Origin of the sequence: Parafrankia irregularis, from assembly GCF_001536285.1 — a bacterium.
Taxonomy (GTDB): Bacteria; Actinomycetota; Actinomycetes; order Frankiales; family Frankiaceae; genus Parafrankia; species Parafrankia irregularis.
The window spans coordinates 1-99,383 of record NZ_FAOZ01000034.1 but is presented as its reverse complement, the minus strand read 5'-3'; the positions used below and the strand labels follow the sequence as shown (position 1 = coordinate 99,383).

The 99,383-nt window shown below is 70.7% G+C and carries 87 protein-coding genes, 1 other RNA gene and 2 pseudogenes; 35 read left to right on the top strand and 55 right to left on the bottom strand.

Going from position 1 to position 99,383, the window contains the following annotated elements; translation table 11 throughout:
- Nucleotides 1-335 (top strand): annotated as a pseudogene (locus AWX74_RS40365) (IS110 family transposase); the annotation flags it as partial.
- Nucleotides 336-453: 118 nt separating this feature from the next.
- Here AWX74_RS40365 and AWX74_RS32620 read toward each other — a convergent pair.
- Together AWX74_RS32620 and AWX74_RS32615 are read right to left on the bottom strand one after the other, a co-directional pair.
- Nucleotides 454-1,287, bottom strand: coding sequence for an enoyl-CoA hydratase-related protein (locus AWX74_RS32620; RefSeq protein ID WP_091284564.1), 834 nt, complete (start codon nt 1,285-1,287; stop codon nt 454-456).
- Nucleotides 1,284-2,318: a TIGR03617 family F420-dependent LLM class oxidoreductase gene (locus AWX74_RS32615; protein WP_091284562.1), complete on the bottom strand. Its 1,035-nt coding sequence runs from the start codon at nt 2,316-2,318 to the stop codon at nt 1,284-1,286. Before AWX74_RS32615 ends, AWX74_RS32620 begins: the two co-directional genes overlap by 4 nt.
- 81 nt (nt 2,319-2,399) lie before the next feature.
- Here AWX74_RS32615 and AWX74_RS32610 point away from each other — a divergent pair, with 81 nt between their 5' ends.
- Complete coding sequence (locus AWX74_RS32610; RefSeq protein WP_076834464.1) at nt 2,400-3,050, top strand: TetR/AcrR family transcriptional regulator; 651 nt, start codon at nt 2,400-2,402, stop codon at nt 3,048-3,050.
- A 23-nt stretch (nt 3,051-3,073) separates the two neighbouring features.
- On the top strand, nt 3,074-3,262 hold the full coding sequence (locus AWX74_RS32605; RefSeq protein ID WP_091284560.1) for a hypothetical protein: 189 nt from the start codon (nt 3,074-3,076) through the stop codon (nt 3,260-3,262).
- Here the strand turns inward: AWX74_RS32605 and AWX74_RS32600 are convergent.
- The 7 genes and pseudogenes from AWX74_RS32600 to AWX74_RS32580 form a co-directional block, all read right to left on the bottom strand.
- The gene (locus AWX74_RS32600) at nt 3,226-4,548 is read right to left on the bottom strand and encodes an ABC transporter substrate-binding protein (protein ID WP_165615885.1); all 1,323 of its coding nucleotides are present in this window, start codon (nt 4,546-4,548) and stop codon (nt 3,226-3,228) included. The two genes, AWX74_RS32605 and AWX74_RS32600, sit on opposite strands and share 37 nt — an antisense overlap.
- Entirely contained in the window at nt 4,545-5,876 is a 1,332-nt protein-coding gene (locus AWX74_RS39645) for a hypothetical protein (RefSeq protein ID WP_131799598.1), read from the bottom strand. The genes AWX74_RS32600 and AWX74_RS39645 overlap by 4 nt, the downstream gene beginning before the upstream one ends.
- A 49-nt stretch (nt 5,877-5,925) precedes the next feature.
- Nucleotides 5,926-7,218 carry a VWA domain-containing protein gene (locus tag AWX74_RS32595; RefSeq protein ID WP_091284556.1) on the bottom strand — a complete coding sequence of 431 codons (1,293 nt, stop codon included), beginning with the start codon at nt 7,216-7,218 and terminating at the stop codon, nt 5,926-5,928.
- Between the two features lie 58 nt (nt 7,219-7,276).
- Entirely contained in the window at nt 7,277-9,691 is a 2,415-nt protein-coding gene (locus AWX74_RS32590) for a serine/threonine protein kinase (RefSeq protein WP_091284555.1), read from the bottom strand.
- Nucleotides 9,688-9,885, bottom strand: coding sequence for a hypothetical protein (locus tag AWX74_RS40360; RefSeq protein ID WP_091284552.1), 198 nt, complete (start codon nt 9,883-9,885; stop codon nt 9,688-9,690). Before AWX74_RS40360 ends, AWX74_RS32590 begins: the two co-directional genes overlap by 4 nt.
- Nucleotides 9,886-10,029: 144 nt before the next feature.
- Nucleotides 10,030-10,329 (bottom strand): annotated as a pseudogene (locus AWX74_RS42720) (effector-associated domain EAD1-containing protein); the annotation flags it as partial.
- A 715-nt stretch (nt 10,330-11,044) separates the two neighbouring features.
- Nucleotides 11,045-11,230, bottom strand: a complete 186-nt coding sequence (locus AWX74_RS32580; RefSeq protein ID WP_207550473.1) for a hypothetical protein — start codon at nt 11,228-11,230, stop codon at nt 11,045-11,047.
- Between the two features lie 22 nt (nt 11,231-11,252).
- Here AWX74_RS32580 and AWX74_RS40355 point away from each other — a divergent pair, with 22 nt between their 5' ends.
- Nucleotides 11,253-11,483, top strand: coding sequence for a hypothetical protein (locus AWX74_RS40355; RefSeq protein ID WP_165615881.1), 231 nt, complete (start codon nt 11,253-11,255; stop codon nt 11,481-11,483).
- A 107-nt stretch (nt 11,484-11,590) separates the two neighbouring features.
- Here the strand turns inward: AWX74_RS40355 and AWX74_RS32575 are convergent, their stop codons facing one another.
- A complete protein-coding gene (locus tag AWX74_RS32575) occupies nt 11,591-14,296 on the bottom strand; it encodes a TAXI family TRAP transporter solute-binding subunit (protein ID WP_165615884.1) in 2,706 nt (901 codons plus the stop codon).
- 413 nt (nt 14,297-14,709) lie between these two features.
- Nucleotides 14,710-15,086: a transfer-messenger RNA gene (ssrA, locus tag AWX74_RS32570) on the bottom strand.
- 319 nt (nt 15,087-15,405) lie between these two features.
- Between ssrA and AWX74_RS32565 the strand changes: the two genes are divergently transcribed.
- Both AWX74_RS32565 and AWX74_RS32560 read left to right on the top strand, forming a co-directional pair.
- A complete protein-coding gene (locus tag AWX74_RS32565; RefSeq protein WP_091284547.1) occupies nt 15,406-15,873 on the top strand; it encodes a VOC family protein in 468 nt (155 codons plus the stop codon).
- A 113-nt stretch (nt 15,874-15,986) separates the two neighbouring features.
- Nucleotides 15,987-16,958, top strand: a complete 972-nt coding sequence (locus AWX74_RS32560) for a YoaK family protein (protein ID WP_242666521.1) — start codon at nt 15,987-15,989, stop codon at nt 16,956-16,958.
- A 224-nt stretch (nt 16,959-17,182) separates the two neighbouring features.
- Here AWX74_RS32560 and AWX74_RS32555 read toward each other — a convergent pair whose 3' ends face one another.
- The 4 genes from AWX74_RS32555 to ftsE form a co-directional block, all read right to left on the bottom strand.
- Entirely contained in the window at nt 17,183-18,727 is a 1,545-nt protein-coding gene (locus AWX74_RS32555; RefSeq protein ID WP_091284545.1) for a THUMP-like domain-containing protein, read from the bottom strand.
- A gap of 5 nt (nt 18,728-18,732) precedes the next feature.
- On the bottom strand, nt 18,733-19,209 hold the full coding sequence (smpB, locus tag AWX74_RS32550) for an SsrA-binding protein SmpB (RefSeq protein ID WP_054570638.1): 477 nt from the start codon (nt 19,207-19,209) through the stop codon (nt 18,733-18,735).
- A gap of 79 nt (nt 19,210-19,288) precedes the next feature.
- Nucleotides 19,289-20,161 (bottom strand): permease-like cell division protein FtsX, encoded by an 873-nt coding sequence (gene ftsX / locus AWX74_RS32545; protein ID WP_091284543.1) that lies wholly within the window; start codon nt 20,159-20,161, stop codon nt 19,289-19,291.
- Nucleotides 20,161-21,069: a cell division ATP-binding protein FtsE gene (gene ftsE, locus AWX74_RS32540; RefSeq protein ID WP_091284541.1), complete on the bottom strand. Its 909-nt coding sequence runs from the start codon at nt 21,067-21,069 to the stop codon at nt 20,161-20,163. The genes ftsX and ftsE overlap by 1 nt, the downstream gene beginning before the upstream one ends.
- 272 nt (nt 21,070-21,341) lie before the next feature.
- On the opposite strand from ftsE, the gene AWX74_RS32535 reads away from it, so the two are divergent.
- Nucleotides 21,342-21,482 carry a hypothetical protein gene (locus AWX74_RS32535; RefSeq protein WP_226931033.1) on the top strand — a complete coding sequence of 47 codons (141 nt, stop codon included), beginning with the start codon at nt 21,342-21,344 and terminating at the stop codon, nt 21,480-21,482.
- Here the strand turns inward: AWX74_RS32535 and cobA are convergent.
- The 3 genes from cobA to prfB all read right to left on the bottom strand — a co-directional run bounded on the left by cobA (nt 21,470) and on the right by prfB (nt 25,234).
- Nucleotides 21,470-22,249, bottom strand: coding sequence for a uroporphyrinogen-III C-methyltransferase (gene cobA / locus AWX74_RS32530; RefSeq protein ID WP_091284537.1), 780 nt, complete (start codon nt 22,247-22,249; stop codon nt 21,470-21,472). The genes AWX74_RS32535 and cobA overlap by 13 nt on opposite strands.
- A 426-nt stretch (nt 22,250-22,675) precedes the next feature.
- Complete coding sequence (locus tag AWX74_RS32525) at nt 22,676-23,551, bottom strand: polysaccharide deacetylase family protein (RefSeq protein WP_054570634.1); 876 nt, start codon at nt 23,549-23,551, stop codon at nt 22,676-22,678.
- A 582-nt stretch (nt 23,552-24,133) separates the two neighbouring features.
- Entirely contained in the window at nt 24,134-25,234 is a 1,101-nt protein-coding gene (gene prfB / locus AWX74_RS32520) for a peptide chain release factor 2 (RefSeq protein ID WP_091284592.1), read from the bottom strand.
- A gap of 1,148 nt (nt 25,235-26,382) precedes the next feature.
- Here prfB and AWX74_RS32515 point away from each other — a divergent pair.
- A complete protein-coding gene (locus tag AWX74_RS32515) occupies nt 26,383-27,459 on the top strand; it encodes a hypothetical protein (protein ID WP_091284590.1) in 1,077 nt (358 codons plus the stop codon).
- An 85-nt stretch (nt 27,460-27,544) separates the two neighbouring features.
- On the opposite strand, the gene AWX74_RS32510 is transcribed toward AWX74_RS32515, so the two are convergent.
- The gene (locus AWX74_RS32510; RefSeq protein ID WP_091284588.1) at nt 27,545-28,012 is read right to left on the bottom strand and encodes a pilus assembly protein TadG-related protein; all 468 of its coding nucleotides are present in this window, start codon (nt 28,010-28,012) and stop codon (nt 27,545-27,547) included.
- A 40-nt stretch (nt 28,013-28,052) separates the two neighbouring features.
- Complete coding sequence (locus AWX74_RS32505; RefSeq protein WP_091284586.1) at nt 28,053-30,482, bottom strand: molybdopterin-dependent oxidoreductase; 2,430 nt, start codon at nt 30,480-30,482, stop codon at nt 28,053-28,055.
- A gap of 620 nt (nt 30,483-31,102) precedes the next feature.
- Between AWX74_RS32505 and AWX74_RS32500 the strand changes: the two genes are divergently transcribed.
- Nucleotides 31,103-31,639 carry a 2,4'-dihydroxyacetophenone dioxygenase family protein gene (locus tag AWX74_RS32500; RefSeq protein WP_091284535.1) on the top strand — a complete coding sequence of 179 codons (537 nt, stop codon included), beginning with the start codon at nt 31,103-31,105 and terminating at the stop codon, nt 31,637-31,639.
- A gap of 3 nt (nt 31,640-31,642) precedes the next feature.
- Here the strand turns inward: AWX74_RS32500 and AWX74_RS32495 are convergent, their stop codons facing one another.
- The 3 genes from AWX74_RS32495 to AWX74_RS32485 all read right to left on the bottom strand — a co-directional run bounded on the left by AWX74_RS32495 (nt 31,643) and on the right by AWX74_RS32485 (nt 35,334).
- Entirely contained in the window at nt 31,643-33,979 is a 2,337-nt protein-coding gene (locus AWX74_RS32495) for a WD40 repeat domain-containing serine/threonine protein kinase (protein WP_091284533.1), read from the bottom strand.
- Nucleotides 33,980-34,381: 402 nt separating this feature from the next.
- Complete coding sequence (locus AWX74_RS32490) at nt 34,382-34,768, bottom strand: VOC family protein (protein ID WP_091284531.1); 387 nt, start codon at nt 34,766-34,768, stop codon at nt 34,382-34,384.
- 89 nt (nt 34,769-34,857) lie between these two features.
- Nucleotides 34,858-35,334, bottom strand: a complete 477-nt coding sequence (locus tag AWX74_RS32485; RefSeq protein WP_091284529.1) for a ferritin family protein — start codon at nt 35,332-35,334, stop codon at nt 34,858-34,860.
- Between the two features lie 204 nt (nt 35,335-35,538).
- Between AWX74_RS32485 and AWX74_RS32480 the strand changes: the two genes are divergently transcribed.
- On the top strand, nt 35,539-36,396 hold the full coding sequence (locus AWX74_RS32480) for an AraC family transcriptional regulator (protein ID WP_091284527.1): 858 nt from the start codon (nt 35,539-35,541) through the stop codon (nt 36,394-36,396).
- A gap of 92 nt (nt 36,397-36,488) precedes the next feature.
- On the opposite strand, the gene AWX74_RS32475 is transcribed toward AWX74_RS32480, so the two are convergent.
- The 4 genes from AWX74_RS32475 to AWX74_RS32460 form a co-directional block, all read right to left on the bottom strand.
- Nucleotides 36,489-37,091, bottom strand: coding sequence for a hypothetical protein (locus tag AWX74_RS32475; protein ID WP_226931034.1), 603 nt, complete (start codon nt 37,089-37,091; stop codon nt 36,489-36,491).
- Nucleotides 37,092-37,354: 263 nt separating this feature from the next.
- The gene (locus AWX74_RS32470) at nt 37,355-37,873 is read right to left on the bottom strand and encodes a SigE family RNA polymerase sigma factor (protein WP_091284523.1); all 519 of its coding nucleotides are present in this window, start codon (nt 37,871-37,873) and stop codon (nt 37,355-37,357) included.
- 229 nt (nt 37,874-38,102) lie between these two features.
- The gene (locus AWX74_RS32465; RefSeq protein WP_226931035.1) at nt 38,103-39,092 is read right to left on the bottom strand and encodes an MTB12 C-terminal domain-containing protein; all 990 of its coding nucleotides are present in this window, start codon (nt 39,090-39,092) and stop codon (nt 38,103-38,105) included.
- A 210-nt stretch (nt 39,093-39,302) separates the two neighbouring features.
- Nucleotides 39,303-40,103: a helix-turn-helix domain-containing protein gene (locus AWX74_RS32460; protein WP_091284520.1), complete on the bottom strand. Its 801-nt coding sequence runs from the start codon at nt 40,101-40,103 to the stop codon at nt 39,303-39,305.
- A 123-nt stretch (nt 40,104-40,226) separates the two neighbouring features.
- Here AWX74_RS32460 and AWX74_RS32455 point away from each other — a divergent pair, with 123 nt between their 5' ends.
- On the top strand, nt 40,227-41,192 hold the full coding sequence (locus tag AWX74_RS32455; protein WP_091284582.1) for an LLM class flavin-dependent oxidoreductase: 966 nt from the start codon (nt 40,227-40,229) through the stop codon (nt 41,190-41,192).
- Here AWX74_RS32455 and AWX74_RS32450 read toward each other — a convergent pair.
- Complete coding sequence (locus AWX74_RS32450; RefSeq protein WP_091284518.1) at nt 41,166-42,038, bottom strand: class I SAM-dependent methyltransferase; 873 nt, start codon at nt 42,036-42,038, stop codon at nt 41,166-41,168. The genes AWX74_RS32455 and AWX74_RS32450 overlap by 27 nt on opposite strands.
- A gap of 68 nt (nt 42,039-42,106) precedes the next feature.
- On the opposite strand from AWX74_RS32450, the gene AWX74_RS32445 reads away from it, so the two are divergent.
- Complete coding sequence (locus tag AWX74_RS32445) at nt 42,107-42,706, top strand: TetR/AcrR family transcriptional regulator (RefSeq protein ID WP_091284515.1); 600 nt, start codon at nt 42,107-42,109, stop codon at nt 42,704-42,706.
- A gap of 201 nt (nt 42,707-42,907) precedes the next feature.
- Nucleotides 42,908-44,197 carry a cytochrome P450 gene (locus AWX74_RS32440; RefSeq protein WP_091284513.1) on the top strand — a complete coding sequence of 430 codons (1,290 nt, stop codon included), beginning with the start codon at nt 42,908-42,910 and terminating at the stop codon, nt 44,195-44,197.
- 166 nt (nt 44,198-44,363) lie between these two features.
- Here the strand turns inward: AWX74_RS32440 and AWX74_RS32435 are convergent, their stop codons facing one another.
- Nucleotides 44,364-45,503 (bottom strand): endonuclease/exonuclease/phosphatase family protein, encoded by a 1,140-nt coding sequence (locus tag AWX74_RS32435; RefSeq protein WP_165615883.1) that lies wholly within the window; start codon nt 45,501-45,503, stop codon nt 44,364-44,366.
- 628 nt (nt 45,504-46,131) lie between these two features.
- Here AWX74_RS32435 and AWX74_RS32430 point away from each other — a divergent pair.
- Genes AWX74_RS32430 through AWX74_RS32420 form a run of 3 tightly spaced genes read left to right on the top strand, consistent with a single transcriptional unit; the run spans nt 46,132 to nt 49,531 of the window.
- Nucleotides 46,132-46,974: an SDR family NAD(P)-dependent oxidoreductase gene (locus tag AWX74_RS32430; RefSeq protein ID WP_091284509.1), complete on the top strand. Its 843-nt coding sequence runs from the start codon at nt 46,132-46,134 to the stop codon at nt 46,972-46,974.
- Nucleotides 46,975-47,033: 59 nt separating this feature from the next.
- Nucleotides 47,034-48,995, top strand: a complete 1,962-nt coding sequence (locus tag AWX74_RS32425) for a flavin-containing monooxygenase (RefSeq protein ID WP_091284579.1) — start codon at nt 47,034-47,036, stop codon at nt 48,993-48,995.
- Nucleotides 48,996-49,045: 50 nt separating this feature from the next.
- Nucleotides 49,046-49,531: an SRPBCC family protein gene (locus AWX74_RS32420; RefSeq protein WP_091284507.1), complete on the top strand. Its 486-nt coding sequence runs from the start codon at nt 49,046-49,048 to the stop codon at nt 49,529-49,531.
- A gap of 107 nt (nt 49,532-49,638) precedes the next feature.
- On the opposite strand, the gene AWX74_RS32415 is transcribed toward AWX74_RS32420, so the two are convergent.
- Complete coding sequence (locus AWX74_RS32415) at nt 49,639-50,307, bottom strand: histone deacetylase (RefSeq protein WP_091284577.1); 669 nt, start codon at nt 50,305-50,307, stop codon at nt 49,639-49,641.
- A gap of 246 nt (nt 50,308-50,553) precedes the next feature.
- Between AWX74_RS32415 and AWX74_RS32410 the strand changes: the two genes are divergently transcribed.
- Nucleotides 50,554-50,958, top strand: a complete 405-nt coding sequence (locus AWX74_RS32410) for a YchJ family protein (RefSeq protein ID WP_091284505.1) — start codon at nt 50,554-50,556, stop codon at nt 50,956-50,958.
- Nucleotides 50,959-50,981: 23 nt separating this feature from the next.
- On the opposite strand, the gene AWX74_RS32405 is transcribed toward AWX74_RS32410, so the two are convergent.
- Entirely contained in the window at nt 50,982-51,476 is a 495-nt protein-coding gene (locus AWX74_RS32405; RefSeq protein WP_207550472.1) for an SRPBCC domain-containing protein, read from the bottom strand.
- A gap of 64 nt (nt 51,477-51,540) precedes the next feature.
- Entirely contained in the window at nt 51,541-51,690 is a 150-nt protein-coding gene (locus tag AWX74_RS40350; protein ID WP_165615882.1) for a hypothetical protein, read from the bottom strand.
- 207 nt (nt 51,691-51,897) lie between these two features.
- On the opposite strand from AWX74_RS40350, the gene AWX74_RS32400 reads away from it, so the two are divergent.
- The gene (locus tag AWX74_RS32400) at nt 51,898-52,338 is read left to right on the top strand and encodes a WD40 repeat domain-containing protein (protein ID WP_091284503.1); all 441 of its coding nucleotides are present in this window, start codon (nt 51,898-51,900) and stop codon (nt 52,336-52,338) included.
- A 379-nt stretch (nt 52,339-52,717) separates the two neighbouring features.
- Here AWX74_RS32400 and AWX74_RS32395 read toward each other — a convergent pair whose 3' ends face one another.
- Nucleotides 52,718-53,641 (bottom strand): Vgb family protein, encoded by a 924-nt coding sequence (locus tag AWX74_RS32395; protein WP_207550471.1) that lies wholly within the window; start codon nt 53,639-53,641, stop codon nt 52,718-52,720.
- 287 nt (nt 53,642-53,928) lie between these two features.
- Between AWX74_RS32395 and AWX74_RS32390 the strand changes: the two genes are divergently transcribed.
- The 3 genes from AWX74_RS32390 (at nt 53,929) to AWX74_RS32380 (ending at nt 55,801) form a co-directional block, all read left to right on the top strand.
- Nucleotides 53,929-54,507: a TetR/AcrR family transcriptional regulator gene (locus tag AWX74_RS32390; protein WP_242666517.1), complete on the top strand. Its 579-nt coding sequence runs from the start codon at nt 53,929-53,931 to the stop codon at nt 54,505-54,507.
- Between the two features lie 581 nt (nt 54,508-55,088).
- A complete protein-coding gene (locus AWX74_RS32385) occupies nt 55,089-55,490 on the top strand; it encodes a type II toxin-antitoxin system RelE/ParE family toxin (protein ID WP_479724506.1) in 402 nt (133 codons plus the stop codon).
- Complete coding sequence (locus tag AWX74_RS32380) at nt 55,487-55,801, top strand: transcriptional regulator (RefSeq protein ID WP_091284501.1); 315 nt, start codon at nt 55,487-55,489, stop codon at nt 55,799-55,801. Before AWX74_RS32385 ends, AWX74_RS32380 begins: the two co-directional genes overlap by 4 nt.
- 243 nt (nt 55,802-56,044) lie before the next feature.
- Here the strand turns inward: AWX74_RS32380 and AWX74_RS32375 are convergent, their stop codons facing one another.
- From AWX74_RS32375 to AWX74_RS32350, 6 genes are all read right to left on the bottom strand, one after another.
- Complete coding sequence (locus AWX74_RS32375; protein WP_091284499.1) at nt 56,045-56,482, bottom strand: hypothetical protein; 438 nt, start codon at nt 56,480-56,482, stop codon at nt 56,045-56,047.
- A 128-nt stretch (nt 56,483-56,610) separates the two neighbouring features.
- Nucleotides 56,611-57,132 (bottom strand): TadE/TadG family type IV pilus assembly protein, encoded by a 522-nt coding sequence (locus tag AWX74_RS32370; RefSeq protein WP_091284497.1) that lies wholly within the window; start codon nt 57,130-57,132, stop codon nt 56,611-56,613.
- Nucleotides 57,133-57,153: 21 nt separating this feature from the next.
- Nucleotides 57,154-57,474, bottom strand: a complete 321-nt coding sequence (locus AWX74_RS32365; protein WP_479724505.1) for a hypothetical protein — start codon at nt 57,472-57,474, stop codon at nt 57,154-57,156.
- 72 nt (nt 57,475-57,546) lie between these two features.
- The gene (locus AWX74_RS32360) at nt 57,547-58,656 is read right to left on the bottom strand and encodes a type II secretion system F family protein (protein ID WP_091284495.1); all 1,110 of its coding nucleotides are present in this window, start codon (nt 58,654-58,656) and stop codon (nt 57,547-57,549) included.
- Nucleotides 58,653-59,513, bottom strand: a complete 861-nt coding sequence (locus AWX74_RS32355; protein ID WP_054570614.1) for a type II secretion system F family protein — start codon at nt 59,511-59,513, stop codon at nt 58,653-58,655. Before AWX74_RS32355 ends, AWX74_RS32360 begins: the two co-directional genes overlap by 4 nt.
- Nucleotides 59,513-60,832 carry a TadA family conjugal transfer-associated ATPase gene (locus AWX74_RS32350; RefSeq protein ID WP_226931038.1) on the bottom strand — a complete coding sequence of 440 codons (1,320 nt, stop codon included), beginning with the start codon at nt 60,830-60,832 and terminating at the stop codon, nt 59,513-59,515. Before AWX74_RS32350 ends, AWX74_RS32355 begins: the two co-directional genes overlap by 1 nt.
- 725 nt (nt 60,833-61,557) lie before the next feature.
- Between AWX74_RS32350 and AWX74_RS32345 the strand changes: the two genes are divergently transcribed.
- Complete coding sequence (locus AWX74_RS32345) at nt 61,558-63,474, top strand: PAS domain-containing protein (protein ID WP_091284491.1); 1,917 nt, start codon at nt 61,558-61,560, stop codon at nt 63,472-63,474.
- A gap of 75 nt (nt 63,475-63,549) precedes the next feature.
- On the opposite strand, the gene AWX74_RS32340 is transcribed toward AWX74_RS32345, so the two are convergent.
- The 6 genes from AWX74_RS32340 to AWX74_RS32315 form a co-directional block, all read right to left on the bottom strand.
- On the bottom strand, nt 63,550-65,223 hold the full coding sequence (locus AWX74_RS32340) for a hypothetical protein (protein ID WP_091284489.1): 1,674 nt from the start codon (nt 65,221-65,223) through the stop codon (nt 63,550-63,552).
- A 522-nt stretch (nt 65,224-65,745) separates the two neighbouring features.
- Nucleotides 65,746-66,237, bottom strand: a complete 492-nt coding sequence (locus AWX74_RS32335; RefSeq protein ID WP_091284486.1) for a DUF6912 family protein — start codon at nt 66,235-66,237, stop codon at nt 65,746-65,748.
- A gap of 23 nt (nt 66,238-66,260) precedes the next feature.
- Nucleotides 66,261-67,622 carry a patatin-like phospholipase family protein gene (locus AWX74_RS32330; protein WP_091284569.1) on the bottom strand — a complete coding sequence of 454 codons (1,362 nt, stop codon included), beginning with the start codon at nt 67,620-67,622 and terminating at the stop codon, nt 66,261-66,263.
- A gap of 141 nt (nt 67,623-67,763) precedes the next feature.
- Nucleotides 67,764-68,270, bottom strand: a complete 507-nt coding sequence (locus AWX74_RS32325; RefSeq protein WP_006541517.1) for a transcriptional regulator — start codon at nt 68,268-68,270, stop codon at nt 67,764-67,766.
- Between the two features lie 570 nt (nt 68,271-68,840).
- Entirely contained in the window at nt 68,841-70,199 is a 1,359-nt protein-coding gene (locus tag AWX74_RS32320; protein ID WP_091284484.1) for a CpaE/TadZ family protein, read from the bottom strand.
- Nucleotides 70,196-71,020 (bottom strand): SAF domain-containing protein, encoded by an 825-nt coding sequence (locus AWX74_RS32315; RefSeq protein ID WP_091284482.1) that lies wholly within the window; start codon nt 71,018-71,020, stop codon nt 70,196-70,198. The genes AWX74_RS32320 and AWX74_RS32315 overlap by 4 nt, the downstream gene beginning before the upstream one ends.
- Nucleotides 71,021-71,564: 544 nt before the next feature.
- Between AWX74_RS32315 and AWX74_RS32310 the strand changes: the two genes are divergently transcribed.
- Nucleotides 71,565-71,801 carry a helix-turn-helix domain-containing protein gene (locus AWX74_RS32310; RefSeq protein ID WP_006541514.1) on the top strand — a complete coding sequence of 79 codons (237 nt, stop codon included), beginning with the start codon at nt 71,565-71,567 and terminating at the stop codon, nt 71,799-71,801.
- A gap of 71 nt (nt 71,802-71,872) precedes the next feature.
- Here AWX74_RS32310 and AWX74_RS32305 read toward each other — a convergent pair whose 3' ends face one another.
- Nucleotides 71,873-72,442 (bottom strand): hypothetical protein, encoded by a 570-nt coding sequence (locus AWX74_RS32305; protein WP_054570605.1) that lies wholly within the window; start codon nt 72,440-72,442, stop codon nt 71,873-71,875.
- A 217-nt stretch (nt 72,443-72,659) separates the two neighbouring features.
- On the opposite strand from AWX74_RS32305, the gene AWX74_RS32300 reads away from it, so the two are divergent.
- Both AWX74_RS32300 and AWX74_RS32295 read left to right on the top strand, forming a co-directional pair.
- A complete protein-coding gene (locus tag AWX74_RS32300; RefSeq protein ID WP_242666516.1) occupies nt 72,660-74,009 on the top strand; it encodes a LysM peptidoglycan-binding domain-containing protein in 1,350 nt (449 codons plus the stop codon).
- Nucleotides 74,010-74,088: 79 nt separating this feature from the next.
- The gene (locus AWX74_RS32295; RefSeq protein ID WP_091284478.1) at nt 74,089-74,766 is read left to right on the top strand and encodes an Rv3235 family protein; all 678 of its coding nucleotides are present in this window, start codon (nt 74,089-74,091) and stop codon (nt 74,764-74,766) included.
- 152 nt (nt 74,767-74,918) lie between these two features.
- On the opposite strand, the gene secA is transcribed toward AWX74_RS32295, so the two are convergent.
- Nucleotides 74,919-77,858 (bottom strand): preprotein translocase subunit SecA, encoded by a 2,940-nt coding sequence (gene secA / locus AWX74_RS32290; protein WP_091284475.1) that lies wholly within the window; start codon nt 77,856-77,858, stop codon nt 74,919-74,921.
- 361 nt (nt 77,859-78,219) lie between these two features.
- Here secA and AWX74_RS32285 point away from each other — a divergent pair, with 361 nt between their 5' ends.
- On the top strand, nt 78,220-78,825 hold the full coding sequence (locus AWX74_RS32285; RefSeq protein ID WP_091284473.1) for a GNAT family N-acetyltransferase: 606 nt from the start codon (nt 78,220-78,222) through the stop codon (nt 78,823-78,825).
- A gap of 120 nt (nt 78,826-78,945) precedes the next feature.
- Here the strand turns inward: AWX74_RS32285 and AWX74_RS32280 are convergent, their stop codons facing one another.
- The 3 genes from AWX74_RS32280 to AWX74_RS32270 form a co-directional block, all read right to left on the bottom strand.
- Nucleotides 78,946-79,659, bottom strand: coding sequence for a response regulator (locus AWX74_RS32280; protein WP_054570600.1), 714 nt, complete (start codon nt 79,657-79,659; stop codon nt 78,946-78,948).
- 148 nt (nt 79,660-79,807) lie between these two features.
- Nucleotides 79,808-80,596: a ribosome hibernation-promoting factor, HPF/YfiA family gene (gene hpf, locus AWX74_RS32275; RefSeq protein ID WP_091284470.1), complete on the bottom strand. Its 789-nt coding sequence runs from the start codon at nt 80,594-80,596 to the stop codon at nt 79,808-79,810.
- A gap of 663 nt (nt 80,597-81,259) precedes the next feature.
- Complete coding sequence (locus AWX74_RS32270; RefSeq protein WP_242666515.1) at nt 81,260-82,108, bottom strand: ComF family protein; 849 nt, start codon at nt 82,106-82,108, stop codon at nt 81,260-81,262.
- A gap of 272 nt (nt 82,109-82,380) precedes the next feature.
- Here AWX74_RS32270 and AWX74_RS32265 point away from each other — a divergent pair, with 272 nt between their 5' ends.
- Genes AWX74_RS32265 through AWX74_RS32245 form a run of 5 tightly spaced genes read left to right on the top strand, consistent with a single transcriptional unit; the run spans nt 82,381 to nt 88,200 of the window.
- A complete protein-coding gene (locus AWX74_RS32265; RefSeq protein WP_091284466.1) occupies nt 82,381-83,493 on the top strand; it encodes a DUF7847 domain-containing protein in 1,113 nt (370 codons plus the stop codon).
- Nucleotides 83,490-84,266: a DUF4129 domain-containing protein gene (locus tag AWX74_RS32260; RefSeq protein ID WP_091284464.1), complete on the top strand. Its 777-nt coding sequence runs from the start codon at nt 83,490-83,492 to the stop codon at nt 84,264-84,266. The genes AWX74_RS32265 and AWX74_RS32260 overlap by 4 nt, the downstream gene beginning before the upstream one ends.
- On the top strand, nt 84,263-85,804 hold the full coding sequence (locus tag AWX74_RS32255; protein WP_091284462.1) for a DUF4350 domain-containing protein: 1,542 nt from the start codon (nt 84,263-84,265) through the stop codon (nt 85,802-85,804). The genes AWX74_RS32260 and AWX74_RS32255 overlap by 4 nt, the downstream gene beginning before the upstream one ends.
- A complete protein-coding gene (locus tag AWX74_RS32250; RefSeq protein ID WP_397311693.1) occupies nt 85,801-86,892 on the top strand; it encodes an AAA family ATPase in 1,092 nt (363 codons plus the stop codon). Before AWX74_RS32255 ends, AWX74_RS32250 begins: the two co-directional genes overlap by 4 nt.
- Nucleotides 86,893-86,901: 9 nt before the next feature.
- Complete coding sequence (locus AWX74_RS32245) at nt 86,902-88,200, top strand: DUF58 domain-containing protein (RefSeq protein WP_091284460.1); 1,299 nt, start codon at nt 86,902-86,904, stop codon at nt 88,198-88,200.
- A 45-nt stretch (nt 88,201-88,245) separates the two neighbouring features.
- Here the strand turns inward: AWX74_RS32245 and AWX74_RS32240 are convergent, their stop codons facing one another.
- Nucleotides 88,246-89,256: a stage II sporulation protein M gene (locus tag AWX74_RS32240; RefSeq protein WP_091284457.1), complete on the bottom strand. Its 1,011-nt coding sequence runs from the start codon at nt 89,254-89,256 to the stop codon at nt 88,246-88,248.
- A gap of 107 nt (nt 89,257-89,363) precedes the next feature.
- Here AWX74_RS32240 and AWX74_RS32235 point away from each other — a divergent pair, with 107 nt between their 5' ends.
- Nucleotides 89,364-90,182, top strand: coding sequence for an RDD family protein (locus AWX74_RS32235; RefSeq protein WP_091284456.1), 819 nt, complete (start codon nt 89,364-89,366; stop codon nt 90,180-90,182).
- 248 nt (nt 90,183-90,430) lie between these two features.
- Nucleotides 90,431-93,079: a transglycosylase domain-containing protein gene (locus AWX74_RS32230; protein ID WP_397311696.1), complete on the top strand. Its 2,649-nt coding sequence runs from the start codon at nt 90,431-90,433 to the stop codon at nt 93,077-93,079.
- Nucleotides 93,080-93,317: 238 nt separating this feature from the next.
- Here the strand turns inward: AWX74_RS32230 and AWX74_RS32225 are convergent, their stop codons facing one another.
- From AWX74_RS32225 to AWX74_RS32210, 4 genes are all read right to left on the bottom strand, one after another.
- Nucleotides 93,318-94,466 (bottom strand): SIS domain-containing protein, encoded by a 1,149-nt coding sequence (locus tag AWX74_RS32225; protein WP_091284451.1) that lies wholly within the window; start codon nt 94,464-94,466, stop codon nt 93,318-93,320.
- Between the two features lie 19 nt (nt 94,467-94,485).
- A complete protein-coding gene (locus AWX74_RS32220; RefSeq protein ID WP_006538424.1) occupies nt 94,486-94,686 on the bottom strand; it encodes a Trm112 family protein in 201 nt (66 codons plus the stop codon).
- A complete protein-coding gene (locus AWX74_RS32215) occupies nt 94,683-96,047 on the bottom strand; it encodes a phosphomannomutase/phosphoglucomutase (protein ID WP_091284449.1) in 1,365 nt (454 codons plus the stop codon). The genes AWX74_RS32220 and AWX74_RS32215 overlap by 4 nt, the downstream gene beginning before the upstream one ends.
- 228 nt (nt 96,048-96,275) lie before the next feature.
- Nucleotides 96,276-96,686: a DUF3499 domain-containing protein gene (locus AWX74_RS32210; protein WP_091284447.1), complete on the bottom strand. Its 411-nt coding sequence runs from the start codon at nt 96,684-96,686 to the stop codon at nt 96,276-96,278.
- Nucleotides 96,687-97,049: 363 nt separating this feature from the next.
- On the opposite strand from AWX74_RS32210, the gene AWX74_RS32205 reads away from it, so the two are divergent.
- Nucleotides 97,050-97,445 carry a metallopeptidase family protein gene (locus AWX74_RS32205; RefSeq protein WP_035949045.1) on the top strand — a complete coding sequence of 132 codons (396 nt, stop codon included), beginning with the start codon at nt 97,050-97,052 and terminating at the stop codon, nt 97,443-97,445.
- Nucleotides 97,446-97,517: 72 nt separating this feature from the next.
- Nucleotides 97,518-98,903 (top strand): mannose-6-phosphate isomerase, class I, encoded by a 1,386-nt coding sequence (gene manA / locus AWX74_RS32200; protein WP_091284445.1) that lies wholly within the window; start codon nt 97,518-97,520, stop codon nt 98,901-98,903.
- Nucleotides 98,904-99,383: the final 480 nt, after the last annotated feature.

Below are 99,383 nucleotides of genomic sequence, written 5' to 3'. Positions count from 1 at the left end.
CCGGCAAGCACTACTCCGGCCGCACCCGCCGCGGTGACACCTGGCTGCGCGGAGCCCTCGGCGAGGCCGCCTCCTCCGCGTCCCGGTCGAAGACCACCTACCTGTCCGCCCACTACCGGCGGATCGCCACCCGCCGCGGCAGCAAACGCGCCCTCGTCGCGGTCTCCCACACCATGCTCGTGATCGCCTGGCACCTGCTCCACGACCAGACCACCTACCGCGACCTCGGCCCCGACTACTACCAACGCCGCCAGGACCCCGAACGTCAAACCCGCAAGCTCGTCCACCAGCTCCAACAGCTCGGCCACCAGGTCACCCTGACAGCCTCACCCTGAGTCATTTTCGACTCAGCTCGTCCACCAGCTCCAACAGCTCGGCCACCAGGTCACCCTGACAGCCTCACCCTGAGTCATTTTCGACTCAGTACTCGGCCGTGTACTCGGCCGTGCGGGATCAGGGCGCCGGCCGGAGATCCTCGAAGGCCGGGGCGCGTTGTTCCCGCTGAGCGCTCAGGCTCTCCAGGCAGTCGTCCGGGTGGTACATGCCGGCCTGCCACAACGCGACGAGGTCGAGCCCGTCGTCGACCGCGTGGTCGCGGGCGTGGTTCAGGGAGTGCTTCGAGCCCCAGACCGCGAGCGGGCTTTTCGCGGCGATCTCCCGGGCGATCTCCGACACCCCGGTCAGCAGGGCTTCGTGGTCGTCGAACACCGCGTTGACGAACCCGACGGACTCGGCGCGGGCGGCCGGCAGGCGCATTCCCCGGTAGGCCATCTCGCGCGCGACGCCCTCGGGCATGACCTTCGGCAGCCGCTGCAGCTGGCCCACCTCGGCGGTGATGCCGATGTTGGTCTCCTGGACCAGGAAGAACGCGTCCCTGGTGGCGTAGCGCAGGTCGCACGCCGAGACCATGCCGAGGCCGGCGCCGACGCAGCCGCCCTGGATCGCGGCGATCACCGGGACCCGGGCCCGCTCCAGCGCGGTGAACGTCTCCTGCAGCAACCGGATGCCCTGGTACAGCACAGCCCGCTTGCGGCCCGGCTCGTCACCGCCGCCGCTCGCGCGGAACATCCCGCCGTCGAACACGCCGAGGTCGAGACCGGCGCAGAAGTGCCGGCCGGTGGAGGAGATCACGATCACCCGGGCACGGGCCTCACGGTCGATCTCCTCGACCAGCGTGCGCAGCTCCGCCCAGAACGACGGGATCAGCGAGTTCTTCCGCTCCGGCCGGTTCAGCCGCAGATGCGCGACCCCGTCCTCGTAGCGGACGTCGAAGCAGGTCAGGCTCATCCCACAGGCTCCTCGACGGGCTGTCCGAGCTTCTCGATCACCGGCGCCCAGACCTCGGGGGCGTCCGCGTAGGGCACGTTGAGGCGCAGGCCGGTCACGAGCCGGCCGAACCGCTCCCGGACGACGTCCGCCAGGCTGCCGGCGTCGGCCACGACCGCGAGCGTGTGCAGGATGTCGTCGTCGACGAGGCCGGCCATCTCCTCCCAGCGCTGCTCCACGGACAGGCGATGAGCCTCGCCGTGCAGGTCGCCCCAGCCGTGGTGGTCGAGAACGGCACGGTAGGCAGGCGTCGAGGCGTAGAAGGCGACCTGGCGGCGGACCCGGTCGATCTCGGGCTCCAGATCGGCGCCCGACGGGCCGGTCGCGAGCAGCACCGGCAGGCACACCTCCACCGCGCCGTCGGCGCGACCAGCCCGCGCGAGGCCCCGACGCAGCGCCGGCAGTGTCACCTCCGCCAGGTAGGCGGGGCTGGTGAACGCGTGGCACATCAGCCCGTCGGCGACCTCGCCGGCGACCTCGGTCATCCGCGGACCGACCGCCGCCAGGAACACCCGCGGCGGCCCGAACGGGTTCGGGCCGGGCTGGAACAGCGGGTTCGACAGCGTGTGCCGGTAGAAGGTGCCCTCGAACCGCAGGCGGCCACCGGGCTGCCAGCTCTCCCAGATCGCCCGCAGCGCGAGCACGAACTCCCGCATCCGTGCCGCGGGGTGCGACCAGGGCATCGAGAACCGGCGGGTGATGTGCGCCTTCACCTGTGACCCCAGGCCGAGGATGAACCGCCCACCGGTCAGGACCTGCAGGTCGTTCGCGACCATCGCCGTCGTCATCGGGTTGCGGGCGAAGGCGACGGCCACGTTGGTGCCGAGGTCGACATCCGCCGCACCGGCGGCCAGCGCGACCGGCAGGAACGGGTCGTGCGCCGCCTCCGCCGCGAACAGCCGGTCATAGCCCACCGACGCGGCGAGACGCGCGCCGCGCGCCGCGGACTCACGGTCCGCGAGCGAGTGCGGCAGCCCTCCGTCAATCTTCACATCGACTCCAACATCATTCCAGATGGCGGATCTCGATCGAGACTTTCTACATCATTCTGGGTAGCACCATATGATTCTGATATGACGAACGCAATCGGTCGTCCGAGCCGGGTGGCGACCCGCATCGCAGCCCGGACAGCCGCGGAGCGTCGCCGCCCCGACTACACGGCCGAGGTGTCCGCGCTGATCGACGCGGCGCGGCACATCATCGAGACGACCGGCACGGCGGGGAAGGCACGGGTGGCCGACATCGTCGCCGCCGCCGGTCTGTCGAACGACGCGTTCTACCGGCACTTCCCGTCGAAGGACGCCCTGGTCGCGGCACTCATCGAGGACGGCGCCGAACGCGTCGCGGCGGCCATCGCCCGCCGGATGGCCGCCGAGCCGTCCGCCGAAGGCAGGATCCGGGTGTGGGTCGAGGGGACGCTGGCCCAGACCGACGCGTCGCAGGCCGCGTCGACCGCGGCCGTGCTGTGGAACAGCAGCACCCTCAACTCGTCCATCCCCACCGGGGACCACGCGGCAAAGATCCCGCTGGCCAGGCTCCTCCACGAGCCGTTCGCCAGCCTCGGCAGCACCACCCCCGAACTCGACGCGGAACTCGTCACCCACGCCGTCTTCGGGCGGGTCGGCGGCCATCTGCGAGCGGGCACCCGGGTGACTCCCGGTGAGAAGGAGCGGCTCCTGAGGTTCTGCCTGTCCACGCCACTCGACGGGCGGCAGCAGGCCTAGCGCCCGGCCAAGGAGGAGATGGCTTGTCCACGTCCCCGTTCGCGTCTCCGTTCGCGTCCACCCCCGAGCAGGACGAACTGCGCCGCACGGTGCGTACCTTCATGACGGAGAAATCGCCGGAGGCCGAGGTCCGGCGGCTGATGGCCACGACCACGGGCTACGACCCCGCCGTCCGTCATGAGCATCCGGCGCGGTTCGCGTCGTGTGGATAGGCGTCGCACCGGACCACATCGAGGTTGCCCAGGATGTCGGGCAACCGGTCCGGCGCGGCGACAAACTCGATCACCGCCTGATGGAAGGCGGTGCGCATCGCCACCGGCATGACGTCCGACGCGTCGAAGACGACGTTCTCGAGGTCCGCGTCGTTCACGGACCGGGCCAGGCTCCTGGTGGAGTCGTCCGGATAGCCGGTGACCCTTCTGTTGGGGGAAATCGCCCCGCCGGGTTTCACCCAGATGTCCTGCGCCTCGACCGTCGTCAGATAGTTCACCAGCTCCTGGGCATGGTCGGACTGCCGGAACATCGTGAGCAGGTCGCCCGCGATCTCAACGTTCCGCGGTCCGCCGCCCGCCGGGGTGAGGTCGAAGAACCCGAGATCGTCGGCATGGCTCCGGTAGACGTTCGTGGCCAGGTACCCGATGCGGCGGAGGTAGCATTCCGGCGGGTTCCCGAACATCTCGCCCTCGCCATACTGGATGCCGTTGAGGAGCATTTCACGCGCGGTTTCGGGCGCCCCGATCTCGATGATCCGCTTCCAGGCCAGCCAGGCGTCGCTCACCGGCTTGCTCGTCCAGGGCAACGTGCCCTCGTACCAGCTCTGGTAGGTCTCGGCACCCGCGTCGCGGAGAAGGATGTCCTCGATCCAGTCCGTGCCCGGCCAGCCCGAGGACGAACTGTCCCGGAGCCCGGCACACCAGGGTTGTCCGCCAGCGGCCAGGGGGCCGTCGGCGGCGATGTCCTCTGTCACCCTGACCAGGTCATCCCATGTGCGCGGCTCCTCTCGCCCCGACCTCCGCCATGCCTCGCGGGAGTACCAGATCACGTTCTTGCGTTTACCTCGGACCGCGATCCCGAACTGTCTTTCTTTGCCCTTCGCATCGCTGGCCTGGCCGCTTCGCAGCCAGGCTGGCGAGTACTCCTCGTGGATCCGGTCCATCTCGATCCGGTCGGTCTTCTCGTCGAGCGGGACGAGCCGCCCGTCCCGGGCATACTCCTGCAACTGGCCCGGGCTCGCGAGCAGCGCGAGATCGGGCGCGTCGCCGCTGCGGATACGACTCGCCAACACCGCGGAGAAATCCCGGGTTCCCGTGTACTCGACATGGATCCCGGTGGCGTTCTCAAAGTTTTCCAGGATTCCCTCGAACAACTGCTGTTCCTCGCCGACCCAGGTGCCGAGAACAACAATCGCGCGTGACGAGGAGCCATCCGCACAGCTGGTCGTCCCGAGAATCATCATCAGGGCACACAGTCCAGCGAGGAACGACCTGCCCGCCATCATGATCTCCTCCTGTACTCGCGGAGGCGTGGAGCGAACACCGCCAGGGTGAGCCCGACGACCGCCGCCGCACAGATGATCAGTATCCATTCGAGACCGCGGACGGGCAGCGCGTCGTCCCAGGCCCGCGCCAGGGGCGCCGTCCGGCTCTCCTGGAGCTGGCGGAGCGATCTGTCGACGTCCAGGTACATCGAGTCACCGACACTTGCCGTCGCGGGCGGGGCTGACAGGAGCGTCCGGAGTTTCCGCTGGGTCTCGACGCCGTCCTGCTCGCTGAGGAAACCGCCTGCCTGCGCATCGGTGGGGTGTTCCTTGTAGGCGGGGGTGGCCGCGGCGCAGGCCCCCTGAGGGGGGTGCGCATTGCTGACCTCCAGCGGCAGGTGAACGCCGTACCTGTGATCGCGGTCCGCGAGGGCGGCCAGGGCCCTGGCCTGTGACAGACAGGTGACCCGGTCGGTCTCCCGGACGCCTTCGTCGAGTGCCCGGCTGGTCGCGGTGCTCTGGGCCGTCGTCCATCCGCACATCAGCACGACAATCGCGGCGACGCCCACCAGTTCAAGGCTCGCCCGGCGGTGAAAGCGACGGCGCAGGAACAGCTGGGCACCGACCGCCAGGCCGAGCAGCACCGCGCCCGCGGTCAGGTGCAGAACCAGCAACAGCCAGGGGCCCCAACCCTGGTTCGGCAGATGACTCCGGTTCGCCAGCCGGAAGTTCTCGACCGCGACGAGGATGCCGTCCTTCGATCGCAGCTGTTCCGCCGCGTACGACAGGTACACGACGCTGAGATCCACCGAGTTCGCGGGATCCGGCGCGGGCGAGGCCACCGCGTAGGCGTGGGCGTGGGCCTGGGCTTGGGCGACGTCGCCCAGGTAGACGACCATCTGGTCGTTGACCGTTCGGATCGCGTCAAGGTCCACCTGGCCCGTGGTGCGCGCTCGTTCGAGCGCCTGCTCCACCGACTTGATGTCCTCCTGGTAGAGGCCGCCCGGCCCGTTGGTCGTCCGCTTCCCGCCCGCTGTCGGCGGGAGCAGGCTCCGCACAGCGACCCGGTCAGCGTCGGCGAGCAGGACGCGGACCAGGGCCGCGTCGATCACTGTCGGAGAGGTCCGTTCGGCAGCCGTCTCCGTCGTGTTCCGAAGCTCCGCCACGGCCTCGACGCCCGTGGCACAGACAGCCAGGGTGGCCAGGATCATCGCCGCGAGCAGGCCCCGCAGCCGGCCCGGGGTCGTCCCGGCCTCGGAGCGGAACCGGCGGAACCAGCCCGGGGGAACGGACGGCCGCGAGACGGATGGCCGCGAGACCGAGGTGCGGGTGTCGGGCCCCGCCGTCATGACGCGTCGCCATCGGTCACATCGCCGCCGCCGAGGGCGACTCGACCCGTCATGGGCCGATCTCCTCGTCCGGTGCGCCCACATCTCGGCTCTGCCAGGACTGAAGCTCGCTCACCTCCAGGTCGTAGGCCGTCACGCCGGACCGGACACGCACCTCACCCGCCACCGGATCCTGGATCTCCACCAGCCGGCCCAGTTCGCGCAGCTTCCGCTGGTTCCCGCTCTGGTGGGCGAGGCGGACGGCCGGCCCCAGGGCAGCCTCGGCCTTCGGGGTGTCACCGGCGCGCAGCGCGGCGATGCCTTCCTGGATGGCCCGGGCCAGTTCGAGCTGGCCGGTGCTCTCGGCGACCCGCTCACTGATCTCGGTGAACAGGTAGGGATCGTCGGTCCACTGCACCCTCACCCCGGCCGAGTCCAGCTCGGTGCCCCCCACCACCATCCCGACCCGGCCGGCACGGCTGGGCTGGTCCGCGACGATGGGGCGCAGGCCGTCGATGACGACGTAATAGTCGCGGGTCTCCAGACCCCACGCCCCGGTCGGATAGTCGATGGCGAGAGCGTCCGACCGCACCCCCCGGCCTGTCAGGTCCTCGATGGTCGGAGCGGTCTGTTTGAGGAGTTGGACGGTGGCGCCCCGCGGCGTCCAGACGCGCAGTGACACCTCGTTGACGGCCCGGCTCATCGCACGGCGCACCACGGCCCGAAAGTCGTCGACGAGCCCGGCGGGATCGACGACGGGGGACGCCGTCCCGAGCAACCTGGTCGCGACCAGACGAAGGTCGGCGGCAACCCAGCCCTTACCGATGCCACGGCAGTCGCACTGGAAATGCCCTTCACACGCCTCGACCGCGTCCGCGAACTGCTGCGCCGTCTCGCTCTCGTTCCTCCCGTCGGTAAGCATGATCGCGTGCCGGACGGCTTCCGGTCGCCGCGCGAGCAGGGTGCGTGCGAGTCGCAGCCAGCTACCCATCGCGGTGCCACCGTCGGCGCTGAGGCGGGATATCGCCTCTTTCGCCTTGCCTCGGGTGTCGTTGGAGGCCACGGCCATGCCATCCCTGGGGTAGACGGGCCGCGCGTGCCCGGTTCCCGCGATCACCGCGAAGTGGGCGCCCTCCTGAAGGGCGTCCACCGCGGCGGCGGCGGCCCGACGGGCCGCGGCGATCTTCGTGTTCGGATACGCCATGGACCCCGAGCAGTCGATGATTATCACCTCGGCGTACGTCCCGGGCCCAGGCCCGGCGGAGCCGCGGGAGTTCGTCGTCACCGTCAGGAGCGCGTCGATCTTGGTCTCGTTCCGCTGCAGGTACAGGGTCCGGTCGACCCGAACGGTGAATTCGATCATCCTGCCCTCGTCTCGATCGCGTGTGGTCCACGCAGGCCGGCGACGGGTCGCGGGCCGATCACCGCCAGGTCCACGGCCGGGCCTGGTTGGCCTCGTCGATGAGGCGGATCTGTGCGTCGCGGGCCGGTGTCCAGGTAGCCAGTTCGCGCAGCGTCTCCTCCCGCCTGAACCCCAGGTCCCGTTCGGTCAGGGCACAACCGAGCACCGTCCTGTCGGCGGGGGGCGTGCCGGAGCGGACCAGCCGCAGTGCGGCGCGCAGGATCGCGAGCCGAAGCCGGCAGTGCTGCTCGGGCCGCAGGTCTTCTTCGATCTTGTTGAGAATCCCTGCGGCGCGGTCAAGCGTGCCGGGATCGGGTGCCGCGTCGGCGTCCGCCCGCACCAGCAGTTCGATGATCCTGGTCTGCGCCAGCACGAACGCACGGGACGAGCGCGGGACCCGCTCGTATGCCGAGATGCGGTCGTACGGGTCGAGACGGCACCGGCCCAGCCCGAAGGCGGCGCTGGTGATCTGGCTGTCGACGCTGGACACGACGTCGAACAGTTCGGCGGCGCGGTCGACATCCCCGCCCACCTCGGCGGCCATCGCCAGGGCCAGCCGGGGAACGAGTTCGCCCGGTACCTGGCTGTACACGTCGTCGAAGGCGCGCACGGCGCGGTCCGGCCGGCCGGCCGACAGCTCGGCGAGGCCCTGATACCAGCGGACCCGCCACTCCCGGGGGTGGCTCCTCGCCAGTTCCTCCAGCTCACCTCGGACCGTGGCCAGACCGTCTGGCTCGTCTGGCTCGTCCGGCGCGCCCGGCTGGTCCTGGCTCGGCTGATCCGAGGTCGTTGCCGGCGCCCGCCGGGCTCGGGTCGGCTCATGGGCTTCGATCCGGGCTCTGGCCAGCAGCAGCCGCACCTCCAGCGCCGCAGGTGACGCCGCGGACAGTGCTTCGAGCTGCCGGACGGCTTGAACCGGCTCCTCCCGCACAGGCACGGCCATCAGGAGGGAGCGGTTCGGGGCATCACGGTCCACCTGGACCGCGGGCAGCGCCGACCAGGCCGGAACAATCCGCCGGCCGTCGGCGTCCTCCCCCGTGGGATGCGTGATGTCATCGAACCAGCGGCTGACGGCGGAGGTCCGTATCCCCTCGTCACGGGCGACGATCTCCCGCAGCACCCCCACGAGCTCGTCGGCCATCTCCTCGGCGTCACGGAACCGGCCCTCAGGGTCGCGGGCCGTTCCCTTGACCATGACCCGGCGCAGCGAGTCGTACCTGGCCAGGACGGGAAACGTGGCGGCCGGGGGCAGGGAGTGTCGATACTCCGAGGTCATCTGCGGAAAACGGCCCAGTACGAGTACGGCGAGCGTGCGCGCCGCCGCGTACAGGTCCGAGGCGACGGAAGGCGGACGCGGGCGCGTGGCGCCACCATCCCGGCTCTTTTCGAGCTCAGGAGCGCGGAAACCCGCGGTGCTGAAGAACGGCGACACCTCGCCGTCTCTCCGGACACCACCCAGGTCGATCAGCGTGAGATCCTCGGGGCTCACCATGACGTTCTCGGGCTTCAGGTCGCAGTAGACAAGCCCGCGCCGGTGCAGATACCCGAGCGCGGACAGGAGCCTCAGCAGGTAACGAACGGCGTCCGCGGGCGGAAGGGGCGATCCCTCGCCCGGTCCGACAAGCTCGCCGAGTGAAACGCCCTGGACGTAGTCCATGACGATGTAATGGGCACCGTCACGCTCGACGAAGTCCCTGACCTTGACAATGTTCGGATGGCTGACGGAGGTCAGGAACCGGAGCTCCTGCCGGTGCGCCTCATCAGCGGCCTTGTCCTCCGTGTCCAGCAGGCCTTTCAACGCCACCCACGAGCGGATCGGCCTGTCCGCCTCGGACTGTTCTTTGTTGGACCGTTCTTCGCTGGAGTGGTCGCTGCCGGGACGGTCGATCTCGAAATTCAGATCGAGCGCGGCATAGATCAGCCCCTGGCCACCCCGCGCCACCGGGCCGATTACCTCGTACCTGTCGGCACCGACGACGTCTCCCTCCCGCAGCTTGATGGTGAGCGAGTAGCGGTGGCCGCAGTTGTCGCAGTGCCCTTCCGGGGTGAGCAGACGGTCATCCGCCCCGCGAGCCAGCTCCGTCGTGCAGTTGCCGCACCGGTGCCGCCTCCGGAGCAGCACCGACTCCGGCAGCACGGCGGGGGACCTCTTCGCGGACAGACCGGCAGGGAGCTCGGGGAGCTCGAACAGCCCTCTGCTCCGGGAGCCCTCGGATGTGGTGCTCGGCGTGGACGGCTCCGCTCTGGACGTCCTGTCGGGGCCAAGCGGCTCTCGCTCCTGTGCCAGCGACCGCGGCGACCGCTCCGAGCGCCGCCTGTCGGGCGTGCGCGGCGGATGCCCACACTCGGAGCAGATCCCACTCGTCTTGATCACACCGTCACACGGCTCGCCCTCCCAGTCCCGCTCACACCGGACATCCGTGGGCTCGCTCAACGGTCCGTCTCCGTCCCAGAGGCTCCTTCATCACGGGCATACACGGCCATCTCGTAGGCGTGCACCGCCGCCGCCGCCCGGCGCAGGTCGATGGGGCGGGAGGCGACAGCGGCGTCCGCTGTGGCGTAGAGAGTCAGCAGTGTGTGGTCCTCGGCGAAACCGAGGCGCGACGCCTTGACCCGGTATGACCTCAAACGCCCACGCAGCTCCGACGCCGCCGGCTGCGGCCCGACAGGCCGTGCCTCCTTCGGGGTCTTCGGGGGCTTCGGGGGCTCCGGGGGCTCCGGGGGCTCCGGGGGCTCCGGGGAGACCCGGCGGTTGCTATCCAGGCGCAAGAACACCGAATTCGCCGGAAAGGAGTGGAGCGCTGCCCGAAGAAGCCGGCGGTAGGGCTCGGGCATGATGCCCTTGTCCAGCTCCTCCGTGATGGCCGTCCAGTACCGGATGGCAGTCGCCCATCGGGGACGTCTCGTGGCCGGAAAACCAAGGTCGCCCAACACGAGGCTGGCGGAGCCCTCGTCATTGAAAACAGTGGCCAGAGCATCCAGAAGCTCTCGCCGTTCCTCTCCGGTCAGCCTGAGGTCATCGCAGGGGTCGTCCCCGTACGAATCCCGACCGGTTGGCCTGGCCGGCGTCATCGCCTGGTCGCGGGGCCACGCATTTGGCCTGGACCGCGAGCTTGCCGCGCGCCCCCACCAGATAACCAAGAAACCTTGCTCTGTGCCACCCAGCCCCCGGTACGAAAGTGACAGTTCGTGCTTGTCGAAGCCGCTCCAGACCTCCAGGCCAGGGAGCATGTATCGGTACTCGTGTCGCCGCAGTGCTGAGCCACCGGGGCCCGGTGAAGGGGACGCCGGTCAACCCGGAGCGAAACCAGAACACCTTTCGGACATCTTCGCGATATGGCGGTGCCTATTGTGTACGACTCGGCATCGAATGTCCACGCCGCGTCCCTGGCGAACTTGAAGAGGTCAACTGCACGATTTCGCGGGTCATCCCTGAAGGAACGGGGTCAGGACGACGCCGGGGCCTGGTCCGGCTGGTTGTGGGCGTGCGGGGCACGGCGGGCAGGACCGATCCGTCCAGTACACCCGATCTGGCGCAGATGGTGGACGTGGCGGGCAGGCGGCAGAGACGGCCGCTGCGGCGATACCCCCGCAGAACGGTTCGTCCACGCTGTGCCCGCACGGGCGCCGGTGACAGTGGCGAGATCGCGGAGGTGGCTGGCGTTTCCACGGGAAGAGGGGCCGTCCAGGGTGGACGACCCCACTCGGCGTCGGTGGACCCAACGCACCCCGGCCAGGCACTGCGCGGTCTGTTCGGGCGGCCTGGGATGGCGTATCACCCCACTGATCACGATGGCGCGCCGCGGAGCACCTGGTGCGACCGGGGTGGATCGTCCAGTAGTTGCGTAATCAGGGCGTCGGCGAGCCAGTGTTCGTACCGCTCGGCGGTCCAGCAACGCTCGATGGCGAGGGTGCGGTAGATCTCGGGCAGGACGAGCGCGAGATAGATGGTGACGCCGTCGTCGACGCTCACGCCGGCGCGCAGGTGGGTGGCGATGGCTTCGACGTGGCGGCGGAAGGCGCGTTCGCGGTTGACGGCGATGGTCGGTCTCGCGCTGCGTACCAGTGGACGGCTCCGCCGCACCGGCCTGGTCGTCGCCGTGCTCGGCGCACTGTTCCTTGCGTTGGATGTCGCGACCCAGGCCGTGCCGCCCTGGCTGTTCGCGTTCCTGTGGATGGCCGTCGGCGTCGGCCTGCTCCGCCGCCCGGCACCATCCTCGACCTGACGGACCTGGCATGGCTCCCGCCCCGCGTCACCACGAAACCCGCTTCGTGCGGACCGACGACCGCAGGTGTCGAGGGGCTGGGAGCGCCCGCCCAGCGCGGTCGGCCGTCAGGTCCCAGCGGCGCAGCCGGGCGCCGAGCCATTCTCAGCGTAGTAAGTCCGGGCGCTCGGGTGCAGCGGCACCAGGCAGTAGACGGGATTGCGAGCCACCGACTCGGCGGCGGTCGGGAAGTGTCGGCCACCGCTGCCGTCGGCCCAGAGCGCGGCCTCGAACCTGCTCCGGTCATCGAACAGCGCCCTGGCAACGAAGGCCACCAGGGCGGGATCGGCGCTCTGGTTCGCGACCACGCCGTTCGGCACCGCGACCGCCATCGTCCGCCCGACCCCCGGGTAGTCGCTGGGCAGGATCGTTTCGGCGGTGTAAACGTCCCCGGAGACGAAGTTCGGGCCGAACGTGGTGCCGACCCGACTGTTCCAGTCATTGATCATCGGCCCTACGCTGTCGCCTGTGGGCAGCAGGGTGGCCCACTCACCGTCCTTCAGCGATTCCCGGATCTCGGCCGTCGGGGAGCCGCCCGCCCACAGCACCGCGTCGACCGCGCCACGCCGGACCCGCGCCAGCTGGTCGGTCAGCGTGGCCTCCTCGGGCCGCACCGAGCCCGCACAGCCGAGTACCCGGAACAGCGCGCTGCCTATCTGGAACGTTCCCGACCGCGTCGGCCCGCTGAGCACCTGCCTCCCGCACAGGTCGGAGGCCCGGGTGAATCCGGCGTCCCGCCGTACCACCAGGTGGACGAGGTCGAACCCGAGCGGCCCGACAATCCGGAGGTTTTTGATCGGGGTCGGGAACTGCGCCGGGGTGCCGCCGAACGCGTCGACCGCGGTGTTGAGCTGCGAGACCGCGAGCAGGCACCGGGCGTTCGCAGGGATCCGGACGCTCTCCAGGTTGGCAGCGCTGCCCGCGGTGAGGACGTTGTTGGCAGAGGTACCCGGGTAGGCGTCCTCGATCAGGTCGGCGAGCACGGTGCCGTAGCCGTCGTAGGGCGTCCCCTCACCCCCGGAGAACACGGTCACCTGGGTGCATCCACCCAGCACGGCGGGCGGCTCGTCGTCAGGCTGAAGCACCACGAGTCCTAGCGTGGCCAGTGCCACCACCACCGCGAGCCCGACGGCCAGCCACGCCCGACGGCCGCCTCGACCGCCGTCACCCGGAGTCGGTGTCGGCGCCGGCACCGGCACCGGCGCCGACTCCGGGTCCGACGGAGAGGCGGACACGGCCGACGGCACGTGGGCGGGCGGTGACACCGTGGTCGGCGGAGTGTCCCCTACCGCCGCACCACCGCCGGACGCCGGAACGGACACAGAGGTCGAGGATGTCCTCGACCTCGCTCCTGGATGGCCGCCGGGCGGCGGTCCGGTGACGGCCTTACGCACTTCCTCGCTGAGCTGCACGGTGGCAGCCGAGCTGTCCAGCCAGTTCTGGCCGAAGCTCTCCCGTGCGGCGGCGGCCAGGTCGAGCGCGAAGGCGCGGGCTGAGGGGTGACGCTGCTCCGCCTGTTTCGCCAGGGCCCGGACCACAACCGCGCCGATCTCCGAAGGCACCCCGGCCGGCGGCGGCGGCACGACATTCAGGTGTTGGTTGTAGAGGACCGGCACCGACAGGTTCTGGCCGAACAGCGGCTGGCCCGACAGCAGCTCGTAAAGCACCGCGGCCAGCGAGTACAGGTCCGTCGATGGCCCGAGCCGCTCGCCACTGATCTGCTCCGGGGCCATGTACTTCGGCGTGCCGACAACTGCGCTGGCATTCGCCCCCGACCCGTCGAAGATCTTGGCGATGCCGAAGTCGGTCACCTTCAACAGGCCGTCGTTGTCGAACAGCATGTTGTCGGGCTTGATGTCCCGGTGCAGCACATTATGTCGGTGCACATGGGAAAGCGCCTCGGCGACGGCCAGTCCCACAGCGCACGCGTCCGGCTGCGACAGCCGCCGCCGGCGCCTGGTCAGCGTTCCCCCGGGGAGCAGCTCCATAATGATCATGTGGAGCTCGTCCTGCTCGACGTAGTCGTAGACCCGGACGACGTGGGCGTGGTGGTCGAGGTTTGCCAGCACGCGCGCCTCGGAGGAGTACCGGGCCTGGGAGTCCTCGCGGTCGGCCGAGAGCACCTTGACCGCGACCCGACGGTTCAGGGCGCGGTGCCGACCCTCGAACACGACGCCGAAACTGCCCGCGCCGAGCCGCTCACCGAGCTCGTACTGCGGCAGCGCCCTGGCGACCTGGTCGGCCAGCATGTCGATGCGGCCGGGGAACGGCGCGGGCAGCTTCGGCGCAGGGGGTGGGGTGGCCAGTGCCGACGGGACCTGGCGAGTGGGTGCCACACCGCCGGGCCAGAGCACGCCCTCGTCTGGCCTGGTAGGCCGGATGCCGCGCACCCCGCTGAGCAGTCGCTGTTGCGCTTCCTCCTCGTCGAGGCCTAACAGACTGACGTGTGAGAGCCGGCCGAACAGCGGTGGCAGCGTGGTCGGCGCGACCAGGACGGGCACGAGCACACCGTCGCGGTTCTGAGCGGTCCCGACGGCCGCCTCAAGCCCGTAGGTGCTCTGGTCGAAGTAGACCGGCGACACCACCGCAACGATCTTGTCGGCACGGGCGAGCGCGCGGTCCATGTTGGCCGGGAAACTGGCCTCTGCCTGCCAGGATCGCTCGTATTCCACGATGTAACCCGCCTGGCGAAGCTGTAGCGCGATCCACTGGGCCCAGCCGCGATCCGCGTCCGCCGCGCTGATGAACACCCGCTCGGCGTCACCGCTACTCACAGCATCGCTCCCCGTCACCATTCGCGGAGTGTCCCAGAGCTCACCGCGACTTTTGTTTGGGGGGTGTTCACTCGATCCCGCCCGGTCCTGAGCCCATCCGGCTGCGCGACTGTCTGGCGACAAACTAATCCAGGCGGCCGAAGTTCACGCGCTAGTCGGGCCGCGCGTCGCCGACACGCTCGATTGGACCAGGATTGCCCTCATCGGGGTCGCCTGTCAGTTTGACACCGATGTTGGTCGACCTGGCAATCAGCGAAGAGCCCGGACGAGACGATCGCCGCAGCGATCCCCCTGTGAAATCCGGCGTGGGCACCCCGTGGGCACCAGCGCCTGTGAAGGTGGCGGGACCGCAGAGCCGAAAGGCGTTCTTACAGGTAGAGGGGCCGTCCTAGATGGACGGCCCCTCTCGGCGTCGGTGGAGGTGGCGGGAATCGAACCCGCGTCCTCCGGCCCCGACACAGGGCTTCTCCGGGCGCAGCCTGCTTGTTTTTTCTCAGCCCCACCGGTCCCGCAGGCAAGCCGGTGAACAGGCTCAGTCGCTGTTAGATGTCCCGACTCACCCCGCGACCGGGTGGGACGGTGATCCTCCTAGCGACGCCAGATCCTGGGCCGGAGGAACTCCCAGGCTGACGGCTACTTGGTCTCTACTCAGGCCGCGAGGGCGTAAGCGGAGGTAGCAGGCTGCGTCTTGTTGGCAGCTATTGGTTCGAACGGATCGTTTACGAGATAACCGCTCATCCTCGGCCCGCTTCCCCTGCCTCGACGTCCGGAGTCGAAGCCGGTCACCCCCTGGTGTGTGACGACCAACCAACTGTACCGAACCGCCAGCTCTCGCTGGCTGCACAGACGGTCCAACGTCGACCGCCGCACGTATGTTCCCATACCCGCCGGAGCACCGCCAGCGGGTTTCGCCCGGGCGCGGGCCGGGCCGGGCCGGGTCGGGTCGGGTCGGATGTGCGCAGCCGGCCGATGCGGCAGCCGTCGCAGGTTACAGGTCGTCACCCGCAGGTCGCGGGTCTCGCCTCGCATCCAGGACATCGGCGACGGAACAGGCAGACGACCCTTATAGTTGAACATTCAAGCTTGCGATTGGCGACACGGAGGTCCTGGTGGAGATCAAGGAACTTGGGCACCTGGTGCTCTATGTGCGTAACCTCGAGCGCTCCGCGGCCTTCTACCGGGACGTCCTCGGCTGGCGCCAGGTGTTCCCGGAGCCGGACGGCGCGAACACGCTGGGCATCCCCGCCGCCGCGTTCTCCTCCGGGCGGACGCATCACGAGCTGCTGCTGATCGAGGTCGGCGAGGGTGCCGCCGCACTGCCACGCGGGCGTCGGGTCGGGCTCTACCACTTCGGGCTCAAGGTCGGCGACAGCGACGACGAGTTGCGCGCCGTGCTGGCCCAGATCGCGGAGGCCGGCGTCCAGATCGCGGGCGCATCGGACCACACGGTGACACACAGCCTGTACATCTACGACCCGGACGGAAACGAGATCGAGCTGTACGTCGACGTGCCGGGTGTCGACTGGCGCAACAACCCCGCGCTGATCGCGGCTCCGATCCGTCCGCTGCGCCTCTGACCCAGACCGCCTGGCCCAGACCGCCGCGGCGCTGGCCGGAGCCACCCTGACCAGGCATTCCGGGTGGCTCCGCTCCGCAGGACGGACGGCTCCCGCTCCAGGACACTGACCGGGTGCGACGCGCGACCGACCCGAAGCACAACCGGCCGCACGCCCCGGGCCGCGACGACCCCACCGCCGGGGAAAGCACCGCCGCCGGGGACAGCACCTTCGTCGGCGCACACGTCGGCGGCCCTGTCCACGGCAACGGGCACCGCCGTCTGACGGGCCTGATCAGGGTGAACCCTGGTGCCCGCCCGCGTGAGGCAGGCAAGTGGCGGATCGTCGCGCTCCTGTTCACCATGACGGCCCTGACCGGTCTGGTGGACTCGCTGACCTTCCTGGGTCTCGGTGAGGTCTTCGTGGCGAACATGACCGGCAACGTGGTGGTGCTGGGCTTCTCGCTCGCCGACCCCCGCGGAATATCCGGTGTGCTCTCCCTGAACGCGTTGACCTGCTTCATCATCGGCGCGTTGATCGGTGGCCGGATCGGTGCCTGGTCGGCGCACCATCCGCGGGCGTGGCTCGGAACGGTCACCGCCGTCCAGACCGCGCTCGTCACGGCGGCACTGGCGGTGGTCGTGGTCTGGCTGCACCCCTCGCTGGACCTCGCGGCTGACAGGGGCGGCCAGCTGCGCGATGAGCCCAGCACGTTCGCGGACTACGTCCTCGTGTCCACCCTGGCGATCGCGATGGGCCTGCAGCACGCGACGGCGCAGCGGCTGGCCAGGCCGGAGATCCCGACGAACGTTCTCACCACGGCGATCACGATGTTCGCCATCCAGACCCGGGCGGGTGGCGGTCAGGGCTCCCAGGGCCTACGGCAGGCGGCCGGGCCCGCGGTCATGTTCGCCAGCGCCGGCGCCGGCGCGCTGGGGTTCTTCCGGGTCTCCCCGCTGATGCCGCTGTGCTGCGGTCTGGCGCTCGCCCTGGCGAGCCTCGCGCTGGCCGTCACGCCGCCCCCGCTGGCCCGCTCCGGGGCCCGACCGGCGCCGATGACGTCGTTGAAACGCCCGATTGACGACGGTGCGACGTCCGAAGACTAGGACACGCGAGCGCGGGCGCGACGTCTGCTGCTGCCGAGCAAGATCCGAGGATCACCGGCATCTGGACGACGAAAATCATCGACTCTTCGAGTTGCCGCGCCGGACTGTCGCTGCGGCTGCTGCTGCTGCCTGGCAAGAGTCGAGGATCGTGGTTGTTGTTCTCGCGACCAAAGGCCTCGACTCTTGCGGATTACCAAGTGGCCGTACGCAACTTCTGTCGCCCTTCAGATGATTTGGTGGTCGGGGATCTCCGTGCACAGAATGGCCCAGGGCTCGTCCCGCACCCGCGTCATGATCACGGTCATGGTGGGGCCGCCGGGAACCAGCTGGCGTCTCGCCGGCAACAGCCGGCGGCGGATGCTCTCCACGTCACCGGCGAGGCCGCGCCGGCGGACGTCCAGAGCGCTGATGCCCGCCCCGCGCACCGCCGAGGCGACCCGCCGGATGTCGAAGGCCATCTCGGCCTCGACTCGGAGCACCCGGGCGAACGGGGTCGCGACCGGGTTCTGCGCGCACAGGAAGGCGATCATCGGGTCGATCTGCCAGCCATCGACCAGGCGCGCGAGCGTGCCGACGAGGCCGGCCCTGGTCACCGCCGGATTCGGGTCGAACAGGAACCCCTCGGGCCGCCCCAGGGCGAGCCGCGTCGCCACACCGCCGTCGCCGGCGTCGGCATCCGATGCGCCCCCGGGCGGGTCAGGCTCGCCTGTCAGGGTCGCGACCCGGAGCCGGGGCTGGTCCCCGTTCCGCCCGCTGCCGAGGCCCTGATCAGCCCTGTCGCCAGGGGTGCCGCTCTCGGGGATGCCGCCTCCGGAGGTGTTTTTGCCGCGGGTGCCACTGCCGGAGGTGCCGCCGCCGGGGGCGTTGTCGGGGCCGAGCAGGACGGTCGCGCGCCGGGGCGCCGAGGCGAGCGCCGGGGAGAACAGCACCGCTTCCTTGAGGCCGCGGCGGTCCGCGACGAACTCGACCTCCCAGCCGGGCGGGACGACCTCGAGCGGCAGGCCGGGAGCGGCCTTGACCGCCACGGCCGCGACCCGCTCCACCAGGCCGAAGCACCAGCTCAGGGGTGGTTCGCCGGCGCCAGCGGACCGGCGCTGATCGCCTTCGCGTCGGGCCGGGTCCACGAACACGCCGTCGATCCCGCTCAGGTCGGCGTCCCGGACGTCGCCCTCCCACGGCCGCACCTCGTGCATCTCGTGCACCTCGTTGGACTTATCCGGCTCGTGCGCCTCAGGCGGCTCGTGTGATCCGCTGTGCGGTCTCCGGCCGGCGGTCGCGTTGTGGACGGCCATCCGCAGGTGCAGCGGGTCGCGGTCGACGGCGAGCACTGGATGCTCGCCGGCCAGCGCCAGCAGATCGCCACCGATGCCGGTGCACAGGTCGGCCAGCCGGCCCAGGCCCGCGAACCGGGCGGCTCGGTGCGCCGCGGCCCGCTCCGAGGAGGCCTGTTCGAGTCCGGGCCGGGTGAAGAACATCCGCTCCGGATGGCTGAACTTCGCCCTCGCCCGTGCCCGCAGCTCGGCCTGGCTGAACGCCGCGGCGACGAGGTCCGGTGGGTGGCCGGCGGCGCGCAGCCGGGTTCCGGCGGCGAGCTCCGCTCCACTCGCGAGCGCCTCCTCGGCACGCGCGAGCAGTTCCTCCCCCACCGGGGTCACCAGCGCGTCGAACGTGGCCAGCCTGCCGGCGACGTCGGCGGCGTCACGAGCGGCGGCGTCACGAGCGGCGGCGTCACCGGCGGTGCTGTCAGCGGCGTCGGTATCGAGGTGCAACGGGTTCAGCCGCGACGCTTGGCCTGCTGGCCCATGATCCGGCTCATCTCGCGGGCCGCGTCCCGCTCGGCGAGGGCGTGGCGCTTGTCGTAGCTCTTGCGGCCACGAGCGAGCGCGATCTCGACCTTCGCTCGGCCGTCCTTGAAGTAGAGCGAGAGCGGGACGAGCGTGAGCCCGCCCTCCTGGGTCTTCCCGATCAGCTTCTCGATCTCGGCCCGGTGCAGCAGCAGCTTGCGGCGCCGCCGCGGCGCGTGATTCGTCCAGGTGCCCTCGGTGTACTCGGGGATGTGCACGTTGTGCAACCAGATCTCACCGTCGGCGATCTGGGCGAAGCCGTCGACCAGGGACGCCCGGCCGGCGCGCAGCGCCTTGACCTCTGTGCCCATGAGGACCAGCCCGGCCTCGTAGGTGTCGAGGATGTCGTAGTCGTGGCGGGCGCGCTTGTTCTGCGCGATCAGTTTGCGCCCGGTTTCCTTCGGCACTGCCGTCTGCCCTGCTTCCCATCCATCGCACGGTCCGTCGCGCGCTCCGTCGCACGGCCCGGCGCGCCTCTGGCCACCGTCACACCCGCAGGTGCCTGCGCAGCGCGACGGATGCCATGCCCGCCGCGGCGGTGACACCGACGGCAAGCACCGCCACGGCCGCCGCCCACACCGCGCCCCATCCGAACAGTGGGAACATTGTCTGATGGGCGAATCGTCCGTCCACCAGATATACCTTCGCGAGCACCAGTGTGCCGACTGCCAGCAGCCCGCCCACCAGACCGGCGAGCGCGCTCTCCAGCACGAACGGCGCCCGGATCGCGGCGTTGGTCGCCCCGACGAGACGCATGATCGCCGTCTCCCTGCGGCGGGCGTGCGCGGAAATCCGGATCATAGTGTAGATCAGCACGAACGAGGCGACGGCCTGGACGGCGGCCAACGCGAACGCACCGAGGGTGAAGCCGTCCAGGAACCGGTACAGCGGGCCGAGCAGGGCCCGCTGGTCCCGGACGGCCTCGACGCCGTCCCGGCCGGTGTAGGTGTAGACGATCTCCTCGGCGTCCCGCGGATCGGCGAGGGCGAGGCGGAACGAGGCCGGCAGGTCATCCGCGCTCACCCCGGCCACGACGTCCGGCGAGCTGCGGAAGTCACGGCGGAACCGCTCGTAGACCTGCTGTTTGCTCTCGTAGCTGACCTTCGTGACAAGCGGGTCGGCCGCCAGCTCGTCCCGCAGCGCCTGGCGGTCGGTGTCGGACAGACCGTCCTGCAGGTCGACGACGACCTCGATCTGGTCGAGCAGGAACCTGTCGACGGTGCGGGCCTGTGCGCGCAGGAGCAGCCCCGCGCCGAGCAGCGCGAGGCAGATCGCGACGGTGACGACCACCGCGCAGGTCATGGCGAGGTTGCGGCGCAGGCTGGTGGCCAGCGCCCCGAACAGCGGCCCGGCTCGCATCAGGCGGGCCTCTCCCCGGGCCGCCCGGGCCGCCCGACCGACCCCGCCGGTTCCGCCGGCCCGGCCAGGCCCGCCGGTTCCGCGGGACGTCCCACGAGATCACCGGCGGACGGCGCCCGCTGGGCGGGGACACCGGAGGCACCGGGGACGCCGGGCAGCCCGGTGGCGGCGGAAGCGGGGGCGGCGGAGGCCGGAACGGTGGCGGAGGTAGCGGGGGTGGCGGGGGTGGCGTCGTAGCCGCCGCGGTGCTCGTCACGGACGAGGATCCCCGCGTCCAGCTCAAGGACCCGGCGGCGCATGGCGTCCACGAGGCCGGCGTTGTGCGTCGCCATGAGCACGGTCGTGCCGGCCTGGTTGATGTCGTCGAGCAGGTCCATGATCTCGGCGCTGGTCGCGGGATCGAGGTTGCCGGTCGGCTCGTCCGCGAGCAGGATCAGCGGGCGCCCGACGAACGCCCGCGCGATGGCGACCCGCTGCTGTTCCCCGCCGGACAGCTCGTCGGGGAAGCGCTTCTCCTTGCCGGTGAGCCCGACCAGCTCCAGTACCTCGGGGACCACCGAACGGACCACGTGACGCGGCCGGCCGACGACGTCCAGCGCGAACGCGACGTTTCCCGCGACCGTACGATCGGGCAGCAGCCGGAAGTCCTGGAACACACAGCCGACGGTTCGCCGCAGCAGCGGCACCCTGCGGTCGGCGATGCGGGCGACATCACGGCCGGCGACCTCGACCAGGCCCTCGCTCGCCCGCTCCTCCCGGATCAGCAGGCGCAGCAGCGTCGACTTTCCCGAGCCCGAGGGGCCGACCAGGAACACGAACTCGCCCGCGTCGATCTGCGCGGTGACGCCATGCAGCGCCGGACGACCGCCGACGCTGTAGCGCTTGGTCACGGAGGCGAGTCGGATCACCGGAACCTCCCTTGCCTACCCGTCAGACCCATCACGATACGTAGTTGGATGGGTGAGGTCCCGTACCGTCGCCCGCGCGCGTCCGCGATCGTCGGGTTGGCGGCACCGTGTGCGGCAGCGAACAGCACTCCCCCGGCGTACCGTGGAGGCGTCGCATCGCGTCCAGCCGGTGACGGGTCCGCTCTCCGCAGGTCCGTCAGCCGCGGGACCGGGCTGAAGGAGGACGGCACATGTGCTGCGAGGACCTGGTCTGCGCTAGGTGCGCCGCTCCGGTGGCGGAAGGCCGCTGCCCCTCGTGCCGAGCCGCGCGTGAGTCGCTGCACCACTCGTCGTTCACGATCTCACCGCAGCTGTTGATCGCCGTGGTCGCGGTGCTGCTCGCGGTGCTGGTCGTCGCCGGCTACCGGGTCTGAGGCGGCTCGTCCGAGCCGAAGATTCGCCCGAGCCGAAGGCTGTCACGCAGCCCGACCACGTCACCGATCACGATCACCGCCGGCGAGGAGACCCCTGCGGCCTGCGCCAGGTCGGCGATCTCCGCCAATGTCCCGGTGACCAGGCGCTCCGCGGGCGTACCGCCATCCTGGATGACCGCTGTGGGGGTCTCGGGTGAGCGCCCGCGCTTGATGAGTTCCGCGCTGATCATGGACAGCGCCGCGACGCCCATGAGGACGACGAGCGTCCCGGGCCCGGTCGCCAGGGCGTCCCAGTCCGCCGTCGAGCCGGGATGGGACGGATCGATGTGCCCGCTGACGATCGCCACGTCCTGGGTGACCCCGCGGTGGGTGATCGGGATGCCCGCCAGCGCGGGCACCGCGACGGCGCTCGTCACCCCGGGGACGACCTCACAGGGCACCCCGGCCGCCGCGCAGGCCAGCGCCTCCTCCCCGCCCCGGCCGAAGACGAACGGGTCACCACCCTTGAGACGGACCACGCCAAGGCCACGCCGGGCACGGTCGACGATGAGGTCGTTGATCTGCTCCTGAGTCAGGTTGTGCCCGTGCGGCGCCTTGCCCGCATCGACGACCTCCACCGCTGGCGCCAACTCGTCGAGAAGGTCGCGGGGGGCCAGCCGGTCGACCACCACCACATCCGCACGGCGTAGCAGGCGCAGGCCCCGAAGAGTGATCAGATCACTCGGACCTGGGCCACCCCCGATCAACGCGACCCATCCGCCCCGCATCTGCGCACCACTCCCCGCCATCCGCTGCCATCGCCCGACAATCCGCCTGTCGCCGGCACCCGCCTCCCGCACGGCGTCTGCCCGCCCGGTCAGTGTGCGTCCTGACCGGGGTCGGCCGCGACCGCGGGCCGCATCGGGTGACCATGACACCCGTCACAGCGGGCGGGCGTGACCGTGCGACCACGGAGAATTCCGGCCACGGATTATCCGCGCCGGCGGGTACGCCGGGCGGGCGCTTCCACCTCCGGGCAGCCGGCGACACCTTCGTGCGCGGACCGAGCGATTCCTCGCCACCAGGAGACGGATCTCGCCGCCAGGGTGATTCCAGGCGGCGCCGCCAGGCGTGATTCCGCGTCATTCTCGCGAGATTCCTGGTGCGGCCCCCGGGATTCCGCGCGAGGCCCCCGGCATTCCACGTGAAGGGTGTCAGGCGGTCTCCACGCCGAGGCGCCAGCGGATCGACCGATAGGCCCGCCAGCCGGCCCGGAACCTGCGCCGCGCGGCCAGGGCGGCGTCGCGATGCCCCTCCGTCACCAGCCGCAGAATGTCGCCCGCCCCCACGGAGCGCCCGACGATCAGCCGACTTACCTGGAAGCGGGAACGGCTACGCCGGTGGATGCGATATCCCACCTCGCAGGCGGAAGCAAATCCGGCATTCTCTACGATCTGTCGCACACCCGGAGAATGGTAGCCAAAGGGATAACTAAAGCTCTCCGGTCGCTGCCCTGTCTCCTCGGAGATCGTCCGCATGCTCGCGGTCACGTCATAGCGGGCGATGGCGGGCGGGACGACATCGAGCTCCACATGCCGGTGCCCGTGAGCACCGATCTCGATCCCGCGGTCGACCAGGGCGGCCAGCGCCGGCCAGTCCAGCAGGGCCAGCTCACGCCCCGCGTAGGGCTCCAGCCAGCGCGCCCGCTGCCCCACGTACGCGGTCGGGACGTACAGGGTCGCCCGCGCGCCGAACTCGGCCAGCACGGGCAGCGCCCTGGTCACGAAATCCTCGAAGCCGTTGTCGAAGGTGATCGCGACCTGGCGCTCCCGCGGGTTCGCGAGGGCATCGGACAGGCTGGTGACGGTGTACCCGTGCTCGGCCAGGCTGCCGAGCTGCTCGGCCAGCGCACCGGCGGGCACCTCCCACCTGCGGAACGCGGTGGCGGAGGAGTCACCGATGCTGTGGTACATGAGCACGGGGAGCGCGACCCGGGACGATCCGGTCTCCGGCGACGAGCCGTCCTGAGAGGTACCGGGGGGCCACGTTCCGCCCGGCGAAGCCGTCGCGGCCGTCGACATTCCGGTCATCGGTCGTCACGCCTCGAGGCGACCACCGTGAGTTCGGACATTCCACCCGCCGTCTCGTCGAAGAAGCTCGGTCGGCAGTACGTGGAACGACAGTACTTCGATCTGGTGCGCTTCGAAGGACAGATCCACGAATCCACGTGATGCCCCCATCCCGCGCCACTGCCAACGGGCCTCAGGAACCACGTCGCACGGCGGCGCCAAACGGAGCGTCACTCTACACGCGCGCAGACGTTGAGCCAATCCCTGGATGTCTGTCCCGGCCCGATGGGATCCAATAGTCGGCAAGATGAGGGGACCAAAAGACGATCTCCGGCTGGTACTACGGCGATTGAGCCTTTTCCGTCGTAGACGCGGACCCACGGCGACCGGGATCGACGAATGTGAGGCGGAAAAGGCTCATTGAGCCTTTTCCGTCGTCGACGCGTACTCGCGACATCCCCGACCGTGGACCATGAGACGGGAAAGGCTCGTCAATTCGACCGGGCCGTGACGTGAGAGACGCGACGAAAGATCCCGCCTTTTCCGGCCGATCGCGACTGATTCCATTGCCGAATCAGTACGGAGAGCAGCCGGAAAGGCCCTTCATCCGTCCTTTTCGATGGCCTTGCGCCACCTGATCTCACCGTCGATGAAGTCATCGATGTCACCGTCGAGCACAGCGCCCGTGTTGGACGTCTCGACCTCGGTCCGCAGGTCCTTGACCATCTGGTACGGATGGAGCACGTAGTTCCGGATCTGCGACCCGAACGACACATCCTGCGGACCGCCGGTGAGCCGCTGCTTCTCGGCGGCCTCCTCGGCGCGCCGACGCTCCAGCAGCTTCGCCTGCAGCACCATCATCGCCGCGGCCTTGTTCTGCAGCTGGCTGCGCTCGTTCTGGCAGGTCACCACGATGTTTGTCGGCAGGTGCGTGATGCGCACCGCGGAGTCGGTGGTGTTGACACCCTGACCGCCGGGCCCGGAGGAGCGGAAGATGTCGATCCGCAGCTCCTTCTCGTCGATGTCGACGTGATCGGAGACCTCGACGGCCGGTGTGACCTCGACACCGGCGAACGACGTCTGCCGGCGGTTCTGGTTGTCGAACGGCGAGATCCGCACCAGCCGGTGGACACCGTGCTCACTGCGCAGCGTCCCGTAGGCGTAGGGGCACTTGACCTGGAAGGTCGCGGACTTCAGGCCCGCCTCCTCCGCCTCGGAGGTGTCGAACACCTCCGTCGCGTAGCCGTGCCGCTCAGCCCAGCGCAGGTACATCCGCAGCAGCATCGCGGTCCAGTCGGCCGCGTCGACCCCGCCGGCACCCGCCGAGAGCTGGACGATCGCATCGCGCTCGTCGTACTCCCCGGACAGCAGCGTGCGGACTTCGAGGGTGGAGATGTCGCGCGTCAGCGACGGAAGGTCCACCGCCATCTCGGCGAGCAGGTCCTCGTCGCCGAGATCGAGGGCGGCGATCAGGTCATCGAGGCGGCGGCGCAGACCGTCGACCCGGCCGATGTCGCCCTTGACACCGGACAGCCGCCTGGTGACGGCCTGGGCGCGAGCCTGGTCGCTCCACAGGTCCGGATCCGCCGCCTCCTGCTCCAGTTCCTGGGCGCGGCGGCGCAGACCCTCGACATCGAGCACGGCCTCGATACCTGCCAGCGTCGCGTCGAGAGTCTTGATCTCCTCGGAGAGGTCGACGGCCATGATGGCCAGCCTACCGGCGAGCGCGGGTGCGCCGACGGACGGTTGATCGGGCGCGGATCCCGGACCATCCCGCAGGCCGTTCTCGGACCGTCCAGCCAGGTGCTCCGGGGCCGTCCAGCCAGGTGCTCCGGGGCCGTCCGGCCCAGGGCGGGTGTCCCGGCCCGGCCACGCCGACCGCACTGCCCGCATCGACCGCCCGGCCCACACCCGCCGCGGACCGATGACCGCGGTCGTCGAAACCTTCGCACCGCCCCCGAGTTCACCGCGCCCACGTGGCCTGCGCCACGCGGACGGTCGGGTCACCAGAAAGAAACATGCAACGGCACGCTGAAATACTTGGTTAACATCAGCCCGACCAGGTCACCTGCAGCAAGCGAAATGGCACGAGATGTTTCGGCGATGACATCGGGAGAGGTGCGTTCCACATCACGCCCCGCACCCGAGCCGCTCCCGAGGCGGACGGAAGCGATATCGTCGTTTCCATCGCGGCGCGGTGAGGCGCGGCGTCCTCCATTCGCTCGGCGGGTGGCCCGAATGCTTCCGGGCGGCCTTCCGAGCCGGTGCGGGGCGGCGTGCCACATGGTGGCTCGCGTGCCAGCGGACGACGGGGTCCGCGGAGCCGGGATCGAGGCCACCGCGCCGCGATGCCGGTGGGCGGCCCACACCTCGCAAAGGCATCCGCGCTGACGCGGGCACCGTGCGGGCTGATCGGGTTGTCGTACGAGAAGCGGGCGACGCGGCCCAGGTGGCAATGACGTAGCTCTGGCGGCAATGCTGCTGCCTGATCAGGCCCGGCATCGAAGGTGCTGCCGTCCACACGTTCTTCTGTATTCGGACTAAGCACGCTTTGGAGCAGGCATCGACCGGCGGGCCCACCACCGGTGTCTGATGTCGTCCCTTCCGGCCCGCGGCCAGCACCCGCGGCGCCGGACCCGGCCGGCGACGTCAGCTGATGGCAGCGGCAAAGCATCAGACGTGAGGTCAGCGGATATGCGTACTCGCAACAGCCGGCATCCGATGCCCGCCGGATACCCGGCCGGGCCCGGACGACCTGTTTGCGAATGTCAGGCAGGTCATTCCGCCCGACGGCGCCGTCCGGCATCCGACCTGCTGGCCTCCCCGGAGCAGGCCGCCCGGGCGTGGTCCCGATGAAAGCCGAGTCCCCCGGAACGGCGGGGCACGAGACCGCCGCCAGCCTGCACGACACCTGCCTGGCGGCGCTGCGCGCGGCGGTGGCCAACTACGAGACCGTCGACCTCGCTGTCACGGCCTCCACGCTCGAGCCGCTGGAGGAGACCACCCGGACGATTCCGCAGCAGTACCGCCTGCGTGGACGTCCGGCCATCGACTGGATGTGGCTGCACGCCGCGGTGACGACCGCCGCGGCGGCCGCCGCCTACGACCGCGGGCAGCACGCGCGGGCGGCGAGCCGCGCCGACCGGGCCGCGTCGCTGGCCCGGGCGGCCGGTGACGGCCCTCTGGCCGCTCGGGCGCTGGCACTGCGCGCGCGGGTGGTACGCCCGCACAGCCCGGCGGTGGCGCTTCAGATCGCCGGCTCCGCGGCCCGGATCGCCGGCCGCAGCCCGACCCGGGCACTCATCGCCGGCAAGGTGGCGACCAGCGCCTGTGCCGCCGCCGGGGATGCCGCCGGTGTCCGCGACGCGGTCGCCCGCGCCTGGGCGACCATGGCGGAGCTCGGCGAGGAGGCCCACGGCCGGCCCGGTTTCAGCCTCGACACCTACTCGCCGGCCGATCTCGCCCTCGCCTGCGCGGAGGCGCTCACCACGGTCGGCGCCGCCGACGAGGCGGCGCCGTACCTCGACCGCGCGGCGTCACTCATCGCGCGCAGCGGCCAGACCGGCATGATCGTCTCGGTCCGGATGGCGCAGTCGCGGGCGGCTGTCGCCCGTTCCTGCCCCGACCGCGACGAGGCGATCGAACACGCCTCCGAGGCGGTGACGCTGGCCGCCCGCCGCCCCGCCGAATGGGTGGCCCGGCTCGTGCGGGACGTCTCCGATCTCGCGGAGATACGTACCGGGCACGGTTTCGACGAGCTGGTCGCGATCACCTCGGCCTGGATCACCGAGCCTGAGCCCGCGCCGCTGCCCGGCGCCGGCGGCGGCGCCGACTTCGGCGCGATGGTCGCCGCCTCTGGGCGCGGCGGGATCGTTCCCGCCCCGCGCGCGGAGGCACCGGCCGGTTCCGGCACCACCGACGAGATCTGAGCCAGCCGGCGGAGATCTCCGATGCTCAGGCGGCCCTACGGGGGCCGTCAGGCGGCCCTACGGGGGGCCGGCCACCTGAGCGGGGTCAGGGCCCGACAGGTGCCCTGACCCTCGCCTGGGCCTGCGCTCCCGCACGCACGGTGATCGGCCCGACCCCGAGCACACCGACCACGGGCAGCCGGACCTCCCGGGCCCCCTCGACACGCACGGTCGCCGCGTCGACGAGCTCCGCGCTCAGGGCGGTCCGGCCGGAGGGGTCCGCCCGGGTCTCGTAGTCGGCGACGGTGTCCTCGATGTCACGCAGCGGCAGCGCCTCGAAGTCCTCCGTCGCGCTGTAGATCGCGTTCTCGTCGATGCGCTGGACGGCGGCGAGCGCGGCGCCGTCCGCCGCGGACGCGACCGACCGGCGGGCCAGGTAGACCACCGAGACGTCGGTGACGACCACGGCGAGCATCGCCGCCAGCATGAGATAACCAAGCGTGAGGATCAGGATGGTCCCGCCGTCGGATGCATCACGGCCCCTGCCCCGGCCCGGGCCGCCGGGCCGAGGCAGGGCTCGGAGCCGAGCTCCTCTACGCCGCACCGAGTGCCGCTCAGCCAAGTGGGGTGACCCGCACCGGAATGCCGTTGAGCACGGCGGTGCCCGACAGCGGATCCAACCGGGAGCCGTCGGTGAGGATGTTGGTGTTCACTCCGGCATGCTGCGCGGCGACCGACATCCTGGTCCCGGCCAGCCCGTGGCCCCACCCGTGGGGCAGGCACACGACTCCGGCCATCATCTCGTCGCTGACCTGCACCGCGACGTCCAGTGAGCCGACGGCGGAGGTGACTCTTGCGGAGCCACCGTCGCGCACCCCGTGGCGGGCCGCGTCGAGGGGGTGAACCAGCAGCGTGCAGCGGTTGCGCCCCTTCGCCATCGCCGGGACGTTGTGCATCCAGCTGTTGTTCGTCCGCAGGTGACGACGTCCGATCAGGGTCAGCTCGGGTGCGTCCGAAGCAGGCCTGGGGCCTGAGTCCGGAGGCGATGCCGCCTGGGGCGGTGCGTCCAGGGTGGCGCGCAGCCGGGCCAGCTCGGCCACGATCGGCTCCGGGCACAGCTCGACCGTCCCGCTGACCGTCCGCAGCGGGGCGGGCAGCCGCGGGGTGAGCGGGCCGAGATCGACCCCGTGCGGGTTCGCGAGCAGGGTGGTGAGACGAAGCCCGTCCGGCCGGGCGCCGAATCCGTCGCCGAAGTGCCCCGTGCGCAGTGCGACGTCCAGCAGCAGCTCCGGAACGCTGTCACCGTCCAGCTGGGCACGTAGCTCGGTGACGTCACGCCCCAGCACCGGCGAGCCCGGTTCGCCGACGGCACGCCGCAACGCGTCGCTGATCAGGGTCTCGTGGAAGGCCGCCACCGCGTCGGCACTCGGCACCCCCGCCGGCAGCTCCCCGTCGCCCCCGTTGCCAGGGTCGCCGCCGTCGCCTCCGTCGCCGGTGCCGCCGGTGCCGTCACCGGCGGCCAGCACGATGAGCGCGAGCCTGGCCAGGATGTCGTGCTCGGCCATCCCGCCCGGATCGGGTGGGAGCACCGGTGGCGAGTAGGCCGCCACCGTCCGGACGGCCAGCGCGCCGAGGCTGAAGTCGTAGTGGCCCACACGCGCCGAGTCGGTCGGCGGGAGCACCACATCCGCATGCCGGGACGTCTCGTTCAGGTAGGGGTCGACACTCACCATGAAGTCGAGCTGGGCCAGGGCCGCGGCGAGCCGGCCGGAGTCCGGCGTGGACAGGGCCGGGTTGCCGGCGACGGTGAACAGGGCCCGCAGCCGTCCCTCGCCCGGAGTGTCGATCTCCTCCGCCAGCGCGGCGACCGGCAGCTCCCCCATGACCTCGGGCAGCTGGCGCACCCTGGTGCGCCAGCGCCCGATGCTCCACCCACGGCCGCCGCCGGGCCGCCCGGGCTGCCCCGCTGGCCCTGCCGGCACGCGGTCGGCCCGACCGTGCGCGCCGCGGCCGAACATCATGCCGCCGGGTGCGTCCAGGTTGCCGGTGAGCACGTTCAGCACCAGGGTCAGCCAGCTGGTCGTCGCCCCGAACTCGACGGTCGTGGTGCCCATCCGGCCGTAGACGGCCCCCTGCGGTGCCGCCGCCAGCTCGCGGGCAATCCGCCGGGTCGTGTCAGCCGGGATGCCGCAGCTCGCCTCGACCGCCTCCGGCGTGAACGGCGCGGCGAGCTCGACGACCCGCTCGACCCCCGTGACGTGGCCGGCCAGCGCGCGCAGCCGGATCAGGCCTTCGGCGGCGAGCACGTTGACGATCGCCAACAGCCAGCGGGCGTCGGAGCCGGGCCGGATCGGCAGGTGCTCGTCGGCGAGCGTCGCCGTACGGGTCCGCCGCGGGTCGACCACGACGACCTTCCCGCCCCGCGACCGGATCGCCGCCAGCCGGCCCGCGAAGTCGGGAGCCGTGCACAGGCTGCCGTTGGACACCGCCGGATTCGCCCCGAGAACCAGCAGGTAGCCGGTGCGGTCCAGATCGGGCACCGGGATCAGGCCGGGATGGCCGAACACCAGGCCACACGCCACATGCATCGGCATCTGGTCGACCGTCGAGGCACTGAACAGCGAGCGGGTACGCAGCGCACGGGCGAAGGCGGGCAGGTGCTGGGAGCCGGCCATCGTGTGGGCGTTCGGATTTCCCGAATAGAGCGCCACCGCGTCCGAGCCGTGGGCGCCGACAACCCGGCTCAGCCCGGCGTGGACGGCGGCGAAGGCCTCGGCCCAGCTCACCTCGCGGTGAGCACCGGTCGACCGGTCCCGAACCAGCGGGCGACGCAGTCGGTCGGGGTCGTTCAGCAGCGCGGGAAACGATGCGCCTTTGGGGCAGAGGTAGCCGCGACTCAGGGGATGGTTCGCGTCACCACGGGCGGTCCTGACCCGACCGCCGGCAATCTGTAGTTCCAATCCGCAGGTCGCCTCGCACAACGGGCAGATCCGCAGCGCGGTGACCGATCCGGTCGTCGGGTTCACTTCCGGTTTGGTGGCCATGATCCGCAGGATCGCATATTCCCGGCACTTCCGCGCGCACCGGTCCCGCCACCTGCCCGACCGCCAGTCGGTGAGCGCCACCAGTCGACGGCTCGCGCGCATGTGATCCATCGCACGGCGATCCACCGGAGAGCGCCCTGGGGACCACCAGGCCGTGCGCGCCATCGCCCACCCGCTGAACTCCCGATTGCGATGGCCGGGCCAAAACAGCAGATGAGTGGCAGTGTGGCACCCAAGACCGCATCTGCGGTAACAGCAGAGCGGGAGGTCCGAGCCTGCGGGGTGCGCGAGAAATCCCTCGACCCGGCACCGGATCACACAATCCACCGGACCGGCCGAAAACAGAAGCCGCTGACCGCAGCCCTTGCTCCGGATACCCACAAAGGTGATGGATCTCTCTTCATACCTACGCGGACCCGGCGAATCAGGAAGCCTTACGCTGCACAGACGTCCGGTTTACACCTGGCTGAGCAGCGCTACGGTGGTACAGACCGGAAACAGTGTTGCGGGCCCCTCTCCCGGCAGCGGGGTCCAAGCCGCGGAGTATTCCCGCCGTAACCGTGAAATCGCGCGCGCGAAGCTGGGGGCACCTGAGCGCGACCATGAGGAACGAGGTTGCCATGGCGCCGACTGGTCAGGCCGAGGTCGACGAACGGGTTGCCTATCGCGGGCCACAGCCACCCGGCATGGTTTCGGATGTCGTCATCGCCGACGCCCTCGATCTGGACTGCGATGAGGAGCTCTGGGTTCCGCAGGCGCCCGGTGTGGACTTCCGTCCACTGTTCCTGTGCGTCACTCAGGGGTACTACGTCAATCTGCTGCGGGTTCGGCGCAGCGGGGTTCTGTCGCGGCATCGGCATGCCGGGCCCGTCCATGCGTTCACCCTGCGTGGGCGCTGGCACTACCTCGAGCACGACTGGGTCGCGACGGCGGGCGGCTACGCTTTCGAGCCACCCGGAGAGACGCACACCCTGGTTGTCCCCGAGGACGTCGACGAGATGGTGACCCTCTTTCACGTCTCGGGGTCGTACGTGTACGTCGATCCCGACGGCAGCGCGGTCGGATATGAGGACGTCTTCACCAAGCTGGAAACGGCCCGCCGGCACTACGACGCCATCGGGCTGGGTGACGAGGCCCTCGCCGACGTCGTGCGCTGAACATCACGGTGCCGTGCCGGCGAAATGACCGGAGACGTCCCACACCCTTATCTCACCTCCCTTGCATCCGCTGAAGACGGTGCGGCCGTCCGGCGCGAACGCGACAGCCAGCAGTTGGTCCTTGTGGTCGGTGCCGGACTTCGCCACCAGCCGCGGGGCCGCCGGATTCTCCACACCCCACAGGCGGATGGTCCGGTCCCAGCTACCGCTCACCAGCCGGTTTCTGTCGCTGGAGAACGCCAGCGCCCACACTCTGCTCTTGTGCCCGGTCAGCGGCTTGCCGAGCGTCTTCGGATCGGTCGCGTTGGTCAGATCCCACAGGCGGATGTCGAGGTCCTTGCCCCCGGAGGCGAGCACGAGCCCGTCCGGGGAGAAGGCGAATCCGTGCACCTCGCCGCTGTGCCCGCGTAGGGGCCGTGGGATCCGCGACGGGGCGTCGAGGGCCGGCAGGTCCCAGAGCTGGATCGCCTCGCCGTCGTAGGCCACGACGAGCGTGGCGTACGGGGCGAGCGTCGGCCGCACCCAGGTGATCTTGCCCTGCCGGCTGTCGGCCACGCTCGGCACCGTGCCAACCGTGTTCTGCACAGCGTCGAAGAGGCCGAGTTGGCCCGGGTTCGTCGGGTCGGCCACATTCCAGATCCGCACCTCGCCGAACTGGCCCCCGCAGACCAGGATGCGCGGGTCATCGCCGAAACTCACCGACGTCACCCGGTCCCTGCCGGCCGGCAGGCGGATGGCGATCTCGGCCGGGTTCTCGGGGTCGCGGACGTTCCACATCCGAACCTTCCGGTCCCAGTGCCCGCTCACGAGCTGATATCCGTTGGTGGACAACGCCAGCGACAGCACTCCCTCGCCGAGGTCCGGCGACGCCCACATCCCGCGCGGGTGCGCCGGATCCGAGACATCCCACAGCCGGACCGTGCCATCGCTGCTGCCGCTGGCCAGGGTCCGACCATCCGGGAAGGCCACCAGGGAGGTGATCCAGCCGGTATGACCAGGCAGTGGTTCGCCGAGCGGACGTAGAACAGGTTCGTCCGGGGTGCTGTCGCGGGCCCGGTTCACGGCGACCGCCGCGCCGACGCCGGCGGCCGCGACAGCCGCGGCGGCGGGAACGCCGATCAGGAGGCTCCGCCGGTTCAGGCCTCGACCGCTCTTGCCGGGAACAGCAGGGGCGCGGTGCTTACGTCGTGCCGCACCGGGGCGAGGAGTCTGCGACCCGCCCGGAACGGGGGTTTCGCGAGCCGACAGGTCGCGAGCCGACAGGTCAGGGGCAGGCAGGTCAGGGGCAGGCAGGTCAGGGGCAGCGGCGCCTGAAGCGGACCCATCCGGGTCCGGCGTGCCCACTACCGGCGTGCCCGCCGCCGACTCACCGGATGCCGCCCCGGCCGCCGGTGGGCGTGGAAGCGGCGAAGGCGACTCCCGCTCGGCAACCGAGCGGACCGCCTCGTCCAGGTAGAGCACCAGGCCCGTGCGGGCGATCCACCCGCTGCCGTAGGAACCAGCGGCGGCCTCGGCCAGCTCCATCGCCAGTTCCCGGGCCGAGGCCGGACGCTGCGCCGGGTCCTCTGCGAGCGCCCGCAGCACCACCGCCGCGACCGGCGCCGGCACGTCATCCGGCAGCAGGCGCCGGGCGGCCAGATGATCCTGCCACACCACCGGTGGCACGACGGCCGACCCGTTCACCGCCGCCGTGCCACCCGACAACAGCAGATGCAGGACCACTCCGAGTGAATAAAGGTCGGTGGCCGCACTCAACCGGCCGGCCGCCATCTGCTCGGGAGCCATGAAAAGCGGAGTGCCGACCACCGCGCTGGCCATCGCCTCCGGGCCGGTCACCAGTTTCGCGATCCCGAAGTCGGCGACCTTCAACAGCCGCGCCGCGTCGAAAAGCATGTTCTCCGGCTTGATGTCACGGTGCAGAACACCGTGACCATGCGCGCAGGTGAGCGCACTGGCCACCGCGAGGCCGACGGCACATGCCCGCGGCCCGCCCAGGACATTCAGATGACTGCTGAGCGGCCCCCCGGAAAGCCTCTCCATGACAATCAGGCGAAGGTCATCGAACTCAAGATAGTCGTACACCCTGACAATGTGCGGATGATCCAGGTTCGCCAGAATGACCGCTTCACTGGCGATGCCCGCCGCAGCCCGGTCCTCCCCGAGCCCAGGCGCGAGCTCATCCCCGACCCGACCAGCTCCGGCGAGCACCTTGATGGCGACGTCGCGGGCCATACGACGGTGCGAAGCGGCCAGCACCAGCCCGAAGCCGCCCGCACCCAGCTGCTCACCCAGCTCGTAGCCGGGCAGCGCCGCTTCCACCCGCGCCCGGTCAACCAACACGGCGGAAACCCGTCATTCGACGGGATTTACGGACCACCGCGGTGAGCCTACCCATTTCATGTGGCACGGCGCGGATCCTACGGCCGAGCGCCGAAGCCCCGGAGAGGGGATACCCGTCCGGTTCCGACCGGGCAGTTCCCGACCGAAAGCGGCGGCGGCACCGCCGCGCGGTAAACCGGTCGATTCGATCTACGGCATCCATTCGAGCTTCAGCACTGGAACACCGCGTAGCCAGGGATGCCATTCACCGAATTCGCCGTGACGAACCGCGTTTCCGGCGGCACGCCCCGTCCGCGGCGAGGTGGACCCTGGCTGGGTACGCCCGCGGCGGTGACAGCATGGCCGGCAGGAGGCTCCCCGCAGCGGTCGCCACGGTGTCCTCCCCCTCCGGCCACAATGCCCTCACCCGGGCAGGAGTGCCTCCAGCGCGATGTTGTCCGGGTCGCGGAAGGCGAGCAGCCGCCCGAACGGCAGCTCCTGGGTCGGGGTGAACACGGCGCCGATGCCGGCGAGCCTTGACACCAGCCGGTCCAGGTCCGCCGGTTCCGACACCGAGAACGACAGATGGTCCAGGCCGGGCCGGGTCTCGTCGAAGGCGGTCGCGCCCGGTTGATCGTGTTGACGCAGGACGATGCTCAGCCCGCCGGGAAGCACTCCGTGGGCGAACGTCGTCGTTTCGCCGCGGTCGCGGACCAGTTCCTTCCAGTCGAGAACGTCCCGATACCAGGCGGTGCTTCGGTCGAGGTCCGTCACGGTGAGGCTCAGGTGCGAGACACCATCAAATGCCATGGCTTCCTCCTGGAAGTGCAGGGAGACAGTCGTGAGACAGCCGGGAGAACGATGGAACGACAGTGCAGACAGGGAGATTTTCCGCGTTGTCAGTGGCCCGCGCCGAGCAGGTCGATCGCCTGGAGGAAGCGATCGGCGTGGCCGGCCTCCTCGCGTCCGCTGGCCCGCAGGAGGCGGGCGACCTCGGGGTCGGGCTCCGCGTCCGCCCACCGCTGGTAGTCCGCGTCTCCCGCGCGTTCCCCGGCGACGACGGCGGCCAGCAGTGCCGCGTCCACCATGGCGGGGGCCTCGACCGGGTAGCCCTCATCCAGGTCCGGCGTCGGCTGGAAGGGATGGCCGGTTTTGAGGGTGAGAGCGCGACACACCCGATTGGCGTGCCCCAGTTCCTCCCTCGCGTTTCGGCGGACCAGTTCCGCGGCCTCGCCGTCGTCGATCCGGTCGGCCAGTCGCTCGTAAAGCCGGGCCGCGGTCCGTTCCAGCTTGTAGAGGGTCCTCAGCTCGGGCACGCCCAGGTGGTCCATCGCGGCCAACGCCATCGCCGCGGACCGGAAGTCTCGCTCGTCCAATGGTCTCGTCGTCTCCTCGGCGGCAGAGATCCGCGAACGCGGACCGCGGGGTCGCGGGCCGGTCGCCAGGCCGGCCCCTCGGCCCGCCGGCGTGCACGACAGTAGGGGGATCTCGACACCGGGGTACGACCCGAACGGCCCGATTGCCCACCCCGACGGCCAGATCGCTTTCGGGCAGGCGGCGCCCCGAACTACGATCCGGTCGTGCCCGACGCGCCACTGATACCGATGCGCCGGAGCGTGACGGTCACCGCCGGTACCGTGGAACATCGCGCGACCGAACCGATTTCCTACTGGCATCGGCATGACCTGCACGAGATCGAGTACGCCGTCGACGGCCTGGCCGAGATTTACACCCCGCAGACGCATTACCTTCTGCCGCCCCTGCACGCGGCGTGGATTCCGGCCGGCGTCGAACATGCGCCGTTACTGCGGGACGTGACCACGATCGCGGTCTTCTTCGACCCCGCGGAGTTCGCCTTCCCACAGACACGAACGGCCATCATCGCCGTACCGCCGGTGCTGCGGGAGATGATGCGGTACGCGGTGCGGTGGCCCATTCACGGTGAGAGCAGGGCGAGCGGGGCGTGCGGGGAAAGCGGGGCGACGGATGACGCCGCCGAGGCCGGCATCTTCTTCCACGCGCTGGCCGGGGTCGTCCGCCAGCAGCTCGCCCACACGGCACCGCTGTCCCTGCCGATCTGCGACGACGTGATCGTCCAGGACGTGATCGCCTACACGGCGGGCCACCTCGCCGACGCCGACGCGGTCTCGGTGTGCCGGGCCGTCGGCATCTCCGAGCGCGCGCTGCGGCGCCGATTCGCGGCGGTGCTCGGCCAGACGTGGCGGGACCATCTGCGGCAGGCGCGGCTGTTCCGGGCCATGGCCATGCTCAGTACATCGACGATGTCGGTCGGCGAGATCGCCGTCGAGGTGGGGTTCGGCAGCGGCAGCGCGCTCGCCCGCGCCTTCCGCACCTGGACCGGGGAGAGCCCGTCGGAATACCGCGAACGCTGGCTCACACCGGGACCCACGACGCCCGAGGCCGCGCATCTGGGATGACGGGCGGCGTGGCCGGGCCAGCCTTGGGCATGGGTATCGTCGCCGCCTCGGCCTCGACCGGCCGAACCAGCCCGTCGGCCCCGGCCCTCGGCTCAGGAGGTTCCGACGAGAAACGAGTACGTGCTGGCGCTGACCAGCCAACGGCCGGCGATGCGGACGGCGCTCGCCTCCCGCCTGATCTCGTACCCCCACTTCGCACCGAGCGTGGGGTCGGAGTGGGTGATGAGGAGGCTCACCGCGGCCTGGTCGCTGGCGGTCAGTCTGATGTTCTCAGGCGATACCTTGAGGCTTGCGGCGACACCCGGATAGCGCTGCCTCCACTGAACGGCCATGTCGTGGTAGCTCTCGCCGTTCTGGACATAGGCCAACCCGGCGCCGATCTCGCCGGAAGCATCGAAGGCCTTGGTGAACGCGGTCGTGATCTCGTCGATCGTGGCCTGGTCCGGCTGGGCGTAGGAGGGCTGCGGAGCGGAGAACACCGGTGGGCCGGAGAACACCGGTGGGGTGGACACCGCGCTGGTCGCCGCCGCATCCGGATGTACGACCTCCCCGGTGGCCGGCCCCGGGCTCGTGCTGCCGTCCGCTGATGCGATGGAGTACGCACCCCGGTCAGGAATGAGGTCCCGGACGACGGTCACGCTGCCGAGGATCACGCCGCTCGTCGCCAGCACCACGGCGCCAAGCGCGAGCGCCATTCGCCGCCCAGGGCGGCCCGGTCGCACGGGAGTGCACACTCTGGCGGCCAGTCCAGGCGGTGCCGTGACGGACTGAGTGGCCCGGTCGAAGAGCTCACGCAACGTCTGCTCGAAGACCGGATCAGGTACGGGAGGCTGGCTGGAGCCGGCCCCGGAACCCGATCTGGAACGCCGCCCTGAACGACGCGCGGCATGCCGCCCGGAGCGCACCTGCGAACGCGGCCCGGAGCCGGGACGATCGTCATCTGCCGGCTCGGCTGGCATCAGTGCCCCCTCTCGCTTCGGACGCGGATATCTCCCAGATGCTGGCTCGTCCGCAGCCGGGCCAGCGCCCGTGACGCGTGGGATTTGACCGCGCCCACGCTGCAGCCGAGGATCTCGGCGACCGCCGCTTCCGACAGGTCGTCGTAATAACGCAGGACGACCACGGCACGTTGCCGTTTCGGCAGTTCGTGCAGCGCACGCAGCACCTGGTCCCGTAATCCGAGCTCCGGCGCGCTGGACGCGTCGGCCTTTTCGGCGGCGGCGTCCAGCGGCACCTCCCGGAAGAACTGCCGTGACCGCCAACGGCGCGAGGCCGCGTTCACCATCACCCGGCGGACGTAGGCCTCCGGTGTGACGATCCGGTCCCGGTCCCATCGCTGATAGGTGCGTTCCAGGGCGCCCTGCAGCAGGTCCTCGGCCGCATGGCGGTTGCCGGTGAGCAAAAAGGCGGTCCTCATCAAACGGTCTGCCGAGGCGGTGATGAAATCCTCGAACGACTCGTAGGACGCCCCGTCCATCGAGTGCCCCCATCGATGGGCCCGGCGGCCCGGTTCCGCCGCGTGGACGGCGACGGGGCGACGGTCCGCCGTGATGCGGACCGTCGCCCCCGCGGGCACGCTGAGCCGACTGTGAGTCGCCGGCGGCGCGGGGTTCGCGCGCGTCGCCGACGAGCGGTCAGGCAGTCACCGGCTCCGGCGGCGCGGCGCATCATGGCCGCATGACCTCCGGAAACCGCTGGTCAGCGGGCTACGCCACAGCACCTCCGAGCCCGGACGCAAGTCCGAGCACGTTGCGGTAGGTCTGCTCCGAGACCTTCCAGGAGCCGTGGTCGAACACTGCCTGGCCGCTGCTACCGATCGAACCGGAAAAGCCCCCGTAGCTGTAGGCGATGGTGAAGGTGACCGAGGCACGGTCATGCGCCCAGACGTAGACCTGGTTCACGGTGATCTGCGCGGTCAGGCCCGGGTAGGTGGCCCGGAACTGCTCCAGGAGGCTGACCAGGCGCTGGCCGTTCTCGACGGCGGCCAGCGGAACCCGCGGCGGGGCCTCGGAGCTGTTGAGGGCAGCCGGGAAGGCAGCCCTGATCCGCGGTTCCGACGCCTTCTGCCAGGCCGTCTGCGCCGGAGCCGGGCCGACGGTGAGCGAACCCGCGATGCGGAGCAGGTCGGCCTCGGGCAGCGGGCCCACCGTGGGGGTCTTGATCCCACCGACGGAGCCGCCGACGGTCAGCACCACGGACGGGTCACCTTCGACCCAGGTCAGCTCGTTGATTCCGCCGCTGCTGGCCCGCAGGGTGACGGCTTCGGTGCCGCGCAGCGCGATCCGTCCCAGATACTGCGCGGGGTAGTACTGGGCGTAGGCGCTGGCCACTTCATCGAGCGTGGCGTCCGGTGTCTCCCGCTGGATGGTCAGCGAAACGCGGGTGTCAGCGCCCTCGAAACGGGCGACGATGACATTCCTGCCGATCCGTGTGGTCGGCTGCACATCGACGAGGCTGACGCCCCTGGGCAGCCAGCCGACCTTCACCCCGTCCACGGTCGGAGCCGACGTCCGGCCGCCACCACCGCCAGGGCCGCCACCGCCGGGGCCGGCAGCCGACGCCGGGCCCGCGGCTGTGGCGGTCACCAGCCCGACCAGGGCCACCGCCGTCAGCCTGCCGAGGGCGCGGGTCAGCCGCCGCCCCGAGGGATGCCACCGCGATCGGATGAGGGACGGGCTGTCAGGACGTTCCGCCATCGACGCCTCCTGCTGCTCTGGTGGGCGCTGGTGGCGGTGACATCACCCACCGGGTACCCCAGCTGCCCTTCGGCTGTTTCCACCTCCTAAGAGCGACTTCGGTGCGGCCAGGTTTACGTGCCAGCCCAAAACTTTCCCCAACGTTCGGCGCCGCTACGCAACATCGCGGCAACAGCGAGTGCGTGTGTGCCACACCCGGCCCGGAAAGCCTCAGCCGGCCTCGGTAGCCGCCGAGAGGGCGGCTACCGAGGGAGCGGCTGCGGAGAGAGCGGCTGCGGAGAGAGCGGCTGCGGAGAGAGCCGCTGCCGTCGCGGTGTCGACCGGCAGGAACGCCTCCAGCTTCAGCTCCGCGAGGGTCACATCGACGGCGGTGGCGAAGGACGTCACGGTCGTCATCAGGCGCAGCTCACCGCGTGATGACCCCAGGTGGAGCGGAACCGCGAAACCGAGAGACCCGTCCGACGGCGCCAGCTCGGGAACGTAGCCGGCGAGTTCGGCGCGCAGCCGCGTCAGATGGCCCAGGCGCGCCAGGATGTGCCGCGCCCATTCGGCGAGGTTGCGTATCCGCGGCGCGATGCCGTCGGGATGCAGCGCGAGCCGGTAGACGTTCTTTCCCGGGCCGACCAGCTCGGGCGCCGCACCCTCGGTGATCAGGTCGAACGTGTCGTTCGCCGCGATCAGGTCACCGTTGCGGTCGACGACCAGTGCCGGGTATGGCAGGTGCCCACGAACGATGTGCTCGATCGCCGCGCGCACCGGGGCCAGCGCCGGGTCGTCGAGCGAGCTCTCCGGGTAGACGGGCGCGTATCCGGCGGCCAGCAGCTCGTTACGCTCCCGCAACGGCAGTTCGAGTGATTCGGCCAGGCGCAGAACCATGTTCCGGCCGGGGACGGATCTGCCCGACTCGATGAAGCTGAGATGGCGCTGGGTGGTTCCCGCCCGCAGCGCCAGATCCAGCTGGCTGAGACGCCGGTGGGTACGGCGGTCGCGGAGCGCGCGGGGAAAGTCCACGGATCTGTTGTACCGGCGACGGCTCCCGGGCATTCCCCGACGGCCTTCCCCGCCTGGGTATCGCCGCTGGGCATTCCCTGCCGGGAATTGTTGCCGCACCACGCGGCCGCGAGCATCGTCGCCATGAACATCGGCGTACTGCTTCCGACCGGCGCCTCCCAGTGGGGCCCAGGCGATGATCCCCGCGAGCTGGTCGCCTTCGGGCGCCGGGCCGAAGGCCTCGGTTTCACCTCGCTCTTCGTCAACGACACGCTGATCAGCCCACGCATCGAAGCGCTGACGATGTTGGCCGCGCTCGCCCCCGCGACCGAGGCCGTGGCCCTGGGAACGGGCGCGCTGCTGCCGTTCCTGCGCAGGCCGGTCCAGGCCGCGCAGTCCCTGGCGTCGATCGACCTGCTCTCCGGCGGGCGGCTCACGGTGGCGGTGGGCGCCGGCTTCCCCGGCCCGTTCGGCCGCCCGTTCTACGACCTGTCTGAGGTGCCGTGGGAACGGCGCTTCACCCGACTGGACGAGACGGTCGCGTTGTGGCGGGCGTTGTGGAACGGCGCCGGCTCCTTCCACGGCGAGCTCCTCAGGTTCACCGACCTCCCGCCCGCGACCAGGCCGTTCCGGCCGGGCGGCCCACCGATCTGGCTCGGCGGCGCGACCCCGGCCGCGCTGGGCCGCACCGGCCGGATGTACGACGGCTGGCTGCCCTACCCGCCCGACCCCGCCGACTACGCGTCCGGGCTCCGGGACGTCCGCACGGCGGCGGCCGGCGCCGGTCGGGCCGACGGCGACATCACCCCCGCACTGTTCGTCTCGGTACGGATCGACGACGACCCCGAACGCGGCCGCCGAGCAATGGAGGACTACGCCCGGGCCACCTACGGGATGCCACTGGACGATCTGGCGAGGATCCAGGCGGTGCTCACCGGCCCGGCCGACCAGGTCCTCACGGGCCTGGCCCGGTATGTCGCCGCCGGAGCGCGCCACCTCGTCACCCGGCTGGGTGCCCTGGACCTGACCTCGCAGCTCGACCAGCTTGAACGGGTCAGCGCATTGATCCCCGCCCTCCAGGCATCAACGGACCACGAACTCGCCCTGTGATCCGACGGCGCCGGTTCGCGACGCGACGACCGCGACCGTGGCGTAGGACATCGTGAGGCTGCCGCCCATCGCGTCGATCGCGGTGCCGATGCTCGCCAGGACCGCCGCCAGCCCATCCGGTGGGAGCAGCGTGAGCCCGCCGTGGGTGGGTAGCTGGTCCAGCCACTGGTCCCGGGTGTAGGTGCGCTCCCAGTCGAACCGCCACTGCTCCGGTTCACCGAACCCGCCCGAACTACGGATACCGTCAGCGATCTTGGTGAAAAGCGCCTGGTAGGCGTCCAGGGCCTGGCGCAGCGGGTCGAGGTTGACCGGCGTGTCCGGCGCGGCCTGCCGGTAGGCAGCGCCGAGTACGTCCAGTATCTCCGGCGGGTACTGGAAGACGTGGTGGAAAGGGGCGATCAGGCCACCGGGCCGCAGCACCCGGGCCGCCTTGGCCGCCCCGGCGATCGGGTCGACCCAGTGCCAGGCCGTGCCGGCGACGACCGCGTCGAAATCCCGGCCGGCCGGGTCCCAGTCCTCGAAGGTCGCCACCTCGACGTCGGTTCCGCGGCGCCGCGCGAACCGGGCCATCCGGGGGTCTGGCTCGACTCCCAGCACCCGGCATCCCGCCGCCTGGAACTGCCGGGCTTCGATCCCGGTGCCGCAGCCGACATCGAGGATGTCCAGGACGTCGACCACGTCGCGCCCGGGACTCGCGGCGACGATCCGCTCGACGAGTGCGTCAGGATAGTGCGGGCGAGTCCGGTCGTAGCGCTCGGCGTCCGCCCCGAAGGACTCCGCGACCCGCCTGGCCCGATGAGGCTCGTTCCCCGATGGTCGCGGTTGATCCTGCGAACTAGTGGGCATGCGCCCACCCTAGTGGGCGCATGCCCACTAGGGAGCGATCGGAGCCTTCACAGGAGGAGGACGCGGCGGTGCCGACAGGGGTACACATCCGCGACGTGCGCACCCAGTTGTTCGACGCCACCGAACGGGTCCTGCGCCAGCAGGGGCCGAGCGCGTTGACCAGCCGGGCGGTCACCGCCGAGGCAGGGTGCGCCAAGGGCGTCCTGCACCGGCACTTCGACGACTTCGACGACTTCCTGGCCGAGTTCGTGCTCGACCGCGCCGGCCGACTCGGCACCGAGGCCACCGCCCTGCGCGAGACCGCCGGCACCGGAACCGTCGCCGACAACCTGACCGGCGTCCTGGCGGACCTGTTCTCCTCGGTGGCCGTGGCGATCGTCCCCCTCATCACCTTCCGGGACGAGCTGCGCGCCCGGCTGCGCCGGACCTGGCCGGTGGGCGTCCCGGTCCTGACGGAGGCCGCAGCCATGATCGCTTCCTACCTCGCCGCCGAACGCGACCTGGGTCGCGTCAACGCCGACGCCGACATCGACACGCTCGCTCCCGCGCTGATCGGGGCTGGGCATCTGCTGTTCGCCGATCGCACTGGCACGCCACCACGAACCGATGCCCTCCGCGCAATGGTGGTCGCGGTCCTCGCCGGCGCACTGCGAGAAACAGAATCATGAACAACCAGCCGGCGAGCGAATGAATCGTTTGATTGCGGGTTCTGATCCGCCAGGCCGGGCGCCAGGATGCCGGGCAGGGTGCAGTGGGGAAGGGTCCAACCTGTTCCCCTCGCCCGGATGATCGGCCGAGGTTCGCCGCGCAGTACTGCTGCCGACGGGCCTCTGGATGTCGGGCGAGCCCGAAGCGAGGAGACAAGGGCGATGCCTGCCCCCGACCCGGCCCAGACGGTCCTCGACACGGTCCTCGACATGTTCAGCCTCGAGAACCGCAACGACCCGTACCCCTGCTACCACGCTGCCCGCGAGCTGGGCCCGCTCGTCGCGACCCCGTTCGACGTTCACCTGGTCACCGGGCACGACGACTGCATGACGGTCCTGAGCGACCCTCGGTGGGGCCACGGATACTCCGCGGGAATCAGCCCCATCCGACCAGGTGTCGTGGCCGAGAACATCCCGGGATCCTTCATCCGCATGGACCCACCCGACCACACACGCCTGCGTGGGCTGGTCAGCAAGGCGTTCACCCCACGGGCGATGGAGCGGCTGCGCCCGCTTGTCGAACGGACCGCCGAACGCGCGGTGGCCAGCGCGCTCGCCGCCGCCGAGTTCGACCTCGTCGCCGATCTTGCCGCGACCGTGCCCATCACCGTGATCTGCGAGCTGCTCGGCGTTCCGATCGAGGACCACCCGCGCTTCGACACCTGGGTCCGGGCACTGGCCAGGGGCCTGGACCCGGATCCGCTGCTCGTCGAGGACGAGCTGCGCGGCCGGGAGATCGCCGCGGCGGCGTTCTCCGAATACTTCCGCGAGCTGGTCGCCGAACGCCGCGCCCGGCCGGGGCCGGACCTGATCAGCCAGCTGGCCACGATCGACGACGCCGGGGATCGTCTCACCGAGACGGAACTACAGGACATCTGCGTACTGCTGCTCTTCGGCGGCTACGAGACGACGGTGCACATGACCGGCAACATGGTGCTGGCCCTGGGCCGTCACCCCGACCAGCTCAACCTGCTGCGCGAGCGGCCCGATCTGATCCCCTCGGCCGTCGACGAGCTGCTCCGGTTCGATCCGCCGGTTCATTTCACCAACCGGGTCGCGCTCCAGGATCGGCACCTGGCCGGCCGGGACTTCGGCCGCGGCGAGGCCGTCGTCATCCTGGTCGCCGGCGCCAACCGGGACCCCCGGGTGTTCCCCGACCCGGACCGACTGGACGTGACCCGCTTCGCCGGCCCCACTCCGGCTCCTCGCCACCTGGCGTTCGGGCTCGGCATCCACTTCTGCCTCGGGGCACAGCTCGCCCGGCTTGAGCTTGAGATCGTCCTGACGACGCTGCTGCGCCACGCGCATGCCTTCGCCGTGCTGGATCCGGAGCCGACCTATCGCGAGACCCTGACCATCCGCGGCCTGCAGAGCCTGCGGGTCAGGTTGGAGGGCTCACGGGCGTCGGACCTGCCCCGCACCACCCAAAGCGGGACTCGAACAGCGCCGTAACCTCCTGGTGCGGATGAACCCCTCGGAATCGACCTCAGCGCGGTGGCCGTCGTCGTGCGCCACGCCTGCGCGGGCACGACGACGGCCACCCGCACCGGCCTCCCAGCACATCGCGGTGTCTGGGTACACCGGGCTTCTCGGGTGTTCCGGCTACTTATGACGGCTCTCAGCCGCCGTGCCCCCGGTCCGGCAGCCGCAGAGTCGCGACGACGCCAGCATGGTCGGACGGCCACAGCCCTGACGGCGTGCGGTCACTCTGACTGTCCCCAACCCGGTGGACATCGGCCACGTCGAAGCCTCCACGGAAGAGGACCAGATCAATTCGCGTAATCAGGGCGGAGACCGGATTACGCAGGTCGGGCGCCTGGCAGCAGGTGAAGCCGGGATTTCCGGGGTTCTTCTTGGCCCAGGCGTCGACAAAACCGGAATCAAGCAGGAACTGGTACGTCGGGAATGTGGGGTTCTGAGGGTCGTTGGCCGTGGTGTTGAAATCACCGGCGAACACCACCGGGAGCCGGGTGTTCGCCGCGCTCGCAACAAGATCCCGCGCCTGCGCCAGCTGCGTGGTGAACGGCGGGCTCGACTCCAGGTGGGTCGTGACGAACCGGAAGGCGCGGCCACCGACGACGGCGTCGACCGACGTCCAGCCGTTGCGGAAGGTAATCGAGCCGACCGCGGACTGGAACACCTGGTTGACCGCGAACGTCTGTGCCTGCAGGTTCGACACCCTGACGCGACCGACCCGGGCAAGAATCACGTTCCGCGCGCTGATGCGTACATCGAAGCCAAGGGTGCTCGGGTACTCGGCATCGAGCTCGGGCACGATCGCCACCGGCTGGTAGGGCTGGCCCTGCGCGCGGAGCGCGGCGAGGAGAGCCTTGAGCTGGTCTGACTGCACGTTCGTCGCCGGCGCCGCCCCGGTACGTAGGATGTCCGCCTCCTGCAGAGCGACCAGATCGGGCCGGTTCCGCACGATCTCGCGGGCAACCGCGGCGGCGCGCGCCTTCGGGTCTGACGCCAGAATCTGCTGGTATGTCAGCGTCACCGCCGCGGCGAACTCCGCCGGCGTCTTCGCGTCGACAATGGCCTGGTAATCGCTGCCCACATACGTGTTCTGTGTCATGACGCGAATGTTCGCCCTGTCGGGCCCGTCCGCGAGCGCGGCCGTGTTGGGCAGCGTAGCGACGCCGACCAGCGCACCCAACAGAAGTGTACCGACGATACAACTGGACCGGACCTTCGAACCAAGCCCGGTGAATCGAGCGACTTTCATGGACCTCTCTCCCAAAAACACCGCGCCAGTCACGCCGGAATTCCCAGCGGATCTTCCCGCGGACGAGAGGAGCATCGGTTGCCGGACAGCGAAACCGGGCTCGACACGCCGGACCGAACTCACGCTCCCGCGGGACTCCCGTGGAGAAGCCGGCCTCGCCGGACTATCAAGTACGAGCCCCAGCCCGCGTTCTCCGCCGCCGAGACGCAAAGAACGATTCAGAAGTGAGTGGAGCGCACCTGTTCACCGTGACGTCGTCGATTCTCATCCGCGTTGTCGTCCGAGTCCGAGAGTGACGGCACGCCCAGCCCGGCTCCGATCCGTAGCCTGCCGCCGGCCCGCCCGGACAGGAAGCACGAAGATCGCCTCGCGCGCACCGCATCAGCACGAATCCGAGAGCACGAGCCGCCGGATGGTCCGCCCTGCCCGGTGATCGGCGGGGCACCGACGCGGTGTCCGCCTACTCCGTCCGCCTACTCCGCGCCGGCGCGCACCAGCCGAGCCGCGTTCATCCGCCGCGTCCTGCGGGCAGCCCGGATGACGAGCCGTCACCCGACCCGAGCGGGACTCTGGCCGACAAAGAAAGTGAACACCCACTTGTGACGCCGTCCGGTCCGAACTAACGTGCTGGTCAGACAACGCGCCGACCGGGAGTTTGCGAATGACCACGCAGGGGCGTCTCGGCGGCAAGGTCGCCGTCGTCACCGGGGCCGGCTCGACGCCAGGCCCCGGCATGGCAACCGGCCGAGGCTGCGCCATTCTGCTGGCCCGCGAGGGCGCGCGAGTGGTGCTGGCCGACATCGACCCCGACCGCGCCACCGAGACCAAGAAGATCATCGAGGGTGAGGGCGGGGAGGCCGTCACCTTCGCCGGGGACATGACGAAGGCGGCGGACTGCGAGGCGATGGTCGCCACGGCCGTCGACACCTTCGGCACGGTGGACGTCCTGGTGAACAACATCGGCGTCTCGACGGCCGGCACCGTCGTCGACACCAGCGAGGCCGACTGGGACCGGGTGCAGGCGCTCAGCCTGCGCACGATGTTCCTCGCGAGTAAGAGCGCGGTCCCCGTGATGGCGGCCAGAGGCTCCGGGTCGATCGTGAACATCGGCTCGATCGCCGGGGTCCGCGGTGGCGGCTATGCCAGCTATGCCGCGGCGAAGGGTGGCATGCACGCGCTCACCGTCGACATGGCGTATGCGCACGGCAGGCAGGGAATCCGGGTGAACGCGATCGCCCCCGGCCACATCACGACCCCGTTGTTGTTCTCGGTCGTCGGTGTCACTCCGGAAGCGGACTACCGCCAGCGGATGGCGGCGGCGTCAACGATGCTGGGCACGGGCGGCGACGGCTGGGACGTCGGTTGGGCCGCCGTGTTCCTCGCCAGCGACGAGGCCCGCTGGATCACCGGGGTCGTCCTGCCGGTCGACGGCGGGGTGATGGCGGTTACACCGCTGATGATGGCGGACCATCTGCGGGCTGTGCAGCCGCCGCCACCAGCCTGAGCGACTGCTCGTACTTCTGCGAATGTCGCCACCACGGAAAACCGGAGGTAGTGGAAGACGTGACCACGGGAAACGGGCAGTCTCGGCCGGAGCTTCTCGACGCCAGCGACGAGCAGATCGACGACGCGGTGACCTACGCCGATCCTTTAGCCTTACGCGGGCTGCTGTACCAGCTCACCGGGGATGAGAGCGTCGCCGCCACAAAGATCGGCCCGGTACCCGGCTATGTGGGTGGAAATCTTTCCTTCGGGCTGACCGACCCAGCCGACGTCGACATTCTGCGGCGCAGGACCGCCCGTTTCCTGAAGGACTATCGCGACTCAGGTGCGGGTCCACTCGGCCCCGGCCCGCGGGAGCGGCTCCCGCGCAGCCTCGCATTGGCCGGGGGTGTGGACGAGGTACCGGCCGAGGACATCGAGCTGTGGGTGGAAGAGCTCGGCCTCGACCCATGGGCCCGCGGGCTGTCCTGGGACGCGGACACCCCGGCGCCCGACCCGCAACGCCTCCAGAACTTCTCCGTCGTCATCGTCGGTGGCGGCATGGGCGGCCTGAACGTGGCGGCCCAGCTCAAACATGCCGGAATCACCTTCACCCTGCTGGAGAAGAACTCCGGTGTCGGTGGAACCTGGTATGAGAACCGCTATCCCGGTGCCCGCGTCGACTCCCCCAGCCGGGCCTACACCCACATCCTCGGGGTAACGGCGGAAACCCCGTCACCATGGTGCTCACGGGACGAGAACCAGCAGTACTTCAACTGGTTCGCCGACGAGTTCGGGGTGCGCGAGCACATCGTGTTCGACACCGAGGTCTCCACGATGACCTGGGACGAGGACACCTCGACCTGGGAGGTCGTGGCCAGAGGCCCGGATGGCGAGCGGGTGCTGCGCGCCGACGCGGTCATCAGCGCGGTCGGGCTGCTCTCCCGGCCGAGCATCCCCCACATCGACGGAATGGAGACATTCGAGGGCCGAGCGTTCCACACCGCGCGCTGGCCGGAGGACCTGGACCTCGCCGGCAAGCGGTTCGCCGTGATCGGCACCGGTTGTTCGGGCGTGCAGCTCGTCCCCGAGCTGGCAAAGCTCGCCGGGCACGTCACCGTCCTCCAGCGGACCCCGCAGTGGCTCTTCGAACACACCGGATACCTCTCGCCCTTCCCCGACCAGGTCGGCTGGCTGGACCGGAACCTGCCGTTGCACCCGCACTTCATGCGCTTCCGGACGACGTGGCTGCTCGGCCCGTACCAGTCCGGCCCGCTGCGCGAGATCGACCCCGACTTCGACGACGAGTTCGCGCGCAGCGAGGTCAACAAGGAGATCCGCGACGAGCGGGTCGCATTCATACGCAAGAAGCTGGCGAGCCGGCCGGACCTGGCCGAGAAGATGATCCCGCCGCACCCACCGTTCTCCGCGCGGCCCGTTCAGGTCGATGCCACCTACAACCTGTACGACGCGATCATGCGCGATGACGTCACGCTCGTCACCGACCCGATAGAGCGGATCACCCCCACCGGCGTACGCACGGTCGACGGCACCGACCACGAGGTCGACGTCATCGTCTACGCAACCGGATTCCGCGCGAACGAATGCCTCTGGCCGATGGACGTGATCGGGCGGAACGGGCTGTCGGTCCACACCCTTTGGCAGAAGGACGGCCCCCGCGCCTACATCGGAACCATGCTCCCAGGTTTCCCGAACCTGTTCCTGATCTACGGGCCGAACATGAACCCGTACGGCGGGCTCGGCGTCATCAACCACCAGGAGATGGTCACCCGCTACCTCCTCGACCTCGCCAAGGAGCTGATCCTCACCGGGAAGCGCACCGTCGAGGTCACCGAGGAGGCCTACTGGCGGTACAACGACCAGCTCGACGCCCGCGAGAAGCACAAGATCTACATGGATCCACGGGCGAACAGCTACTACCGCAACGACCATGGCCGATCGGTCACGAACTGTCCGTTCCCCGGAAACGAGATGTGGCACCGACTACGGAGGCCGAACCACGACGACCTGGTCATCGGATAGTCGGATGAGACCGAGGAACAGGACGGCGGAACAAGGTGGAGGAGCGTCCAGTGAATGACGCCAGATTCGAGGTGCGACGGTATATCGCGGCGCCGCCCGAGAAGATTTTCGAGGTGCTCCGCGACCCGCGCGGCCACGTGTCGATCGACAGTTCCGGGATGCTCCAGTGGAGCGACGGAAAGCCGGCGACAGGCGTCGGCGACGAGTTCGTCATGCACATGGACCGCGAGTCCCTCAACGACTACCCGCTCGGAAAGTACGAGGTCACCGTAGTCATCACGCGGTTCGTCGCCGACGAGCTGATCGAGTGGACCATCCGAGGGGTGATGCTTGATCCCCCACCGCGCCACCTGTATGGATACCGTCTCGAACGAGAAGACGCCGGAACCATGGTCACCTCGTACTACGACTGGAGCGAGATCGACGAGGCGTATCGCACCAGAGGCGCCTTCCCCGTCATCCCCGAGGCCGCCCTACGCGCCACTCTCGGCATCCTCGCCCGCACGGTGGAACACCCAGGGCAGTCGGCCGGCTAGAAGCAGAGCCGATCCTGCCGGGCTGCCGCGACGCCGTCAGCCCGCCCTGGTGCGCAGGCGTGCCGATGATGGCAGCGTGTCGCCTCACCCGCGGCGAGAAGGAATCATCAGGCGGGTTCGGTCGCCTCCGCGGCGATGAGACGTCCGGCGATCTCGTCCGGCTGCCAGACGCCCCGGGCGCCGGGCAGCCCGGCCAGGTAGGCGGCGATCCGCGCCGGCGGCCAGCCGTGGGACTCGCCCAACCCGGCCGCCAGCATGTCCAGATAGGCGCCGGAAGGAGCGGTGAGAGCGACATCGGCCAGCGCCCACGGGGCGGTGAACGTCAGCAACGGCACCGGGCCCCAGTACCCGACGAGCAGCACCGTCTCGTACCGGCCGGGCCCGAGAACGGCCCGGCCGGCGCCGGGCCGAGCGGTCAGAGCTGTCAGAGCTGTCAGGTCGAGGTCGCCGCCGGGTTCCCGGTGCATCTCCTGCGCCGCGACGTCAACGAACTGCTGACGGCTGAGCAGGTACGCGCGGGCCGCGGCCAGCCCGGGCGCCGCCGGGTCGTAGAACGCCATGCCACCACCCCAGACCTTCGATTCCAGGGCGAAGTGCACCGATCCCGGCAGCAGGAGCGGTGCGGCGGCACGCGGCGGACGGCGGTCTCGGCAACCGGGGTAGGTGTGGGTCGTGCCCGGCATCACCCCACCCGCCAGGTAGTAGGCCAGCCGCGACGACCGCAGGTTCGACCCGTAGCTGACGTACCAGACCAGCGGCGTGCCCGCCTGATCCATCGTCTCCTCGGCCACCGCCACCTCGGCCACCGCCACCTCGGCTTCCCTACCCACCACTCGCCGCCGGCTGACGTCCGCGCACGTCCCGGCCCCGTTCCGTCCTGGACCGTTGGCAGTTGTCATCCCCGCCGCACCCGCGGATCATGGCGCCCGACGGCGGGACCCCCACCGCGATAGCGTGTCGGGCACCAGCTCAGCCCACGCTATGCGTTCCTGGGGGCCCGTCGTGATACCGCGCCACACGGCATGAGCGTCGTCGATCGGTGCCCATGCGGCTCCCGCCTCGAGTACACGCAGTGCTGCGAGCCTTTCCACCTCGGGCGCCCGGCGCCGACCGCCGAAGCTCTCATGCGGTCCCGCTACAGCGCCTTCGCCCGCGGCCTCGCGCCCTACCTGCTGCGCACCTGGCATCCTTCAACCCGTCCCAGACGCCTGGAGCTGGACGCCGATCTGACCTGGCGCGCCCTGCAGATCGTCGACGCCGTGAACGGCGGCCCCGGCGACGACAGCGGTGTCGTGGAATTCCGCGCGATCGCACGCACGGCGGACGGCGAACGTCACGTGCAGCACGAACGCAGCACGTTCACGCGGATCGACGGCCAATGGCTCTATGTGGATGCCGGCACGGGACCGCTGCTCCGCGACCGGTGATCCGGTTGCCGGCCCCGTCCAGCTCACGGACGGCCTACGGCCGATTCCAGTCCGTTGAACTGCAACCGCATGCTGCCTTCGAGATGGGCGACGTCGACCCCGCCATCGCCCGTGAGGACAAGGAACACGTACTGTTCGGTGCGGGTCACACGTGTGCCGTATCCCGCCGCGGCCAGCTCCACGGTGACGAGTGATATGGAGTGGCGGCGGCCGTCAACCGTGATCGCGTAGGTGAACACAATGCGTTCATCGGGAACGATGTCCAGGAATTCCGAGCGATACTCGACCTGCTCCGGAACACCGGAGGGAGCGAACGTGCCACGGGCGACCTCCCGCCCACCGACACGGAAATCCAGCTCGTGATGGGCCGACCCCGGCTCGCCGGGTATGCGGAACCAGCGTTGGCGCAGCGCGAGGTCGGAGAAGGCCGCGAAGACGCGGCCTGGTGGCACCGCCAGATCACGGGTCAGCGTGCAGGACCCATGGATGAGGGATGAAGCAGCTGCAGCCGTCGTCACCGACCCATCATCTCAAGGGTTTCCGGAGACGATCGGCCCGAGCAGGCGGGGCGGAAAACGACACTCACTGCCTGTGTAGCCGTTCCTCAGCCGGCGCGCCTTCCAACGGCACGGCCAGCACCCGGCGGATCGCGTCCGCCGGGTTGTCCGTCTCACCGGCGATGACCATGCCCTGCTTCGGGATCAGATCCACCGGCGCGCCCCCCAGAGGCACGCACCGAGATCGCCTTGTCGACGCCGCTGCCGGACCGGTCGGTGCTCCGCGGCCTGCGGGGGATCGTTCCCGCCCGGAGGCGGGCAGATCCCCTGCGGCGCTAGGGTGATCGCACTATGCGGAGAGCGATCAGGGACGATCCGAACGAGGCGTCCACACCTCGGCAGGACATGATCACTGAATAGCTCCTACGACCGCACGGCGCGGTTGTGGGACGTCACCAACCGCACCAGTCCGGCCCCCTTCGACGAGCCCCTCACCGGCCACGCCAACCCGCTGATGTCGATCGCCTACTCCCCCGACGGACGCACCCTGGCCACCAGCGCCTCCGACTACACGACCCGGTTCTGGGACGTCACAAACCCGACCCGACCCACAGCCCTGGGCGAACCGATCGTCTCGGGCGAAAGCCCGTCCCTCTTGTGGGTGCTGGATCTGGCCTACTCCCCTGATGGGCGCACCCTCGCCACCATCTCCGGCGACCGACTGGTGCGCTTCTGGGATGTCACCGACCGCACCAGACCCACCCTCGTCGGCCAAACCCTCACCGGCCACACCGGCCGGTTGGAGTCCGTGGCGTTCTCCCCGGACGGGCGCACCCTCGCCGTCAGCTCCGATGACCGCACGGTGCGGTTGCTGGCGCCGTAAGAGGACGAGTCGCCCTTGGCCGACCGCAGGGTCTCCAAGGTGTCATGACGCGCCGTCAACGCTGTCCGGCCCGCCGTGTCCGGGAACAGATATGCGTACGCCCATTTCCCCTTTCCCGCCCGGGGGTCGCGTCACCTCCGGTCTCCGGGCCGATTCAGCCAGACGTCGAGGATCTGGGCTGCGGTGGTCACGATCGTCTGGCCGGTGGTGTCGATGACCGTTGTCCCTGGCGGGTCACTCTGGTCCGTGGAGGCGGTCGCTATTCGGTTTCCACGTCCGCGCCTGCAGCCGAGCGTGGGCGCGCCGTGGACTCGGTCGAGCTCATCAGCTCACCATGACATAGTCGGTCTTCCAACCGCTGTGGCCGTGGTCAACGGGGTCAGTTCTCAGAAACGACCGCAGTCCGCTCCAGGCACGCGAGTCCTCCGGTTTCCAGAGCGACGAAGACGGTCCCGTCTCCGGTGACGGTGAGACCGTGCGGTTCACTGGACGACGTCGGCAGTTCGTATTCGTCGATCTTTCCGTCCGGGGTGATGTGACCGATCCGGCCCGCGGCCCAGGTGGTGAACCAACAGCCGCCGGTGAGCGGGTCAGCGATGATCGCGTGAGGCCGGGCCTCCCGATCGGGAAGGGGAAACTCCTCGATCCTTCCGTCGGTGCGGATCCGGCCGATCTGACCGGCGGCGATCTCCACGAACCAGATCGCGCCATCGGTGTTCCGGCAGATCCCGACCGGAGCCGCGCCCGGGGTGGGTAGCAGGTGAAGCGTGATCTTCCCGGCGGGAGTGATGCGACCGATCGCGTTGGCCTGGTTGAGGGTGAACCAGACGGACTGGTCGGCTCCGACGGTGATCGCCGCCGGCAGGGCACCGGTCACGGGGAGCGGGTACTCGGCGATCGTGCCGTCGGTGGTGATGCGTCCGATCCGGTCACTGTTCATCTCGGTGAACCACAGGGCGTCGTCCGGGCCGGTCGTGATACCGAAGGGCCCACCGTCCGGAGTAGGGACGAGGAAGGACGTGGTCGCGCCGTCGCGGGCGATCCTTCCGATCCGGTGGTCACGGTTGCGGGTGAACCACATCGCGCCGTCCGGACCCTCGGTGATGATCGACGGCCCGCAGGAGGCCGGGGTGAGCTGATACGAGTCAAGATGACCACCAGGGGTCAGCCGCGCGATCCGCCCGGCGTGAACCATCGTGACCCACAGCGTCCCGTCTGGCTCGGCGCTCAGGTCGTAGGGGCCAGCATCAGGCCCAGCTATCCGCATCTCGCGGATCAGGGCGTGTCCATGGTGGGGAATCACGGGTCTCCTGACGGAAGAGCGCGGTCACGATCATGGCTGCCGGAGACAAGGGGGCGACCTGCCGCCAGCGCCGATCAACGCGACCGGATCATCGCAGCCCCTTATCGCGATAGATGTAGCGTTAGCATCGTGTCACGGTCGCACCCGTCAGGCAAAGGACTTTCGCGATGCCTCAACCCCACCCGGACGCGGCACCGGACGGCCCTCAGCCGCCACCTGGCCCCGCAGACGTTCGCACGCGTCCCGGCGGTCGCAGCGCCCGCATCCGGGCGCTGGTTCTCGCGGCTGTGCGCGCTGACCTGGTCGAACACGGCTACGACGGCCTCACCATCGACACCATCGCAGACCGGTCCGGTGTGCACCGCACCACCGTCTACCGACGATGGCGCGACGTCGGCGGCCTGCTCGCCGACGTCCTCGCCGACGCCACCGCCGGCAGCTGGCAGCCACCGGATACAGGCACTCTGGAAGGCGACCTTTCCGCGATCAATCGTGAGATCTACGCCGCTCTCACCGCGGACCCGCCGATAACGACCGCTCTCATCGCCGCTTCCTTCCGCTCACCGGAAGCGGCCCGTGCCCTGCAGGCCTTCTGGACCGACCGCTACACCCGCTGCCGGCCGGTCGTCGACCACGCCATCACCCGCGCGGAAATCCCCGCGGACACCGACCCACAGCGGCTCCTGATAGCCGCCACCGCCCCGCTTTACCACCAGCTGATCCTTCTCCGCACACCAGCCAGCCAGCGACTCCCCGACCAGGCAGCCCACGACGCGGCCGTCGCAGCATCGGCCGGCGCCTTCAGGCCCGGTAACCGCACTTCCCCAGGCACTGTGCCGCCACGCATCCACAACTCACCTGATTGAGTCTCACAGGCCGCCCACCACGGCCGGAGGGCGAGACTTCCCCGGCCCGTTTCGACTCCCACGAACCGGCGAGGCTCTTCTCCAGACCCTGCCTCCGCCAGGTTGCGCCCTCGACAGTTATCGCTGTTCGGAGCGCCGTGCCACAGCACCACAGGTCATCACGACAGCGCAGCCGTTGGCCAGGACCCCGAACGATCAGCCCGGTAGGCATCGACGAGCCGGGTGAACTGGCCGTTCTTTTCACGTTATCGCTGTACTCACCTGCGAAGACCCTGATCCGCCGTGAACGAAAGCGCGCCAGTTCACCGTGATACAAAAGATCTCCTTTCGGCGCGGCCTCGCCCGTCGAGATCAGCGTCCGATCGGCCACGCGCAGCACCTACGGGTATCACGCCGCAGCGCGCCCGCGAGCCTCACCTGACCCTCGACCCGACTGTCCGCGACATCGGCGGCAGAGATTCGTCCGCTGGTGCCCACCGCTGCTCGATCCGCCCGTCGACCTGACTGTCAACTCGACCGTCAGCGCAGCCCTCCGCGGAACCTTCCGTCGACATGGAGTTGATGTATAGCTCAAGCTATAGTTGATCCCGTGTCGGCGGAGCCACCCCAACGATGGAGGATCAAGGTCACGTCCGAGGTGCGAGAGTGGTTGCACGTGCTCCGCCAGTCGGACCCGGCTACCTACCGATCGGTCAACATCGCGATCGACATGCTGCAGAGATCGGCCCCGGGCTCGGGCGGCCCCTCGTCGACACCCTGCAGGATCAACAATCAAGAACCTCAAAGAGCTGCGGCCGAGATCGGGCCGTGACGTCGCGATCCGCGTGATCTTCGTCTTTGACCCGTGGTCGCAGGCGGTGCTGCTGGTTGTCGGCAACAAGGCCGGCGACTGGTCGCGGTGGTACCGGACAGCGATCCCCGCGGCAGAGGTTGCCTACGGTGCATGGCTGGCCTTCGAGAGGAAACGGCGGGAGAACTCATGACCGAGTTCCACGACTGGGACGACATCCGCGCCGAACTGCACGACGGTGACGAGGAGACGCTGGCGGCCGAGCGCGGACGCACCGAAGCCTGGATCAGCGCGTTCCACCTGGCCGAGGAACGCAAGCGGCTGGGGCTGACCCAGCGCGAGGTGGCCGAGCTGATGGGCGTCTCCCCGGGCCGGGTGAGCCAGATCGAGAACGGCGACCTCGACGCGAACGAGGTCGCGACGCTGAGCCGGTACGCCCGGGCACTCGGCGCCCGCCTGCGGATCATCTTCGACTACGGTAACGATCTCCGCCAGATCGCCTGACTGTCCGCAGCTCGGTTGCACATCGCGATTGCCACGCTCGGCCGGCGAGGGTGGCCGCGCAAGCTGACACAACCAGCCACAATCACAGTCCGCGAAAAGTCCGTCGGACGCCGTGAAACCGCACGATCAGGCGTAACCCTGCACACTCCAGAGAGCACCGGTACCACCGGGTTTCCGCCAGTTAACGGTCCTCCAAGCGCTATGCCACGAGACTTCGGATCATCCGCTCGACAAACCCGCAGGTCAGGTGCTTGACCGGTCGGCCCGGTATGCGTCGACGACCACGGTGAACTGGCCGTTGACGGTGACATCGGCGAGGCCGCCGGCGATGGCACCAACGCCGGGCAGGGGGACGAGGGCGCGCACGCAGATGACAAAGCGGGCGCCCGGTTCCAGGGTGGCGGCGCCGTCGCCCGGGTTGCCCGCGCCGCAGTCGGCTCCCTGCGGGGCGAACCTGATCTCCGGCGCGGCGTGGATGCCCTGGTCGGTGAAGGCGAGCTGGGCCGCGAGTCGGGCGCGTTCGAGGCCGGCCGTCTCGTCGGGGGCGGTGGCATAGGCGCGGCCTGCCTCGCGGGCAGCCTGAGTCACCCCGAACGCGGCGCGTTGGACGGCGAAGACGGCCAGGAACAGGTAGACGAAGGGAATCAGCAGCACCAGGGACAGCCCGACGAACTCGATCATCGCCGAGCCGCGGTCCCCCTCGGCCGGTCGCCGCCGCCGCCGCGACAGGCGCCACCGCGACGGGTGCGGACGTCCGCCGGCACGGCGGCCGCGGACTCGTCCAGAGCGCCGGCTGCGGCTCGAGGGCCTCAAGGGGTCTCCTTCAGCGCGTGGCCGGTCACCGTCACGGTGACGCCGTCACCGAGCGGGACGAGGCTCAGCGGCACGACCACGGTGCAGGTGACCCGGACGAGCGGGATGTCACCCGGCCCGTCCTCCTCCTGGCCGGTGCAGACGGCGTCGGAGCGGCCGGGCAGCGACTCGGCGATGAGTCGCCGCGCGTAGCTGCCGCCCTCGATCGCCGGCACGTCGAGGTTCGCGGCGTGCCGGGCGCCTTCCGCCGCGTCCGCCGCGAGGGTGTTGCGCACGTGCAGGACGAGCCCGACCTGGATGACGCCCAGGATGAGGATCAGCAGCAGTGTCCCGACCAGGACGAACTCGACGATCGCCGAACCGCCGTCCGCAGGCCTGGTCTCGCCGGCAGGGTCAGTGGTGCCCGCAGGGCCCGCAGGGTCAGTGGTGCCCGCAGGGTCAGTGGGGCCGGCGGTATGGATGTCATCCGGCTGCGGGCTCCTGGCGCCAGGCAGGAACCTCCGGATTCGCCCGGGCACGGCCGGTGCGAGGGCGGTCGATCAGTTCCCGCCGATGCCGGTCACCTGTTCGATAGCCGAGGTGAAGAGGGTCTGCAGTGCCGGCGTCGCCAAGGTGGCAATGGCGACGACCAGCGCGGCCGTCATCACCGTGACCATCACCCAGCCGGGCACGTCGCCGCGGTCGGCTCCGGCCGCCGCCAGCCTGGCCCGCCACGACGCCCAGCGAGCCGCCGCTCGCGACACGGTGGCACCGACTCGCTTGCCCGCTGTACGACCAGCGGTGCGGCAGGCCGTGTCGCCGTCCATGTTGCCGGCTGAGCGGTCGGCTTCGTCGCTGGTGTTGCCTCTGATCCTTCTCATGTCCCCTCCCAGGATCCGATCAATCGGTGCCATCGGTTCGGCACCGCCCGGTGCCGGATGGCACCGGAAACGTCACTGCGCGATCACCGTGAAGCTGACGAGCGCCGGGTAGAACGCGAAGATCACCGTTGTCGGGAGAATCAGGAAGACGACCGGAATCATCATCGCGATCTCCTTGCGCCCGCCGGCTTCCAGCAGCTGGCGCTTGCCGGCCTCACGGACGTCCACGGCCTGTGCCCGCAGGACGTCCGCCAGCGGTGTGCCGCGCTCGATCGCCACCGCCATGCCGTCGACGAACCTGGTGAGTGGCGGCAGCGAGGTGCGGGCGGCGATGCCTTCGAGGGCCTGGACGAGGGTGGCGCCGGCGCGGGCGTCGGCCAGCGCGAGCCGCAGCTCGGTGCCGAGCTCGCCGCGGGTGAGGCGGCTGACCCTTTCCAGCGCGCCGATCGCGGACTCCCCCGCCGTGACAGCGAGCGCCAGCAGCTCGGCGACGGTGGGGAACTCCATGAGCATTCGGTCCTCGCGCTCGCGGATCGCGCGGGTGAGCCACCAGTCCCGGGCCAGGATGCCGCCGGCCGTTCCGGCGACGACGAGCGCGACGCCGACGAGCGCCGGCGGGCCGATGCCGAGCAGGGTGCGCAGCGCCAGCACGGACGCCCCGAGCAGCGCACCGACCACCGCGGTGATCACCTGTTGGACCCGGAACTCCTCGATGGTGGTCCGGCCACCGGCCTGGACGAGCCGGCGGGTGAGCGCGGTCCGGCCGCCGAGGAAGCGGTCGAGGCGCCCGGCGGCGTCCGCGATGAACGGGCGGAGCAGCGCCTCCACCGTGCCCAGCCCGACCAGGATCCGCGTCTCGGCGCCGGCCGCGCGCCGGCCGTGCGCCCCGCGCCGGGAACCCGCGGCGAACCGCGTGCCTGACCCGGCTGACGCCGACCCCGACCCCGGCCCCGAGGCGGTGGCGGAGGAGGTCGAGGCGGAGTCGGTGGCCCGGCGGCCGGCGGCCGCACCTGGCTCGGGTGCGTCCGAGAGCAGCCTGGACGGGGACGGTGTGTCCCGCAGGTAGGGATCCATCCGGTCAGCGAGGCGCACCTTGCGGGCGGGCGGAGATCGGAAGATCACGATGACCAGGCCGACGCCGAAGAGGAGCCCCACCAACGCGCCTGTCGCCGCAGTGCTCATGGCCGCAGCACCCGCTCCTCCTCGGGCAGCCGCCCGATCCGCTTCATGATCAGATAGGCCAGGACGGACACGCCGGCGCCACCGGCGAGCACGGCCACCCCGGTCGGGCTGTCATAGGCCCGCACGTTCTCGCCGCGGCTGGCGAGCAGCAGCAGGACGATCCAGGGGGCCGCCATCGCGAGCCGGGCGGCGTTGACCGTCCAGGTCTGGCGGGTCTCCAGCTCGGCGCGGGTGCGGGCGTCCTCGCGCAGGAAGGTCGACAGGGTGCGCAGCAGGCGGCCCAGGTCGGTGCCTCCGACCTCACGGGCCATCCGCAGCGACTCGATGATGCGGTCCGCGACGGGGTCGGCCAGCTCGTCGGCGAGCCGGTCGAGGCAGGTCGAGAAGGAACCGGTCGCCCGGTAGTCCTCGCCGAAGCGGGTGAAGGCGGGGCGCAGCGCCACCGGGCCGCGCACACCCACCGCCGCGAGCGCCTCGGGCAGCGACAGGCCGGCCCGAACGGCGCTGGCGAGGTTGTCGACGACGTCCGGCCACACCTCGCGCAGGTCGTGCATGCGGCCCCGGCGGCGGCGCAGCACGAGCTGGCGGGGCAGCAGCGAGGCGAACACGCCGAACGCGCCGGCGAGGGAGAACGTCCCGGAGAAGGCCAGCACGACCAGGCCGACGACCAGCCCCAGCGCGGCGCTGATCAGGACGAACTGCTGGGGGCTCACGCCGCGGATGCCCGCCTGGACGAGCGTCTCGCGCAGGTTGCGGGCCCAGGTGGGCTCGGCTCGTTGCGCCCTCGCGCGGGGGCGCCCGCTCATCACGATCAGGAACAGGCCGAGGCCGAAGAGCAGGCCGATGAACATGCCCATCAGCGCTCGACCGCGATCTGCGGGTGGTGCGGGTAGGGATTCTGCTGGTACGGCTGCTGCTGGTTCTGGTGCGGGTGCGGGTAGCCGCGCTCGTGTCCGGGTGCGGCGAGCAGCGCGGCCAGGTCGTAGCCGGCGCGCAGGAACCGCTCGGGGTGGGGTGGGTAGCCGTCGGCCCGCAGCAGCATCGAGCCGTGGGTCTGGAAGATCTGGGCCACCTCGACGATGTCGCCCTCGGCCCGACCCGGCAGCGCGACGATCTCGGTGACCCGGCGACGTCCGTCCGCCTCCTTGGCCAGGTGGACGACGATGTCGACGCTGGAGGCGACGGTGGGCACGACGAAGGCGTGGGTGACGTTCTCCCCGGCCAGCAGCGGGAGGGTGCACAGCTTGGTCACGGCCTCGCGCGCCGAGTTGGCGTGCAGGCTGCACATGCCGGGCAGCCCGGAGTTGAGCGCGATGAGCAGGTCGAGGGCCTCTTCCTGACGCACCTCGCCGACGAGGATCCGGTCGGGGCGCATCCGCAGCGCCTCCTTGATGAGCCGCCGCAGTCGGATCTCACCGGTGCCCTCCAGGTTCGCCTGCCGGGTCTGCATGGCGACCCAGTCGGGCGCGCGCAGTCGCAGCTCGAAGACCTCCTCGACGCTGATCACCCGCTCGCGGGCGGGGATCGCGGAGCCCAGGCAGTTGAGCAGCGTCGTCTTCCCGGCCTGGGTGCCGCCGGCGACGATGACGTTCAGCCCGGAGATCACCGCCGCTTCCAGAAACAGCGCCGCGTGCGGCGTGATCGTCCCGAGCGCGACGAGCTCGTCCAGGCTGGACGCGGACAGGACGAACTTGCGGATGTTGACGGACCAGTGCACCCGGGTGACGTCCGGAATGACCACATGCAGGCGGGATCCGTCGGGAAGCATCGCATCGACAAACGGGGTGGACAGGTCAACCCGGCGACCGGATGACTTCAACATGCGTTCCACCAGGTCCTGGACCTGGTCATGGGTGAGAATCACGGTGGTCAGCTCGCTGCGGCCGTGCCGGGCGACAAACACCCGGCCGGGCTCGTTGATCCAGATCTCCTCCACCGTCGGATCGTCGAGATGCCGCTGCAGCGGGCCGAAACCGGCGACCGCGTCATAGACCGAACGGGCGGTGGCATCCCGGTCCACCACCGGAGGAAGGTCACTGGTGAGAGCACGCTCTTCGTAGTCGGCGACAACGTCGTCGACGAGCTGGCGAATGTGCGCGGGTTCCCGGACCGGGTCGAGTGATCGACGACGTATCAGTTCACGGACCTCTCCTTCCACGTGAGAGGTCGCATCCATCCAGTTCCCGCGTACCGCCGCCACGGAGAATCGCCGCTCCTCACCGCCATCGACGCAACCTGCCGCGCACCTTCGAAAGACCTGCCACGAAGCGTAGAAAGTCGGTCACTCCCTATCAACCCTTCCAAGCAGGTACTCAAGCAACAACGTTCGCACAACCTCCGGCACCCCTTGGCGCCGGGTCGGACCACCAGCGGCCACCCACCGCGCGCGATCCGACCAGATCACACCTCGACGATTACTTTCCGTAACTATCATCCCGGCCTGGCAACGATCTCCGTGGGCACTTTTGCCCGAGTTGTCGTGACGCACCCACACGGTCGGACGGGTTTGCCATCCACCCCGACAACGGGTCGACAGATCGGCACCGAAACGCCGGCCGTATACGCCGGGATCAAGGCGCTGGAGCGGTAATCTGCCGGCGGCCAGAAAGCCAGCACACACCCACACACCGGAGTACCGGAACTCGCCACTCCACCGAACTGGAACGCCGCGCCACCGCACTCGAAACCGACAACGCACGGTCCGCGCCGACCGGCGGTACTTCCCCCACACCGCCCCGCACGTCGCCGACCGCCGCCGAAGCCTGCCTCGGGGGTCATTCACGTGCCCGGTCAGCCATTGACCCGTACCGCCGAACGCCCACCGGGCACGGCTGCCCCAGCGTCGCCGCGGAATGCGGCGGCGTTCAGAGCACGCCGACCGACACTCACCCGGGGACAGTGATGAACACCCACCACGGCGCCGAGCCGTCCGATGTGTTCGCGACCGCATGGGATGTATTCCGACGAATTGTCGACAACTGTCCGGTCGGTGTGTTCACCGCCGACGTCTCAGGTCGGCATGTATTCGTGAATCGACACTGGTCCGTGCTGACCGGAGTCCCTCGCGACAAGGCGGTGGGGCGCGGCTGGGAACGCGCCGTGCATCCTGAGGATGTACGCACCGTGACCAGACAGTGGCACCTCCTGGTAACCGAGGGTGACGAGCTCTCGATCCCGGTCCGGCTGCTTCAGCCGGACGGGACGGCGCGGCCGGCGATCCTGCGCGCGGCCGCGGTCGTGGGCGAGAACGGACATCGCCGTTTCGCCGGCACGCTGACCGCGGTACCGGACCGTGGCGAGGCGGATGCCGAGCTACCGGACCCGAACCCAGGGGCAAGGCCCGGCCAGAGGCTCGGGTTCGACCTCGAGCTGGGCGACCTCGAGCTGGGCGATCTGGAACTTGGCGATCTGGAACTGGGCAACCTCGACCCTTCGCTGTGGGCCGCCGAGCTGCTGGGTCCAGACGCCGCCGAGCCCGCGGTCGACCAGCCTGCGGGCGACCGTGGCAGCACGCAGATCGAGTGGACCGGCGAGACCACGGCCAATGATCGAGCGGTCGCCGGGTCCGAACCCGCGGACGATGACCGCGCTGCCGACGACGCCAGACCAGACGACCTGCCGTTGGACACCGTCGAGCTGCTCCGAGAGGAACTCGACCGGTTCGATCTGGCCACCGACGACCTTTGGCTCCTCCCCGCCGACGATGAGGAGTCGGCGGGTCCGGGCTGGACGGTTCCGCCTCCTCGGCGGCCCTCCGCGGGCGAGGTCGATCCGCCGGCCGTCGAGCCCGCGGAGCACCCAGGCCGGCCGTTCAGCGAGCGGCCACTCCCCGAGCGGTCCTTCACCGAGACGCCGTTCGACGACGCCGGACCCGGGGAGATTCCGTTCAACGACATCCCGTTCGACGAGATCCCGTTCGGCAAGGCCGCGTTCGGTGAGATCCCGTTCGGTGAGACTCACGTCGAGCAGGCTTCCCTCGGTGATCAGCCCGGGACTGAGCCGCTTACCGGTCCGACCCGGGCGCGTGCCACGGGACGGACCGCGCCGGGACCGGAATCGGCCGGCGACGGCAACGGGAACTTTTCTGCCGGTACAGGCGGGCTTCGTCCACCGGCGCCTGGGCCCGGCGCGAGGCCGCTGCGCGGCGGCGCGCTCCCCCCCGGCGCGGAATGGCGGGCGGCGGTCACCCCACACGGCGATCTGGGGAGTGCGCATCACCGCACCAGCCGCTCCGGGCCGGCGGGCGGTTCGCACCCGCTGGCCTCAGGGCCGACCGGTTCCTTCGCGCCGCGCCGTGGGTCGTCACTGTCCTTCGGTGGCCCGATGGCTCCGGGACCGGCGAGCGGCTCCGGGCACGACAGCTGCGACTGCGCGTTCGCCGAGATACGTCGTCTCTCGGACGCGTGCCATGAACGCGAACGCTGGCTGACCGCGCTGATGGCTGAGCTGCCGTCAGCGGTGCTGGTCGCCGATGCGGACGCCCGGGTCGTCGCTGTGAACCAGACCTACTGCGATCTGTTCGATCTCGCGGAGTCCCCGGTCGATCTGGTGGGCACGGACTGTCGCGCGCAGCTCCGCCCGCTGCCCGGCCTGGTCGAGGACCCGGCGGGCTTCGCGAGCCGGCTGGACACCCTGCTGCGGCGCCGACGGACCATGCGGCGCGAGACAGTGATGTTCGCGGACGGAAGGGTCTTCGAACGCAGTCACATTCCGCTCGCGGGACCCAACGGCTACCACGGCCACGTGTGGATCTACGCCGACGTGACCGATCGGCGCATCGTCGAGGCGGAGATCGAGGGCCTCATCTCCGGTCTTTGACGGCTCCGACCTTCACAGCTCGGTCTGCGCCGTAGCCGACCTGCGACAGGCCTGCGGCTCGCGACGGCGGCACCGTCAGGCGAGACCGCTGTGGTGCCGGGCCTGAAGATCACGGGCCTGGCCGACCCAGTCGTCGGAGATGATCCGGCCGCCGAAACCATCCAGCATCTTCGCGAGCCGGTCGACTTCGGTGTCGCCCATTTCTGCGAGCTGGCGGAAGGTGGTGATTCCCAGCACCCGCAGCCGGGACTCGACCACCGGCCCGACTCCGACGATCTCCTTCAGATTGTCGGATGACGGGACGGGTTCGGCTGGCCCGCCCCAGGACGGCACGATGGCCACGGACACCGGCATTCCGTCAGCAGGATCTGATCTGTCGGCATCCATGCTCGCTCGATCATGGTGCTCGTTCATCGCAGCGGACGTGGCTGCCCCGACAAGCGCCGCACCGATCAGTTCCAGGTTCTCCTCGCGGGAGCCTGCGATGGCGCACAGCAGCGGGCCGGCGTCGAAGGCCCCGGCGTTCGACGGCACGTCGTCCGACGGCACGTCGTCCGACGGCGCTCCGTCTGTGGACAACACGTCATCGAACGGCAGGTCGTGGGACTGCTCGCCCTGGGGCCAGACTCCCGGGGATGAGTTCTGCTGCTCGTGGCCTTCGTCGCCCTCGATCGGACCAGCCGCCAGCTCCGGCTGGGCGGGCCCCGCCGGCCCGGCGGTGGGCTGCGGATCGACGGCGAGGGGGAGCTCTTCCTGATATCCGGCGAACTCGTCGGCCGGCGGAAGCGCCATCGATACCCGCACCTCCTCCGCCTCCGCGATACGAGCGAGCAGCTTGATCCGTTCAGCCGCCCATTCCGCCTGGTGGCGGTCCAGGCGTGTGCTCATCGTGGCCACCTTCCGCTGGGCGTCCTCCGCCTCGGTGCGGACCATGGCAAGCCGCGAGGAGAACTTGGCCGCACGCGCCTCGGCCTCCTGGAGCTGCTCACGCAGCTCGGCCGTCTCGCGGGCCAGATCCGCAACGGATTCGAACCCGGACTCGGCTTCGAACGGATCAGCCGAAGGCGCAGGAATGCCAGAAACCGTCAGAACTGCCGGTGGCACCGGCTGGACGACCGTTGGCGCACTCGCGGCGTCGACGTCGACGGGTGCCGCCCGCAGGGCTGACTCGATCTCGCCGATGCGGGCCCGCGCATCGGCGACCTGCTGCTCGGCGACCGCAACCCGCCGCTCGGATTCGACGGCCTGACGCTCGGCCGCGCCCAGCCGGGTGACCAGCTCCGCCTTCTCAGCGGACCACCTCTCCTCCTGCTCCCGCAGGCGCCCGAGAAGTGCCTCGATGTCTCCGGCGGCGCCTCTGGGCTCCGCCGCCCGGGCCGCCGCCGCAGTCTCGGGGGGCACGCCCGCGTCGCGTTCCGGGACCGCGCCAGGCTCGCCAGACGTCACAGACACGCCAGACGTACCCGGCCGGGCGGCGTTCGGACTACTCGGACGCGCCGGCTGCTCGCGATCCTGGGAGTCGGCGGCGCCTTCTGCCGCGACCACGCGCTCGCCCACGGCCAGCGGATGCTTCGCGGCCATCGTGCCCTGGGCGGAGACCGAGCCCGCCTCCGGACCGCCGGTGGCCGACAGCACCGCGAGGCGCGCCTGCCGCCGCAGCGGCGCGACGAGGAAGAGCCAGGCCAGACCCGCGCCGATCAGCATCGCCACGAGGACGAAGACCAGAATCTGCCCGGCGAGATAGAGCACGGTTCACCAGCCTCCTACGTCACGCCACAGATATACCGAGGCCAAGGAACACGATGGAGAACCGACGACAACCCCCGCGAAGCCGTGGAGCACGCCACGAGCCAGCCACAGCCGGACCCGTCGGCACACCCACACAAGGTGAGCCATGAGGGAGCAACCAGTTCCGCAACAACACTATTCGGAGCATCGACCGATGCCCGCCGCGGGGCGTCAAAAGCAACGTCGAGACGACACGACCGTTACATCACGCGGCACCGAAGATCACCTGGCGACGCCGAGGAGCTACATCCGCCGGACATGGTCAAGCAAAAAGACAATCAATCAGCAATTGACAACAACGACCGCTGTCGGATCAGCTGCCGGCGTGTCGGCGCTGACAGGACAGGGGAAACACGACGGATCACACCGCCACAGCTCACCGGCGGTGCGACCGGGCGGCACCGGCCCGTGCGAGCGGGGCGCCGTTACACGCCGCCAGGGCTGGCGTGGCTGCCACCGCTCACTGGCGCGCCTGCCACCCACTCAGAGGAGGTCGGCGAGCTCCTGGGTGGCGAACCACAGGAGCTCGAAGCCCTCGGCGCCGTCGACGACGAAGGCGGCGTCGTCGCTGCCGAGATCAGCCTCGAGCACCGCGTCGACAGCCGCCCGCACGGCGGCCTGCGCCTCGTCGTCCGCCGGATCGTCTGTGTGGACGGCGCGGACGGAGGCCAGCGGGACGGGCTCGAGCACCTCCACCGCGCCCCGCTCCAGGTCGTCGCGGACCCGGACGCCCTTTTCCTCCACATCGGCGGCGAACACGAACCGCCGTGGCGGGGCGTCAGGGTCGGCGTCCAGCAGGCGCAGGCATGCCCGTGCCGCGTTCTGCAGCGCCGCGAACTCCATTTCCTCGGTGTCGGACTGGCTGTACCACTCCCGCAGCGCCGGAGTGACCGCGAACGCGGTGCCGGCCGGCACCGTCCGATCCCGCAGCACCGCTCGGGCGGCCGTGAGCGTGGAGGGAAGGTAGACGCGCATGGGGTCAGTGTGGCAACCCCGCGTCAGCCGACCAGACCGAGGTCCGCGTTCTGGTCCTCCACACCGCCGCCGGCCGCACCGCCGGTCGTGGCCCGGGCGCCCCGGCCCGGCTGATCCAGTGACTTCTCCGACCTCCGTGGGCCGGTGGCACCGGCACCACGGCCCGTACCACCCGCTGCGTGTGGTCCGGTCGCACCCGTACCACGCGGACCGGTCGCACCCGTACCTCGTGAGCTGGCAGCGCCCGTGCCACGCGGACTGGTAGCGCCCGTCCGGCGCGGGCCGGTCGCACCCGCGCTCGCGGCGGCACCGGCCGCGGCGGCGGCCCGCGCCGGACGTACCGGCACCTGCTGCAGCGCCCGCAGGGCCTGCGTCGATGTACGCAGCGACGTCTCGAACACCTCCGCGCGCCGGGTCAGGTCCATCATGTTGCCGCCGATGACCTCAAGATCCTCCGGCCCCGGGCAGAGCACCGTCACCCGGATGCCCGCGGCCTGGACGAGTTCGATCTCGCGGGCCAGCCGGCGGGTCGCGGCCCGGCGCATCTGCCGCTCGACGAGCGCGACGGCACCGCGCGGGCGGTCACATTCGAACGAGCAGGCGGGCGCGAGCACCGTCACCTCGTCCAGGTCGGAGTCCGCGAGGAGGTCGAGGGAAGCAGGCGAGCGGGTCCCGCCGTCGACGAACCGGCGGCCGGCGATTCTGATCGGCGCGTACCAGCCGGGAATCGCGCACGACGCCATCACCGCCTCCGGCAGCGGGGCCGGTGGAGCGCTCTCGGAGCCGAACAGCACCCGGCCGCCGGTGTCGAAGTCCATCGCCACGACGCGCAGCCCTGGGCTGCGCGGCCAGCCGTTCGGCTTGAGTGCCGTCGGCGTCCGTCCGCGCCGGGCACCGGGCGGGACGGACGCCGAACGCTTCGCCGAGAGCGGATCGAGCGGCTCGTCGAGGCGCGCCACCGCCGCGGAGACCAGGTCGCCGATCGCCGCGATCTGCCCGCGCCCCTGCGGAAGCAGGGCCGCCAGCGCCACCATCGGCGACGCCTGGCGGGGATGGAGCGCAGTCGCGGTCAGCAGCCGCGGCGACCCCATCCGCATCCGTGGCCGGGGTGGCAGGGAGGCGCCGAGGTCCCGGTAGTCCAGCACCGGATAGCCCGGCTCGAAGATCCCCCGCTCCGAGTTCACCATCACGTCCGCGCCGACCCCGAGACCGAGCAGCGCGGCGATGACCGATCCGGCCGACGTTCCGACTACGACATCATGGTCTCGGACGTCGATGCCCTGTTCCGTCTCGATCGCGCGCAGCGCGCCGATCATCCAGGCGGATCCGAGCACACCGCCCGCACCGAGAACGAGTCCCCTGTGCGAAGCCCGCTTCCTCGGCATTGCGTCACCTCCCGGCGCGGTGCGTTCGGCCACCACACAGGTCCGGGTGTGCATGTGACACCGATGTCGCCGCTCCCTCGCGGGCCGCCCGCGCCTGCTGGCTACAACCGGCCCGACCCGACAGAAATGCCGGCCCTGCTCCTACTCCGGCGGCTCGTGCGGCTCATGTTCCTCGGGGAAGCTGGTCTCGAGCACTCCCCAGGAACGTAGCCTCTCGGCGAACTCCTGGGGGGTCGTGTCGTGCAGCAGTGCCAGCGCCCGGACGTCACCGTCGCGGATGGACAGCACGTGACCGGCGTAGTCGTCACGCTGCCGCTGAATCTGCGCGACCCATCTCCGCACCAGGGCAGACGAGTCCGGCGGCGCCGCGGCGAGCTTCTCGAGATTGAGCACTGTGCGCGGCCTGCGTTCCCGCGGTGGCAGCTGGTCCTCGTTTGGCAACAGCGCGGAGACCGGAACGCCGTAGAAGCCGGCGAGCTCCGACAGCTGATGGACGCTGATCATCCGATCGCCGCGTTCATAGGAGCCGACCGCGGCGGTCTTCCACCGACCACGCGACTTCTGTTCTACGCCCTGCAGAGACAACCCCTGCTGGATCCGGATTGCCCGTAGGCGAGAACCCACGGCCTTCGCGTACTCCCGGCTCATCCGACACACCCCCTGTCGTCTCGACCGAGCGATCGACGTGTTCCGTCAGCGCGCTGACCTGCGCGATGACGCTTCACGCACACACTAACTTAACGTCCCCGAAAGCGACGATTCACCATCCGATCACCATCCGACAGGCGAATGATGCAGATAGCGGCGAGTCCGCCACCCAGCCGGACCTGGTTAACACGAGCCGCGGCGTACCGCTCACCGCGGGACGCGATGTTCGACCTCCTTGTCGCTCATAGCCAGGACTTCGCCACTGCTCGCGGGTAACCGCTCGACGATTCGATGCCCCTGAATCGCTCCCCGTAACCATTGGGGTCACCGACGGCCGGCGCCCCGCCCGACGAATGTCACAACGATCCGATCAGCGACCGTTGAATTTGTCCGTACTGAGCCTGAAATCACGCGGTTTGATTCGCCATATCAGGTATGGGCAGTCCGGAACGCCTGGAGTCGGCCGCGATGGCAGACCCCGTGACGGACCCCGGCGCCGGACTCGGCGCCAGCCGCGATGACAGGGATGACAGGGCGCGATGGCAGGGATGGAAGGCGGATCAACGGCGATCAGCGTTGCGCCCGGCGCAGTGCGGAGCGCCGCCGTCGCGAGGTGGCCGTGGCGCCGGCCAGCGCCGCGGCAAGGTCCCGAACCGCGAGCCGAGCCGGTGAGGCCGGGGCGATGTCGCGCAGGAGCTGGCCGGAAGCCGCCGCCGCGTCCAGACCGGCGAGATCATGGGGAACCAGTGCCACGGGCTCACGCCCGGTGTGCCGGACCATCGCACGCGACACCTCGCGGCGCGGATCCCCGCCGACCACCGAGCCGCGCAGCTTGTTGACCACGATCAGCGGGTCGGCGTGCGGGACGACCTCGCGCAGCTCCGCGAGCCCCCGGACAAACCGCACCAGACCAACCGGCTCGGCGGACGCGACCGCGAGCACGGTGTCCGCCGCCTCGAGGACCGCAAGCGTCGCGCCGTTACGCCGTGGTGCCGTGGTGTCGAAGGAAAGCTCCTCGTCCGTTTCCAGACAGAAGCCGCAGTCGACGACCACGAACGAGGCGAGCCGGCGGGACAGCGCGATGACCGTCTCCACCGAGGTGGGCCGAAGCTCGGGCCAACGCGACGGCCGGGAGATCCCCGGCAGCACCCGCAGCCCCCCGCCGAGGTCCCGACACAGCATGGCGAGCCGGGGGACGTCCAACAGGCCCTGGTTGGCCGAGCGCGCGGCGGCCGCGAGGCCGGGTGCCTCCTCCAGCAGGCCGACATGCTGGCCGATGGAACCGCCGTACGAATCCGCGTCGATGAGAAGAGTCGGGCGGCCGAGGCCGGCGAGTTCGGCCGCCAGCCCCAGCGCGATCGTCGTCCGGCCCGGAGAACCGACGGGACCCCAGACCGCGATCACTCGGCCCTGCGCGAGCTCGCCGGTCGCGCCGACGCCGTCGATGCCACCGAGACCGGCGACGCCGCCGACGCCGCCGACGGAGGAACCCGGCCCGAGCGGTCGCAGGCCGGCGAGCGGCTCGCTGAAGGCCGCGGGGAGCGCCGGCGGGCCGGCCAGGTCCGTCAATGCCCTGGTGGCCTCGACCACCGCGGTCGCGACCACCTCGGCGGTGGCGTCCGCAGTGATCACAGCGACGACGCCGAGCTGACGCAGCCGACGATCCGCGTCCTCGTCGCCGGGCGCTATCAGGCCGACGACGGCGACGCCGGACATGGCCAGGCGGGCCAGTGCCTCCCTGTCCAACCGCCTCAGGTCGGCGGAGAGGAGCGCGGCCCGCGCCGCGCCGGTCGTCGCGGCGGCAAGCAGGTCGGGAAGGTCGACGCAGCGACGCACGACAGTGACACCCAGGTCATGACGGTCGAAGGCCGAGACGAGCCCGGCCTCCACGACCGAGTCGGTGACCGCGGTCAGGATCGGCAGGCTCACCGCCCGTACCCCGGCACCGCGGACGGGCCGGGCACCCCGACCTCACCCCGCGCATCGCGTTCGAGCTTCACCACGTCGACCCGTTCACTCTGGGACGCGGCGACCGCGCGGATCGCGTCCTCCACCGGCACCCGCAGCTCAAGGGAGTGATCACCGCCGCTCAGCCGGCCCTCGGAAACGAACTCGACGTCGTGCAGCACCTGGATCTCGGCGCCCGCGCCACTGGCCGCGGCCCGCTGCTCAGCACCGCTGCCCGACGAGCCGGAGCCAGCGCCCGAGCCCGAACCTGCACCCGAGCCGGAACCCGTACCGGCATCGGTGGAGGGCGGCGCGGCATCCGGCTGGTAGACGAAGACGTCGACATGATCGCCCGGGGTGAGCGCCGGCAGCCGGCCAGCCTTGACGATCACCGGCACGAGCCTGGTCGCCGTGGTGCTGGCCCCGGCGAAATCGGCGCCGCTGAGCAGTTCCCCGCGGCTGACCGGACGCGCCAGCGTGGCCCCGACGAGCTCACCGCGCCGATCTCCGGGGTAGTAACGGTCGGATGTGGCGTGGTCCAGCTGCGCGCTGACCGTTCGAAGGTCGCCGTCGACGACGAGATGGCCCACCGGCAGGTCCGCGGCGGCGACGACCCACTGCCTGCTCTGATCCGCCGCCGTGAACAGGCGGGTGCCGGCCACGACGGACACCAGCACCAGCAGCACACCGACAAGCAGCCGCGAATCCCGCCAACGGCGCCGGCCCAGTCTTCGCGCCGCGGGCGACGGCGGAACTGGCGGGGTCGGTTCCGGTCGCGCCGGCGCGACGGTCAGCTCGGTCACCGGGCCCTCCTCACTCCTCGCTGCTCCAGCCGCGTCGAGCCGCGCCCCGGCCACAGCCGGTGCAGGGCGGGGTGGACCCGCCCGAAGCAGCGGACGCCTGGACGAACCCTACGGTCGCAGAGCGTACGTAGTCGACGACCACAAACTCCTCCATTCGGCCATACCGCATGGAGTCGTCGTCACAATCGCCGCCTGCGGCCGCCCCATCCGACCTTCCTGACATATGACGCCTGACGACCCCCTCACGATGCGCAGCGGCCGGGCCGGGCATAAGGCTGCTGGGTGCGCAGACCGCCGCCACCGCGCCTGACCTGGCCTGATGGAACTGACCCGGAGGGAGCTCGGCGCAGAATGGACGACAGGGCGCCGGGGAGCGCCGACGTGTCGTCGGCCTCGAAGCGGCCGCCGGGCAACTGTCAGATGACAGCCCATCAGGCGGTATCGCGCGCAGTTATCCACAAGCCGAGGCATTCGAACGCGATGCGATGCGGGAACTCTGATACACAGGGAAGACGCGCCGACCGTCACCGGAGAGGGGGCGTTGATGAACGACCGCTTCCTTCAGCTCAGCGATGTGGCGGAGATCCTCAACATCTCTGCCAGCCAGACGTACGCACTCGTCCGCTCTGGTGAGCTACCGGCCATCAAGATCGGCGGGCGGGGCCAGTGGCGCGTTGAGCGCACCGAGCTCGAGGCCTACATCCAGCGCGCCTACGAGCAGACGCGGGCCTTCGTCGCGGCGAATCCGATGAGTCGCAACGAGGCCGTTCCCGACGACTGACCAGGCGGCCGATCAGACGACCGACCAGGCCCGCCCCTGGCCTGCTACGGCCGTTCTGGCGCTTGCGCCCCTCAGCTCCGGCGGATGAAGGCGAGCCCGTCGAAGGGAATCGTCCAGCCGGAGCGGATCTCCGTCCTGCGGGCGAACTCCCCCAGCGGATGTTCCGCGAGTTCCAGGAAGTCCGCGCCGACGCGCAGCAGCGTGCCGGTCAGCGCGGCGCCTCCCAGCAGCGTGACCGCGCAGACCGACCGGTCTCGCACGAGCCCCCGCACGACATGCCGCAGATCGAGGCGCGCGGCCAGGCGACCCTCATGCCCCGGCTGAGCCGAGACCGCGGTCAGCCCACGGACCGCGAGCAGCGAGGCTCGCGGCACCAGCAACTCGGTCGAAGCCGTCTCGTTCAGCAGAAGCCAGTCGACACCCAGCGCGGAGAGCCTGCCGTTGACGGCGAACGGGCCCGGGCCGGGCCCGCCGCGCAGCAGGCAGCGCACCTCGGAGCCGATGGCCGGCCGCATCCGGTCGAGCATGCGCAGATAGGCGGCCTCTCTGCGGGTCCGGTCCGCGATCTCCGCATCCAGCTCGGCCGCCTCCGCGGCCTCCCATTGCAGTTCGAGATCCGAAAAAAGATCTTCCCAGCGCATCCGCGCGTCCGCCTCCGCCCTCACCGATCAACCGTCACCAAGACGAGCAAACGCGGCAGAGCGGATTGACATCCACCCTCTCGCGGGTTACACAAGCAAACGTAACCAAACTGCACCGTTCGCGCATCAGCTCCCTGACCCCGAGCTAACGCGCTTTACAGCACGGTCAGCGATCGTCATCCCTGCCTACTCACGGCCAGCGCAAAGAAGATCGTCCGTGTCAGGCACCCGAATCCACATCGGACGGACGGGTACGAAGAGCATGATCTCAGGGGCAAGACGGGACATCGCCGCTCGGGTAGGCGGCGCGACGGCCGCCCTCGGCATCGCCGCGGTACTGGTCCTGCTCGGTCCACGGCTGGCCGACTTCCCCTCGAAGCCGGGCGAGGTCTGGCCGTGGTTTCGCGGAACACCCGAGCTGGCCCTCGCCAACTGTCTGGGGCTCATCGCCTGGATCTGCCTGCTGTGGTTGTGCGCGGGGGTGGTCCTCGGAGCACTGGCCGCGCTGCCGGGTGCCGCTGGCCGTGTCTTCGCCGCCCTGGCCCGTCGGGTCCTGCCCAGGGCCGTCCGCCGGATCGTCGAGGTCGGGCTCGGAGTCACCCTGGTGGCCGCCAGCGTCAGCCCGCTCGTCGCCGCCAGCCCCGCCTCCGCCGCCACCACCACCGGCTCAGCGCACGCGACCGCCGTCACCCAGTCGGTGTCCGCGGCGCCAGGCGGAACAGGCACGGCTTCGCCGCAGACCAGTCAGAACAGCTGGCCCTTCCTCGGGCATGACAACACGGGGCCGAACAACACCGGGCCGAACGGCTCAGGGCTCGAGAGCACGACCACGGGCAGCCCGTCGACGGGCAGTGCCGACGAACTGCGCGCCGCCGTCGGAGACGTCCTTCCGGACGACCTCCTGATCGTGCCGCTGACTCCGGTGCGAGCAGCGGGAACGGCCGCGGCCCCGGCGCAGTCGACCGCGCTGACCGCCCGTGACCCCGCCAGCCTGCCCGCGGCCACGACGACCACCCCTGCTTCGGAGCAGGGGTGGCCCAGCCTCAGCCATCCCACGAACAGCAAGCCGGGCCCCCCGCCGGGCCAGCCCGGAGCCTCCGGCCCCACCAGCCAGTCCGGCACCACCAGCCAGTCCGGCCCCACCAACGCCACCAGCCCCACGAACCAACCCAGCCCGACCCGCCCCACCAGTGCCACCAGCCGACCCGCCGCAGGCCAGTCCAGTCCCAGCAGCCAGCCCAGCCAGCCGGACACGGCACCCCGACCGCCCGCGGCAACCGTTGATCCTGTCGTGCCGGCCGCACCGCTGGGCACCGGCACGCCGGCAACGGCACCCGGCGCACCGGCACAGAACCCGATGTCCAGCGCGGACGGATCAGCCGAGATCGTCGTGCTGCGGGGCGACAGTCTCTGGACCATCGTCGCCCGCCACCTCGGCCCGGGCGCGACGTCCGACCAGATCGCCGCCGAGTGGCCGCGCTGGTGGTCCGCGAACGCCGATGTGATCGGTCCTGACCCAGATCTGATCCTGCCGGGTCAGCGACTCGTCCCACCCCCTGCGTCCTGAGCCGACCGTCTCCGACCGTCCAACGCTTACCACCCGACAGCCGACTACCCAAACGCCCGACCGCCGTGAAAGGCCCGCCGTGACTGCGACGACTGCCCTGACCCTGCCCCGTCGTCGGCGTCCCCACGTGGTCGCCGTGCCCGGGCTGCTGCCCGTGCGCTCCGTCGACCCGCCCTACGACGACGAGATCGCCCCGGGCACCGGGGCGGCTCCCGGTGCCCGGCACCGCTCGATCGACCGGCCACGACCCGCACGAGCCACCGGCGGCGCCGTCTCGACAGCGCCTCGGGAGGTCACCAGCGGGGCGCACCGACTCGCCGAACGGGGAGCGCTCCGCCCGCTGCTTCCGGAGCAGCTGACCTTGCCACTGTCCCGCCAGCGCGAGCAGAGCCCGCCGCGCCGTGCAGCATCCGCCCCGGCAACGAGCGGGCACCCACGGCAACAGCAGGCACCGGACCCGCGGCGCACCGCCGCCGTCGTCGTCCGCCTGATCGTCGAGGTTCTCTCCGGTGCGCGCCCGATGGCGCATCTCACCCCATGGACGACCGCCGACCTTCAGCACGACCTCCAACGGACCGCGGCGGCACTCACCAACCGCCAGCCCAGTCAGGTACGCAGCGTGCGGGTCAGTGAGCCGACGCCCGGCATCGCCGAGGTCAGCGCCGTGATCAGCCGAGGCCAGCGCATGCGGGCGCTGGCGCTCCGAATGGAGCGCGGCGCGGACCGCTGGCAGGTGACCACCTTGCAGCTCGGCTGATCAGGCCCGCCCCACCGTTCTGGAACCGGGGTTGCCCGACCGAGCAGCCCCGGTTCTGCTTGGCCCTGGCGATGCTGAGCCCTGGCAACGCCGAGTCGCGAACACGCAGGCCGGCGGACCACAGGCATGCTCCGCCAGTCGCTGCGCCGCGGTCAGTCGTTACGCCGTGCCGGGTCACCGTGGCAACGCTTGAACTTTCGACCTGACCCACAGGGGCACGGCGCGTTGCGCGCTGTACGCGCCGCGCCGCCGTCACCGGCACTGACACCGCGGCCCATCGCGCCGCCCGGGCCCGAACCGCGGCCGGCACCCGTCAGCCCAGCTCCGCTGTCGACGGTGACGGTGGGCGTGGCGTCACCGTCAACGCTCGGCGCCGAGTACTGCAGGTTTCCCGATGGACGGCGGGGTTCCAGGCCCTTGACGAAGACCGGTGGCGGCGCCGGGGCCGGGGTGGGCACCGGAACAGCTGGTGACACCGGCGAAACCCGACCGGCGGCACCCGCCCCACCGGCATCGGGGGGAGGCGGAAGCTGCGGCTCAGGCGCGGCTGGTGCGACCGCTGGCGCCTCCGGCGCGGCAGCCTCCGCGTCCCGGCCGGGAACCTGAACGTCGACGTTGAACAGGAGGCGGACCGACTCCTCCTTGATCCCCTCCATCATCGTCTGGAACATGTCAAAGCCCTCGCGCTGGTACTCGACGACCGGGTCGCGCTGACCCATCGCCCGCAGGCCGATGCCCTCCTGCAGGTAGTCCATCTCGTACAGGTGCTCGCGCCACTTGCGGTCGAGCACCGCCAGCACCACCCTGCGCTCCAGCTCGCGCATCACCGCCTCGCCGTCCGGCTTGTCGCCGAGGTCCAGCTCGCGGCGGTCGTAGGCCTCCTGGGCGTCCGACTGAAGATCTTCGAGCAACAGGTCGGAGGTCAGGCCCTCACGGTCGTCCGTGCCGGGAGCGTCCACTCCGATCGGGTAGAGCTGCCCGAGGCCGGTCCAGAGAGTGTCGAGGTCCCACTCCTCCGGGTAGCCCTCGCCCGTGGCTCCCCGGACGTACCCCTCAACGGTGTCGTCGACGAAGTGGCGAACCTGCTCGTGCAGGTCGGCTCCCTCGAGAACCTTGCGGCGCTCCTCGTAGATCACGGTGCGCTGCTTGTTCATGACCTCGTCGTACTTGAGGACGTTCTTGCGGATCTCGAAGTTCTGGCCCTCGACCTGGGTCTGCGCGGAACGAATCGCCCGGGTGACGATCTTCGATTCGATCGGCACGTCGTCCGGAATGTTGAGGCGGTCCATGATGCCCTCGACCGCGGCGGCGTTGAACAGCCGCATGAGGTCGTCGCCCAGCGAGAGGTAGAACCGGGACTCGCCGCGGTCACCCTGGCGCCCGGCACGACCGCGCAGCTGGTTGTCGATACGGCGGGACTCGTGGCGCTCCGTGCCCAGAACATAGAGACCGCCGGCGTCGACGACCGATTCATGCTCGGCCGTGACCGAGGCCCGTGCCTTCTCCAGTGCCTCGGACCAGGCGGCCTCGTAGTCGTCGGGGGTCTCGACCGGAGACAGACCGCGCTGACGGAGCTCCGCCTGCGCGATGAACTCGGGGTTGCCACCGAGCATGATGTCGGTGCCTCGGCCGGCCATGTTGGTGGCCACCGTGACGGCGCCTCGCCGCCCCGCCTCGGCGATGATGTGGGCCTCGCGCTCGTGCTGCTTGGCGTTCAGCACCTCGTGCTTCACACCGCGCTTGGTCAGCTGCTTGGACAGGTACTCCGACTTCTCGACACTGGTCGTGCCGACGAGGACCGGCTGCCCCTTCTCATGGCGCTCCGCGATGTCCTCGACAACGGCGTCGAACTTGGCGACCTCGGTCTTGTAGACGACGTCCGGCTGGTCGGCCCTGGCCATCGCCTTGTTGGTCGGAATGGGGACCACGCCGAGCTTGTAGATCTGGTGGAACTCGGCGGCCTCGGTCATGGCCGTGCCGGTCATCCCGGACAGTTTGTCGTACAGGCGGAAGTAGTTCTGGAGAGTGATCGTCGCCAGGGTCTGGTTCTCCTGCCGGATCTCGACCTTCTCCTTGGCCTCGATCGCCTGGTGCATGCCCTCGCTGTAGCGGCGACCGTGCAGAACCCGGCCGGTGAACTCGTCGACGATGAGGACCTCGCCGTCGGTGACGATGTAGTCCTTGTCCAGCTTGTAAAGCTCTTTGGCTTTCAGTGAGTTGTTGAGGTAGCCGACGAGCGGGGTGTTCACCGACTCATAGAGGTTCTCGATACCGAGCTGGTCCTCGACCTTCTCGACCCCGGCCTCGGTGATCGCGACCGTGCGCTTGCCTTCCTCGACCTCGTAGTCGACGTCCCGCTCCAGCAGCGGGGCGATGCGGGCGAACTCGGTGTACCAGCGGGTCGGGTTGTCGGCCGGGCCACTGATGATCAGCGGCGTGCGGGCCTCGTCGATGAGGATCGAGTCGACCTCGTCGACCACCGCGAAGTGGTGACCGCGCTGGACCAGCTCGTCCGCGCTCCAGGACATGTTGTCGCGCAGGTAGTCGAAGCCGAACTCGTTGTTCGTGCCATAGGTGATGTCGCACCGGTACTGCTGGCGACGCGCCGCGGGTGGCATCTGCGGGTGGATGACACCGACCGTCAGGCCGAGGAAGCGGTGAACGCGGCCCATGTTCTCGGCGTCACGCCGGGCCAGGTAGTCGTTCACCGTGACGATGTGGACGCCGTCCCCCGCCAGCGCGTTGAGGTACGCGGGCAGCGTGGAGACCAGGGTCTTGCCTTCACCGGTCTTCATCTCGGCGATGTTGCCCATGTGCAGCGCCGCGCCGCCCATGATCTGGACGTCGAAGTGACGCTGGCCGAGCGTCCGCCGGGCGGCCTCACGCACCACCGCGAACGCTTCGGGCAGCAGGGAGTCGAGGGTCTCGTCCTCGTTCGCCAGGCGCTGACGGAACTCGTCGGTCATCCCGCGCAGCTCGGCGTCGGTCAGCCCGGTGAAGTCGTCCTCAATGAGGTTCACCTGCTCGGCGATCGCCTTGAGCTTGCGCAGAATCCGGCCCTCACCGGCACGCAAGATCTTGTCTAGAACCACGGCGGAACCCCTCCGGCAGGCATGTCGGCGAACTCACCGACACCACGATGCTAGTCCCTCGATCGTCGCCCACGGCCCCAGCTCGGACCACTGGCGACGCGGTGGGTTCACCGGGACACATCGGCATGCCCGGACAGCCTCGTTCGGCCCTCTCCCACCGACATGTCCAACGACTGTGGGGTGGTGCCGGTGCCCGCCGGCGACACCGGCGGCGGACAACACGCCCACCCGCCACCAACACGGCCAGTCGTGCATCAACCTGCCCGGCCGATGCCGACACGCCCTGTCGACGCCGACACGTCCTGTCGACGCCGACACGCCCGCCTGACACGGCCACGTCAGACGCTGGCATCGTGACGGTATGCGTCCCGACATCAGGCCCGATCGGCACGGGGCGGTGCCGCTCCCAGCCCGGCCGCCGCTGGAACCGGTCGAGATCACGGCGGGAGCACTCCATCTGCGCCCCTGGCGAACGACCGACGCGGGCGCGATGTTCAGCGCCTGCCAGGACCCGGAGATCCAGCGGTGGACACAGGTCCCCGCGCCGTACACGCGGGAGCACGCCGAGGACTTCGTCGGCCGGCAGGCCAGGGCGGCCTGGGCCGCGGCCACCAGCACGCCACTCGCGGTCGTCGACGCCACCACGGAGGCGCTGCTGGCCTCCGTCTCCCTGCAGAGCATGACCGACGAGGGTGACGCCGAGATCGCCTTCTGGTGCGTCCCCGAGGCGCGTGGCCAGGGGGTCACGACCCGCGCCGCCGCCGCGTTGCTGCGTTGGGGATTCGGGGCGCTCGGGCTGGAGCGGGTCGAGTGGCGGGCCGCGGTGGGCAACCACGGGTCCCTGCGGGTCGCCCAGAAGCTGGGCTTCTCCCTGGACGGCACCCTGCGCCACGCCATCGTTCTCGGCGACGGCGCCCGGCACGACTGCTGGGTCGGCTCACGCCTGGCGACAGATCCGCCCGCCTGAACAGCCCGCAGGCGCCCCCTGGGCCTGCCGGGAACCGAAAGCGGCCGCCGGAGGCGCCATGGCGCCTCCGACGCCGAAGGCCAGGCCCGATGCCCGGGTGGCCAGGGCGCGTCCAGCCTGTCAGGTGATTTCGAGCAGCTTCTCCCGAACCGCGTAGACCACGGCCTCCATCCGGGAGTGCAGCTGCAGCTTCTCCAGGATGTTGCGGATGTGGTTCTTGACAGTGTTCTCGCTGATGTAGAGCTGCTTGGCGATGTCGCGGTTGTTCAGCCCCTTGGCCACCAGCCGGAGGACCTCCATCTCCCGGTCGGTCAGGCGCGGAGTCGGGAGCTGAGGGCGGTCGTCCTTCGTCTTGATCATCGCGGCGAACTCGCTGAGCAGCTTGGACGCCATGGACGGGCTGATGAGGCTCTGGCCGTTGTAGACCGCGCGAATGTCCGCGGCCACCTCGTCGATCGAGATCTCCTTGAGCAGATAGCCCATGGCACCCGCCTTGATCGCGTCGAAGAGGTCGGCCTCCTCATCGCTGATCGTCAACATGACGATCTTCGCGCTCGGCACCTTCTCCTTGATCGCGCTCGTGGCGTCGATCCCGCCGCGGCGCGGCATGCGAACGTCCATGAGGACGATGTCCGGCGCCATCTCGGCCGCCATGGTGACCGCTTCCGAGCCGTCGGCCGCCTCACCGACGACCTCGATGTCGACCTCCTGTGCCAGGACCATCTCCAGGCCGCGGCGGAACAACGCGTGGTCGTCAACGATCAGCACCCGGATGGGATTCGCCTCCGATGGCGTCCGCAGCGCCTCCTCGGAACGCCGCTCGTCCACCGTCATCTCCGACCTCCCCTGGAACCGCCCCGGTGGGGCGTGCCTGCGACGACCCCTCGTCGCAGGCACGCCCCACGGAACCCGCCGTGTGCACCGATGCCGGGAGTCCGACACCCGAGGCAAATGGTCCCACGTCGGCCGGGGGGATCGACCCTCACACGGCGGAAATGACCGCCGCCGCGCGTTCTCGCGACCCGTTCATGTCGCCCGAGCCGTTCTGGCCCGCCGAGCCCGCGAGCCGGATGACGCCGTAGTCGTATCCGCACCTGCGGTACACGACGCTGGGCAGACCGCTGTTCGCGTCGAGGAACAGGTAGAAGTCGTGGCCGACGAGTTCCATGTTGGACAGCGCGTCGTCGAGAGTCATGGGCGCGGCAGCGTGGGTCTTCTCCCGTACCACCATCGGTGAGTAGTCCGATTCGTGGCCGCTCTCGGCATCCGACCAACGGTCGCTGTCGGCACGCCCGCTGCCCGCTGCGGCGGCGGTGGACTCCCCGCCCGGAACACCGTGCAACACGCCCCTGGCCACCTTGGCGGCCCCGTTGGAGGCCGGCTCGCCCGTGCTCTGCAGGACCAGGTCGGCCTGCAGTGCTCCCGCCCGGCCGGGCCCAGGATGGTTCGCGCCGGCATGGTTGGCGTGGTGGCGGACCCTCCGGTCGGCAGCACGCCGCAGGCGTTCGGCGAGCTTGGCCGCGGCGCGATCGAGAGCCGCGTACGGGTCGCCCGCGGAAGCCTCCGCACGGATGACCGGGCCGCGTGAATAGACGGTCAGCTCGACACGGTCGGACATGCCGGACAGTCGAGGATTGGTCTCCTTCGAGTGTTCGACGTCCACCCGCATCACTCTGGAATCGAGCCGCTCAAGCTTGGCGAGCTTGGCCTGGACATGCCTGCGGAACCGTTCCGGAACCGCGGTGTGCCTGCCCTTGACCACGATGTCCACGCGATCCACCTCCCGTTCACCTGGCCCGGCCGGCCGATCCACCTTCGATCAGCACGGCCAGCGAGTCGGTTGCCTCGGTGGTCTTCCGGAGCGGATCCAAATGTCGACCCACGCCGGGGGATCCCACCGAAGGTTGTCAACGTTCCTGGTGTCAGTCATCGAGCCTTTTCCACCGCACGGCCCGCGGTCTCAGGGGTGCCGCGAGCCCGAGTCGACTTCGGAAAAGGCTCGTTGGTGCCGGCTTGTGACAGTGGCGCCGCGAGACGTCTCCCTTCGTGAGAGCACCTGACGCTCTGCCCGGTGACCACGGCATCGGCGCGATTTCCACCGACCCGCCACGCTCGGCTCCTTCCCCACATCGGGCGGATCCATGCCGGAACCGACCTGCCGAAATCGGGAGATTCCGGCCCGGCCTACGGAGCCCCTGAACGCGCCGCAGCGTCTCTGGACGCGGTCAGCGACACCCGCCTCGCCACGCTCCTACCCCGGCCCGGCAGCCTTCGACGGCAGGCAGGGCGGGGGCCGTGGGCCACATCCGCCGCGGTGGCAGGTGTGCCACGGTGCCCTCACCCCGGATGACCGCATCTGCGCTGCGGTGCGGCGTTCGCCATAAGCTCACGCCGTCGGCTCCGGGAGCGGAGCGCGTGCACCCAGTTTCCTCCTTCAGCCGGAGTACGGCGGGCAATCCCGAAGGGTGGCGCGTCGCGTCGGCGCACTCGCGCTCCGCAGTGGTGTCGCCGCGATCGCGGCCGCACCGGACGGCGCCCAGCCCCCTGCCCGCAGCGCACGGATCGCCTCCGCGGCCGTCGCGCCGGTGGTGATGATGTCGTCGACCACGATCACGATCTCGCGCCGACACGGCGGCCGGACCCCCGGGTGCGCGGTGAAGGCACCCGAGCGGTTGCGACGCCGATCCGCCGCACCGAGGTCGGCCTGGTCCGCACCGGCCCGCAGGACACGCAGCGCGCCGCTTACCCGAGCCCGCGTGCCCGACCGGGTCATCACCCTGGCCGCGACCGCCGCGAGACGAGCGACATGATCGAGCCCGCGCCTGCGCCGGGCCGCCGCGGTCGTGGGGACCGGCACCAGCACCACATCAGCCCGCGGCCGCCGGTCCAGATCGCGGCCGGCCACCGCCACGGCCCGCGCGAGCGCGCCGCCCAGAACCCGGGCCAGGTCGACGCGCCCCCGCTCCTTGTAGGCGATCAGCAGCGCCCGGGCCGACCCCTCGAAGCGAGCCGCGGCGACGGTGCGGAACGGCGACGACGAGGCACCAGCGATGTGACCTCGCCGCCCCGGGCTGGCCGTGGGACCCGGAGCGGCGAGAACCAGAGGACCCGCCAGCGCGGCGACGCACCGGGCGCAGGCCGCGTACCCCGGCAGCCCGCAGCCGGCACAGGCCCGGGGCAGGACGAGATCCGCGAGAATCGCCAGCGCCTCACGCAGACGCGGCAGGCCTACTGCTTCGCGGTGTTGGCCTGGCGCTTCGCGGCGGACGGGAGATGTGGTCACGAAACGAGCATGAATCGCGCCCACCGCGCCACGCCCGCCGTGGGCCGCTCTGTGGACAACGACAAACGCAGTGCGCTTCTGTGCACAGACCCGCCCGGTCTCGATCCGGACACCCAACCGCGACCATGAACCCCAGACGAACATCAACGGTTCACGGTCGTCGTCGACCGCCCGATCGCGTTGTGGACGTAGCCAATCTGCGACGATGTGCGGTGCCGAGTACGCCAGTCGGCAGAAGCCGCACGGCACGGCACGAGCACAGGGAGACCACGATGGCGGACGGGGCCGGTCAGACCCCTCCCGATGAGCCCGGACCGGCCGGGCCGGCATCCCCCGGTTCCTGGGGCGCACCAGTTCCCGGATCCTGGAGTCCGCCGTCAGCCGGCGGCGACGGGGGCGCCCCGGGCGGCTGGCAGGCTCCCGGGCAGCCGCCGGGCGGCTGGGGCTCACCCGGCGGTTGGGGCTCACCCGGCGGTTGGGATCCGTCCGGCGGGCAGCAGCCCTGGCCCGGGCAGGCGCCGGGCCAGCCTCCCCCGGGCTGGGGCCCCGGCCCATGGGGCCGGCCGCCGATCGCACCCAAGCCGGGGGTGATCCCGCTGCGCCCGTTGTCGGTCGGCGAGATCCTCGACGGGATCTTCTCCACGATCCGCGCGAACCCGGGCGCGACGCTGGGGCTGACTCTCGGTGTGTCCGCGGTGGTCGAGATCGTGATCACGATCATCATGATCGCCGGCGAGGACTCCTCGACCGGGGCGTCGATCGTCCTCGAAACGCTGATCTTCATGCTGACCACCGCGTTGGGGATCTTCCTCTCCGGCGTGCTCGCCGTGGTGGTGAGCGAGGCGGCGCTCGGTTCACGGATCTCGGCCGGCGCGGCGATCAGGCGAGCCGCACCGCGACTGGGCGGCCTGGTCGTGTTGAGCATCGCCGTGATGCTGCTGTCCGCCCTGGGGCTCATAGCGCTTGTAGTCGGCGCGATCGTGGTCGCCGTCTTTCTGAGCCTCGCCTCCCCGGCCTACGTCCTGGAAGGGCAGACCGTGCGAGGGGCGCTGCGACGCTCGCGCGACCTCGTCCGCGGGGCCTGGTGGCGGGTGTTCGGCATCGGGCTGCTCGCCGGCCTCGTCGGCGGCATCCTGATGATGATCGTCAGTGTCATCACCACCGTCATCCTGGATTCGTCCGACTCCCTCGCCGACTCGACGCTGACCGACCTGACCGTCGCCGGCCACATCGTCAACGCGATCGGAACACTGATCGGAACGACCATCGCCACCCCGATCTTCTCCGGCACCGCCGTCCTGCTCTACATAGATCAGCGCATCCGCAAGGAGGGGCTGGACGTGACGCTCGCCGAGGCGGCTCGGCAACGCAGCACCGGATCATGACCATTGCCCGCCCGGGCGTCCACCTGACGACCGCGGCCGCGTCGTCCGGCGGCCTTCCGGGTGGGCCGGTCACCAGGGACGGCGCCCGCGAGGAGGCCCACCGGGAGCTGTCCAGGAGCATCTACCGGGATGACGAGCGCGGCTGGTTCAGCCGGACGATCGACTGGATCAACGACCGGCTGGCCGACCTGTGGAACTGGCTCACCCCGGATCCGGACTCCGGCCTCGGCGGTTTCCAGGGCCTCGGCGTCCTCGCGCTGGTCATCGCCCTGGTCGCGCTCGTTGTGGTGCTCCGTGTGTGGCTGGGCCCGGTCCGGCGCTCCGCCCGGCTCCAGCTCGACGAGGCCACGTCGCCCGGTCCGCTCACCGCGGCGCAGCTGCGGGCGCTGTCGCGCACCCAGGCCGAGCGGGGGGACCACGCGGAGGCTGTTCGGTCCCGGCTGCGCGCCATCGCCCGGATGCTGGAGGAACGCGGCGTTCTCGATCCGAGGCCCGGGCGCACCGCGAACGAGCTGATCAGCGATCTGCGAACCGTGGCCGGCCCGTCCGCAGTCCGGCCGCTGGCCGGCGAGACCACGGGCGGGGGGCCGTCCGACCCGATCGCGGCACTGGCTGTCGCGGTCGAGGTGTTCAGCGAGATCTGGTACGGCGGCAGGCCGGCGAACCTGGAGGCCTACGAGGTGGTCGTGCGCGCGGACGAGAACCTCGGGCGCATCCGCGGATCCATCGGCCGGGATCGTGCCCCCGACGACGCCCCGCCGGTCCGGGCATGACCGCGCCACCGGCCAGCCCACCGCGGCCCCCGGCACCGGGCCCGGCCCGACCGGCGGCCCCGACCGGCCGGCGGCGGGGTGTGGGCTCGCCGACCCATGTCCGCAGCGGCCCGGGGGCCACGACGGTGCGTGCCGCCTTACGGCTGGCGGCGGTCCTGGCCGCGGTTGTGACCGTGTACGCGGTGCTCGCGGCCGTGGCGAGCCGGCCCAGCGGTGACCGGTACCTCGACATCGGCTCCCCGGGCCCGCACGGAACTCTGGCCGTCGCGGAGATCCTGCGCGAGCGGGGCGTCACCGTCTCGGCGCGGCAGTCGGTCCCCGCGGATCTGACGGATACCGGTCCAGCTGCCGGGGGGCGGCGCTCCGCGGGCTCCGACGGGTCGCGCACGGTCGTCGTGACCGACCCGGACCTGCTGTCCCCGGCCGATCTCCAGGCTCTCGTCAGCCTGGCCGACACCGGCTCGGACGTCGTGCTCGTCGCGCCGTCGGAGGCCGCCGTGGCGGCGCTGGAGATGCCGGTCATGGCTGTCCCGGCGGAGGCGTTCGCCGACGGACAGGTCCAGCCGCGGTGCGGGCTGCCGGAGGCGACGGTGGCCGGCACGACGACGATCGGGGCCGACGTCCGGTTCACCCGGGCGGACGACATCCTCCGATCGGGTCATGAGGGCTGGTCTGGCAACGGCATCGAGCTGGAGCTCTGCTATGGCTTCCCCGACGCCGCCCGCCTCGCCGTCCTCACCCCGACCGGGCCAGGGCTCACCGAACAGACCAGCGGCCGGCTGGTTCTCCTGGGCAGCGGCGACTTCGTCACCAACGGCGTGCTGGACGAGTCCGGGAACGCCGCGCTGGCCCTCGGGCTGCTGGCCCGGCACACCCAGCTGGACTGGGTGACGCCGGCCGTCGCGAGCGAGGGCGCGGTCGGCGGGCAGAGCCTGGCCGACCTGCTGCCGGACGGGTTCTGGGTCGGCTTCCTGCAGGCCCTCGTCGCGCTGGCCGTCTTCGCCCTGTGGCGAGGGCGGCGCCTGGGGCCGCCCGTCACCGAGCCGCTGCCGGTGGTGGTGCGTTCCGCGGAAACCGTCGAGGGCCGCGGCCGCCTCTACGCCGCCGCGCGTGCCCGCGAAGGGGCCGCCGCGGCGCTGCGGGCGGGCCTGCGGGTCCGGCTCGCGGACCGGCTGGGCATCCAGCACGGCGCCCCCGCCGGCCCCGCGCGGCCCCCGCACGAACCGGAGCCGACCGTGCTGGTGGCCGCGGTCGCGGAGCAGACCGGTCGGTCACCCGTAGAGATCCGATCACTCCTGTACGGTTCGGACATAGCACCCACGGGCCATCCGTCCGGGGCCCCTGGGGGCCACCAGCACATCCCCGGTGGAGGGGCCGCACCATCTCCACACGGCACTGGCCAGCACACCGGTCCCACGGGCACGGTGGCCGGTGCGGCAACCAGTGCGGAGGCCGCACCCGCGACCGACAGCGACATCACGCTCGTCCGGCTGGCCGGCGAACTACACGAACTCGATCGACAGGTGGGCAGAAGGTGACGTCCCCGAACTCCGGTGCGGCTCCGACCGAGTCGTCCCCGCAGACGGCAGTGCCAGTAGCCTCCGGGCCGCAGTCCATGGGCTCGGAGACGCTGCGCTCACCGTCGCCGACGCCCCGGACGCCTCCTCCGCCCGACGCCGAGACCGCCCGGCAGTCTCTGATGGCGCTGCGCAACGAGGTCGCGAAGGCGGTCGTAGGCCAGGAGGCCGCGGTCAGCGGGCTGGTGGTCGCGCTGCTGTGCCGCGGCCACGTCCTGCTCGAGGGGGTGCCGGGCGTGGCGAAGACCCTGCTCGTCCGGACGCTGGCGGCGGCGCTGTCCCTCGACACCAAGCGCCTGCAGTTCACCCCGGACCTCATGCCCGGCGACGTCACCGGCTCGCTGGTGTACGACAACCGGACCAGCGAGTTCACCTTCCGCCAGGGCCCGGTCTTCACGAACCTGCTGCTCGCCGACGAGATCAACCGGACCCCACCGAAGACGCAGGCCGCACTGCTCGAGGTCATGGAGGAACGGCAGGTCACCGTGGATGGGCAGGCGCGCCGGCTGCCGTCGCCGTTCGCCGTCCTCGCCACCCAGAACCCGATCGAGCACGAAGGCACCTACCCGCTGCCGGAGGCGCAGCTCGACCGTTTCCTGGTGAAGGTCACGCTGCCGCTCCCGCCACGCGAGGACGAGGTGCGCATCCTGGCTCACCACGCGGAGGGCTTCGACCCGGGGAACCTGGCGGCGGCCGGGGTCCGGCCGGTGGCGGGCCCGGCCGATCTCGCGGCGGCGCAGGCCGCGGCGGCCCGGGTGCAGATCCAGCGCGAGGTTCTCGGCTACATCGTGGACATCGCGCGGGCCACCCGGTCGGCGCCGGCCGTCCAGCTCGGGGTCTCCCCGCGTGGCGCGACGGCGTTGCTGGCCACCACCCGCGCCTGGGCCTGGCTGTCCGGGCGCGGCTACGCGACGCCGGACGATGTCAAGGCGCTGGCCCGATCCACCTTGCGCCATCGCATCAGCCTCCGCCCGGAGGCCGAGCAGGATGGTGTGACCGCCGACATCGTGCTCGACCAGGTGCTCGCCGTCGTGCCCGTTCCCCGGTAGCGGCCGACCGTGGCTGTCACCGGCCGTACCGTCGCGCTGGTCGCGCTGGGCATCGTCGTGGTGGGCCTCTCCCCCGACCCCGGCCTGGCCTTCGTGCTCGTGAACCTTCTGATCCTCCTGCTGGTCGCCGTCGACCTGGGGCTGGCGGCCCGGGTGCGTCTGTGTGCGTTCAGCCGGTCGGGCCCCACGTCGGCCCGGCTCGGGCAGCCGGTGACCCTCACGCTGACCGTCGCCAACGGTGGACGTCGGACGCTGCGGGCGCGGGTCAGGGATTCGTGGGTGCCGTCGGCCGGTGCCCAGCCCCGCGTGCACACCGTCACGGTGCCCGCGGGTGAGCGGCGTTTCCTGGAGACGACGTTGCGCCCGACCCGGCGTGGAGACCGGGAGCCCGTCCGGATCACGGTGCGGTCACTCGGCCCGATGGGGCTCGCCGGCCGGCAGGGCCGCCACCACGCGCCCTGGCGGCTGCGGGTGCTGCCGCCGTTCCTCTCCCGCCGGCACCTGCCGGCCGCGCTGGCGCGGCTGCGCGAGGTGGAGGGCGAGGTCGCGCTGCGCGGCGGCGGCGCCGGCTCGGAGTTCGACAGCCTGCGTGAGTACGTCGTGGGCGACGACGTGCGGACGATCGACTGGCGCGCCACCGCCCGCCACCACGGCTCGGTGGTCGTCCGTACCTACCGCCCGGAACGGGACCGGCGCGTCATCTGCGTGCTGGACTCGGGCCGGACCTCGGCCGGTCGCGTCGGCGACGTCCCCCGCCTCGACCACGCGATGGACGCCGCGCTGCTGCTCACGGCGGTGGCGCTGCGGGCCGGTGACCGGGTGGGCCTGACCGCGTACGACAGCACCGCGCGGCTGACCGTCGCGCACGCACGTGACCAGGGCCTGCTGGCCCGGATGAGCGAGGCGATGGCGACCCTCGAGCCGGCGCTGGTCGAAGCCGACCACGAGGTGATGGCCACCACGGTGCTGCGGGCGGCGTCCCGCCGGGCCCTTGTTGTGATCTTCACGGACCTGGTGCCGGCGGTGATCGAGGAGAGCCTGCTGCCGGCACTGCCCACGCTCATCTCCCGGCACACCGTGCTGGTGGCCGCCCTGCGCGACCCCCGGCTGGACGAGCTCGCCGCCGGGCATGGCGACGTCACGCAGGTCTACGCCGCGGCGGCCGCGGAACAGGCCCTGCTGCGCAGGCGTGAACTGACGGCCGTGCTGCGCCAACGCGGGGTCGAGGTCGTCGACGTCGCGCCAGCCCAGTACGCGACGGCGGTCACCGACACCTACCTCACGCTGAAGGCCCACGGTCGGCTCTGAACTCCAGCCCTGAACGCCGGCCCTGAGCTCGGAGCTCCGTCCCGGTCAGGCTTCGACTGGCGCGAGGTCCTGCGCGAGGGCCGCGTCCAGATCACCGCTCTCGCCGGCCGCGGTGGCCCGGCGGCCGTAGATCCACACGTAGGCGACGAACCCGGCCCAGGCCACGACGCCGATACCGATGCGGACAAAGGTCGGCAGCGAGGACGGAGTCACGAACGCCTCGATCACCCCGGACACCGCGAGCACTACCGCCATCCCGAGCACGATCCCGACGGCGGCGCGCCCCTCGGCGGCCAGTGCCTCGGAGCGGCGGCGCACTCCCGGAGCGATGATCGCCCACCCCAGCCGCAGGCCCACCGCGCCGGCGACGAAGACCACGGTGAGTTCCAGCAGACCGTGCGGGAGGATCAGCGAGAAGAACTGGCCGCCCTCGCCGCAGCTGCCCATGTAGCCGCCCATGATGCCGAGGTTCAGCGCGTTCAGCCCCAGGACCAGCAGCGTGGGCACGGCGAGCAGCACTCCGAGCGCCACCGCCTGCGCGGACACCCAGGCGTTGTTGGTCCAGACGAGGCTGGCGAAGGACGACGCCGGGTGCTCCGAGTAATAGGCCGCGAAATCATGCCGGCACAGGGCCGTCACCTCGTCGGGCGGGATGACCCTGGCGCGGGCCTGCGCGTCGTTCAGAATCCACAGCGCGCTGGCCAGCGCGAGCAGCAGCGAGCCCAGCGTCACCCCGACCACCCAGCGCCAGCGTGCGTAGACCGCCGCCGGGAAGGTCACCGCGAAGTACCTGGCGGGGACGTGCCAGCCGACATCCGGGGCGCCGACGACCGCGGCCCGCGCCCGGATGACCAGACTCGCCAGATCCTCGACGAGGCGCGGGTCATGGGAACGATCACGGATCACCGACAGGTGGGTGGCCGCGCGCTGGTACAGATCGACCAGCTCGTCCAGCTCGCCGATCGACATCCGCCGGGGGCGCGCGGCACGGTCGACAAGCTGGCCCAACCGGACCCACTCGGGACGGTGGACGGCGACATACGCATCGAGGTCCATGGCTACTCTTACTCTTCCAGACCGGCCTATGGCACTGCGTGCCGGGCACGAAACACGAGCGGGGTACAGATGACCGATCAGCGGCCCGCGGACCCCGGAAGCCGCCCGTGAGCGGGCTCGGCCTGGAAACGAACCAGCTGGTCACGGGCGAGGCCGTACCCATCGACCTGCGCGTGGCACGGCTCGGCTCCCGCATGATCGCCGGGATGGTCGATCTGGCCATCCAGACCGTCGCCCAGATCGCCATCGTCATCGGAACGCTCGAGGTCGTGGGGCCGGACGACGAGGCCATGCTGACGGCCCTGGTCTTGGCCGTCTACGTGGTCACGATGCTCGGCTACCCGGTGGCCTGCGAGACGCTCCTGCGCGGACGCACCCTCGGCAAGATGACGCTGGGCCTGCGGGTCGTCCGCGACGACGGTGGGCCGATCCGATTCCGCCACGCGCTGGTCAGGGGGCTGATCGGAGTCGTCGCGGAACGCCCCGGGGTGCTGGCCGCCGTACCCGCGATCATCAGCATGACCGTCTCACGAAGGTCCAAGCGGCTGGGCGACCTCGTCGCCGGCACCATCGTTCTGCAGGTGCGGGTGCCGCGCACGGTCAGCGTGCCACCCGTGGTTCCCCCGCCGCTGGCCGGCTGGGCGGCCCTGCTGGACCTGACCGGCGTCGACGATGACCTGGCGGCGCGGACCCGGCGGTTCCTGGACCGCGCGAACCAGCTCTCGGACGACGCCCGGACACGCATGGGCGGCGAGCTGCTGGCCGAGGTCCTCGCGGCCGTCACCCCACCCCCGCCCCCGGGAACGCCCGAATGGGCCGTGCTGTCCGCAGTGCTCGCCGAGCGCACCCGCCGCGCCTACCAACGCATGATCATCACAACCGCGGCCCGCCCGCCGCGATACCCCGGGCCGCGATACCCCGGGTAGTCCCGGCAGAGCGTGATATGTGACCGGGCCGGCTGGCCGGAACTGACTGGCGTCGTCTAGCGTCTGACCCGATGGGATCCTCCGGGGTGATCGCGACAATTCGGATCTTGCGCCCCCGGGCCACGCGCCGGAGCCCGCACCTGATGACCTTCCCAGGGCCCGGGTGAGCGGCGCGGCGCGGTGTCAAGCATGCTTGGCGGGTCCGCCAGAACGAGTTCCGGCCCACCTGGCCGGACCGGACGTTGGGGGTGACAACGACGGCGCAGGGACGGGAGTCGGCATCCCCGGTTCGCGGTGACGCCGCGTCCGAGGGCGACTCGAGAGAGCACGGCGGCACACCCGCCGGGCGGTTGCGGGGTCAGGCCGGCCGGTTGGCGACGCTTCCCGCCCGCCGCCGGGTTTCGTCCGGTTCGGCGCGCGGCGGCAACCGCTCCAGTCGCAACGGCTCCGGTGGCAACGGCTTCGGCGGCCGCGGCTCCGGTCGCAGCGGCTCCGGAGGCAACGGCTCCGGTCGCAGCGGCTCCGGAGGCAACGGCTCCGGTCACAGCGGCGACGGCGGGGCCCCCGACGAGATCGGCCGTACCCCCGACGATCTTCCGTTCGGCCCGCCGACCGTCGGCCTGGTCCGTCCCGTCAACCGCCGCCGCCAGCTCACCCGCATCGGCCTCGTCGTGACCGCGATGGGCGTCACCGTCGGCCTGCTCGTGCTGCCCCTTCTGAGCGCGGTCGGGCTGTTCGCGAAGGCCTCGGCCGACCACTTCCTGGCGCTGCCGTCGGACCTCGTGACTCCCCCGCTCCCACAGAGCTCCAAGATCCTGGCCTCGGACGGAAGCCTCATCGCGACCCTCAGGGGCGCCGAGGACCGCGAGGTCGTGGATGGCGCCGACATCCCGAAGATCATGCGTGAGGCGATCGTCTCGATCGAGGACGCCCGCTTCTACCAGCACCACGGGGTGGACCCGCAGGGCGTCCTGCGGGCCGCCGCACGCAACAGCGAGGCCGGCACCACCACCCAGGGCGGCTCGACCCTGACCCAGCAGTACGTGAAGAACGTCCTGCTCCAGGACGCGACGACCGACGAGGATCGAGAGGCCGTCGCCGGCGACTCGCTGGACCGCAAACTGCGCGAGCTGCGTTACGCCGTCGAGATCGAGAAGCGGTTCTCCAAGGACGAGATCCTCGAGCGGTACCTGAACATCGCCTACTTCGGTGACGGCGCGTACGGAGTGGGCACCGCCGCCGAGCACTACTTCGGCGTCTCGATCAAGGACGTCACCCTGGACCAGGCGGCTCTGCTCGCCGGCCTGGTGCAGAGCCCCTCCAGCTACGACCCGGTGAACCACTCGGAGGCGGCCCTCGAACGGCGCAACACCGTGCTGACCCGGATGGCGGACGAGCACTACATCAGCCAGACGCAGGCCGACGCGGCGAAGCAGATGCCGATCGACGTCATCAAGGAGCGGCCCACCACACAGGACTCCTGTGAGACGTCCAGCGCGCCGTTCTTCTGCGATTACATCCGTACCCAACTGCAGAACAACAAGGCATTGGGCGACACCCTGGAAGAACGGAACCGCCGCATCTACGAGGGTGGCCTGACCATCCAGACCACCCTCAACACGCAGGTGCAGCAGGCGGCACAGACCGTGGTCGACGCGACCATTCCCCGGGACAACCGGGTATCCGCCACCGAGGTGGTCATCCAGCCCGGGACCGGGGCGATCCTCGCCATGGCGGTCAACCGCACCTACGGTCACGATGTCGCCGCCAACCAGACGGTGATTCCGCTGCCGGCTTCCTCAGCGAAGGTCAAGCCTGCCTTCCAGCCCGGCTCGACCTTCAAGACATTCACCCTCGCGGCGGCCCTGGAGCAGGGGTACGGGGTGAACACGGCCTACTACTCACCGGCCTGTTACGAGACCGACGCCTTCCCCCTCGACCGCGGCAAGGGCGACTGCGCCAAGGGCTTCCAGAACGCCGACCCCGCCGAGGCCGGCGTCTACCGTATGGACGACGCGACCTGGGACTCGGTCAACACCTACTTCATCCAGCTCGAAGAGGAGATCGGGGTGCCGGCGGTGGTCGAGATGGCCACCCGGCTCGGCGTCGACCCCGCCCACCTCGCCAACATCCCCGCCACCAAGGGCGACGTGACCATCGGTGGCGAGTATGTGACCCCGTTGGACATGGCCGTCGCCTACTCCACGCTCGCCGCAGGCGGCGTCCGATGTGAGCCCCGGTTCGCCAGCTCGGTGGTCGACTCCGCCGGCCAGCAGATCGACGTCGGCAACAGCCCGAAGTGCGAGCGTGTCCTCGACGAGGGCGTGGCCGACACGGTGACCAGCATCCTGGCGGGTGTCCTCACCCAGGGCACCGGCACCAAGGCTCGCTTCGACCACCCCGCGGCCGGCAAGACGGGAACCAACGACGGCTTCTCCAGCGCCTGGTTCGTCGGCTACACCCCGCAGATCGCGGCGGCGGTGGCGGTCGGTGACCCCAACGGGGCGGTCGGCAACCCCCTGACCAACGTCTTCGCCGACGGGCGGAACTGGGGCCACGTGTACGGCGGTGACCTGCCGGCACTCATCTGGGGCCGCACGATGAAGGCGGCGTTGAAGGACCAGCCCGTCGTGGCACTGCCGGCGGCGGACCCGAAAACCGCCAGGGGCACGAAGGGCGGCCGTCTGATGAACACAGTGCCGGCCCCGGCGACCCCCACCCTGCCGAGCGCGGAGGACCTGCTGCAGGGCATCCAGATTCCCGGCCTGACCAGCACCCAGACCCCGAGAGCGGCCACCTCCGGCCAGACCGGCCAGCAGAGCTCGGGGAGTGGCAGCCAACAGAACGGCGGCGGCCAGCAATCCGGTGCCGGTGGTGGCACCGGACCGCGCCGATAGCCGCCGGCACCGCTCCCGGGAGAGGCATTCCCGTGACTGGCCGAGGGCTCGGTGGTAACTGAGCCCTCGGCCAGTCGGCCGTGGGGATCGGGCGTCCGCACCGCGTGGATTTCGGCACGGATCCCTACGGTCGCGCAGGAAATCCGCCTCACGAACTCACGAAAAACTCGGGGCCGGACGACCCGGTTCGGCATATGCCATGAACGGCGGGAGCCACAGCCCGGCGACGCCGCAGCGGTCAGCGAGTGGTGCTGTCCAACGGTCGCAGGCGGGGAGCGGCCGCCGGGTCCACCCCAAGCCCGAGCCCGAGATAGACGGCGGCGAAGTCGATCAGCCCTACGATCGACGCGAACCGCTCCAGCGGCGTCGCGCCGTCCAGCCGGAACTCGGTCACCCCGATGCCGCGCTGCTGCGCCAGTGCCACGGCACGCTCGGCAGCCTGGCCGACGTCGGGATGCTCGCCCGCGCTGTCCCGCAGGACGAGCAGGCGCAGGCGGGTACGGGCCTCGTCGTCGACCCGGTCACGGAAGAAGTCATCCAGGTCGTCGTCGGCGCCACCGCCCGCGCCCGAGCCGAACGCCCCACCCAGCAGGGCCGCCTGCTCGTAGGCCGGATGCGGCAGGGCACCGACCAGCGCCGGGTACCAGGCGTTCACGGCGAGCATCGCAGCCGCCCGCAGGGCCGCGACCTCGGCGAGCCGGGTGGTCCCCCACCACAGCGGCAGCGACCCGGCCAGCTCCAGCGCCAGCGTCTTCGCCGGATTGACGAACGACTCGCTGGCCGGACGGCACCGGATCGCCGTCTCCTCCAGACGCACCGCGGCGGCCTCGACCGAGGCGCCGCCGTCGCGCAGCAGGCCGAGCGCCGCGGCGACGGCGAGCAGCGGAACGGCCAGCGACCACAGATCCGCCTGGGCGGGCCGCGCCGTCGGCAACGCCACGAACGGCGCGCGGGCGAGGCCCGCGAGATGAGCCAGCGGGGTGTCCGGCGGGCAGACCACGGCCAGCCGGCAGCCACGCCGCAGCGCCTCCTCGACGGCCGAGCAGGTCTCCGCCGAGGTGCCCGACGCGGAGACACCAAGGACCACATCGGCGACGCCGACCCAGCCCGGGAGCCCATGCCTGCGATGGGTGATCACCGGCACCGGGGCGGCCGTGCCCACGACCGCGTCCAGCACATCGGCAGCCAGACCGGAGGCACCGACCCCGGTCACCACGATCGCGCGTGGCCGGCCGTCCGCGCTGAGCGCGGCCACGCCGGCCTCCTGCGCCAACCGCCAGCTTTCGCGGACCTGCCGCGCGGCCGAGGCGGTGTGCGGAAGCAGGCTCAGCGCATCAGCGGCCTCGAGACGGCCCGCGTCGTCCAGAAGGGACTCGTCAAGGTTCACCCGGGCCGCACGACGCCGATCAGGACGAGGATCCGGCCGCGGCCGGGAAGGGCTTCGCCTCGTCGAGGAGCATGACCGGAATGTCGTCCCGAACCGGGAAAGCCAGCCCGCAGGACGCGCAGACGAGCACCGGAGCACCGTCCAGCGTCTCCTCCCGCAGCGCGGCGTGCTCGGGGCACGGGCAGGCGAGGATCTCCAACAACAGGGGATCGAGGCTCATGCAGAGTTCTCCCTTCCACCGCGGATGCTGACGAGAACGTCGTCACGCAGCCGGCACATGGACGCATCATCGCGCGCCTCGACGTTCAGGCGCAGAAGTGGCTCGGTGTTCGACGGCCGCAGGTTGAACCAGGACCCGTCCGCCAGCGAGACCGTGAGCCCGTCCAGGTGATCGACGTCGATCGCCCGGTCCGCGTAGGCCTTCGCCACCAGGCTCATCGCCAGCTCGGCGTCAGCCACCTCGGAGTTGATCTCACCGGAAGTGACATACCGCGCGTAACCACCCAGCAGGTCGGACAGCGGGCCGCTCTGTTCGCCGAGCGCCGCCAGGACGTGCAGGGCCGCCAGCATGCCGGAGTCGGCACGCCAGAAGTCGCGGAAGTAGAAGTGGCCCGAGTGCTCGCCACCGAAGACGGCGCCCGTTCGGGCCATCTCCGCCTTGATGAACGAGTGACCCACCCGGGTGCGCACGGGCACACCACCACGCTGCGCCACCAGCTCGGGGACGGCCCTGCTGACGATCACGTTGTGAATGATGGTGGCGCCCGGCTCCCGGCGAAGCTCACGCTCGGCCACCAGCGCGGTGATGACCGACGGGGAGACGATCTCACCCCGCTCGTCGACGACGAAGCACCGGTCGGCGTCGCCGTCGAAGGCGAGGCCGATGTCCGCCCCCGTCGCACGCACCCTGGCCTGCAGGTCACGCAGGTTCTCCGGCTCGATCGGGTTCGCCTCGTGGTTGGGGAAGCTCCCGTCGAGCTCGAAGTACATCGGGATGATCGTCAGGCCGAGCCCGCCGAGCACGCACGGGACGGTCAGCCCCGCCATGCCGTTGCCGGCGTCCACGGCCACCGTCAGCGGCCGGATGCCGGTCAGGTCGACGAGGGAGCGCAGGTGGCGCGCGTAGTCGTCCCGCAGGTCCCGGGTGGTGACGGTGCCGCGCGGGCCGGTGTGCTCCGGGATGCCCGCCTCGATCAGCGCCCTGATGTCCGCCAGGCCCGTCTCCTGCCCGATCGGAGCGGCGCCGGCCCGGCACAGCTTCATGCCGTTGTACTTCGCTGGATTGTGCGAGGCCGTGAACATCGCACCGGGCAGGCCGAGCGAGCCGGCGGCGAAGTAGAGCAGGTCCGTCGACCCGAGGCCGGCGGCGATGACGTCCGCACCCTGGCTGGTGGCACCGTCCGCGAAGGCCGCGGCCAGGGGTACCGAGCTTTCACGCATGTCGTGGGCGGTGACGATCCGATCCGCGCCGAGCAGCCGCACGAACGCGGCGCCGGTGGCCCGGGCCACCTCCTCGTCGAACTCGGATGGCACCACGCCTCGCACGTCGTACGCCTTGAAGATTCGTGTGAGGTCGTGCACCCCGCAACCACCCTTTCCTGACAGGCGTCGATCGACCGGGTTGACCCTATCCGCACCCGCCGACAACAACTCCAGCGCCTTGCCCGGCGTGGCGGGCTCGCGGCGACACCGCATGACGCATGGTCAGGATCATGCGCCGACGGCGTTTGGACAAGTGGGCCGCTGCGGCCCTACCGCTGTGGCACTAACCGCCGGGCCCTGGAACGGGCTCGGCACGGCGCGTGGGCCCTAGGACGGGCTCGGCACGGCGCGCAGATGGCCGCGACGCCCCCCGGGCGGACCCGACGGACCGGCCGGACCGGGCGGGCCAGGCGGCACGGGCCCAGAGCCGCCGGGCGGTTCCGGGCCACGACGGGGCGTGGTGTCACGCACGGCGTCCGCGAGCGCCTCGATGTCGTCGGCTGCCCGGTCGTCGGCTGCCCGCTCCGGCCCGGACTGTTGCTCGGCCTCCAGGCGGACCACCGCCCAGCCGAGCGGCACCGTCAGCCGATCAGCGTGGACCCCACACAGGTCGTAGGAGTGCGGCTCGACGAACGGCGACAGCGGACCGAGTACGGCGGTGGACTCCGCGTAGGCGTAGGTGAGCGTGGCGATCGCGGCCGCGGAACAGGCCGAGCGGGAGCAGCGCCGAGGCTTCACGTTCCGGACGGTAGACCCCGGAACGGACGACGGCCACCACCGCCCGTCGTGTCGCGCACCGACAGAGGTCACTGTGACGCAGCGCTTATCACTCGGTTGCTCCACGCATACAATTACACCAGAACTACGGGCGCACTTCGACCAAAACCGGCTTCTGACGTCGTGTCGCTCCTGGTCGGGTACCCCTACGTGGGGGTTGCGGGCCTCCGCCGGCCTCCCGGCCACACCGTCGCTGTGATCGTCCGGAAGAAATGGCGTTACTCTGTCACGATGGCCGAACCTGCCGGCACGCCCAGGGCGCTCTTTCCCACGGCCACGCGTCCGGTCCCGCCGCGCCGCCGACGTGACCGCCGCGGCCGTGGCATGCGTGGCACGCTGCTCCCGCCCGATGTGCCCGCCTACGCGACCCGCGGTGAACGCTTCGACGACCTCGTCCTGGACGCGGTCGAACACCTGGACCACAGATGGTCCGCCGAGCTGGCCGACGTCGAGTTCGCGGTCGAGGACGTGCCCCCCGTCGACCCGGCCACCGATGACAACGTTCCGCTCGCGGCCTACCAGCCGGCGAGCGGCAAGGGCCGTTCCGCCACGCCCCGGCGGATCGTCGTCTACCGGCGTCCGCTGGAGGCGCGTGCCCTCATCACCGAGGATCTCGCGGAGCTCGTCCTCGACGCGATCATCCATCAGGTGGCTGAGATGATGGACGTCGACCCAGCAGTGATCGACCCCGAAGGTCACGGCTGGGGCGACGAGGAATAGGCCTGTCGCGACATTCGCCCGACTCCAGGCCAGAACCGAGTCACGACCGCCGAGGCGGGGACGGAGAGACGTGTGACCATCGGGGAGACCGCGCCGACCAGCGCCGCAGGCACCGACAGCGGCAGCACGAGCACCGCCAGCACGAGCACCGCCAGCACGGGCACCGGCGAAATGTCCACCGCCAGCACAGGTACCGGCACGGGTACGGCGACCGGCACGTCGCCGGTGCCGACAGTACGTACGCCACCAGGCCGCAGCCCGGTTCGCGTCCTTGAGCTTTTCGGTCAGTCCCAGCGGTATGCCTGGGGTTCCACCACCGCCATCCCCGAGCTGCTCGGTGTTCCGGCCGACGGGGAGCCCGTCGCCGAACTGTGGCTGGGCACTCATCCGCAGGCCCCGGCCGAGGTTGTGGAGCCCGCCCCGCGGCCGCGTGCGGCCGATCTGGGCGCCCGCCGTGCCGCGGCGGACCTGGTCGGCGAGCTTCCCTTCCTGCTGAAGGTGCTCGCGGCCGACAAGGCGTTGTCGCTTCAGGTCCATCCCGACCTCGACCAGGCCCGCGCCGGCTTCGACGCGGACCAGGCCGCCGGCATCGCGCTGGGCGATCCTCGCCGGCGCTACCGCGACCGCAACCACAAGCCCGAGCTGATCGTCGCGCTCACGCCGTTCCGGGCGCTGGCCGGCATCCGCGCTCCGGCCACCACGCTGGCGATCGCGCGCGGGCTGGGTCACCCCGGTCTGATCGCGGCGTTCGCGCCGCTGGCGACCGACCCGACCGGCGGCGCGACCCAGGTGCTGCGTAGCCTGCTCACCCTGCCGGCGCAGGCCGGTGTCGACCTCGCGGCCGGTGTGGTGAGCGCCGCCGAGCGGGTGCCCGCCGACGCCGACGCCGAGCTACGCCGCGCTGCTGATCTGGTGCGGCTGCTCGCCGCGACCCATCCCGGCGATGTCGGCATCGCGGCGGCACTGCTCCTCAACGACGTCACGCTTCAGCCCGGCGAGGGGCTGTTCCAGCCCGCCCGACTGCTGCACGCCTACATCCAGGGCGTCGGCATCGAGATCATGGCCACGTCGGACAATGTGCTGCGCGGTGGTCTCACGCCCAAGCACATCGACGTCAACGAGCTCCTGCGCATCCTCGACCCGCGGCCGACCGGTGCGCCGGTGCTGCGTCCGCGAACCCTGACGACCGGCCCCGGCGGTCTGCTGCGGACCTGGGTGGTGCCGGTGGATGACTTCTCGCTGCGGGAGGCCGTCTGCACCGGCGGGCCGGTCAGCCTCGCCAATCCGTCCATCCTGCTGGCGGTGGACGGCGAGGTCGAGGTGTCCGGAACGGACGGTTCAGGCACCGCGCTCGCGCCGATGACCCTGAGCCGGGGATGCTCGGCGCTGGTGACCGGCTCGGCCACCCTCAGGCTCACCGGCACCGGGCGGGTCTTCGCCGCCGGCCCGCCCGTCTGACCGGCCCACCCCGGCCCGATCGGCCCGAGCCTGGCGCAAATTTGCGCCGACCGAGATCGGCAGCCGGGCGGATATAAGCGAACATAACGAACATTCAGGAGCCCGCCACGGAAGCCTGGGCCTCGGACTTCCGTGGCCGCCGCTGATTCCGAGCAAGGGTCGCCAGGCCGCTGCGCTGGCCTCCACGGATGCAGGGAAAAATAGGGCCGGGTCGCCTGGTAAGCCGGTGATTCTGTGATGCCGGTGAGCTCGTGAAGCAAGGCTGGCGATGGAGGCCGGTTCCGGGACTACGGTTTGTGCCATGGCAGCCGCCCCTGGCGGCTGCCGGGAGCACGTGTGTCAGATTCGCCCGTTCCCTGGTCTCTCCAGGCGACCCGATGTCCACCGATGGTCATCGGGTCGAAGGGGGCGGCGTTGGGCCGGCAGGACGTCAAGGACGAGGTCATCTACCTGCGGGCGGCCGGCCTGGATCTGGGGAAG

What these genes read in the sequence shown, in the direction of transcription:
- AWX74_RS40355 (WP_165615881.1), top strand. Translation starts at nt 11,253, where the DNA reads ATGGCTTCGACGTGGCGGCGGAAGGCGCGTTCGCGGTTGACGGCGATG.
- AWX74_RS32490 (WP_091284531.1), bottom strand. Translation starts at nt 34,768, where the DNA reads ATGGCATTTGATGGTGTCTCGCACCTGAGCCTCACCGTGACGGACCTC.
- AWX74_RS32430 (WP_091284509.1), top strand. Translation starts at nt 46,132, where the DNA reads ATGACCACGCAGGGGCGTCTCGGCGGCAAGGTCGCCGTCGTCACCGGG.
- AWX74_RS32415 (WP_091284577.1), bottom strand. Translation starts at nt 50,307, where the DNA reads ATGGATCAGGCGGGCACGCCGCTGGTCTGGTACGTCAGCTACGGGTCG.
- AWX74_RS32505 (WP_091284586.1), bottom strand. Translation starts at nt 30,482, where the DNA reads ATGGCCACCAAACCGGAAGTGAACCCGACGACCGGATCGGTCACCGCG.
- AWX74_RS32330 (WP_091284569.1), bottom strand. Translation starts at nt 67,622, where the DNA reads ATGCCGAGGAAGCGGGCTTCGCACAGGGGACTCGTTCTCGGTGCGGGC.
- AWX74_RS32310 (WP_006541514.1), top strand. Translation starts at nt 71,565, where the DNA reads ATGAACGACCGCTTCCTTCAGCTCAGCGATGTGGCGGAGATCCTCAAC.
- AWX74_RS32265 (WP_091284466.1), top strand. Translation starts at nt 82,381, where the DNA reads ATGGCGGACGGGGCCGGTCAGACCCCTCCCGATGAGCCCGGACCGGCC.
- AWX74_RS32305 (WP_054570605.1), bottom strand. Translation starts at nt 72,442, where the DNA reads ATGCGCTGGGAAGATCTTTTTTCGGATCTCGAACTGCAATGGGAGGCC.
- prfB (WP_091284592.1), bottom strand. Translation starts at nt 25,234, where the DNA reads ATGGCCGTCGACCTCTCCGAGGAGATCAAGACTCTCGACGCGACGCTG.
- AWX74_RS32450 (WP_091284518.1), bottom strand. Translation starts at nt 42,038, where the DNA reads ATGCCCACTAGTTCGCAGGATCAACCGCGACCATCGGGGAACGAGCCT.
- AWX74_RS32280 (WP_054570600.1), bottom strand. Translation starts at nt 79,659, where the DNA reads ATGACGGTGGACGAGCGGCGTTCCGAGGAGGCGCTGCGGACGCCATCG.
- AWX74_RS32205 (WP_035949045.1), top strand. Translation starts at nt 97,050, where the DNA reads ATGCGTGGCACGCTGCTCCCGCCCGATGTGCCCGCCTACGCGACCCGC.
- AWX74_RS32440 (WP_091284513.1), top strand. Translation starts at nt 42,908, where the DNA reads ATGCCTGCCCCCGACCCGGCCCAGACGGTCCTCGACACGGTCCTCGAC.
- AWX74_RS32260 (WP_091284464.1), top strand. Translation starts at nt 83,490, where the DNA reads ATGACCATTGCCCGCCCGGGCGTCCACCTGACGACCGCGGCCGCGTCG.
- AWX74_RS32595 (WP_091284556.1), bottom strand. Translation starts at nt 7,218, where the DNA reads ATGATCGAATTCACCGTTCGGGTCGACCGGACCCTGTACCTGCAGCGG.
- AWX74_RS32375 (WP_091284499.1), bottom strand. Translation starts at nt 56,482, where the DNA reads ATGATCGAGTTCGTCGGGCTGTCCCTGGTGCTGCTGATTCCCTTCGTC.
- AWX74_RS32515 (WP_091284590.1), top strand. Translation starts at nt 26,383, where the DNA reads ATGAAAGCCGAGTCCCCCGGAACGGCGGGGCACGAGACCGCCGCCAGC.
- AWX74_RS32220 (WP_006538424.1), bottom strand. Translation starts at nt 94,686, where the DNA reads ATGAGCCTCGATCCCCTGTTGTTGGAGATCCTCGCCTGCCCGTGCCCC.
- AWX74_RS39645 (WP_131799598.1), bottom strand. Translation starts at nt 5,876, where the DNA reads ATGACGGCGGGGCCCGACACCCGCACCTCGGTCTCGCGGCCATCCGTC.
- AWX74_RS32255 (WP_091284462.1), top strand. Translation starts at nt 84,263, where the DNA reads ATGACCGCGCCACCGGCCAGCCCACCGCGGCCCCCGGCACCGGGCCCG.
- AWX74_RS32360 (WP_091284495.1), bottom strand. Translation starts at nt 58,656, where the DNA reads ATGAGCACTGCGGCGACAGGCGCGTTGGTGGGGCTCCTCTTCGGCGTC.
- AWX74_RS32350 (WP_226931038.1), bottom strand. Translation starts at nt 60,832, where the DNA reads ATGGATGCGACCTCTCACGTGGAAGGAGAGGTCCGTGAACTGATACGT.
- AWX74_RS32470 (WP_091284523.1), bottom strand. Translation starts at nt 37,873, where the DNA reads ATGGACGGGGCGTCCTACGAGTCGTTCGAGGATTTCATCACCGCCTCG.
- AWX74_RS32525 (WP_054570634.1), bottom strand. Translation starts at nt 23,551, where the DNA reads ATGACCGGAATGTCGACGGCCGCGACGGCTTCGCCGGGCGGAACGTGG.
- AWX74_RS32355 (WP_054570614.1), bottom strand. Translation starts at nt 59,513, where the DNA reads ATGGGCATGTTCATCGGCCTGCTCTTCGGCCTCGGCCTGTTCCTGATC.
- AWX74_RS32240 (WP_091284457.1), bottom strand. Translation starts at nt 89,256, where the DNA reads ATGGACCTCGATGCGTATGTCGCCGTCCACCGTCCCGAGTGGGTCCGG.
- AWX74_RS32475 (WP_226931034.1), bottom strand. Translation starts at nt 37,091, where the DNA reads ATGGCGCTCGCGCTTGGCGCCGTGGTGCTGGCGACGAGCGGCGTGATC.
- AWX74_RS32620 (WP_091284564.1), bottom strand. Translation starts at nt 1,287, where the DNA reads ATGAGCCTGACCTGCTTCGACGTCCGCTACGAGGACGGGGTCGCGCAT.
- AWX74_RS32325 (WP_006541517.1), bottom strand. Translation starts at nt 68,270, where the DNA reads ATGAGCCGGGAGTACGCGAAGGCCGTGGGTTCTCGCCTACGGGCAATC.
- AWX74_RS32610 (WP_076834464.1), top strand. Translation starts at nt 2,400, where the DNA reads ATGACGAACGCAATCGGTCGTCCGAGCCGGGTGGCGACCCGCATCGCA.
- AWX74_RS32500 (WP_091284535.1), top strand. Translation starts at nt 31,103, where the DNA reads ATGGCGCCGACTGGTCAGGCCGAGGTCGACGAACGGGTTGCCTATCGC.
- AWX74_RS32410 (WP_091284505.1), top strand. Translation starts at nt 50,554, where the DNA reads ATGAGCGTCGTCGATCGGTGCCCATGCGGCTCCCGCCTCGAGTACACG.
- AWX74_RS32345 (WP_091284491.1), top strand. Translation starts at nt 61,558, where the DNA reads ATGAACACCCACCACGGCGCCGAGCCGTCCGATGTGTTCGCGACCGCA.
- AWX74_RS32465 (WP_226931035.1), bottom strand. Translation starts at nt 39,092, where the DNA reads ATGGCGGAACGTCCTGACAGCCCGTCCCTCATCCGATCGCGGTGGCAT.
- ftsX (WP_091284543.1), bottom strand. Translation starts at nt 20,161, where the DNA reads ATGCGAGCCGGGCCGCTGTTCGGGGCGCTGGCCACCAGCCTGCGCCGC.
- AWX74_RS32365 (WP_479724505.1), bottom strand. Translation starts at nt 57,474, where the DNA reads ATGAGAAGGATCAGAGGCAACACCAGCGACGAAGCCGACCGCTCAGCC.
- AWX74_RS32455 (WP_091284582.1), top strand. Translation starts at nt 40,227, where the DNA reads ATGAACATCGGCGTACTGCTTCCGACCGGCGCCTCCCAGTGGGGCCCA.
- AWX74_RS32600 (WP_165615885.1), bottom strand. Translation starts at nt 4,548, where the DNA reads ATGATGGCGGGCAGGTCGTTCCTCGCTGGACTGTGTGCCCTGATGATG.
- AWX74_RS32285 (WP_091284473.1), top strand. Translation starts at nt 78,220, where the DNA reads ATGCGTCCCGACATCAGGCCCGATCGGCACGGGGCGGTGCCGCTCCCA.
- AWX74_RS32380 (WP_091284501.1), top strand. Translation starts at nt 55,487, where the DNA reads ATGACCGAGTTCCACGACTGGGACGACATCCGCGCCGAACTGCACGAC.
- cobA (WP_091284537.1), bottom strand. Translation starts at nt 22,249, where the DNA reads ATGCGGGGCGGATGGGTCGCGTTGATCGGGGGTGGCCCAGGTCCGAGT.
- AWX74_RS32335 (WP_091284486.1), bottom strand. Translation starts at nt 66,237, where the DNA reads ATGCGCGTCTACCTTCCCTCCACGCTCACGGCCGCCCGAGCGGTGCTG.